114 protein-coding genes, 1 riboswitch and 1 other annotated feature (2 of these 116 cut by a window edge) are annotated in these 115,343 nt (G+C 46.2%); of the genes, 60 read left to right on the top strand and 54 right to left on the bottom strand.

What is annotated here, in order from left to right; translation table 11 throughout:
- Positions 1-1,373, bottom strand: the 5' portion of a protein-coding gene (argS, locus tag NOM72_RS13345) for an arginine--tRNA ligase (RefSeq protein ID WP_023469677.1). It extends 310 nt beyond the left edge of the window; the window shows 1,373 of its 1,683 coding nt (coding positions 1-1,373); it begins with the start codon at positions 1,371-1,373; its stop codon lies off the left edge, out of view.
- 60 nt (positions 1,374-1,433) lie between these two features.
- Positions 1,434-1,651 (bottom strand) — a binding site (T-box leader).
- 129 nt (positions 1,652-1,780) lie between these two features.
- On the opposite strand from argS, the gene NOM72_RS13350 reads away from it, so the two are divergent.
- Entirely contained in the window at positions 1,781-3,457 is a 1,677-nt protein-coding gene (locus NOM72_RS13350) for a GGDEF domain-containing protein (RefSeq protein ID WP_255999328.1), read from the top strand.
- A 15-nt stretch (positions 3,458-3,472) separates the two neighbouring features.
- Positions 3,473-4,255, top strand: coding sequence for an alpha/beta hydrolase (locus NOM72_RS13355; protein ID WP_050678443.1), 783 nt, complete (start codon positions 3,473-3,475; stop codon positions 4,253-4,255).
- 58 nt (positions 4,256-4,313) lie between these two features.
- On the opposite strand, the gene trhO is transcribed toward NOM72_RS13355, so the two are convergent.
- Entirely contained in the window at positions 4,314-5,228 is a 915-nt protein-coding gene (gene trhO, locus NOM72_RS13360; RefSeq protein ID WP_023469680.1) for an oxygen-dependent tRNA uridine(34) hydroxylase TrhO, read from the bottom strand.
- A 238-nt stretch (positions 5,229-5,466) separates the two neighbouring features.
- Here trhO and NOM72_RS13365 point away from each other — a divergent pair, with 238 nt between their 5' ends.
- The 4 genes from NOM72_RS13365 to NOM72_RS13380 all read left to right on the top strand — a co-directional run bounded on the left by NOM72_RS13365 (position 5,467) and on the right by NOM72_RS13380 (position 9,229).
- Positions 5,467-6,114 carry a TVP38/TMEM64 family protein gene (locus NOM72_RS13365; protein ID WP_023469681.1) on the top strand — a complete coding sequence of 216 codons (648 nt, stop codon included), beginning with the start codon at positions 5,467-5,469 and terminating at the stop codon, positions 6,112-6,114.
- 263 nt (positions 6,115-6,377) lie between these two features.
- Positions 6,378-6,704, top strand: coding sequence for a DUF485 domain-containing protein (locus NOM72_RS13370; RefSeq protein ID WP_023469682.1), 327 nt, complete (start codon positions 6,378-6,380; stop codon positions 6,702-6,704).
- Positions 6,701-8,257, top strand: a complete 1,557-nt coding sequence (locus tag NOM72_RS13375; protein ID WP_255999329.1) for a solute symporter family protein — start codon at positions 6,701-6,703, stop codon at positions 8,255-8,257. The genes NOM72_RS13370 and NOM72_RS13375 overlap by 4 nt, the downstream gene beginning before the upstream one ends.
- A gap of 114 nt (positions 8,258-8,371) precedes the next feature.
- Positions 8,372-9,229, top strand: a complete 858-nt coding sequence (locus NOM72_RS13380; protein WP_023469684.1) for a sulfite exporter TauE/SafE family protein — start codon at positions 8,372-8,374, stop codon at positions 9,227-9,229.
- Between the two features lie 55 nt (positions 9,230-9,284).
- Here NOM72_RS13380 and NOM72_RS13385 read toward each other — a convergent pair whose 3' ends face one another.
- Positions 9,285-10,661: an alanine/glycine:cation symporter family protein gene (locus tag NOM72_RS13385; RefSeq protein WP_023469685.1), complete on the bottom strand. Its 1,377-nt coding sequence runs from the start codon at positions 10,659-10,661 to the stop codon at positions 9,285-9,287.
- Between the two features lie 144 nt (positions 10,662-10,805).
- Here NOM72_RS13385 and NOM72_RS13390 point away from each other — a divergent pair, with 144 nt between their 5' ends.
- The 3 genes from NOM72_RS13390 to NOM72_RS13400 all read left to right on the top strand — a co-directional run bounded on the left by NOM72_RS13390 (position 10,806) and on the right by NOM72_RS13400 (position 14,303).
- Positions 10,806-12,023, top strand: coding sequence for a PucR family transcriptional regulator (locus NOM72_RS13390; protein ID WP_023469686.1), 1,218 nt, complete (start codon positions 10,806-10,808; stop codon positions 12,021-12,023).
- A 121-nt stretch (positions 12,024-12,144) separates the two neighbouring features.
- A complete protein-coding gene (ald, locus tag NOM72_RS13395; protein ID WP_023469687.1) occupies positions 12,145-13,269 on the top strand; it encodes an alanine dehydrogenase in 1,125 nt (374 codons plus the stop codon).
- 173 nt (positions 13,270-13,442) lie between these two features.
- Positions 13,443-14,303: a tetratricopeptide repeat protein gene (locus NOM72_RS13400; protein WP_255999330.1), complete on the top strand. Its 861-nt coding sequence runs from the start codon at positions 13,443-13,445 to the stop codon at positions 14,301-14,303.
- A 3-nt stretch (positions 14,304-14,306) separates the two neighbouring features.
- Here the strand turns inward: NOM72_RS13400 and NOM72_RS13405 are convergent, their stop codons facing one another.
- A complete protein-coding gene (locus tag NOM72_RS13405) occupies positions 14,307-14,954 on the bottom strand; it encodes a diacylglycerol/polyprenol kinase family protein (RefSeq protein ID WP_255999331.1) in 648 nt (215 codons plus the stop codon).
- A gap of 116 nt (positions 14,955-15,070) precedes the next feature.
- On the opposite strand from NOM72_RS13405, the gene NOM72_RS13410 reads away from it, so the two are divergent.
- Positions 15,071-15,694 carry a DUF1836 domain-containing protein gene (locus NOM72_RS13410; protein WP_023469690.1) on the top strand — a complete coding sequence of 208 codons (624 nt, stop codon included), beginning with the start codon at positions 15,071-15,073 and terminating at the stop codon, positions 15,692-15,694.
- Positions 15,695-15,739: 45 nt separating this feature from the next.
- On the opposite strand, the gene NOM72_RS13415 is transcribed toward NOM72_RS13410, so the two are convergent.
- Together NOM72_RS13415 and NOM72_RS13420 are read right to left on the bottom strand one after the other, a co-directional pair.
- Positions 15,740-16,216 (bottom strand): LURP-one-related family protein, encoded by a 477-nt coding sequence (locus tag NOM72_RS13415; RefSeq protein WP_023469691.1) that lies wholly within the window; start codon positions 16,214-16,216, stop codon positions 15,740-15,742.
- 171 nt (positions 16,217-16,387) lie between these two features.
- Entirely contained in the window at positions 16,388-16,732 is a 345-nt protein-coding gene (locus tag NOM72_RS13420; RefSeq protein WP_235147606.1) for a restriction endonuclease, read from the bottom strand.
- Between the two features lie 342 nt (positions 16,733-17,074).
- Here NOM72_RS13420 and NOM72_RS13425 point away from each other — a divergent pair, with 342 nt between their 5' ends.
- Together NOM72_RS13425 and NOM72_RS13430 are read left to right on the top strand one after the other, a co-directional pair.
- Positions 17,075-19,210 (top strand): ATP-binding protein, encoded by a 2,136-nt coding sequence (locus NOM72_RS13425; RefSeq protein WP_255999332.1) that lies wholly within the window; start codon positions 17,075-17,077, stop codon positions 19,208-19,210.
- Positions 19,211-19,224: 14 nt separating this feature from the next.
- Positions 19,225-20,274: an SDR family oxidoreductase gene (locus tag NOM72_RS13430; RefSeq protein WP_255999333.1), complete on the top strand. Its 1,050-nt coding sequence runs from the start codon at positions 19,225-19,227 to the stop codon at positions 20,272-20,274.
- A gap of 51 nt (positions 20,275-20,325) precedes the next feature.
- Here NOM72_RS13430 and NOM72_RS13435 read toward each other — a convergent pair whose 3' ends face one another.
- Positions 20,326-21,717 (bottom strand): TrkH family potassium uptake protein, encoded by a 1,392-nt coding sequence (locus NOM72_RS13435; RefSeq protein ID WP_255999334.1) that lies wholly within the window; start codon positions 21,715-21,717, stop codon positions 20,326-20,328.
- A 160-nt stretch (positions 21,718-21,877) separates the two neighbouring features.
- On the opposite strand from NOM72_RS13435, the gene NOM72_RS13440 reads away from it, so the two are divergent.
- The 3 genes from NOM72_RS13440 (at position 21,878) to motB (ending at position 23,743) form a co-directional block, all read left to right on the top strand.
- Positions 21,878-22,117, top strand: a complete 240-nt coding sequence (locus NOM72_RS13440; RefSeq protein ID WP_023469697.1) for a hypothetical protein — start codon at positions 21,878-21,880, stop codon at positions 22,115-22,117.
- A gap of 98 nt (positions 22,118-22,215) precedes the next feature.
- A complete protein-coding gene (motA, locus tag NOM72_RS13445; protein ID WP_023469698.1) occupies positions 22,216-23,001 on the top strand; it encodes a flagellar motor stator protein MotA in 786 nt (261 codons plus the stop codon).
- On the top strand, positions 22,976-23,743 hold the full coding sequence (gene motB / locus NOM72_RS13450) for a flagellar motor protein MotB (protein ID WP_023469699.1): 768 nt from the start codon (positions 22,976-22,978) through the stop codon (positions 23,741-23,743). The genes motA and motB overlap by 26 nt, the downstream gene beginning before the upstream one ends.
- Before the next feature lie 43 nt (positions 23,744-23,786).
- Here the strand turns inward: motB and NOM72_RS13455 are convergent, their stop codons facing one another.
- The 6 genes from NOM72_RS13455 to NOM72_RS13480 all read right to left on the bottom strand — a co-directional run bounded on the left by NOM72_RS13455 (position 23,787) and on the right by NOM72_RS13480 (position 29,558).
- Entirely contained in the window at positions 23,787-24,320 is a 534-nt protein-coding gene (locus NOM72_RS13455) for a DUF420 domain-containing protein (RefSeq protein ID WP_023469700.1), read from the bottom strand.
- 3 nt (positions 24,321-24,323) lie between these two features.
- Complete coding sequence (locus NOM72_RS13460) at positions 24,324-25,751, bottom strand: dihydrolipoyl dehydrogenase family protein (RefSeq protein WP_023469701.1); 1,428 nt, start codon at positions 25,749-25,751, stop codon at positions 24,324-24,326.
- Positions 25,748-26,125, bottom strand: coding sequence for a DUF1499 domain-containing protein (locus NOM72_RS13465; RefSeq protein ID WP_023469702.1), 378 nt, complete (start codon positions 26,123-26,125; stop codon positions 25,748-25,750). Before NOM72_RS13465 ends, NOM72_RS13460 begins: the two co-directional genes overlap by 4 nt.
- 93 nt (positions 26,126-26,218) lie before the next feature.
- On the bottom strand, positions 26,219-27,577 hold the full coding sequence (locus tag NOM72_RS13470; RefSeq protein WP_235147608.1) for a sensor histidine kinase: 1,359 nt from the start codon (positions 27,575-27,577) through the stop codon (positions 26,219-26,221).
- Between the two features lie 23 nt (positions 27,578-27,600).
- Positions 27,601-28,293 carry a response regulator transcription factor gene (locus NOM72_RS13475; protein WP_023469704.1) on the bottom strand — a complete coding sequence of 231 codons (693 nt, stop codon included), beginning with the start codon at positions 28,291-28,293 and terminating at the stop codon, positions 27,601-27,603.
- Between the two features lie 20 nt (positions 28,294-28,313).
- On the bottom strand, positions 28,314-29,558 hold the full coding sequence (locus NOM72_RS13480) for a hypothetical protein (protein ID WP_241492599.1): 1,245 nt from the start codon (positions 29,556-29,558) through the stop codon (positions 28,314-28,316).
- Positions 29,559-29,697: 139 nt separating this feature from the next.
- On the opposite strand from NOM72_RS13480, the gene NOM72_RS13485 reads away from it, so the two are divergent.
- Positions 29,698-30,528, top strand: coding sequence for a Cof-type HAD-IIB family hydrolase (locus tag NOM72_RS13485; protein WP_255999335.1), 831 nt, complete (start codon positions 29,698-29,700; stop codon positions 30,526-30,528).
- Between the two features lie 50 nt (positions 30,529-30,578).
- On the opposite strand, the gene ung is transcribed toward NOM72_RS13485, so the two are convergent.
- A complete protein-coding gene (gene ung / locus NOM72_RS13490; protein ID WP_023469707.1) occupies positions 30,579-31,238 on the bottom strand; it encodes a uracil-DNA glycosylase in 660 nt (219 codons plus the stop codon).
- Positions 31,239-31,318: 80 nt separating this feature from the next.
- Here ung and NOM72_RS13495 point away from each other — a divergent pair, with 80 nt between their 5' ends.
- Positions 31,319-32,044, top strand: a complete 726-nt coding sequence (locus NOM72_RS13495) for a WecB/TagA/CpsF family glycosyltransferase (protein WP_023469708.1) — start codon at positions 31,319-31,321, stop codon at positions 32,042-32,044.
- 404 nt (positions 32,045-32,448) lie between these two features.
- Here the strand turns inward: NOM72_RS13495 and NOM72_RS13500 are convergent, their stop codons facing one another.
- Both NOM72_RS13500 and NOM72_RS13505 read right to left on the bottom strand, forming a co-directional pair.
- Entirely contained in the window at positions 32,449-33,081 is a 633-nt protein-coding gene (locus tag NOM72_RS13500) for an NAD(P)H-dependent oxidoreductase (protein ID WP_023469709.1), read from the bottom strand.
- A gap of 146 nt (positions 33,082-33,227) precedes the next feature.
- Positions 33,228-33,686 (bottom strand): MarR family winged helix-turn-helix transcriptional regulator, encoded by a 459-nt coding sequence (locus NOM72_RS13505; RefSeq protein WP_023469710.1) that lies wholly within the window; start codon positions 33,684-33,686, stop codon positions 33,228-33,230.
- 171 nt (positions 33,687-33,857) lie between these two features.
- Here NOM72_RS13505 and NOM72_RS13510 point away from each other — a divergent pair, with 171 nt between their 5' ends.
- Together NOM72_RS13510 and NOM72_RS13515 are read left to right on the top strand one after the other, a co-directional pair.
- Positions 33,858-34,118: a hypothetical protein gene (locus NOM72_RS13510; RefSeq protein ID WP_023469711.1), complete on the top strand. Its 261-nt coding sequence runs from the start codon at positions 33,858-33,860 to the stop codon at positions 34,116-34,118.
- A 17-nt stretch (positions 34,119-34,135) separates the two neighbouring features.
- Complete coding sequence (locus NOM72_RS13515; protein ID WP_023469712.1) at positions 34,136-35,089, top strand: LacI family DNA-binding transcriptional regulator; 954 nt, start codon at positions 34,136-34,138, stop codon at positions 35,087-35,089.
- A gap of 54 nt (positions 35,090-35,143) precedes the next feature.
- On the opposite strand, the gene NOM72_RS13520 is transcribed toward NOM72_RS13515, so the two are convergent.
- From NOM72_RS13520 to cbpA, 5 genes are all read right to left on the bottom strand, one after another.
- Positions 35,144-35,797, bottom strand: coding sequence for a C40 family peptidase (locus tag NOM72_RS13520; protein WP_050678422.1), 654 nt, complete (start codon positions 35,795-35,797; stop codon positions 35,144-35,146).
- 219 nt (positions 35,798-36,016) lie between these two features.
- Positions 36,017-39,241 (bottom strand): efflux RND transporter permease subunit, encoded by a 3,225-nt coding sequence (locus NOM72_RS13525; protein WP_255999336.1) that lies wholly within the window; start codon positions 39,239-39,241, stop codon positions 36,017-36,019.
- Positions 39,242-39,255: 14 nt separating this feature from the next.
- Positions 39,256-39,813: a TetR/AcrR family transcriptional regulator gene (locus NOM72_RS13530; RefSeq protein WP_023469715.1), complete on the bottom strand. Its 558-nt coding sequence runs from the start codon at positions 39,811-39,813 to the stop codon at positions 39,256-39,258.
- A gap of 212 nt (positions 39,814-40,025) precedes the next feature.
- Complete coding sequence (locus NOM72_RS13535; RefSeq protein WP_241492582.1) at positions 40,026-40,799, bottom strand: pyrroline-5-carboxylate reductase family protein; 774 nt, start codon at positions 40,797-40,799, stop codon at positions 40,026-40,028.
- Positions 40,800-40,856: 57 nt separating this feature from the next.
- On the bottom strand, positions 40,857-41,495 hold the full coding sequence (gene cbpA, locus NOM72_RS13540; protein ID WP_023469717.1) for a cyclic di-AMP binding protein CbpA: 639 nt from the start codon (positions 41,493-41,495) through the stop codon (positions 40,857-40,859).
- A 341-nt stretch (positions 41,496-41,836) separates the two neighbouring features.
- Here cbpA and NOM72_RS13545 point away from each other — a divergent pair, with 341 nt between their 5' ends.
- The 9 genes from NOM72_RS13545 (at position 41,837) to queF (ending at position 47,994) form a co-directional block, all read left to right on the top strand.
- Entirely contained in the window at positions 41,837-42,454 is a 618-nt protein-coding gene (locus tag NOM72_RS13545) for a DUF47 domain-containing protein (protein WP_023469718.1), read from the top strand.
- A gap of 16 nt (positions 42,455-42,470) precedes the next feature.
- A complete protein-coding gene (locus NOM72_RS13550; protein WP_023469719.1) occupies positions 42,471-43,475 on the top strand; it encodes an inorganic phosphate transporter in 1,005 nt (334 codons plus the stop codon).
- A 131-nt stretch (positions 43,476-43,606) separates the two neighbouring features.
- A complete protein-coding gene (pdxK, locus tag NOM72_RS13555; protein ID WP_023469720.1) occupies positions 43,607-44,422 on the top strand; it encodes a pyridoxine/pyridoxal/pyridoxamine kinase in 816 nt (271 codons plus the stop codon).
- A 61-nt stretch (positions 44,423-44,483) separates the two neighbouring features.
- Positions 44,484-44,852: a YojF family protein gene (locus tag NOM72_RS13560; protein ID WP_023469721.1), complete on the top strand. Its 369-nt coding sequence runs from the start codon at positions 44,484-44,486 to the stop codon at positions 44,850-44,852.
- Positions 44,849-45,499, top strand: coding sequence for a bacillithiol biosynthesis deacetylase BshB2 (gene bshB2 / locus NOM72_RS13565; protein WP_023469722.1), 651 nt, complete (start codon positions 44,849-44,851; stop codon positions 45,497-45,499). The genes NOM72_RS13560 and bshB2 overlap by 4 nt, the downstream gene beginning before the upstream one ends.
- A gap of 171 nt (positions 45,500-45,670) precedes the next feature.
- Positions 45,671-46,327 carry a 7-cyano-7-deazaguanine synthase QueC gene (gene queC / locus NOM72_RS13570; protein WP_023469723.1) on the top strand — a complete coding sequence of 219 codons (657 nt, stop codon included), beginning with the start codon at positions 45,671-45,673 and terminating at the stop codon, positions 46,325-46,327.
- Positions 46,324-46,779: a 6-carboxytetrahydropterin synthase QueD gene (gene queD / locus NOM72_RS13575; RefSeq protein WP_023469724.1), complete on the top strand. Its 456-nt coding sequence runs from the start codon at positions 46,324-46,326 to the stop codon at positions 46,777-46,779. Before queC ends, queD begins: the two co-directional genes overlap by 4 nt.
- Positions 46,776-47,492 (top strand): 7-carboxy-7-deazaguanine synthase QueE, encoded by a 717-nt coding sequence (queE, locus tag NOM72_RS13580; RefSeq protein ID WP_023469725.1) that lies wholly within the window; start codon positions 46,776-46,778, stop codon positions 47,490-47,492. Before queD ends, queE begins: the two co-directional genes overlap by 4 nt.
- Positions 47,493-47,505: 13 nt before the next feature.
- Positions 47,506-47,994: a preQ(1) synthase gene (gene queF / locus NOM72_RS13585; RefSeq protein WP_023469726.1), complete on the top strand. Its 489-nt coding sequence runs from the start codon at positions 47,506-47,508 to the stop codon at positions 47,992-47,994.
- Positions 47,995-48,049: 55 nt separating this feature from the next.
- Here queF and NOM72_RS13590 read toward each other — a convergent pair whose 3' ends face one another.
- The gene (locus tag NOM72_RS13590; protein ID WP_023469727.1) at positions 48,050-48,331 is read right to left on the bottom strand and encodes a helix-turn-helix domain-containing protein; all 282 of its coding nucleotides are present in this window, start codon (positions 48,329-48,331) and stop codon (positions 48,050-48,052) included.
- Between the two features lie 257 nt (positions 48,332-48,588).
- Here NOM72_RS13590 and NOM72_RS13595 point away from each other — a divergent pair, with 257 nt between their 5' ends.
- The 5 genes from NOM72_RS13595 to NOM72_RS13615 all read left to right on the top strand — a co-directional run bounded on the left by NOM72_RS13595 (position 48,589) and on the right by NOM72_RS13615 (position 54,620).
- Positions 48,589-50,256 (top strand): PTS transporter subunit IIBC, encoded by a 1,668-nt coding sequence (locus NOM72_RS13595; RefSeq protein ID WP_023469728.1) that lies wholly within the window; start codon positions 48,589-48,591, stop codon positions 50,254-50,256.
- A gap of 86 nt (positions 50,257-50,342) precedes the next feature.
- Complete coding sequence (locus tag NOM72_RS13600) at positions 50,343-51,146, top strand: endonuclease/exonuclease/phosphatase family protein (RefSeq protein WP_035395584.1); 804 nt, start codon at positions 50,343-50,345, stop codon at positions 51,144-51,146.
- 169 nt (positions 51,147-51,315) lie between these two features.
- Entirely contained in the window at positions 51,316-52,728 is a 1,413-nt protein-coding gene (locus NOM72_RS13605; RefSeq protein ID WP_023469730.1) for a sucrose-specific PTS transporter subunit IIBC, read from the top strand.
- 127 nt (positions 52,729-52,855) lie between these two features.
- A complete protein-coding gene (locus NOM72_RS13610) occupies positions 52,856-53,698 on the top strand; it encodes a PRD domain-containing protein (protein ID WP_231681717.1) in 843 nt (280 codons plus the stop codon).
- The gene (locus NOM72_RS13615; RefSeq protein WP_035395581.1) at positions 53,685-54,620 is read left to right on the top strand and encodes a carbohydrate kinase family protein; all 936 of its coding nucleotides are present in this window, start codon (positions 53,685-53,687) and stop codon (positions 54,618-54,620) included. The genes NOM72_RS13610 and NOM72_RS13615 overlap by 14 nt, the downstream gene beginning before the upstream one ends.
- A 107-nt stretch (positions 54,621-54,727) precedes the next feature.
- Here the strand turns inward: NOM72_RS13615 and NOM72_RS13620 are convergent, their stop codons facing one another.
- Positions 54,728-55,423 carry an alpha/beta hydrolase gene (locus NOM72_RS13620; RefSeq protein ID WP_023469733.1) on the bottom strand — a complete coding sequence of 232 codons (696 nt, stop codon included), beginning with the start codon at positions 55,421-55,423 and terminating at the stop codon, positions 54,728-54,730.
- 158 nt (positions 55,424-55,581) lie between these two features.
- Between NOM72_RS13620 and NOM72_RS13625 the strand changes: the two genes are divergently transcribed.
- Entirely contained in the window at positions 55,582-56,853 is a 1,272-nt protein-coding gene (locus NOM72_RS13625; protein ID WP_023469734.1) for a purine/pyrimidine permease, read from the top strand.
- A gap of 44 nt (positions 56,854-56,897) precedes the next feature.
- Here the strand turns inward: NOM72_RS13625 and NOM72_RS13630 are convergent, their stop codons facing one another.
- The 4 genes from NOM72_RS13630 to NOM72_RS13645 form a co-directional block, all read right to left on the bottom strand.
- Positions 56,898-58,391, bottom strand: coding sequence for a peptide MFS transporter (locus NOM72_RS13630; protein WP_023469735.1), 1,494 nt, complete (start codon positions 58,389-58,391; stop codon positions 56,898-56,900).
- Positions 58,392-58,630: 239 nt separating this feature from the next.
- Complete coding sequence (locus tag NOM72_RS13635) at positions 58,631-59,266, bottom strand: Rossmann-fold NAD(P)-binding domain-containing protein (protein WP_255999337.1); 636 nt, start codon at positions 59,264-59,266, stop codon at positions 58,631-58,633.
- Positions 59,263-60,486 carry a glutathionylspermidine synthase family protein gene (locus NOM72_RS13640; protein WP_023469737.1) on the bottom strand — a complete coding sequence of 408 codons (1,224 nt, stop codon included), beginning with the start codon at positions 60,484-60,486 and terminating at the stop codon, positions 59,263-59,265. Before NOM72_RS13640 ends, NOM72_RS13635 begins: the two co-directional genes overlap by 4 nt.
- Positions 60,483-60,812 (bottom strand): hypothetical protein, encoded by a 330-nt coding sequence (locus NOM72_RS13645; protein ID WP_035395686.1) that lies wholly within the window; start codon positions 60,810-60,812, stop codon positions 60,483-60,485. The genes NOM72_RS13640 and NOM72_RS13645 overlap by 4 nt, the downstream gene beginning before the upstream one ends.
- Before the next feature lie 147 nt (positions 60,813-60,959).
- On the opposite strand from NOM72_RS13645, the gene NOM72_RS13650 reads away from it, so the two are divergent.
- The 4 genes from NOM72_RS13650 (at position 60,960) to NOM72_RS13665 (ending at position 64,169) form a co-directional block, all read left to right on the top strand.
- A complete protein-coding gene (locus tag NOM72_RS13650; protein WP_087681661.1) occupies positions 60,960-61,403 on the top strand; it encodes a hypothetical protein in 444 nt (147 codons plus the stop codon).
- An 86-nt stretch (positions 61,404-61,489) separates the two neighbouring features.
- Positions 61,490-61,663, top strand: a complete 174-nt coding sequence (locus NOM72_RS13655) for a hypothetical protein (RefSeq protein WP_023469740.1) — start codon at positions 61,490-61,492, stop codon at positions 61,661-61,663.
- A 31-nt stretch (positions 61,664-61,694) separates the two neighbouring features.
- A complete protein-coding gene (locus NOM72_RS13660) occupies positions 61,695-63,251 on the top strand; it encodes an ABC-F family ATP-binding cassette domain-containing protein (protein ID WP_023469741.1) in 1,557 nt (518 codons plus the stop codon).
- Between the two features lie 132 nt (positions 63,252-63,383).
- Entirely contained in the window at positions 63,384-64,169 is a 786-nt protein-coding gene (locus NOM72_RS13665; RefSeq protein WP_035395579.1) for an alpha/beta hydrolase family protein, read from the top strand.
- 9 nt (positions 64,170-64,178) lie between these two features.
- Here NOM72_RS13665 and NOM72_RS13670 read toward each other — a convergent pair whose 3' ends face one another.
- From NOM72_RS13670 to NOM72_RS13680, 3 genes are read right to left on the bottom strand one after another with little or no spacing between them, the layout of a single operon-like run.
- Positions 64,179-64,757: a ferric reductase-like transmembrane domain-containing protein gene (locus NOM72_RS13670; RefSeq protein ID WP_035395577.1), complete on the bottom strand. Its 579-nt coding sequence runs from the start codon at positions 64,755-64,757 to the stop codon at positions 64,179-64,181.
- Positions 64,745-65,635: an FAD:protein FMN transferase gene (locus NOM72_RS13675; RefSeq protein ID WP_035395574.1), complete on the bottom strand. Its 891-nt coding sequence runs from the start codon at positions 65,633-65,635 to the stop codon at positions 64,745-64,747. Before NOM72_RS13675 ends, NOM72_RS13670 begins: the two co-directional genes overlap by 13 nt.
- Positions 65,636-65,646: 11 nt before the next feature.
- Positions 65,647-65,955, bottom strand: a complete 309-nt coding sequence (locus NOM72_RS13680; RefSeq protein ID WP_023469745.1) for a hypothetical protein — start codon at positions 65,953-65,955, stop codon at positions 65,647-65,649.
- Positions 65,956-66,056: 101 nt separating this feature from the next.
- Here NOM72_RS13680 and NOM72_RS13685 point away from each other — a divergent pair, with 101 nt between their 5' ends.
- The 3 genes from NOM72_RS13685 (at position 66,057) to NOM72_RS13695 (ending at position 68,389) form a co-directional block, all read left to right on the top strand.
- Positions 66,057-66,734, top strand: coding sequence for a response regulator transcription factor (locus NOM72_RS13685; RefSeq protein WP_255999338.1), 678 nt, complete (start codon positions 66,057-66,059; stop codon positions 66,732-66,734).
- Positions 66,727-67,896, top strand: coding sequence for a sensor histidine kinase (locus NOM72_RS13690; RefSeq protein ID WP_255999339.1), 1,170 nt, complete (start codon positions 66,727-66,729; stop codon positions 67,894-67,896). Before NOM72_RS13685 ends, NOM72_RS13690 begins: the two co-directional genes overlap by 8 nt.
- A 79-nt stretch (positions 67,897-67,975) precedes the next feature.
- On the top strand, positions 67,976-68,389 hold the full coding sequence (locus NOM72_RS13695; protein WP_255999340.1) for a DUF2231 domain-containing protein: 414 nt from the start codon (positions 67,976-67,978) through the stop codon (positions 68,387-68,389).
- Between the two features lie 66 nt (positions 68,390-68,455).
- Here the strand turns inward: NOM72_RS13695 and NOM72_RS13700 are convergent, their stop codons facing one another.
- The 5 genes from NOM72_RS13700 to NOM72_RS13720 form a co-directional block, all read right to left on the bottom strand.
- Positions 68,456-69,688, bottom strand: coding sequence for a DEAD/DEAH box helicase (locus tag NOM72_RS13700; protein WP_255999341.1), 1,233 nt, complete (start codon positions 69,686-69,688; stop codon positions 68,456-68,458).
- 104 nt (positions 69,689-69,792) lie between these two features.
- Entirely contained in the window at positions 69,793-70,092 is a 300-nt protein-coding gene (locus NOM72_RS13705; protein WP_023469750.1) for a DUF3817 domain-containing protein, read from the bottom strand.
- Positions 70,093-70,170: 78 nt separating this feature from the next.
- Complete coding sequence (locus tag NOM72_RS13710; RefSeq protein WP_023469751.1) at positions 70,171-71,136, bottom strand: ring-cleaving dioxygenase; 966 nt, start codon at positions 71,134-71,136, stop codon at positions 70,171-70,173.
- A 119-nt stretch (positions 71,137-71,255) separates the two neighbouring features.
- On the bottom strand, positions 71,256-71,456 hold the full coding sequence (locus NOM72_RS13715; RefSeq protein WP_023469752.1) for a cold-shock protein: 201 nt from the start codon (positions 71,454-71,456) through the stop codon (positions 71,256-71,258).
- 274 nt (positions 71,457-71,730) lie between these two features.
- The gene (locus NOM72_RS13720; protein ID WP_370688708.1) at positions 71,731-74,121 is read right to left on the bottom strand and encodes an immune inhibitor A domain-containing protein; all 2,391 of its coding nucleotides are present in this window, start codon (positions 74,119-74,121) and stop codon (positions 71,731-71,733) included.
- A gap of 565 nt (positions 74,122-74,686) precedes the next feature.
- Here NOM72_RS13720 and NOM72_RS13725 point away from each other — a divergent pair.
- The 3 genes from NOM72_RS13725 (at position 74,687) to NOM72_RS13735 (ending at position 77,986) form a co-directional block, all read left to right on the top strand.
- A complete protein-coding gene (locus tag NOM72_RS13725) occupies positions 74,687-75,865 on the top strand; it encodes an HD-GYP domain-containing protein (protein ID WP_369792080.1) in 1,179 nt (392 codons plus the stop codon).
- Between the two features lie 19 nt (positions 75,866-75,884).
- Positions 75,885-76,316 (top strand): GyrI-like domain-containing protein, encoded by a 432-nt coding sequence (locus NOM72_RS13730; protein WP_023469755.1) that lies wholly within the window; start codon positions 75,885-75,887, stop codon positions 76,314-76,316.
- Between the two features lie 173 nt (positions 76,317-76,489).
- Positions 76,490-77,986 (top strand): M4 family metallopeptidase, encoded by a 1,497-nt coding sequence (locus tag NOM72_RS13735; RefSeq protein WP_023469756.1) that lies wholly within the window; start codon positions 76,490-76,492, stop codon positions 77,984-77,986.
- Between the two features lie 105 nt (positions 77,987-78,091).
- Here NOM72_RS13735 and NOM72_RS13740 read toward each other — a convergent pair whose 3' ends face one another.
- The 3 genes from NOM72_RS13740 to NOM72_RS13750 all read right to left on the bottom strand — a co-directional run bounded on the left by NOM72_RS13740 (position 78,092) and on the right by NOM72_RS13750 (position 80,906).
- Complete coding sequence (locus NOM72_RS13740) at positions 78,092-78,958, bottom strand: SH3 domain-containing protein (RefSeq protein ID WP_035395562.1); 867 nt, start codon at positions 78,956-78,958, stop codon at positions 78,092-78,094.
- A gap of 68 nt (positions 78,959-79,026) precedes the next feature.
- Complete coding sequence (locus tag NOM72_RS13745; protein WP_058265656.1) at positions 79,027-80,010, bottom strand: YhdH/YhfP family quinone oxidoreductase; 984 nt, start codon at positions 80,008-80,010, stop codon at positions 79,027-79,029.
- 128 nt (positions 80,011-80,138) lie between these two features.
- Positions 80,139-80,906 carry a hypothetical protein gene (locus NOM72_RS13750; protein ID WP_255999342.1) on the bottom strand — a complete coding sequence of 256 codons (768 nt, stop codon included), beginning with the start codon at positions 80,904-80,906 and terminating at the stop codon, positions 80,139-80,141.
- Positions 80,907-81,047: 141 nt separating this feature from the next.
- Between NOM72_RS13750 and NOM72_RS13755 the strand changes: the two genes are divergently transcribed.
- Positions 81,048-82,685 (top strand): glycoside hydrolase family 55 protein, encoded by a 1,638-nt coding sequence (locus NOM72_RS13755; protein ID WP_255999343.1) that lies wholly within the window; start codon positions 81,048-81,050, stop codon positions 82,683-82,685.
- 40 nt (positions 82,686-82,725) lie between these two features.
- On the opposite strand, the gene NOM72_RS13760 is transcribed toward NOM72_RS13755, so the two are convergent.
- The 3 genes from NOM72_RS13760 to NOM72_RS13770 all read right to left on the bottom strand — a co-directional run bounded on the left by NOM72_RS13760 (position 82,726) and on the right by NOM72_RS13770 (position 85,551).
- On the bottom strand, positions 82,726-83,547 hold the full coding sequence (locus NOM72_RS13760) for a DUF1028 domain-containing protein (protein ID WP_035395554.1): 822 nt from the start codon (positions 83,545-83,547) through the stop codon (positions 82,726-82,728).
- A gap of 99 nt (positions 83,548-83,646) precedes the next feature.
- Entirely contained in the window at positions 83,647-85,050 is a 1,404-nt protein-coding gene (locus NOM72_RS13765) for a YfcC family protein (RefSeq protein WP_255999344.1), read from the bottom strand.
- 219 nt (positions 85,051-85,269) lie between these two features.
- On the bottom strand, positions 85,270-85,551 hold the full coding sequence (locus NOM72_RS13770; protein ID WP_023469763.1) for a putative quinol monooxygenase: 282 nt from the start codon (positions 85,549-85,551) through the stop codon (positions 85,270-85,272).
- A gap of 156 nt (positions 85,552-85,707) precedes the next feature.
- On the opposite strand from NOM72_RS13770, the gene NOM72_RS13775 reads away from it, so the two are divergent.
- From NOM72_RS13775 to NOM72_RS13795, 5 genes are all read left to right on the top strand, one after another.
- On the top strand, positions 85,708-86,193 hold the full coding sequence (locus tag NOM72_RS13775; protein WP_023469764.1) for a cupin domain-containing protein: 486 nt from the start codon (positions 85,708-85,710) through the stop codon (positions 86,191-86,193).
- 86 nt (positions 86,194-86,279) lie between these two features.
- A complete protein-coding gene (locus NOM72_RS13780; protein WP_055969656.1) occupies positions 86,280-87,170 on the top strand; it encodes an aldo/keto reductase in 891 nt (296 codons plus the stop codon).
- A gap of 13 nt (positions 87,171-87,183) precedes the next feature.
- Positions 87,184-88,116, top strand: coding sequence for an aldo/keto reductase (locus NOM72_RS13785; RefSeq protein ID WP_055969659.1), 933 nt, complete (start codon positions 87,184-87,186; stop codon positions 88,114-88,116).
- A gap of 83 nt (positions 88,117-88,199) precedes the next feature.
- Positions 88,200-88,649, top strand: a complete 450-nt coding sequence (locus NOM72_RS13790; RefSeq protein ID WP_023469767.1) for an OsmC family protein — start codon at positions 88,200-88,202, stop codon at positions 88,647-88,649.
- 126 nt (positions 88,650-88,775) lie between these two features.
- Positions 88,776-91,940 carry a DEAD/DEAH box helicase gene (locus tag NOM72_RS13795; protein WP_255999346.1) on the top strand — a complete coding sequence of 1,055 codons (3,165 nt, stop codon included), beginning with the start codon at positions 88,776-88,778 and terminating at the stop codon, positions 91,938-91,940.
- Here the strand turns inward: NOM72_RS13795 and mutT are convergent.
- Positions 91,915-92,319 (bottom strand): 8-oxo-dGTP diphosphatase MutT, encoded by a 405-nt coding sequence (gene mutT, locus NOM72_RS13800; RefSeq protein WP_023469769.1) that lies wholly within the window; start codon positions 92,317-92,319, stop codon positions 91,915-91,917. The genes NOM72_RS13795 and mutT overlap by 26 nt on opposite strands.
- Before the next feature lie 183 nt (positions 92,320-92,502).
- On the opposite strand from mutT, the gene NOM72_RS13805 reads away from it, so the two are divergent.
- Positions 92,503-93,687, top strand: coding sequence for a class I SAM-dependent rRNA methyltransferase (locus NOM72_RS13805; protein ID WP_035395540.1), 1,185 nt, complete (start codon positions 92,503-92,505; stop codon positions 93,685-93,687).
- Between the two features lie 84 nt (positions 93,688-93,771).
- On the opposite strand, the gene NOM72_RS13810 is transcribed toward NOM72_RS13805, so the two are convergent.
- A complete protein-coding gene (locus tag NOM72_RS13810; protein WP_255999347.1) occupies positions 93,772-94,770 on the bottom strand; it encodes a zinc-binding dehydrogenase in 999 nt (332 codons plus the stop codon).
- Positions 94,771-94,879: 109 nt separating this feature from the next.
- Between NOM72_RS13810 and pepT the strand changes: the two genes are divergently transcribed.
- Positions 94,880-96,115: a peptidase T gene (gene pepT / locus NOM72_RS13815; RefSeq protein ID WP_255999348.1), complete on the top strand. Its 1,236-nt coding sequence runs from the start codon at positions 94,880-94,882 to the stop codon at positions 96,113-96,115.
- A 38-nt stretch (positions 96,116-96,153) separates the two neighbouring features.
- Here the strand turns inward: pepT and NOM72_RS13820 are convergent, their stop codons facing one another.
- The 4 genes from NOM72_RS13820 to NOM72_RS13835 form a co-directional block, all read right to left on the bottom strand.
- Complete coding sequence (locus NOM72_RS13820) at positions 96,154-97,173, bottom strand: WxLIP family cell surface protein (RefSeq protein WP_255999349.1); 1,020 nt, start codon at positions 97,171-97,173, stop codon at positions 96,154-96,156.
- 21 nt (positions 97,174-97,194) lie between these two features.
- On the bottom strand, positions 97,195-97,890 hold the full coding sequence (locus tag NOM72_RS13825) for a WxL domain-containing protein (protein ID WP_055969678.1): 696 nt from the start codon (positions 97,888-97,890) through the stop codon (positions 97,195-97,197).
- A gap of 16 nt (positions 97,891-97,906) precedes the next feature.
- Positions 97,907-99,322, bottom strand: coding sequence for a hypothetical protein (locus NOM72_RS13830; protein ID WP_255999350.1), 1,416 nt, complete (start codon positions 99,320-99,322; stop codon positions 97,907-97,909).
- Between the two features lie 220 nt (positions 99,323-99,542).
- Positions 99,543-100,412 carry a prohibitin family protein gene (locus NOM72_RS13835; protein ID WP_023469776.1) on the bottom strand — a complete coding sequence of 290 codons (870 nt, stop codon included), beginning with the start codon at positions 100,410-100,412 and terminating at the stop codon, positions 99,543-99,545.
- A gap of 299 nt (positions 100,413-100,711) precedes the next feature.
- On the opposite strand from NOM72_RS13835, the gene NOM72_RS13840 reads away from it, so the two are divergent.
- From NOM72_RS13840 to NOM72_RS13850, 3 genes are all read left to right on the top strand, one after another.
- Positions 100,712-102,334, top strand: a complete 1,623-nt coding sequence (locus NOM72_RS13840) for an ABC-F family ATP-binding cassette domain-containing protein (protein ID WP_023469778.1) — start codon at positions 100,712-100,714, stop codon at positions 102,332-102,334.
- Between the two features lie 64 nt (positions 102,335-102,398).
- Positions 102,399-102,779, top strand: a complete 381-nt coding sequence (locus NOM72_RS13845) for an NUDIX domain-containing protein (protein ID WP_255999352.1) — start codon at positions 102,399-102,401, stop codon at positions 102,777-102,779.
- A gap of 114 nt (positions 102,780-102,893) precedes the next feature.
- Positions 102,894-104,774, top strand: a complete 1,881-nt coding sequence (locus NOM72_RS13850) for a PhoX family protein (RefSeq protein ID WP_255999353.1) — start codon at positions 102,894-102,896, stop codon at positions 104,772-104,774.
- Positions 104,775-104,815: 41 nt separating this feature from the next.
- On the opposite strand, the gene NOM72_RS13855 is transcribed toward NOM72_RS13850, so the two are convergent.
- The 6 genes from NOM72_RS13855 to NOM72_RS13880 all read right to left on the bottom strand — a co-directional run bounded on the left by NOM72_RS13855 (position 104,816) and on the right by NOM72_RS13880 (position 110,493).
- Positions 104,816-105,283 (bottom strand): SRPBCC family protein, encoded by a 468-nt coding sequence (locus NOM72_RS13855; RefSeq protein ID WP_029342963.1) that lies wholly within the window; start codon positions 105,281-105,283, stop codon positions 104,816-104,818.
- A gap of 76 nt (positions 105,284-105,359) precedes the next feature.
- Positions 105,360-106,307, bottom strand: coding sequence for an ATP-grasp domain-containing protein (locus NOM72_RS13860; protein WP_255999354.1), 948 nt, complete (start codon positions 106,305-106,307; stop codon positions 105,360-105,362).
- The gene (locus tag NOM72_RS13865) at positions 106,304-107,362 is read right to left on the bottom strand and encodes an LLM class flavin-dependent oxidoreductase (RefSeq protein ID WP_064300732.1); all 1,059 of its coding nucleotides are present in this window, start codon (positions 107,360-107,362) and stop codon (positions 106,304-106,306) included. Before NOM72_RS13865 ends, NOM72_RS13860 begins: the two co-directional genes overlap by 4 nt.
- Positions 107,363-107,436: 74 nt before the next feature.
- Positions 107,437-107,539: riboswitch (SAM riboswitch) on the bottom strand.
- A 113-nt stretch (positions 107,540-107,652) separates the two neighbouring features.
- Entirely contained in the window at positions 107,653-108,291 is a 639-nt protein-coding gene (locus tag NOM72_RS13870; protein WP_023469784.1) for a DUF975 family protein, read from the bottom strand.
- 63 nt (positions 108,292-108,354) lie between these two features.
- Positions 108,355-109,620 carry a DUF2325 domain-containing protein gene (locus NOM72_RS13875; protein ID WP_255999356.1) on the bottom strand — a complete coding sequence of 422 codons (1,266 nt, stop codon included), beginning with the start codon at positions 109,618-109,620 and terminating at the stop codon, positions 108,355-108,357.
- Between the two features lie 87 nt (positions 109,621-109,707).
- The gene (locus tag NOM72_RS13880) at positions 109,708-110,493 is read right to left on the bottom strand and encodes a DUF817 domain-containing protein (protein WP_255999357.1); all 786 of its coding nucleotides are present in this window, start codon (positions 110,491-110,493) and stop codon (positions 109,708-109,710) included.
- Between the two features lie 104 nt (positions 110,494-110,597).
- On the opposite strand from NOM72_RS13880, the gene NOM72_RS13885 reads away from it, so the two are divergent.
- From NOM72_RS13885 to NOM72_RS13905, 5 genes are all read left to right on the top strand, one after another.
- Entirely contained in the window at positions 110,598-111,311 is a 714-nt protein-coding gene (locus tag NOM72_RS13885; RefSeq protein WP_251140321.1) for a YczE/YyaS/YitT family protein, read from the top strand.
- Positions 111,312-111,466: 155 nt separating this feature from the next.
- A complete protein-coding gene (locus tag NOM72_RS13890; RefSeq protein ID WP_023469788.1) occupies positions 111,467-111,922 on the top strand; it encodes a MarR family winged helix-turn-helix transcriptional regulator in 456 nt (151 codons plus the stop codon).
- A 1-nt stretch (position 111,923) separates the two neighbouring features.
- The gene (locus tag NOM72_RS13895) at positions 111,924-112,559 is read left to right on the top strand and encodes a nitroreductase family protein (protein WP_023469789.1); all 636 of its coding nucleotides are present in this window, start codon (positions 111,924-111,926) and stop codon (positions 112,557-112,559) included.
- 52 nt (positions 112,560-112,611) lie between these two features.
- The gene (locus NOM72_RS13900; protein WP_023469790.1) at positions 112,612-113,247 is read left to right on the top strand and encodes a nitroreductase family protein; all 636 of its coding nucleotides are present in this window, start codon (positions 112,612-112,614) and stop codon (positions 113,245-113,247) included.
- Positions 113,248-113,323: 76 nt separating this feature from the next.
- A complete protein-coding gene (locus NOM72_RS13905; protein WP_055969696.1) occupies positions 113,324-114,640 on the top strand; it encodes an NAD(P)/FAD-dependent oxidoreductase in 1,317 nt (438 codons plus the stop codon).
- A 21-nt stretch (positions 114,641-114,661) separates the two neighbouring features.
- Here NOM72_RS13905 and NOM72_RS13910 read toward each other — a convergent pair whose 3' ends face one another.
- Positions 114,662-115,343: the 3' portion of a DEAD/DEAH box helicase gene (locus NOM72_RS13910; protein ID WP_255999358.1), read on the bottom strand. It continues 755 nt past the right edge of the window; 682 of the gene's 1,437 nt are visible here — the last part of the coding sequence; the start codon falls outside the window, past its right edge; it ends in the stop codon at positions 114,662-114,664.

A 115,343-nucleotide genomic window follows, 5' to 3' on the forward strand; every position in this document is an offset into this window, starting at 1 on the left:
GAGTGCGCACGGGCATTCGTGTACTGGACATACGGTCCTGTTTCGCCTTCGAATTTCAACATCTGCTCAAGATCGAACTCGATGTTGTTCATCCGTTCGTTCTTCAAGTCGTGGAAGATGACGGCGCCGACACCGACTTGACGAGCCGTGGCTTCGGCATTCGCTAAGTTCGGATTTTTTTCCGCGATGTTTTGCTTCGCAACGTCGATCGCTTCTTGTAGTACTTCTTCAAGTAAGACGATCCGACCTTTACGCGTCGACATTTTCTTTCCGTCCTTCATGATCAGACCGAACGGCACATGGTGCATTCCGTCGACGTTCTCAAATCCAAGTTTCTTCAAGACTGCGAACAATTGCTTGAAGTGAAGCGCTTGTTCCCCACCGACGACGTAGAACGCTTGCTCAAAGCGGTACGTTTCGAGACGATAGACAGCAGCTGCTAAGTCACGTGTCGCATAAAGCGTTGCGCCATCTTTCTTTTTAATCAAAGCAGGTGGCATACCTTCTGCTTCGAGGTCGACGACCATTGCCCCTTCTGATTCGACGAGGAGATCTTTTTCTTCAAGCAAATCGATGACGTGTTGCATCTTATCGTTGTAGAAGGCTTCTCCGTTCAAGCTATCGAATTTAACACCGAGCATCTCATAGACACGGTTAAACTCGACGAGTGAGACTTCACGGAACCACGTCCAAAGCGTCGTTGCCTGCTCATCACCTTGTTCGAGTTTTTTGAACCAGAGACGTCCTTCATCCTCAAGTGCCGGATTTGTTTCCGCTTCTTCGTGGAACCGGACGTATAATTTCAACAATTCCTTGATTGGTTCTGCACGGACCGCTTCTTCCTCACCCCACATCGTGTAAGCCACCATCAATTTCCCGAACTGTGTTCCCCAGTCCCCTAAGTGGTTGACACCGACGACGTCGTACCCTTTTTTACGTGAGATTTGGTTGAGCGCGTTCCCGATGACCGTCGAACGCAAGTGCCCCATCGAGAAGGGTTTCGCGATGTTTGGTGATGAAAAATCAGTGACGATCGTTTTTCCATTCGCTTCACTTGATCCGAACGCCTCTTGCTCCGTCAGGACTTGGTTGACGATTTCTTGCGAGACGACTTCCCGGTTCAAGAAGACGTTGATGTAAGGACCAACAGCTTGAACGTTCGAGAACAACGGCGCGTCAATTTTTTCTGCGAGCTCCGAAGCAATCATGTTCGGTGCTTTACGGAATGCTTTAGCGAGCATGAAACATGGGAATGCCAGATCTCCATGATCTTCATGTTTCGGTTGCTCGATCAGTTGTTCGATTTGTTCAACCGATAAGGCACCTTCCATGACGTGATGTAATACTTCTGCATACTGCGCTTTATAACTCATCTTTATTTCCTCCTGCTTCACTGATTTTTTGGCAATAAAAAACGCCCCTTGCGCCACGCGCAAAGAGACGGAATGACCGCGGTACCACTCTTCTTGGTGTCACTCGACACCCACCTTGTTCGGGGATAACGGGGTTCCCCCGGCTACGCCTTTTCCATCAGGAATCGGGCAGCGTCTCAGAAGTGCGTTTCACGACCGGTTCGTCCTCAGGCTTCCACCATTCCCTGATTCGCTAGTTGACGAATATCAACCGTTACTCTCTTCATCATCGACTGTATTCGATATCTTTCACATTATACGCAATTCTTTCTTTTCTCTCAACCTTATTTTTTTGGTAAATGGCTTATCAAAATTTCCACAATTCGGGTATAGGAATAAAAGATACTTCTCAGGGGGAGGGATGTTTCATGCGCTACTACCAACATGTAGCCCGGACGAGCTGGATCGTCTTCGGTCTCGTCGCCTTGACATTATTAGTGATCGGCATCGTTCATCCACCAACCTTCCATCCTTCTGTCTCCATCATCAACACTCTTTATTTATTCGGACTCGTTCTCCTGTTTCAGTTCGATAATGTCCGTCGTGGTGGCATTTACTATACATTCCAAGAAGGCATCATCTTATTTTTATTCCTCAATTATGGTTTAACGTACGCCTTGATTTTAAGCCAAGTCGGTATTCTCGTCTTTCAATTCATGTCTCACCGAAAAGCGATTCGTTGGAAACGTTTCGTTTATCTCTACCCGATCAACGCCTTGTTCGATTTAGTCTACATCTCGCTTCCGGCCTTTGCGTATTATGCGCTCGGCGGACCAATCGGCTCAAACTTTACGTATACGAAAGCCTTACTCCCTTTCATCGGCTTTTTGATCACCGTCTTCCTTGTCTCTTACTTCCAATGTCTATTCGTCAATCGCTTCCTCTACTTGAAATACGACTGGCAACGTCTCGTAAAGCTTCAGTCCCTCGTCTACGGGATTAGCATGTTAAGTGCTCTACTTGGAATCTGGTTCTACGATGAAAGTCCGCTCGTCGCGGCTACAGTTTCCGTCTTGATTCTCTTTTTGTTCAAACGTCTGTTGCAAGAGCGTGGTGACTCCCTTGAAGCAAACGATAATGCTAAGCGATTTGATGATGCGAAGGAACACTTGTTGATTTCCCGCTTCGAGCGCGAGACGATCGATTCGTTGCTCCTCGATTTACCGCATCTATTGCCGTTTTCTGAAGGTTGGATCTCGATTCAACAACAGCGGAAACAAGTCATCTATAACATCCGGACGAAACAACCGATCGACGTGTTACCACTGTTTCATTCCTTGTCAGCCGACGATTTGCATACCCCAATCATCTATGGTCTTCGTTGTGACTGGGGAAACGATATTCAGATCGGATTGCCTGTCGATCGTCACTCGATGCTAGCGATTCCTTCGATTACGAGCGGAGAGGTCGATGTTTCGATCATCCTATTCCATCAAGTCGCAGACGCCTATGATGCGACAAATGCCGACGAATTATCTCGTTTGCTCCGTATCTTTTGTCGCGTCTTAGAACGCTCACGTGAAACGGTCCAACTCTATACGGAAAGTCGGACCGATGCCTTGACCGAATTACCGAATAGCCGTGCTTTTTATGAACACGGTCGGCAGGAATTTGCGGCTGACTCCTACCCGCTCTCCGTGATCCTGTTCGATATCGATCATTTCAAACGTGTCAATGATACGTACGGTCATAAAGTGGGCGATCTCGTCCTTCGTGAACTCGGTCGACGTATCCAGGCGATCCAATTGCAATATGATGATGTCTTTGCTGCTCGTTATGGTGGGGAGGAATTCGTACTTCTGTTGCGAAATGGTAGTCAAGAGGCTGCTATCCAGATTGCCGAGACAGTCCGCCATGCGGTCATGGATCGTCCCTTCCTCGTCGATGGTCACCGACTGTCCTTAACCGTCAGCCTCGGAATTGATACAGTGGAGGAAAGATATCAACGGACGTTCGAAGAATCGTTACGTCAAGCCGACCATGCACTCTATGTCGGCGGAAAACACAATGGACGCAATTGTACCGCGCATTATGCAAACCTTTGAAAGGTCGTGACTCTATTGTCGATTACGGAAATTGAAATGACGCTACCGACATCACAAACTCACCGGACGATTCGGATTCATCGTCCGCCCCATTTGGATCCTTCTGAAGCGTTACCAGTGATTTATATGCACGATGGACAAAACGTCTTCAGTGGAGAAACCGCCTCGTTCGGAAAAGGCTGGGAGATTCATCTTGCGCTACAACAGACACAGATTCCGGCAATGGTCGTTGCGATCGACAGTCCAGAAGACGGAATGGATCGTTACGATGACTACGCTCCTTGGAGTGATGAAGCTTTATTGATGCGGACTGCCTATCCTTCACATCGGTCGTCGATCGGTGGAAAGGGTAAGGTCTACATGGACTGGATCATCCGCGAGTTAAAACCATACATTGATGCCAACTACGCGACACGTCCTGATGATACGACGATGATCGGCAGCTCGATGGGTGGCGTCATCTCGCTCTATGGATTATTCGCGTATCCGGAAGTCATCACGCGCGTCGCTGCCCTGTCGACTGCCGGATGGGCAAACTTCTCCTCACTCCTTGAATTCATCGAGCGTAGTCCGTCTCTGTCTGCCACTCATCGCTGTTATATGGATGTCGGCACAAAAGAAGTGAGTGGTCCGATGACCGAAACGGATTATTTACACACAAATGATGTATTAGCACGGGCGGTCGAACAAAAACTCGCTCAAAGTCGCTATACGATCATCCCGGAAGCGATTCATCATGAAACGGCCTGGGCGAAACGTTTACCCGATGTTTTGCGTTACTTGTTTCCTTCTTCTTGAATACACAAAAAGCCGGGCGATTTCTACTAAAGAAATCCTCCGGCTTTTTACGCGTGCCTTATACTAATTCTTCTTGTTGCTCTTTTTCATAACGGTTGCGCGGATGCTCCCGGCATTCATCGGAACACGAACGCATGACTTTTGGTTCGCATTCTTCACAGCAGAAGTGCTGTCGATTACATTCCGGGTTTGCACAATTAACGTAGCGCGTCTCCGGTTTTCCACAGTAGTAACATTCTGAGACGACAGAAGGATTGACGGCATTGACAGGAACTTGTACACGTTCATCAAAGACGTATAGTTCGCCTTCCCAGTCTTCTCCTTGCGTCTGTTCATCTTTTCCGTACATGACGACTCCGCCTTTAAGATGGAAGATATCATCACTCTGTTGCCGTTTACGGAAGTACGCCGTGAATTTTTCACAACGAACGCCACCTGTACAGTATGTGAGAACCTTTTTCCCTTCAAACAAATGCTCGTTCTCGTCAAGCCACTCCGGGAATTCCCGTGAAGCATCGACATCCACTTTTACAGCATTCTTGAAGTGTCCGAGGTCGTATTCATAGTTGTTGCGTACATCGAGAATGACGACGTCATCTTGTTTCATCATTTCTTTCCACTCTGCTGGTTCAAGATACGCAGCGTGTTCTTCTGGTACGTTGAATTCATCCTCAAAACGCCATGTGACGAGTTCTTTTTTGTAACGGACGAACGTCTTTTTGAAGGCGTGCTCTTCGACTTCATCGATTTTGAATTCGATGTCAGCGAATCGTGGATCCGCCGTCAAGTCCTTCATGTATTGTTCCGTTTGTTCGACCGTTCCAGAGAGTGTGCCGTTGATTCCTTCTGGTGCGATCAAAATCCGACCTTTGATACCGAGCTCTTTACAGTAAGCAAGATGCTCTTTCGTTAGCTGTTCCGCATTTTCAATCGGAACATACTTATAAAATAATAGTACGCGATAAGGTTTCATATTCCTCATTAGCCCCCATGTCAGTTTTTTGCAGTAAAACGAACGTTGGCAAACGAAGCGTCTAGCTATTGACTAGCTGGGAACGCCTGCAAAACGCACCCATTTAAGTATAATACCAACTCCCTTTCGAATGTACAATCTACAATTCCTGAATCCCTTTCAAGGAATTTCATTCCCTTTCTCAATCAGAAAGAGGTAAAATAAAACACAGTAGTACATCTCGCAAGGAGGATTCCGAATGCTCCATACACTTCGTGACTGGATCGAGCAGATGATTTTCTTTCTCCAAGACTTACCTGGAGGAGCTGCCACCGGTTTGATTGCCCCGTTTCTTGAGTCTCTATTTCCTTTCCTGCCACTCGTCCTGATCATTTCCGCGAATGCGGCAACTTATGGTTTTGGTATGGGTGTTCTCGTATCATGGGTCGGGAGCATGCTTGGATCACTCGTCGTCTTCGCTTGTATTCGATATCTATTTCGTCGTCCGGTCACGCGTTGGCTTGAAAAACACCATGCCGCGCAGCAGTGGATCGAACGTGTTCGTCACATGAGTCCCATCTCACTCGGATTCTTTTTCTCGCTTCCGTTCATGCCTGCGTTCATCATCACGTCCATTTCCGCCATGATTCAACTATCGCTGCGGACGTATTTGATTGCTGCTGGTGCCGGTCGTCTGATCGTCGTCATCATCTTCTCGCTGATCGGAAAGGAATGGTCCACGTTCCTTGAACGTCCGATGCGTCTTGTCCTTCTATTTTTGATTTTACTCGCCATCTGGGGAGTCAGTCGCGGGACGGAAGAATGGTTGAAGCGTCGTGCGCTCTCAAAACGTGCGGATCATTTACGGGAAATCGAAGATAAAATCGAACGTCCATCTGAAAAATGACTCAAGCCTGTCTATGATTCCATAGACAGGCTTTTTAAGCTGTTCTCATTTTTCGGAGACTAGGTCTTTTGAATCATTTTATAATGTAATTAATATATAAAAATAACGTTCAAACAATGTTCAATATTGAAAACGCTTACATTAAATTGGTATGACCAATATTAATATAATAATGAGCTTTTCCTCATAAAAATTAGGATAGCTTTTCCAGAAACGACATCCTTATAATGAATTTACATTCATTCCTTAAAGGAGGCGGCCTCATGCATCAAGTGTCCGAAGTTCAAAAAAATGAAGCGACTCAATCCGCTCCAGCAATCGTCGAGAGTGCTACCTTTCAACAATTGATGCGTCAAAAGAATGGCTTCATTCTTCCAGCCATCAGTTTCTGTCTTATTTTTTATTTTACGCTTCCGATTTTGACAAGCTACTTTACGATTTTAAATCAGCCGGTATTCGGTGATATTACGGGTGCTTGGATCTTCGCTTTTGCTCAGTTCATCATGACGTGGACGTTCTGCATGATGTATAGCAAAAAAGCACGTGCCTTTGATCGACTCGTCGAACAAATCAAGGAGGAGTCGAAATGAATTATACTGCCGTTGCTTTATTTGCGGCGATCGTCGGTTTGACGCTCGTCATTACATACTTTGCTGCTCGTAAAACAAAAACTGCTAACGACTTTTATACAGCGGATGGCGGACTCACTGGTGCACAAAACGGGATGGCGATTGCCGGCGACTATATGTCCGCTGCCTCGTTCCTCGGAATTGCTGGGATGATCGCTTTAGCCGGATTCGACGGATTCTTCTACTCAATCGGCTTCCTCGTTGCCTATCTGGTTGTCTTGTACCTCGTTGCCGAACCACTTCGGAACCTTGGGAAGTACACGATGGCGGATATGATTGCCGCTCGTTTCAATGCTTCAAAAGTTCGAGGAGTCGCTGCCATGAACTCAATCGCGATCTCGATTTTCTATATGATTGCGCAACTCGTTGGTGCGGGTGCCTTGATTGAACTGTTATTAGGAATTCCTTACACGACGAGTGTCATCATCGTCGGTATCTTGATGACAGTCTACGTTGTCTTCGGTGGTATGACAGCGACCTCATGGGTCCAAATCATCAAAGCGATCCTCTTGATGGCAGGAACAGCTGTCATTTCTTTCATGGTATTCGCCAAGTTCGATTTTTCGATCTTCAAGATGTTTGCAGAAGTCAAACAAGCGACACCGCTCGGTGATTCATTCTTGAATCCCGGAAACAAGTTCAAATTACCGCTCGATACGATTTCATTGAATCTCGCACTCGTTCTCGGAACGGCTGGATTACCACATATCTTGATTCGTTTCTTTACTGTTAAGGATGCTCCGACTGCTCGTAAATCCGTCGTATATGCGACGTGGATCATCGGTGCCTTTTATATCTTGACGATCTTCCTCGGCTTTGGTGCCGCTGCTTTCGTCGGTTCTGAAGATATCATTGCTGCCAATGCTGCTGGTAACATGGCGGCACCACTTCTCGCCCAGGCGCTCGGTGGTGATTTACTCTTTGCGTTCGTCGCTGCAGTCGCCTTTGCGACGATCCTCGCCGTTGTTGCGGGACTCGTCTTATCCGCAGCATCCGCCTTTGCCCATGACTTCTACAGTCATATTCTTCGCAAAGGACAAGCAACGGAAAAAGAACAGATGACGGCAGCACGACTCGCTTCCATCGCCGTCGCCTTGATTTCGATGGTACTGGCATTGTTCGCACAAACGATGAACGTCGCGTTCCTCGTTTCGCTTGCCTTTGCTGTCGCGGCAAGTGCCAACTTGCCAGTCATTCTCTTGACGATCTTCTGGCGCCGTTTCAATACTGGCGGAGCTGTCACAGGTATGGTCGTCGGGTTATTCTCTTCACTGATTCTCGTCGCACTCAGTCCAAACCTTTGGGCAGTCGACGGTTCAGCCTTGTTCGTCGGGGAAGCCCTCTTCCCGCTGACGAATCCAGGAATCGTCTCTATCCCACTTGGCTTCCTCGGAGCCATCGTCGGGACACTGTTGACGAAATCGAACGAAGTTGCCGGTAACTTCGAACGTATCATAGTCAAGGCCAATACCGGTATCGATGCTGCTGTAGAAGTCGCCGCGTCAAAAGAATAAGTTCCCCTTAACGGCTCCTTCAACCCCCTTGAAGGAGCCGTCCCCTTTTACATTCTTCTCGTTCATTGCCATACTAAGTGAAGAATAGAGAAGAAAAAGAAAGGAAGACTGTACATGGATCTCGCTTTTTATTATTTCTTAATCCTCGGATTTTTCATTGGAATCATCTCCGGCTTTTTTGGAATCGGTGGCGGTATCATCTTGACGCCTCTACTACTCATTTTAGGATATGCTCCAAGCGTTGCGATCGCGACCAGTCTCATGTTGACTCTCGGATCAACGGTTTCAGGTACGATCTCTCACTTACGCCTTAAAAATGTCGTCTGGCGCGATAGTCTTGTCGTCGGGGGCGTTGGAATCATCGGTTCGACGATCGCGACACCACTCGTCCTTCGTTTAGAGGAAGTCAACGGTGCCCATCTCGTCATCTCGATCGTTTATATCGGACTCTTACTCTACTTCGCGAATAAGTTCTTACGTCCGAAAGCGACGACCGGTGAACAGACGGGTTGGAAAAATCGATATCTTGCTCTTGCCTTCACTGGTCTGTTCGCTGGATTCATCTCTTCGCTTCTCGGTGTCAGCGGTGGATTCATCATCACACCGTTACTCGTCGGGATCGTTGGCTATGAGTTGAAACGTGCAGTCGGAACGAGTATTGCTTCTGCGTTACTGATCGTCCTATCGGGTCTCGTCAACTATACGGTCGCGAGCACGAATATCGATATCCTCGTCGGTATCATGCTAATTGTCGGCGCCTTGCTCGGAGCACCGATTGGCGCGAAGCAGTTGACGCATTTCGAAAGTCCGTTCGTCAAAAAGTACCTCGGTATCTTCTATTTGACGGTTGCGGTCAGTGTGTTACTCGAGATCATCGGCTGGAACGTCGCTTCACTCTCCGTTCTCGTTGCGCTTAGTTTGATTTTCTTACTGACACTCCTCATCTACAGCCGTCGTCGAACGAATGGATGAATCGTCTCATCAGAAAAGCGGTGATGCCCCTATCAGGCATCACCGCTTTTTTCCGTTAAGCCACTCGTTTGTGACCGGCTCGTTCATAGTCTCTCGTTTGTTCAATGACTAAGTGCGACAAGAACAACATTCCAACCAAGTTCGGAATCATCATCAGCCCGTTCGCGATATCTGCGACAAGCCACAACGGTTCTAATTGCGCGACCGCACCATAACAGGCTGCGAGCGCAAAGAAAACACGATATCCTTCGTTGAAACGTGTCGTGCCGCTCAAGTACTCCAAGCACTTCTCTCCATAGACATACCAACCGATGATCGTTGAATAACCGAAGAAGAAGACGGAGAAGGCGACAGTCCATTCTCCAAATGATCCAAGGACACTCGCAAAGGCGGTTGCTGTCAGTGCTGCCCCGGAAAGATTCGCATCATGCGTCATACCTGAATGTAGCCCGCCTGACGGATCCCAAAAGCCTGTCGTCAGAAGGACGAGTGCCGTCATCGTACAAACGATCAAGGTCACGATGAAGGTACTCGTCATCGAAATCAATCCCTGTTCGACCGGACGCTCACTTTTCGCAGATCCGGCAATCAAGGCTGCTGTCCCAAGTCCTGCTTCGTTCGTGAAAATACCACGTGCTACACCGACTTGCATCGCCATCATGATCGATACACCGGTGAAGGCTCCTGCAGGCGCAAGCGGCTGGAAGGCGTACTCAAAGATTAAACCAAAGGCTGGTAGAATCTGATCCGCCTTCAATATTAAAAGGACACAAGCGGCACCGATATAAAGTAAGCTCATGATCGGAACAAAGATCGTCGAGATCGCACTGACGCGTTCAAGTCCACCACGAATCGATACATAGACCGCAATCGCGAGCAGAATGCCGAACAATAGCAGCGGCACACGGAACGATTGCTCAAGCACCGTTGCCATCGCATTCGCTTGCACCGTGTTCCCGACACCAAACGATGCGATCAAACCAAATACCGCAAACAGGATGGCGAGTAGTTTAAATTTAGGTCCTAGTCCCTTCTCGATATAATACATCGGTCCACTGACGGCTTCGCCGCGTTCGTTTCGACTTCTAAAGAGAATGGCAAGGAGGCTTTCTGCATATTTCGTCGCCATTCCAATTAAACCGATGACCCACATCCAAAAAACTGCGCCCGGTCCGCCCATCGTCAAGGCGACTGCGATCCCTGCGATGTTTCCGTTTCCGATCGTCGCTGCGAGGGACGTCATCAACATCTGAAAGCTACTGATTTCACCTTCACCTTGCCCTGATTTTTGAACAGATAATTGAAACGCTTGTTTTAAACGTCGAAACTGAAGACCACGTAAGCGGATCGTAAAGTATACTCCTGTTCCTACCAACAACATCATACTCGGAATCCCCCAGACCCAAGCCGATATCAGACGTAATACTTCCATGCCATTTCATCCTCTCTGTCTTTTCCGAGGCTTACCGTAGCATGTAGTTGTGTTTTCTTACAATACAAAAGAATACTTTTTGTGATTTTACACAATAGAAGATATACTAAAACTATCGAGCGAAAGAGAAAGAAGGGAAATCCCATGTTAGAAGCTTCATATCATTCTTTAGACGACTTAGCGGAAGCGATCGGTATTGCCTTGAATGCCCCGATTACGATTGAAGATCGCAATCACCGCCTTCTTGCGTATAGTACGCATACGGCTGATACAGACCCTGCCCGTGTCGCAACGATCATTGGTCGCCGGGTACCGGAATCGGTCATCGACCAACTCTGGAAAGACGAAGTCATCCAGAGCCTTGCTACACAAGATGATCCACTCATTATTTCCGCACGCACGGATGTCGGATTGAACGATCGTGTCGCCATTGCAATCAAGCAAGATTCAGAAATTCTCGGCTATATTTGGTCGATTGCTCGAAGCACTCCTTTTACTCCATCGGAACTAGCGGATTTAAAGAAAGGAGCATTGCTTGCCCAACGTCAGTTACTGGCGATCGACATGCAGAAAAAACGGAAGGAAGAGCAAACGGAACAGTTTTTCTTCGAGTTATTACATGAAGAATTATCCGAGTCGGAGATTCTGAAGATGTTCTCTAAGCTCCATGTCGCACCACCCGGTATTAGCCGTTTGACGGTCATTCGTTTTTCGGAAGCAATCACACCACGACTTGCGGATCGCCTGCGCTATTTATTGACGATTCAGCAGACAGTTCGTCCGTTACTTTACGCGTATGATGAAACAGATTTCATCTTGTGGATCAGCACAAACGACCGCGACGCAGAACAAGAGCGTCTGCAGTTCGACGCTTTCATCCAATCATTTCGACAATTGCTCGCGGAGCGGTTCGATTATACGGACTTCGTCGCAGCAAGTAGTGAAGTCTTCACGGGCGTCCAAGCGATTCCGGAGCGCTATGAAGAAGCTGGCATCGTCTTACGTTTAAAGGACGCCTTTCCATTTGAGCTGAAGAACGTCACTCGTTACGAACGCCTCGGCTTATTCCAGCTCTTACCGATTTTCTCGGAGCGTCTGCGACGGCGGACGGTTCGCTTGGAAGAAATCGAACGTCTGCGTGCTTACGATTTGAAACATGCCTCCTCCTTATGTGAGACGCTAGAGTGGTTTCTTCATTATGATGGGAACGTCAAACAAGTCGCTTCCCATCTCCATGTTCATCCGAATACGATCCTTTATCGGATGCGACGGATCGAGGAGGAAGCGGGCATTCGAATGGAATCTTTACCTGAACGCTCCTTACTTTATTTGTACCTAAAAGCAGACCGATATCCTTTGTGATTTTACACAAAGGATATCGGTTATTTTTGAAAACGCCGATAAAGTAGAACGCTTTCATTTCTCGTATACTGAAGAAGAAGAGAAATTGATTTGTTTATTTGCGAAAGGGGATCGCGTTCACATGATCATTGGAGTATTAAAGGAAATCAAAAACAACGAAAACCGTGTTGCATTAACACCTGCCGGGGTAGCAGCGTTACATGCACAAGGACATCGTGTCATCATTGAATCGATGGCAGGTATGGGGAGTGGCTTCACGAACGAAGAGTACGTCAAAGCCGGTGCTGAAATCATCGCGACTGCTGCTGAAGTCTGGGCAACAGCCGAACTTGCTTTGAAAGTCAAAGAGCCGATCGCTTCAGAGTACCAATACTTCCGTCCAGATTTAACATTGTTCACGTATCTTCACCTAGCGGCTGAGCCAGAATTGACACGTGCGCTTGTTGATTCGAACATCACAGCAATCGCTTATGAAACGGTTGAAAAGAACCGCACCCTTCCATTGTTAACACCAATGAGTGAAGTCGCAGGACGCATGGCATCACAAATCGGTGCACAGTTCTTAGAAAAACCACACGGTGGTATGGGCATCCTGCTTGCAGGTGTTCCTGGGGTTCGTCGTGGAAAGGTCACAGTCATCGGCGGCGGTGTCGTCGGAACGAATGCTGCGAAACTCGCGGTTGGTCTCGGTGCGGATGTCACGATCATCGATGTCAGCCCAGAACGCCTTCGCCAGTTGGATGATATCTTCGGTAACTCGATCAACACATTGATCTCAAACCCGTACACGATTGCTGAAGCTGTCGCTGAAAGTGATCTCGTCATCGGTGCTGTCTTGATTCCAGGTGCAAAAGCACCGAAACTCGTCACTGCCGACATGGTCAAACGCATGAAGCCGGGCGCTGTCATCGTTGACGTTGCCATCGACCAAGGTGGTATCTTCGAAACGGTCGATCGTATCTCGACGCATGATGACCCAACATATGAAAAATTCGGTGTCGTTCATTACGCAGTCGCGAACATGCCGGGTGCCGTTCCACGCACGTCTACACTTGCATTGACGAACGCAACGCTCCCGTATGTCCTTGAACTCGCGAACAAAGGCACACACCGTGCGCTTGCTGAAAACGAGGCTCTCGAAAAAGGATTGAATGTCGCACAAGGATTCGTCACGTACGAAGCGGTCGCACGCGATCTCGGATACACGTACAAATCCGTTGAAGATGTGCTTCACTTACACGCATGATCTTGAACGTAGAAATAGTCGATGATTCCTTTTCGAGGAACCATCGACTATTTTTTATGAAAAGAAGGAATCCCAGGCGAATATCTTCATTACTTCTTGAGGCACCACCCGGCTTGTCATATGATGAGAAACGAAGACTTATGATTTTGAACTAGTAGAGGGGATCTCATTACATGACACAAACCATAACCGCCCATTCTCATGAACTCCAGAGCCACGTCGCTGAAGTGGCGTTACTCGAAGCACTGACATCCGATACAGAAGAGAACGTACGCATTGCCGCAACCGAGCGCTTACGTGTTCTTGTCCCATCTCATCCATTGCTCAACATTGCTACAGCCCATTCCCTTTATTTCAAGAACGAACACACTCAAGCGCGCCGGCTGATCGAAGAGACACATCAGCAACTCGGCGAACATGTGCAAGGATACATACTCCTCGGTATCATCAGTGAGGATGAAGGATATATGCACGAAGCAGAACAGCTTTTCCTTTCAGCCATCACACGGTTCCCTGAAGAGCCAGCAGGACATCGTTTCCTTGCCGTCCATTACAATCATCGTCAATTTTATGGGGAATCAGCCGTCCATGCGTTTACATATTTAAAGAAGGTTGGCGCATCTGGAATCGATACGCTGATGGCCATTGATTCCATCCAACAATTAGACGGTCATTCGATCGACATGTTGGAAGCACTCTATGCATTAATCCTTGGCGTATCTCATCTCGACAAAACCACCGTCTTTCATGCGACAGCTTCTGTCAATCAAAGCATTCAATATGAGAAGCTGCATGCTACATTGCGCGAAGACAGCGAGGAGACCCTCTATGCTAAGCTCGACGAATGCCTTTCCAACATGCTCGAGCATGGCTTGTTCGCAGCTGTTTACGACGATTCCGAAGAAAAGATCTATCGCCATGTCTTTCAGGATATGTGTCGGGATATGACCATCCGTCATGCAGGTTGGCGTGCGTACCCGGACTATATTCGATTACGCTTTCTCTATTTCAAACAATTGTTGTTACGCGACTGAAAGTCAAAAAGCAAACGCGACGAGTGCCGCGATCGTCCATGGCAAGATCAAGTTGTCGAGATCGCGATATGAGATGGCTTCGATCAAGGCTGCGATGTTCGCAAGCAAGAAGCCATAACTGACAGCGAGCCAAATCGGTTGTCCATAAAACAAGAACGTCACGGTCAACACGAGGAATGACGCCAAAAATAGGGCGATACTTCCTTCAAAGGATCGTTTCGTCTCACCACGGACGTAAAACGTCTTTCCGTAGCGTTTTCCGACGAGAGCCGCGAGACCGTCGCCCCAAGCAAGCACCATGCTTCCCGCAACAAGCGCCATCGGCTGTCGCTCGAAGAAGAACAGGACAAGTCCCGCTAGAGCGAGTGGATAATAGACCGTTCCGTAAGAAGGACGATCGACATCGTGCATCTGACCGATTCCTCTTCGTAGTGTCACTAGATTCACGACAGCAAAGAATAACAACGGTACGATCGCAACGTACCAGTGATCCAGCCAGAGCAGCGCAAGAAATACCCAGTGACCGACAGCAATATGAATCCATTTCCGAACCGTCTCGGGAGAAAAGCCGAAACGGTGTCCAATGACTTCCAGGATGACGAGAACTAGCCCGACGATTCCAATCGTGCCAAGAGCAGCTATCCATTCCATCGTCATTCCCCCCTTTCTTTCCTATTATTGTACGTTGTTTCAGTTGCCATTTGCCCTATTGAACCTTCATTTGATAACATAAGGTCAAATGACGTCCTAGAGAGGAAGTTTTGGAAATGTATGATGCTCAAGCAGTCCAAACATTATCAAGTTGTCTGCAACGCTTGAACGAAGGAAAAGGAATCGAACCCCTCGTCGCAACGGAAGGTACAGAATTGCCGAAGGTCATCAATCGCTTGAAGCAATTCGATCCATTAAAAAATGGTCTATCCATCAATGAAATCGTTCATTTAGCAAATGCCCTGATCGGCGAACATATGTCAGCGACGACGATCCAGAACTGGACGAAACGTGAAGTCCGGGACATCATCGGCGTACCGCATCGCGGAAAGAAGTACTCGATCAATCAGGCTTCGATCATCTATCTACTGGATGATTTAAAACATCTCTTCTCGTTAGAAGAAACACGAGAATTGCTGACGATCGTCTTCAAGAATCCGAATATCGATGAGGATGATTTAATCAGTCCTCTTAATTTTTATCTCGTCTACACGCAACACGCAGAGACAAGTGGACCGATTGAATTAACGGAGAAGCGTCTCAGACGCTCGCTCGAGCGCATTAACGCTTACCGCCCTGAAACTGTCCACGTCCTACAACTGTGTCTCTATGCCCGTCGTGTATCGCATTTGACGCATGAAGCGAAACAACGTCTCCATCATGTTCTGCAAACGACATGATGAAAAAAAGATGCCATCCATGTCATGGAAGGCATCTTTTTTTATTTAGACGGCTGTCAGTGATTTATAGTGGACGTTGTTCGTCAGACTTTTCAAGACAGAGAGTAGTTCGTACATCGAGAGTTTGTCCGCATCCTTGACGAGACGGTACTCATCACCGTCTTGCAACAATTCAGCAACGACTTCTCCAGCTGCACTCCGTACGGAGAATTTTCCTTTTGTCAGGTCGAAGGAAATCGTGAATGTACCACGCTCATACACGTTGTACTCACATTTCTTCGAGAAGAGCGAAAACTTCTCACGCATTTGACCTACCTCTTGTCCATCATGGTTCATCACGACCCACTTCTTACACGTCGGAATGAACTTACCAAACGCTACCCCTCTACCTTCACCATTCATTACTTGAACACGACCATTCTCGTCGTGTTGAACCGCACCGATCATTTGGTGCGCTTCATCATAAATCGCGGCATGACCTTGCGAAAAAACGCAACCCTGCACATAGACAACTTTGCGCAACAGAAATTCTCCTCTCACTGCTAAAACGTGCTGGTTTTTCGTCCCCAGTTTATTTAGACATCCTGTATAGTTTAACTTTCTTTATCTGTATGATATTTCGTTAACGAAAATGATTATTGCACCGTTTCTCCAAATTGACAACCCCCTTTTGTCGACAATCATTCGACATGTTCAATGCAGGTTCATCTCCTTTGCAAATGCGAGCAATTCTTCCCGATCAATGAGGCGAACCTGATTTGGTTCCGCTAGCTGATATGCAGCTTCCGTAAAGGTCGAATTCGTAACGACCCACCCCTCGTCCATCCCATAGAATGGAACCGAGGCAGCGACCTGTTGAACCGCTTCGAGCCCTACAGCCGCACTATATCGCTTTGCCTGGATGGCAATCTTATACCCTCGTTCATCCTCTATCAACAAATCTGCTCCGAAGTCGCGTGAAGCAGGTGTCAACTCGACTCGATATCCTGCTGTTTCAAATAAATCGGCAAGCCATTCTTCAAATTCTCGTCCTTCCATTCGATCGAGTCGTTTTTCAAGCGACGGCGTTAAAATGGACAAAAGAAGAAAAAGGATACACCCTACTATACTGATGATTAAGATTAAAGGTTCCCAAGAACTCGAAAAAAAATAAGTTCCGAAAATTCCTATCATTGCAAACAAAGCTGCTAGTAACAATCGTTTTCGTTTCAATCGTTTCATCGTGCTTTTCTCCTCTACTTCGTCGTGACCTTTTTTTCACTATACTAAAATTCTTCGTCGGTTACTTCCTTCAACAGGAAACACGCCTCATCTTGCAGAAGTAAGCTGAGGAAAGACTGTCTTAAAATCCATGGTCGAAGACCAGTCAGGAGGTAGCTCATGGCAGAACATTCATCCCCTTCATCGATACGAATCATTCACGCGACGATACGTGCTATGAAAGACCCCGTTCTTCTAGTCGATGCAAATGGAAAGATTCAATTTCATAATGACGCGTTTCAACACCAGTTCATGAACGCTCCGAATATCGAAACCATTCAGGAGCTGTTTCCCATCACGGATGATTTCTTTCCATTACAGAAGGAAGCCGTCATTTCAACGACATATCAATTAACAGTCACAGCGATTGAAGCGACGGACTATTTTCTTGTCCATGTCGCTCCCCTGAAAATCGAGGACTTATTCAATTCAACACTAGATACTGCTCTATTCATCACCGACTCCGAGTTTCGGATTCAAACTTGTAACGAGGTGGCAAGCACCTTATTTCGTTTCGAGCATGCCGAAGACATCATGGGTCTCCAAGCGACGGTTCTACATGATGCAAAGGAAATCGCTACCCGCCGTCAACATCTCGAACAATTGAACTTAAAAGACTTATCGGACGCACAACTTTTTTTACTGCATGGACGGGAAGCCGAAAATGAATGGACCTATCATCGTTTGGATGGCTCAACGTTCCATGGGCGTCTTTATATGACGCGGTTGCCAAACGATACGTACTTCCTACTCATTCAGGACATCACACCGCAAAAACAAATCGAATGGCATCTAACGAAAAGCGAACGCCGCTTCCGACTCTTCTCGGAATCCGTCGTTGAAGCCGTCATCTTTCATGATCACGGAATCATCATCGATGCCAATCGCGCAGCAGAAGTCATTTTCCGGACGAAACTCGAGAAAATGAAAGGCAAGACGACGCTTGAATTGATTCATCCGGATCATCACGCGCGTGTCTTGCAACGCATCGAGGAGCATCGAGAAGAACCATACGAAGTCCTCGGTCAACGTGCCGACGGAACCTCTGTCGAAATCGAAGTCTTCCCGCGTGAAATCATCTACAACAACATCCGGATGCGTGTCGCCGTCGTTCGTGATATTACAGAACGAAAAAAGATTGAGAAAATGCTTGAACGCGAAAAAAATGCCATCATGCGCCAGCGTGATATCACACAATCGATTCTTCAAGCATCCAATGAAGGTTTCCTACTGACAGAAGAAGATGGGAGTTTCATCTTCATGAACGTCAAAGCACGCAAATTACTCGATGTCCCAGGCATTGCACCAAGTAAGATTCAAGAACGAATCAGTCTGATTCCGAATCTCGATTTGAATACTCGATTCGAGATGCTCCGACAAGTAGAGGAATTACTCGCTGGAAAACATTCTGAACTATCGTTTCGTTTCACGTTACAGCGACCAAATGAGTCCAGTCCACTTTATTTCGAATTTTATGCGACTGCGATCAAAAAGGAGAAGAGTCGCATTTCTCGTCATGGCTTCCTATTTGTTTTCCGTGACCGGACAGAGGAAGCGAAGATGGATCAAGTAAAGGACGAACTCGTCAGTACAGTATCGCATGAGTTGCGCACGCCACTGTCCTCCATTCTTGGCTATATGGAATTACTACGATATAAAAAACAATCGGCTGATCGAATCGAACGTTATGTTGAGATCGTCCACGAAGAGACGAAACGATTGACGACGCTATTAAATGAGTTTTTAGACATTCAACGTCTAGAAGGTGGAAAACAAGAGTATACCTTCACGTCGTTCTCGTTACGAAATCTTCTCGCATCAACCGTCGATGCCTATGGCGAGACCGTCGAGACGCATCGAATTGATTTAGAACTACCAGAGGATCCTGTTCTGATTTTTGCGGACGAGCACAAAATCAAGCAGGTGATCTTGAACTTGCTTTCGAACGCCATTAAGTACTCTCCACAGGCGGATCATATTCGAGTCCTTCTTTCAGCCAATCCGGAACAAGCAACGTTCTCTGTGACAGATCATGGACTCGGTATTCCACAAAATGCTTTTGAAAAGCTCTTTACGAAATTTTACCGGGTCGATAACTCAGACATCCGGAAAATCGGCGGAACCGGCCTCGGACTTGCCATCTGTAAGGAAATCATCGAATCACACGGAGGTGCAATTTCCGTTGAATCAGAAATCAATGATGGTTCGACTTTCACCGTTGTACTCGAACGTGATCCAAGAAAGGAATGGAATTGATGCGGACCTACTTCATGACGGGTTTCCCCGGTTTTTTAGCGACCAAACTGATCGAACAACTGGCACGTGTTCCGGACCAAATCGCTTGTTTTCATTTGCTTCATTTACCGTCAGAACGAAACGCAGCTGTTAAGCGACGCCAGGATCTTCTAGAACGTACATCCTTACGATCGGAGCAACTTGTATTGCACGAAGGCGATATCACGGTCGAACAGCTTGCTTTATCATCAGAGGCGCGGATGATGTTGCAACAAGACGTCACACACATCTTTCATCTCGCGGCGCTATATGATTTAGCAACAGCATATGAACCCGCCTTTCGAATCAATGTGATCGGTACCGCGAACGTGACGCAGTTTGCTCATACGTGTCGGACCTTAGAGCGTTACATCTACTTCAGTACAGCGTATGTCTCGGGTCTTCGTTCCGGAATCGTTCTAGAAGATGAGTTACAAGCAAGTGCCTTTAAAAATGCTTATGAAGAAACGAAATATTTAGCAGAGGTGCGTTTCCGTAAAGAAATCGGAACGATCCCCTATACGATCATCCGTCCTGGGATCGTCGTCGGTCATTCCGAAACGGGCGAAACACCGAAATGGGATGGGGTGTATTTCGTTCTGAACGCGATGCGTCTCCTGCAATCCTTCGCCCCTCTTCCGTACCCAGGTCGAGCAAACGCACTCGTCAATCTCGTGCCCTATGATTACGTCATTGAAGCGACCGCTTATCTCAGTCATGCACCGGTCGGAAGAAATAAGACCTATCATCTGACGGATCCATTCCCACATGGCGCACGTGCGATTTTTGAGATGTTACACGTCGCCTATTATGGACGTTATCCGCGCGGAATCGTTCCGTTTCGACTCGTTAGCACGGCATTGACTCCAGCTGTCGCGAAACGACTTCAGATGCAACGGCAGACACTTGACTACTTCATTCATCCCGTTCAATATGACACGACACATGCCTTACGTGACTTACGGGACACTGGTATTATTTGTCCAGACCTTGCAGAAACGATGCCTCGACTCGTCCAGTATTACCAAACACACGCAACACACTAAAAAAGTCCAATCGTTCTTCCACAAGGGAAGTCGATTGGACTTTTTTATCGGTTATCCGATCAACATATTCTCTTTTGGATAACGAATCGTCCGGTCTCGCTGCGTCGCGAACGTGAACAGAATCGTTAAGGAGCCGACACGTCCGAGTAACATCATGAACATGATCAAAAACTTACCAAAGCTATTGAGCTCAGCTGTTACGTTCAAAGAAAGACCAACTGTTCCAAATGCCGAGACCGTCTCAAAGAATAAACCAATAAAGGAAATGTTCGGCTGGGTCAACGCCAGGAACGTCGTGATCAAAGCAATGAACAGTAAACTGAAGACAGCAATCGCATATGCCTTTTGAATCGCTTGCGTCTGAACGGTCCGACGCATCAAAACCGTTTCACGCTGTCCGCGTATATACGTCCAGACATTCTTCAAGATGACCGCTGCCGTCGTGACCTTGATCCCGGAACCTGTCGATGCGGAACCTGCCCCAATGTACATCAAGACCATCATCAAACCGATCGAGAGCGGCACCATCGTCGTTAAATCGATCGTCTGGAAACCAGCTGTTCGTGTCGTGACGACTTGGAAGAACACGATATGGAGTGCACTAAAGAACGATTCGTCTTTTAATGAACCCAAGTTCGATACCCATTCATAGAGCATCATTGCTAAAACACCTAGTCCATTGATGACGAATAGTGATAGCACCATCAATTTAGAATGGAGCGAAATTTTCTTGAAGTTTCGTTTACCAGCGATATCCGCGATGACCGTAAAACCAAGACCACCAATCATCAAGAGCGCTGCAATTGTCAGAATGAACGTCGTATCCTGTTGGAAACCGATTAAATTATCGCCCCAAAGTGCGAAGCCCGCATTGTTAAAGGCGGATACGGCATGAAACAGACCGTAATAGAGTGCTTTCCAAAAGGTATACTTATATTGAATGAATAAATCGAGCGCAATCAAAAACATGCCGACGATCTCGACGAGGACCGTCGTGACGATGATGTTACGGACGAGACGAATCGTTCCGCCCGGACTATCGAGATTGAACATTTCTTGAATGATGATCCGCTGACGAATCCCGATTTTTCGTCCCGTGACGCTCAGCAAGACGAGCGCGATTGTCATGAACCCAAGCCCACCGACCTGAATTAAAAGCATCATGATGATTTGACCAAGTAAATTATAGGATTCGGCAATATTGATCGGTGACAGTCCTGTGACGGTTCCTGCCGATGTCGCAACGAATAGGCAATCGATGAATGATACATCTTGTCCCTCTTGTTGTGAAATCGGAAGCCACAATAAAAAACCACCCAGTAAAATCGTCAATGTAAAGCCCGTTGCGATGAAACGTGCCGGTTTATCGAATAGCTGATGATACATCAATTCACCTAAACGCCCGAAGCGTGCGAGTCGTGAACGTCTTTTATGCGAGAACATCTTACTCCCCCTAGATTGTTTTCAGACAGAATTGTCTTTATCATACTCCCTCGAATTAAGAAGTTCTATCGAAATATGCAATCGACTAAACGTTTTCGTATTTTTTTGGTAAACTAGATAAAAGTGGACGTGTAATCATTAAAGGAGGTTGAGGGAAACAGTGGACCCTAAGACGGCTGATCATTCGATTGAGGATGTCTGGCGAAGGCTGGAACGACAATCACAATGGATGCCTGCGCAATTGTATTATCAATTCGAGGAACTCTTATCATTACATTTGGAGCAACCGATTCTAAATGAATTGTATCAAGTGTTAAAAAAATACGACGTACTGACCGATATAGAGCGTGACGAACGAAACGAAAGCATTCAAATGCTAATCGACGAAAACGGCGCTTGATTCTCGGTTTTTGGATTTCCGAGCAGAAGAAGTGTCTTCTGCTCTTTTATTTTTCGTTCCTATACGAATTACATACAGAAAGGTGGCACACATCAATCATGGATATCGTGTCGATCATCGGGATCATTCTTGGTCTCATCACATTAGTCGGAGGTATGATCTTAAAAGGTGCGCCTCCCGTCGCTTTGCTTAACCCCGCAGCCCTCGTCATCATCTTCGTCGGGACAGCAGCTGCCATCATGATTTCCTTCCCGAAGGAACGATTGAAAGTCTTACCTGCCTTATTTAAAGTCATCTTATTCGAACAAAAGCTGATGACAAAACAAGTGTTGCTCGGACAATTTCTGACACTCTCGACGCAAGCACGTAAAGAGGGTCTGTTATCTCTCGAGTCAGCACTTGAAGAAGTCGATAATGCCTTCATGAAGCGTGGCGTCATGATGGTCATCGATGGACAACCATCCGAATATGTCGAGGACGTCATGACACGTGATCTCGAAAATATGACGGAACGCCATCATGCGAACGCGAACATTTTCACGCAAGCCGGTACCTACGCACCAACGCTTGGGGTTCTCGGTGCCGTTGTCGGTCTCGTTGCCGCCCTATCCGATTTATCGGATATCGAAAAATTAGGTCACGCCATTTCAGGTGCCTTCATCGCGACGTTATTCGGAATTTTCACCGGATATGTCCTGTGGTTCCCGTTCGCAACGAAGCTGAAGCAAAAATCAGCAAGCGAGATTCAGTTGTATGAAATGATGATTGAAGGGATTCTCTCGATTCAAAACGGTGAATCCCCGAAGAACTTAGAAGATAAGCTACTCGTGTACCTGACACCGAAGGAGCGTGCGAACTATGAAGCGGAAAAAGAAGCCGCATGACGAACATATCTCCGAAGGCTGGTTAATTCCCTACGCCGACTTATTGACCTTACTTCTGGCACTCTTTATCGTTCTGTTTGCTTCGAGTAGTGTCGATGCCGTGAAACTAAAAGCGATGTCTCAGTCGTTTAGCTCCGTCTTCAACGGTGGATCAGGGATGATTACAAATAGCTCGCTCTCTACTCAAGAAGAAGAGGAATCAAAAAAGCTAGACGCGCGGACAAAAGCACAAAGCTATGAAATTGCGGAACTCGAAAAAATCAAAGAAGAAGCCAATGAATACATTAAGAATGAAAAACTTGAAAAAGATATCAAGGTCGAAATTACGAATGAAGGTCTCGTCTTTACGATTCGCGACCGCGCACTATTCTCACCAGCTCAGGCAGAAGTAAGAGGACGCTCGCTTCAAATCGCAGAGGGGATGAGTGCACTGCTCGTCAAAGCAGGGCAACGTCAGATTCAAGTGTCTGGACATACAGACAATATTCCAATCAACACAGCACGGTATCCGTCGAACTGGGAACTGAGTGCGGACCGGGCGATCAGTTTCATGCGTGCTTTGCAACGTAATCCGAAGCTCGAACCAAAACGGTTCACCGTCAGCGGTTACGGAGAATTCCAACCGATTGCGTCCAATCAAACAGAAACCGGTCGTAGCAAAAATCGTCGTGTCGAAGTTTTAATTCGACCATTGATCGACTTAAAAGCGAATGTACTCGATGAAACAAAAGTTAAGTCCTGATCATCAAAAAGACTCCTTCGTGGTAGACACGAAGGAGTCTTTTTTAATAATACGGACGAATCATGATATAGACGATGACGCCCGTTAAGCTGACGTATAACCAAAGCGGCATCGTAAAACGTGTCCACTTTTTATGCTTCTCGAAGTTTTGATTCACAGCGTGCGCGAGTGACATCAAGACGAGTGGAACGATGACTGCAGCTAGGATGATATGCGTAATCAGGATAAAGAAATAGACAGGACGAACGAACCCTTCGCCTCCGAATTTCGTCGATTCACTGACAGCATGATACGTGACGTACGAAATTAAGAATAAAGTCGTCGTCGTCATCGCACCACCAATGAAGCGACGATGATTCACCCGATTGCCCCGACGAATGGAAATCCAAGCGCCGAGCAACAGCATGAAGGTAAAACTATTGAAGATGGCATTCAAAAAAGGAAGCAACGTCCAGTCGAATCCTGAATCAACTTGTACAGGTGGCGCAAAGAATAAAAGCGCTACGAGCAAGTTGATGACAAGCGTTAACAGGATGACGAGCGGAACGAAATTCCGTTTAGTAGCAGGTTGTTGCATGAATCATTCTCCTTGTTTCCAGTCGAAATAACGTTTCAACCATTTTGGGATCGGACCAGCGAATAAACGTTCACGCCAGTAGACATCAGCAGCACGCTGAACAGCAGCACCACGAATTGGGTACGGGTGGACAACACGCGACAATTGACCGACCTTATCTTTACGTGCCATCGCATAGACGACTTCTTGCATCCATTCACCGGCTTGTTCTCCGATTGCATGTGCTCCAATCAGTTTTCCACGCTTATCAGCGATGAGCTTGACGCGTCCTTCCGTCTGACCATTGATGACGAAACGATCGACTTCATCGAGACCGGTCTGATAGACCTTGATCTCACCATGTTTCTTGCGTGCCTCGTCTTCTGTCAATCCGAGATGGAACAATTCAGGTGTCGTGAATGTGACCCACGGAACCGCCCGATAATCCGGCTTCGTCCGTAGACCGAATAAAGCATTCGTGACGACCGTTTTTCCTTCCAGTCCTGCGACATGCGTAAATGGGAGCGAGTTGATCGTATCTCCGACCGCAAAGATGTGTCGCTGACTTGTTCGAAGTGAACTATCGACTTGGACGAATCCTTTCTCGACGTGTACGCCAGCTCGGTCGAGACGTAGTGCTTCGATGCGTGGCTTACGACCGACTGCGACAAGCACGGCATCCGTTTCGATGACACGTGATTCGCCGTTTGCTTCAACCGTCACTTCGATGCCCCCCGCCGACTTGCGGACGTGCGTGACCTTCGTATCGAGATGTAACGTCAATTCTTGTTCGAGCTGACGTTGAATGACTTCGACCATGTCGCGGTCTTCTTTTCCGAGTAACGTCTTCATACCCTCGATGACCGTGACTTCTGTTCCAAGATGCGCATATGCTTGCGATAACTCAAGACCAATCGCTCCACCACCGATGACGAGCAGTCGCTCCGGACGCTCCGTTAATTCGAAGATCGTCTCGTTCGTTAAATAATCAATCGTATCGAGTCCATCAATCGGTGGAATGATGGGTTGAGATCCCGTCGAGATCGCAAACTTCTCACCTACGACAAGCTGTCCCGCCACTTCCACTTCATGAGCACTGAGGAATGTCGCTTCTCCGATATAGACATCGACGCCAAGGTCTTCGAACCGTTTCGTTCCATCATGTGATTGAATGATGTTACGTGCTCGATCGACGCTTGCTTTCGTTTTCGAATAGACCGCGTCCCCGTTCAGCGTCACGTTGTATTTTTCAGCCGTTCGCTTCATGACATGAACATCGTGCGCGGCTTCGATCAACGCCTTTGAAGGAACGCAACCGTAGTGGAGACAATCTCCGCCAAGGTGCGTATGCCGTTCGATCAGGGCGACGTGCGCGCCGAGACTTGCTGCACCAGCAGCAATCGTCATTCCGGCTGCCCCACCACCAATGACAACTAATTGATAGGTCTTCATCGCAAGCCCTCCTCGTAACGACGTGTGATGTCTTCCATCCGTTTACGGTTGACGCCCCAGTCGGAGTATCCGACACGCGATGCCGAACGGAAATGAATCACTTGTGCGGCTTCATCGAAGTAAAATTCGACGTCATCTTTGAAGCGAAAGACTTTACTCGTGAAGATGGCATGGATGTATGCCCCTTCCTCCTTAACAACTTTGACGCGGTCGAGGCTTTGTAGGATACGTAAGAGTTGGAACTTCGAATCTGCAAGCGTTCCTTTGAACGGGAGCGGACGCATTTTCATATCCTGTAGATCGGTTTGAGTAGATACCGCGTTCGGTTTTCCAGAGAGCGGTTGAAGCGTACCATTTGAAACACCAAGTGCCATGACTGATTCCTCCGTTTCCTATCATCTGATCCATTTCGTACTATAATCCACTTAACTTTACCAGTTTCTGTTTCACTCTGCCCGTCTCAGTGTTTACGCTTTCGTGACAGGTAGCAGAATCGTCGCAATGACGCCGCCTTCCGGCTGATTATCAATGAATAGCTTGCCTTCATGTGCTTCGACGAGTTCTCGACAAATCGATAGGCCGAGCCCTGTTCCACCCTTTCCTTTTTGCACTTGATAGAATTTTTCTGTGACGTGACGTAAGTGCTCTTTCGGAATCCCGGGACCTTCATCACTGAAGGAGAGGAACAATACACGCTCTGAACGAACGAGTCGAATGGTGATCGTGCCACCGACTGGAGAAAAGCGGATCGCATTATCAAGCAGGTTCAAGAAGACTTGTTTCAATCGGTTTTCGTCGTATAGACCGACGACTTGTGCCGGTAACTTCTGTACGATCTGGACATTTTTTTCTTCCAGCTTTTGACGCAGTTGCGCCGTCACGGTCTCGATGATTTCCGTCAAGTTGACTTCCTGACGGTATAAGACGAGCCGACTCGTCTCGAGTTTCGAGAAATCTAGTAACTGCTCAACGAGCGAAATCAAACGCTCCGTCTCCGAATGAATGATGCCCATCCCAAGCGACGCCTCTTCCGGCAACTGATCCTGTTCGACGAGTAACGTTTCACTCCAGCCTTTGATTGATGTCAGCGGTGTCCGTAATTCATGGGAGATACCAGAAATGAATTCATCTTTCAACGTTTCCTGCTGTTTAATCTGTTGTCCCATATAATTGATCGTCCGCGCTAGTTCTCCAAGCTCGAACGAGTATTCCTCGTTCACCTTGACGTCGTAATGCTGTTTCGCGATTTGATCCGATGCACCGATGACTTCTTGAATCGGTCGGACGATCGACGAGACGAGACGTGAGGAATAGATGAAGGCAAGTCCCCAAATTACTGTACCCAGGAGGACGATCGCTAAACAAATTTCGATCACACGTCGATCGATTCGCTCAAGCGACGTCGTATAACGAAGCGCTCCCGTCGTCTGACCGAACGACACGACAGGTTCTGTTACTTCCAGTAAATGTTCTCCCGTCGCCTCATCGTCATATCGTTTCGTGACAGTCTGCCCCGCTCTTACTTGATTGATCGCCGCTCGCGTCAACTTACGTTCCGAGATGAATCCGGTCGAAGAGTAACGCGGAATCCCTGTCGCATCCAACACTTCGATCTCAGCGTCTGGATAAGCGTAAGAATCAAGTACGTCATGGATCGTCGCTTCTGAATCGGCGTAATCATAAGCAAGGCCACTATTCGCAAATAAGACAGCACTCGCATTCGCATGACGTTTCAAGACATCCGTCGCCGTCACGTAGTAATAGTTATAGGTCACGAACGAGAGGATCCCGATGACGAGTAAGACTGTCACCGTGATAATCGTCATGAACCGCATTAATATCTGGCGCTTCATTCTTCGTTACGCCACTTGTATCCATGTCCCCACAATGTCTCGATGAACTTCGGTTCCGCTGGATTTTCTTCGATTTTTTGACGAAGACGGCGAATGTTGACATCAACCGTCTTCCGATCACCAAAGTAATTCTCACCCCATACCGCATCGAGTAATTCATCTCGCGACATGACTTGATCTTCGTTTTTAATGAAGTGGCAAAGTAAATCGTATTCAGTTGGTGTCACTTCGACGTCGACACCTTCTTTTTGGACGCGCTTCGCGCCTAAATCAATCCGAAACGGTCCAGAGACGAGTTCACGTGGCTGTTTTCTGCGACGTAATGTCTCTACCCGTCGCAGGAGCGACTGGATGCGCGCGAGTAGCTCTGCTGGACTGAATGGCTTCGCGATGTAATCGTCTGCTCCTACGCTCAGTCCCATGACTTTATCCTCTTCTCGTGTCCGTGCTGTCAACATGATGATCCCGACGACTTCATCCTTTGCCCGCGCCTGTTCACAGACGGCAAAACCGTCGACTTCCGGCATCATGATATCGAGTAACAGAATATCGAAGGTTTGTTGATCAAACTGCGCAAGCGCTTCTTTCCCATTTTCCGCCTCGATGACATCATAGCCTGCTCGTTTCAAATTAATGACGATGAAACTGCGAATCGCATGTTCATCTTCGGCTACTAGTATTTTGGTCATTCTTTTCTCCCCCTGATTCTTTATTCCACGAGTGTGACACGATTGACGAACACTTCATAATCCTTCGTCGCATCAATCACATAGACATAATCGATACCTTCTTTGATTTTTCGTTTTTGATCATTGGCAATGTATTGATTCTTCGGAATGACCTCTAATTCGAAATCAATCTGCTTCGTTTCTCGATTGATAAACCGAACACGATTTTCGCGTTTCTCGATCGTTTCACGCGTCGCCCAGTTGGCAGGGAACCGCATGACGAAATTGTATTCTTGATCGATGTACTGCTCTTCTCGCAATTCGAACCCACTCTCGAGAAATGGCGAATTATCTGACCCATTCCATGTGTAGTATGCCGTGATGCGTGGTTTCGGTTCACCCTCACGCCCTTTACTGCCTGCTGGTGTGTATTGATGACCAAACTCGATGATTCCGTCTTGATCGACATCTTTCGGGAAGGTATACATCGGTTCGACGATCTCATCGACCTGACCGAAACGAACCTGTTCCAATGTATCGTTCGCTAAACGGAATAATGCGATGTGCATTTTTGCATCTCGTGTATACGATACGATCAAGCCTTTATTCCGAGCGGCATTGATCGTATCGACTTCAAATAAATCATGTTCTGCGAATAAATCGCCATCCTGCGTTGAAAGTGTCGTCTCTTGGTGCTCTTTCGACAGGATGTCTTTATAATAGATCAAACGAGACGGACTGCCCTTTTGCAGAAGCACCATATCCCGCTCTCGATCTTGATTCAAGTCATCTACCGACAGACGATCATACCGATCGACTTTCGTGACGTCTCGTTGCTTCGATAGTAACTGTTCAATGATGTATAACGTATTTTCACCATAACTGGTAATACCGATGACCAGGTGGTTTTGTTTATGTCGTGCGTCAGTTATGACTTCGAGTCGATCGATGGCTCGACCGTCAGCTACCGTCTGTCGCGCCACGAGTCGCCATTTTTCGCCTTGTCGTTCATGGACGAGCAGATGAATCGTGAAGCGCCCGTCCTGCTCGCTACGGTAGAAGGTGATCGCTTCATCTTTACCGTTTCGATCTAAGTCGACGAGTTCGTATAGGCGGGATACCGCTTGATTTCGTGGCGCCACGATCTCTGCCTGTTTCGGCAAATCGCGGTCAATCCGTTCTTTCAACGACTGCTCCCATGCCGGAAGGGACGGATGTTCGAGTAGAGAGGCAGGATGCGGAAACATCGTACTGCATCCTGCTAATAATAGACTTGATATGATCATGAAGAGATATTTCATAAAGTTGGAATCCTTTCCGTACGGGCTCTGTTTCCACTTTATCATACTCTCTTCGAGGAGAGTATATTGTCGAATGGGACACAAGTTGTTACGATATACAGATAATTGAAAGGGGTTTGAATGTATGACGTATAAAATGATTGTTCTCGATTTAGATGATACCTTGTTGACAAGTGACCATACGATTTCACCACGTACGAAAGAAGCTTTACTCGCTGCGCAGCGACGCGGGAAGAAGGTCGTGCTCGCTAGCGGTCGTCCGACTTTTGCCATGCTCGACCTCGCAAAAGAACTGGAACTCGCTCGCTATGGCAGTTACATCCTGAGCTTTAATGGCGCTTCAATCATTGATTGTAAAACGAACGAATCTCTCTTCCTCAGCACGCTTTCCCCGGAGACGGTCCACCGCCTCGACGATTTGAGTAAACGGGAAGGTGTCTACATCCACACGTATATCGGAGATGAAATCCTGACAGAACAACCAAACGAGTATACGACGCTTGAAGGACAACTGACAGGCATGGAAGTCATCCCTGTCGCTGATTTTAAAGCCGCGATTCAAACACCTGTCGTCAAGTGTTTGATGACGGCAGAAGAGACGCACCTCGCGCGCGTCGAACAGACGCTTCAACAGGAACTTGCGGGTGAACTTGCAGTAGCTCGCTCGAAGCCATTTTTCCTTGAATTCACGGAAGACGGTGTGACAAAAGGAACAAGCCTTGCCTTACTGTCTGAAAAACTAGGAATCGCTCAAGAAGAAGTCATTGCTTGTGGAGACGGTAACAACGATCTATCGATGATTGAATGGGCAGGTCTTGGTGTCGCGATGGCGAATGCAGCCGATACCGTCAAAGAAAAAGCACAGTATATGACCGCTTCGAACGATGAAGATGGTGTTGCTCTCGTCGTCGAAAAATTCATGATGGATGAGGAACCGGCGATCTCAAGCCGCTAAGTAACTCAAAAAGCGTGTGTTCCGCATTCAACGGGACACACGCTTTTAATTTACGACAAACACCAGTCGATCGGCTCTCTTCCCTGCTCTTTCAGCCAAGCATTCGTTTGCGAATACGGTTTACTACCGAAAAATCCACGACTTGCGGACAAGGGACTCGGATGGACAGCTTCAAGAACAAGATGACGATCCGTATCGATCAGCGTTTTTTTACTCTTCGCATGATTTCCCCAGAGGATGAATACGATTGGTTGTGTCTGCGTTCCTAATACTTCGATGACCCGATCCGTAAACGGTGCCCAACCTTTTTTAGCATGGGATCCCGCTTTCCCTTCTTCAACCGTAAGCGACGTATTGAGTAAGAAGACTCCTTGTCGTGACCATGCTTCGAGATTACCGGATGTCGGAGTCGGACAACCGATATCCGAGACGAGTTCCTTATACATGTTTCGAAGGGATGGAGGGATCGGCACTCCGTCATGCACGGAAAAGCTGAGTCCATTCGCCTGACGTGAACCATGGTAGGGATCTTGCCCTAAGATGACGCACCGGACATCTTCTGGAGCGACCGCATCGAACGCATGAAAGATCCGCTCTTTCGGAGGATAGACGGTCGTCGTTTGATAGGCTTCCTTCAAAAAAGCCCACAGTTCTTGAAAATAGGGTTTTTCCTTTTCTTCTTTTAACACGGTTTGCCAAGATGGATGCACGTGAATCCGCTCCTTTTTCAGTCTCAAGTCGCTGTTCGTCCGTCTTGATTCTGCTATGATGGATGATGAGGTGGAAAACTATGATTCAGACAAAACAAGTATTCGGACTACCATTCGTCGATGCGACACCTTCGCAATGGTATACCCATATTAAAACAATCTTACACGAACGTGGAAAAGCCTTTCTTGTCACGGCGAACCCAGAGCTCGTGTTGCGTGCATTGCGCGAACCTTCTTACGATGCCATCTTACGACGGGCGACGTTCATTACACCAGACGGAATCGGTGTGACGGCTGCCAGTAAACGGATGGGCGCACCACTCACTGCGACATTGCCAGGAATCGAGACCGCACGTGAACTATTGCGGACGGCAGACGCACTCGAGAAGCGTGTCTTTTTACTCGGTGGACGTCCGGAAGTCATGAAATCGTTGATTCGTCAGTTATCGATTCGGTTTCCGAATATCCACTTCGTAGGAACGTTTCATGGTTTTGGAAAAACAGAAGAAGCAACGCAAGCCATTACAGAAGCAGACGCTGATCTTGTTCTCGTCGCACTCGGTGCACCGAAACAAGAAGAATGGATCGCTTCCGTCTATGATCACGTCGATCATGGCATCTTCATCGGTGTCGGTGGTGCGTTCGACGTTTGGTCAGGACACAGTAAACGTGCGCCTAAATTATTTCGTCGACTGAAGCTAGAGTGGCTGTATCGCATCTCGACGCATCCTCGTGGTTTTGAGAAACTTAAAGACTTGTTGTTCTTCGTAACGCTTGTACTTCGCAAAAAATCAACGCTCTCTTGAGTGCACACAAAAAGGGCTGACTTAAAAAATGACGCGTCCTTTCACGCCCTTTCCTCAGGCGAGACACAAGCCAGTTTTTCCGCTTCATTCAAGCAGAAAAAAGGGTCTTGTTTGTCTCTGACAGCGCAAAATCGCGCTTTTCCTGTAGGAGTGGCGTATGACGTGTCATTCTTTTTATCTCTGGAAAAAAGGATAATCAGAGAATCGTTTTGTTCACTCGACATCGCTTCCTAGGGAAAACAAGCAAGAGCGACCCTGCAACGAAGTGAAGCGGCGCGATGCTTGTCCCAGGAAAACGATGCGAGATGAACAAAAAAGCGCAATCTTTCTCGTTAAGAGAAAAATTACGCTTTGTCTGCAGTCTCAAGGCTCCCGACACGGCGGGAGCCTTTTTGACGCTTATCTTATGCGTTGACAGTTGAGAATGAACGACCGAGTTCTTTCGCTTTAGCGATTGCTGCTTCTTTGATTTCTTCTGCTTTTTCTGGGTTCATTGCCATACCTTCAATGAAGAGTGCATCGTAGTCTGTTACACCAGTGAAAGCAAGCGCTTGACGGAGGTAGTCATCACCGAAGTTGAGACCAGATCCTGTGTAGACGCCACCTGTTGCTTGGATGTGGAGTGCTTTTTTGCCTTCCATCAAGCCTTTTGGACCTTCTGCAGTATAAGCGAATGTTTTACCTGCAAGAAGAACGCTGTCGATGTACATTTTGAGACGCGCTGGGAAAGAGAAGTTCCACATTGGTGTGACGAAGACATACTCATCTGCTTCCATGTATTGCTCGAGATGTTTTGTCATCGTACCGACTTTTGCAATCTCCACTTCTGTTAACTCTTCGCCTGTTGCGAATTTGCCCCATGCGCTTAGAACATCTGTATCGATTTCTTGGACTGTTTCGTTATATAGATCAAGAACTTCTACTTCAGCTGAAGGATTCGCTGCTTTGTAGCTTTCGAGGAATGCTTCACCGACTTGAAGGCTGAAAGAGTGTTCTGTAGCTTTCGGGTTAACAGTTACATAAAGTAATTTAGTCATTATTATTTCTCCCTTTTATTTAAAGTAAATTCTGTAACTAAACATACCAACCACCTTTTCGTTTGTCAATTAGTTTGACTTCCAAACGAATAAAAAAAAGCTCAAGTCCGTGACCTGAGCTTTCTTGATCTTATGAGTGCTAATTCTTACACATTTTCGAGCGGCGTATAATGTTCGGCTCGTAAACCGATTCGTTTCAACTGATCAATCAACTGTTCCTTTTCAGAAACCGACAAATCGTTAAATAAGTCTGCTAAAAAGGCTTCATGTTTCGGGAATGTCTCTTCCATTAGTTCGCGTCCAGCTTCCGTTAATGTCCCAAACGTGACACGACGATCCGTCGCACATGATTTTCGCGCAATCAACCCACGCTTTTCAAGTTTATCCACGACATACGTCACACTTCCGCTCGTTAATAGAATCTTATCGCCAATTTGTTGTAGAGGCGTGTCCCCTTTGTGGTACAGCAATTCAAGAACTCCGAATTCCGATAAATTCAACTGATGTGTTTTGATGTCTGCCTTCACTTGCTCCGTCACCGCATGCATCGTCCGAGATAGAACAACGAGCATTTTTAATGCCAGCTTCGAGTCTGTCGATTCCATTTTACGTTCGCCCCTCTTTGTGTTGTATCGTCACAATCATAGACTTCTTTGTCTAACTGGTCAATTCTTGCTGAATTTTTCCAATCGATCCACTGCTCAAAAATAGTTCTTGCCGTGAAACGCGTTTCATAGCCTATCGTCTTGATATACACTAAAAAGGAGGTAATCATCATGTCGATTCATACACGGTTAACACAACTGTTTAAACGAAATGTTGCTTTTGAGTGGGCCATCGAACAATTGCATACACCAGCAGGCTATTATTTGTGTCAGCACACGTTGGTCGATCAATACCCTGATTTGTCTCCTCAAGAAAAAATAAGACTACTCTCAAAAATCAATGAATTGGCTGAGCAGACAGCTCCATTCTCGGCTCCCGTCTCTCGACAGGATTGGCGCCGACTTGAACGACGATTATCTCGTAAGATGTAATCCAGGAGGGATGCGCGATGACGAACATCCGAGACTTGGCACGTGAAGCCAACGTGTCCGTTACGACAGTCTCACGTGTACTAAATGATCATCCTTACGTTGCGAACGAGAAGCGACAAGCTGTTCGAGAAGCTATCGAAAAACTCGGATATATCCGTAATCAGACTGCTGTCCATCTATCGACGGGTATGACAAAAACGGTCGGAGTCATGCTTCCGTTCGTTGATCATCCATATCACGCTGCCATTCTTCAAGGCATCGCGCAAGCCGCCTTTGACGCGAGCTATCGGTTCTTGACGTGGCAAACGAATTATGTGGAAACGCATGAGCAACTGGCACTGGATGCGCTGGCGCAACAGGAAATCGACGCACTCATCGTCGTGTCGCACAGTCTTCCCTTATCAGCGATTTTATCGTATGAACAATATGGTCCGATCGTCTTTTGTGAACATCATGAAGATGTCGCTGCCGTCTATATCGATCACTATACGGCCTTTCAACAAGGACTTGCACATCTACGACAACAGGGACATACGAGCATCGGCATCTGTCTCGGACGACCGGACAGTACGAATAGCTTGGCGCGTAAACATGCGTATCAAGAGGTCGTACGTGACGAATTCGTCTATGAACAGACCTTGACGATTGAAGACGGTGCGACCGTCGCAAGACGCTGGATGCAACAAAAACAACGACCGACCGCTATCTTGACCGCAAGTGATCACGTGGCAGCTGGTCTCATCTTAGAACTCCGAAAACAAGGCTATCAGGTTCCTGGAGACCTGTCTGTCATTGGTTTTGATGGAAGTGAACTCGCTGAAGTCTTAGCGATGACGACGATCGCGATCCCTTATGCCACGATCGGGCGACATGCTTTTCAATTAACCGTCCGCGAAGATCTCGTTGCTCGTCCACAAATCGAAGTACCCTCGACATTCATTGCTGGAACGACTGTTCTTCCTCACACTTGAATCCATATAAAAAAGCGACGAGTTCATCGATTTGAATTCGTCGCTTCGTTTTGTTTAAAGAGTTCCTGCCGCTACATACCGTGATCCCCAGTAGCCACCACGGAACGATTCTTTGACGACTCTTCCATAATACGAGTTCGCATTGATCATCGTACCACCATCGACAGCGATTCCAACGTGTTGAATCCCACTTCCATGTGTAAAGAAGACGAGATCACCAGCGCCTGGTGCCGTACGTTTTGTTGCTGAGTATTGAGCCGCTGCCGTACGTGGGAGTGATTTTCCTAGTGCTTGATAAACGTAGCGTGTAAATCCAGAGCAATCAAAGCTAACAGGACCTGTCGCACCAAAAACATAAGGACGTCCTTTGAGACCTTCTGCTACCGAAACAATCGTTGATCCTGTTTTACTAAGACCTTTCGTCGCTTTAGCGTTATATGCTTTCGTGTATGTAGAAGCGATATATGCTGATTTTCCTTGATGACGGATTTGATACCATTCTTTGACCTGACCTACGACGGTTACAGCTTGTCCAAGTTTCAATTGCCCGACTCGTTTACTCGATACAGCAGCTTTTGCACGAATATTTAGCACATCCACTGACACCACTACTTTTTTACTTGTTGCAGCTTGCGTTGATGCTGGGACGAGTGTCCAACTACTGATGAGTAACGTTAAGGTTAACAAAACACGAGTGACAGCTTTCATCGATTCATTCTCCTCTTATGTATGAATGTTTTTTACGTCTGAATTGTCAGATAATTTCTGTATTTATCCTATCATGTTCCAGATTTTCATCATGTTACAGTTCTTTAACGCTAATTCTTTTTCGTAATACTTTTGTAACGAAATAAAAAAACAGGCTGTAGAACGGCTTAGGATAGCCATTTCTACATACCTGTCAGTTTGAGTCATTTAATCGTTTTTTCAAGAATCAATTGACTTCTTTTTACGGAAACGTGCTAAGAATTCATAGACAATTGGCACGATGAGGAGTGTCAACAACGTCGAACTTGTCAGTCCACCGATGACCGTCACACCTAACCCTTTTGAAATCAATGCGCCACCTTCGAGTCCAAGCGCAAGTGGTGCAAGTGCACCAATCGTCGCAAGTGCCGTCATCAAGATCGGACGCAAACGTGTACCTGCTGCATCGAGTAGTGCTTCACGCGTCGATAAACCTTCCGCTTCTTTATGAATGACACGGTCGATTAAGACGATCGCATTCGTCACGACGATTCCGATCAACATCAACGCACCAATCAAGGATGACACAGAAATCGTCTCTCCTGTAATCAACAGGGCAACCAGTCCACCGATGATGGCGAATGGAAGTGAGAACAAGATGACGAGTGGTGTCAATGCTCCTCCAAACGTAATGACGAGGACAAGATAGACGATCGCTACAGCTGCTGCCATTGCTAGACCAAGTTGTGTGAACGACTCTTGGATCTGCTCCGTGACTCCGCCTTGCTCATACGAGACGCCTGTCGGACGATCAATGTTTTTGACGGACTTTTCAATCGCTTGAGAAGCCTCGGTTGCTTTATCCGTTTTTAGTTCTGCTGTAACGGTAGCGACGAGTTTTCCATCACGTTCGTTGAGCGAATCAGGAGTCGTTCCTTTCTTCACTTCAACAAAATCGGACAGTTTGCGCACGCCAAGCGGTGTCACGACATCCGTCTCTTCCAAATCTTGAACGGAATCGTATGTCGTTTGTTCGTTTGGAACGATGACATCGAGTTCCTTCCCATCTACCTTAATAGTAGAAAGTGGTTTTTCTTCTCCTTGGACATTAGCAATGCCCTGCGCAAGTTGTGCTGTTGAAACGCCGAATTCAGCCGCTTTTTGCTGATCGACTTCGAACGTATATTGCGTATACGCTTCTTTTAAATCTGTCGTTACTTTTCGAACATACTTCGACTCACCTTCGATAGCATCGACGAATTTCGGTGTTACTGCTTCTAAATCTTCAATATTATTCGCAAAGATAGAGTACGAGACGCCTGACGAATCTGCGCCACCACTAAAGTCTTGCTCTTTCCATTCTCCTGTCGGAATGTCAGCATTCAGCTGTTTGATGGCTGTCTGTTTAACATCTGCAAAATCTTCCGTGTCTGGATCGTATTGGACGATGAAGACCCCTTGTTTCGTATTCCCTGGATTCAATGGATTTTCTCCACCGACGGTAAATTGAAGATTATCGATATTTTTTTGTTTGTTGAAATAATCTTCTGCTTGATCAGCTGCTTTTAACGAATCATCCAGCGTTTGACCAGGTTTTGGATTGTACGTGACGTAGAGTGTCTTTTCTCCTTCTTGATTCAAGAAGTTGACACCAATCGTTGGTACGAGAGCAAAACTACCGATCAATAGCAAGACTGAAAGACCAAAGACGATGAGTTTATGGTTGAGAGACCAATTCAGCATACGACGATATCCATTCGCCAACTTTCCGCCCTCTTCTTTTTCCGGTTTTGGTGCTTTACCACGCTTAAAGAGCGAATCAGCGAACATCGGAACGACCGTAACCGCAACGATCAAGGACGCGAACAGTGCAAAGACGACTGTCAAAGCGAATGGTAAGAAGAGCTCACCAACGAATCCCGTAACGAACCCGAGTGGTAAGAAGACCGCGATCGTAACGACTGTCGACGAAGCGATTGGAATGAATACCTCTCGTGTTGCACTGATGATCAATTCTTTTCCTTTTAACTTTTCCGTCGGATCCGTCAAACGGCGATAAATATTTTCGATGACGACGATGGAATCATCAACGACTCGACCAATCGCGACTGTCATCGCTCCGAGTGTCATGATGTTCAAGGAAATATCCATCTGCTTCAAGACAAGAATTGCCATCAGAAGGGATAACGGAATCGAAATAACAGCGATGATCGTTGATTTAATGTTTCGTAAGAACAGCAAGATGATGACGATCGCAAATAACGCACCAATCAATGCTTTACTGATCATCGTCGAAACAGATTCCTCAATTGGTTTTCCTTGATCAAGTGTCACAGATGCCTTGACCGAACCGTTTTCTTTTTCAAAGTCTTTGATCGTCTGCTTGACTGCATTGACGACATCGACTGTATTCGCATCTTGCGACTTCGTTACTTGAACCCCAATCGATCGTTCACCATTCGAACGCGAGATCGATTCCTCGATCCCTTTATCCTCAATCGTCGCAACTTGCGACAACGTAACAGTTGGTACTTGCGTTGGCGCCGTCTGTGTTGCCTGACCGGACGTTGCGCCTGTCGCTGGTGTCGTTTGGGATGCCGCAGGGGCTGACGATGGAGCTTGTCCTGCTTGTCCTGCTTGTCCTGCTTGTCCTGCTTGTCCTGCTTGTCCTGCTTGTCCTGCTTGTCCTGCTTGTCCTGCTTCAGGAGTATTCGATGCTGGCGGTGTATAGGGAAGACGAAGATCTTTTAATTCCTTGACCGTCGTTGCTTTTCCATCTAATACGACTGCTTGTTCCTTATCCCCCAACTCGTATAAGCCAAGCGCTAAACGGGAATCATTAGCTTGAATCAATTGTTTCGCATTCTCTTCGGTTAAACCGTAACGTTCGAGTTTTTTCTCATCGAAGCGAATTTCGATCCGGCGAATCTCTTGACCCGCGACTTGAACCGTCTGCGCCCCTTCGATTCCTTCAAGCTTCGGTTGAAGTTCGTTTTCAACGAGTTTCGTCAACTCAGACAGGGAACGCTCCTTATCCGAAACGGCAAAACCGATGACCGGGAATGCATCAAAGGAAATCCGTGATACTTGTGGTTCCTGAACACCTTCCGGTAATTCGACGTTTGAAAGAGCTTCTTTTACTTTTTGCTCGGCTTCTTCCATATCCGTACTGAAGTTATAGTCGATTTGTAGGTTCGATGCATTTTGGAAGGACGTCGAGCGTACAGTATCGACTCCTGATAAATTTTCGACCTTACTTTCAAGTTCTCGACTGACTTCATCTAGAACTTGTTCTGGTGTAGCACCTGGATAAATCGTCGTCACCGACACGGTCGGTGTCGTGATGTCTGGCAATGTCTCGAGCTTCATCGATGTTCCCGCATAAATACCAGCAACCGTGATGATGATCGTCATGAGCCAGAGGGCAAACTTATTGTTCACCGAAAATTGGATGATCTTTTTCATCGTATGGTTCTCCCTCACTCTTCAATTTGTTTATCTAGTCGTCGTGCACGTTCTATTAATTGCTGAATTAATCGTTGTCGCACATTTGGAGACGGTGCACCGAACTGAAAATGCTCCGACAATTTCAAACCGTCTAATGTAAAGCGAATCGACAATACTTCAACCGGATCCATCTGTTCTGTCAGTTGGCGAAAGAACTGCTCCGCTTGTCGCTTTCGTTCCTCGACGAACGTCGCATGATCCTTTAATAAGGACAACAAGTAAAGAAGCGCATCCATGTCGAGATGGAACTCCTCTTGTTGCTGGATTTGCAACGTCACGAACGCTTCCATCGGTCCCATCGTCAACTGATGCTGTTCATATAGTTCAAATTGTCGTGCTTCTTGTGCCTCGATGACCCCCATTAATAAAGCTTCCTTCGAAGCGAAATGATACAATAGTCCACCTTTTGAGACATTTGCTTGTTTCGCTACTTCTTCAAGCGTCAATTGGGTGAATCCTTGTTGCAAAATGATCGTCGTCGTGGCTTCAAGAATCCGACGACGAGTCTCTTGCGCTTTTGCACTGGCCAATAGTCTCCCCCTTCCCTCATATTTACTGTACCGTCTGGACGGTTTCTTTTTACAGTGTACGAATTCTTATTTGAAGATGCAATCGCTTTGTTTATGTTTCACGTGAAACTTTCGTGAACGAAAAAAAAAGACTGACTCAAATGTCAGTCTCTACAAAGATAAGGACGTGAAAAGACGCGTCATTCTTTTTGAGTCAGCCTCTTTTGAATCCATTATTCGTCTGCTTCGCGTGAACTCTCTCGTAGTGCCGCTTGCATCGTATCGAATAAGTGACGCTCTCGTAGCACTTGGACGCCACGATCCGTCGGTCCACCAGGTGCCGCAACATCGGCAATCAGACGATCCGTACTTGCGTCGGAGCGCATGAGAATTTCAGCTGAACCTTTCATCGCTTGAGCAACGATTCGACGTGCATTTCCTTCTTCAAAACCAGCATCCGTCAAAACCGGCACCATACCAGCTACGACTTCATAGAAGAAAGCAGGACTACATCCAGCTGCCGCCATGAATGCAGGCATCGTCGATTCATTTGCTTCCGCAATTTCTCCGACACGTCCAAATAATGCCTCGACTACACTTCGGATCTCTTCATTCACGCGTGAGCCGAACCATAGTCCAGTCATTCCTAAACGGTGTGCGACTGGGGTATTTGGCATGGCAGCAACTGTCGGACGTTTTGCCAACTGTTCGATTTCATATGGTGTAATATGTGCAGCAATCGAAACGATCGTCTGATTCGTCCATTGTTGATTCGCTACATAGTCGAGTACACCATCGGGTTGCATGCCCAGCATGACGAGATCGTATAAGGAGACGTCCTCCTGCTCGACCGTTTGAACGCCGTGTCGCGCTGCGACTTCTGTCAAGCGTATCCCGCCACTCCGATTCGTCATCGTGATATCTTCTCGTGCAAATCCAGAAGCGACCCATCCTTGAACGAGTGCCTCACTCATCGCACCGGCTCCTACTATTAATAGTTTCATCATCTATCCTTCCTTTCCCTCAAAAAAAGACCAGTCATGAACTGGTCTTGTGCGGGTCCATTATACACGAACGGCTAAATCTTCGACAGCAACGACTCGAAGTCCCTTATCGTCAAGTTTCTTAACGATTTTTTTCTTTGTCTTCTCGTCACAATCCGTCGGTAATGTAATCAATACACGACGCATGACGCTACTCTTCGCATCGAGTGTCATCAGACTCGCGACCGTTGAATATTTGTTGACGATCTTCGAGATCTTCTCAAGTGCCCCTTTTTGTTCACTTAGGGCTACTGTCAGGACGTAACTTCCAGAATCACGGTTCCATGCTTCTTCAAGCATTCCAAGCATTTTTCCGTGTGGCAGGATACCGAAGAAATGACCGTCATCATTTAAGACCGCGATATACGGTAATTCCTTGATTGAGAAGAAGACTTCAAAGAAATTACTTCCTGTATAGATGTATTTGGATGTATTCTTAATCAGCGACATGACGTTGTCGTCTAAGCTGCCACCATTCATCCCATGCCGATAGATGTGCATCTTATAGATGTTCCCTTTAAAGTCCTGTCCTGATTGGTCAAGGACCGGGACACAGCGGTATCCGGTTTTTTCAAGTGTGTCGAGTGCTTCACGAATCGTCGCTGTCTCGGAAATCGTGACACATTGATGCTTCGGAATACATAAACTTTGTACGAGCATAATAAAATCCTCCTCTTTTACCTAATTACGCAGACTTAATCATATCATTCGATTTTCATGCGCCATATCCTCTTTTCCCACTTCTGATGCGCTTTTATTCTTACAATCACAAGACAATCTCTTGCAATCACAACGTAATCCAACTCATTTCAATCAAGTACACTTCACTTTTACCATTGTCAGACAATTTATTAAATCTACAATCACTTCCGTATTAAGATTTATTAAGATTTCGTAAAGACGCTTCATAAATGTATTCTTTTACAATACCGTCTGCTACAATCGAACTCGTGAAGTTACTTCACTATTCTATTCTTGTTCTTAATATGGAGGCAGAAGAAATGTTTAGTAAAAAACAAGATCCATTCGCAGTGAAATTATCCGAAATCGCAGGACACTTAAAAACGACTTCGCAATTCTTCGTTGACTTTAAAATCAACGGCATCGCGGATGTAAAAGAATTTGCACATAAAGTAAAAGACTTCGAAACAGCTGGGGACGATTTGATGCACCAGTTGATCATCGACTTGAACAATGCGTTCATCACGCCGATCGACCGTGAAGACTTACTCGCACTTGCTAACGCACTTGATGACGTCTTAGACGGTTTTGAAGAATGTTCAGCGATCTTCGAAATCTACAATATCGTTCAAGCAGACGAGCACATGATAAAGTTCGTCGATGAAATCAACATCGCTGTCACAGAACTCGCGATGTCAATGGATCTTCTTGTTGCACGTAAATTGCAACCGATGCGTGAACACGTCATCAAAATCAAAGAACAAGAGACGATTTGTGATAACCTACGCCGTAAATCGATCAAAGCATTGTTCGCAACAGAAACAGATCCAATTAAAATCATCCAATATAAAGAAATCTATGAATCGCTCGAATCAATCGCGGACTACTGCCAAGATGCAGCTAACGTCATTGAAACGATCATCATGAAAAACGCTTAAGTGAGGAGCTAACGAGATGGATAGCCTGTTTATCATCACCGCCATAATCGTGATTCTCGCACTTAGCTTCGACTTCATCAACGGTTTCCACGATACAGCGAACTCGATCGCGACTTCGGTGTCGACTCGTGCGTTGAAACCACGTCATGCCATCATCTTGGCTGCATCGATGAACTTCCTAGGTGCAATCACGTTCACTGGAGTCGCAAAAACGATCTCTGGTGACATCGTTGACCCGTCAACACTTGAACATGGTAGCTACGTCGTTATCGCTGCCTTGATTTCAGCCATTGCCTGGAACCTTTTGACTTGGTACTTCGGTATTCCGTCAAGTTCTTCGCATACACTGATCGGTTCGATTGCTGGTGCTGCTGTTGCCTCTGTCGGATTCGGAGGAATCGAAGCAAAAGGCTTCTTGAAAATCGTTCAAGCCTTGCTCATTTCACCAGTGCTCGCATTCACACTCGGTTTCATCGTTTATGCAATCTTTAAAGTCATCTTCAAAAAAGGAAACTTGGCGAAGACGAATCGTCGCTTCCGTCATGTTCAAATTGCAACCGCTGCTTTGCAGTCGTATACACACGGTACGAACGACGCACAAAAAGCGATGGGGATCATCACGCTTGCTTTGATCTCATCTGGTTATCAAACAGATCACGAAGTTGCGACTTGGGTTAAACTCTCATGTGCGATCGCAATGGGTCTCGGAACATCTGTAGGTGGATGGCGGATCATCAAGACCGTCGGTGGTCAAATCATGAAAATCCGTCCGGTCAACGGGGTTGCAGCTGACTTAACATCAGCAGCGATCATCTTTGGAGCGACAGCGATTCATCTTCCGGTTTCGACGACACACGTCATCTCTTCTGCCATCTTGGGTGTAGGTACATCACACCGTAAGAAAGGTGTAAAGTGGGGAACAGCACAGCGCATGCTCATTACATGGGTCATCACATTGCCAATTTCGATGGCTTTCGCTGCCTTGATTTACTATATTCTCGACTTCTTATTCATTAAATAAGTACTTGCCCCGCCTACTCAAAACAGGTGGGGTTTTGTGTACGTCAGAAGCGTCGATAGTTGTTGTTTTTCCCATAATTCGCTATGATGAAGAACAAGAAGGATTGTCTATTTCTTTAGGAGGAATGCCCCATGACAAAACGTAAAGCCTTAACGATTGCTGGTTCCGACACGAGCGGTGGAGCTGGTATTCAAGCTGATTTGAAAACATTCCAAGAACTTGGTGTCTATGGAATGAATGCTTTGACGGTCATCGTCGCCCAAGACCCTGATCACTCTTGGCACCATGCGGTTTACCCAATCGACACAGAACTCGTCCGGACACAAATCCACACGGTCCTTGGAGGTATTGGTGTTGATGCGATGAAGACGGGTATGCTCCCGACTGTCGAAATCATTGAAGCCGTTGCTGAGAAAATCAAATCATCCGGCGTTCAAAACGTCGTGATCGATCCTGTCATGGTCTGTAAAGGCGAAGACGAAGTGCTGAACCCTGATACAGCAAACGCACTTCGTGATGTCTTGACACCACTTGCGACGGTCGTCACACCGAACGTCTTCGAAGCCGGACAACTGTCGGGTCTTGGTAAAACACCAGCAACGATCGACGAGATGAAACTTGCAGCAGCGCGGATTCATGAAAAAGGTGCGCAATACGTTCTTGTCAAAGGTGGCAGCAAGATTGACCATCCACAAGCAGTTGACGTGCTTTATGACGGAAAAGAGTTTATCCTGATTGAGGACGAACGAATCGAGACACCGTACACGCACGGTGCTGGCTGCACGTACTCTGCAGCAATCACGGCCGAACTCGCAAAAGGTGCATCAGTAGAAGCTGCTGTCCGTACAGCAAAATCTTTCATCACTTCCGCGATTCGTCATTCATTCCGTTTGAATGAATACGTCGGACCAACTGATCACGCTGCACATCGTACAGTCCAGTCTTGATCCGCTTAAGAAGTCCGCGATATCCGCGGACTTCTTTCTGTATAGGAGAGGAGAAAAGTTTATGCAAGCCATTGATGTACAAGAAATACAGCGTTATATCGACGAACATGCGAATACACCGTTATATGTACACGTCGAGACGACGAACGGTGCTTACGCGACGCACCAAGATCCAACTTTCCATAGCGCAGGGATGTTTTTCCGTAATGCGGAAATCACTTACGAACGTGGTCTGATCACAGGAAACGGACCTTACCGGATCGGTTTGAAACTTGCCCACGGCTGGTTATACGGTGAAGGATTGACTGACTTCGAATTTGCTGGGGAACAATTGTTGATTGCCGGTCACGATATCGAAGGACGTCTTGCGATTGCTTTTGAACTTAGCCCGACACCATTCGCTCAAGGTGCAGAGGAGGTAGACGCATGACACACGAAGATCATTTACTCGTCGTCTTCCCTCACCCGGATGACGAAGCTTTCAGTTCTGCCGGTACGATCATCGAACACGCTGAAAACCGTGGTCCTGTCACGTACGCTTGTCTGACACTTGGTGAGATGGGACGTAACATGGGACGTCCTGTCTTTACGAACCGTGAACAGCTCGCAACGATTCGTAAACGCGAGTTGATTGATGCTGCTGCAAAAATGAAGATTTCGGATCTCCAAATGTGGGGACTTCGTGATAAGACCGTTGAATTCGAGGATGAAGCAGCACTTGCTGACCGTATTCTTGCCTTGATTCAACAGACACGACCAACTCGTTTGATTTCGTTCTATCCGGGTTACGCGGTCCATCCCGATCATGAAGCGACAGCTCGCGCCGTCGTTCGTGCCCTTCGGATGATGGATCCTGCTGATCGCCCAGAGTTTCTTGCGGTCGCTTTCGCGAACAATACGAAAGAAGAGCTCGGGGAAGGAACGTTCATTCATGATGTCAGTGCCTATACGGATCAAAAGATCAAAGCACTCGAAGCGCATGCTTCACAAACAGGTGGTCTGATGAAAGTCATCTCGGAAGATTCGAACATTCGAGATCTACTCGTCAAAGAACGCTACTATCACTATCCACTTTAATCTTCTTGCAAGAGATGCGTACCGTCCGATCGACGATACGCATCTCTTTTTTTGTCTTCATCAGAAAACGTCGACTTTTTCAATGGCTTCTGCTAGTGTGAATAGTTGAGACTACGTCTCCGGAGTTCGTAACCTCCTCCGTTACAAAAACTAGGAATGGAAGTGTACATTATGAAAAACGAACGTGCTCTTGTCGTCTTTAGTGGCGGCCAAGACTCAACGACTTGTTTGTTTCAGGCACTGAAACAATACGAAGAAGTCGAAGTCGTGACGTTTAATTACGGACAACGTCATGCACAAGAACTCGAAGTCGCACGCGACATCGCCTCTGAGCTTGGTGTCAAACACCATGAGCTTGATCTCTCTCTTCTCAGTCAACTGACGAGTAACGCTTTGACTGACCACAGCCAAACCATCACGACGAATGAAGATGGTCTTCCTTCTACTTTTGTAGATGGACGAAATCACCTGTTTCTTTCGTTCGCAGCCGTCCTTGCGAAAGGACGCGGAATCCGTCATATCGTCACTGGCGTATGTGAAACGGACTTTTCCGGTTACCCTGACTGCCGTGATGCCTTCATCAAGTCACTCAACGTGACATTGAACCTTGCGATGGACTATCCATTCGTACTTCACACGCCACTCATGTGGCTCGACAAAAAAGAGACGTGGGCGCTTGCCGATTCGCTCGGTGCGTTTGATTTCGTTCGAAATCGCACGTTGACGTGTTACAACGGCGTCATTGGAGATGGTTGTGGCGAATGCCCAGCCTGTGAATTACGGAAAAATGGATTAGATGCATACATCAAGGAGGTTCAACACACATGACATTCAATTACGAAGCACCTGAAACGGTCGAGCGCCCGACTGGCGACTCGCTTATCTATACGAAATCCCGCGTCATGATCGTTAAAAAACTGACGTTCGACGCAGCACACCACCTATATGATTATGATGGAAAATGCCGTGCCCTTCACGGTCATACGTACCATGTCGATATGGGGATCAGTGGTTTTTTGGATCACCGCGGTATGACACTCGATTTTGGTGATCTCAAAAAAATCTTCAAAACACATCTCGAACCACTGTTGGATCACCGCTACCTGAATGAATCGTTACCATACATGAATACGACAGCTGAAAACATGGCGGCTTGGATTTTCGAGACGCTCGGACAACACCTTCCGGATGAGCGTGGACTTCGTGTCGAATTCGTCAAGCTCTATGAGACACCGACTGCTTTTGCTGAAGTCCGTCGTGAGTGGATGAACGAAGCATGAGTGCCTTAACGAAAACACCAAAAATTCCGGTTCTCGAGATTTTCGGACCAACATTTCAAGGAGAAGGACGATCGATTGGTCAAAAGACGATGTTCGTCCGGACCGGCGGTTGCGACTACTCCTGTTCGTGGTGTGACTCCGCCTTCACATGGGATGGTTCTGAAAAACCTGAACTCTTGACGGCAGAGACGATCATAGAACGTCTTGATGCACTCGGCTCTTACGGACATGTCACGATTTCTGGTGGGAACCCGTTACTTCATGCATCAATCGGCACACTGGTTGCGGCACTAAAAGAACGAAACATCACGATGTCCGTCGAGACACAAGGCTCCTACTGGCAAAATTGGTTGCTTGATATCGATGATGTCACACTTAGCCCTAAACCACCTTCAAGTGGGATGAAGATTGATTTCGATCGCTTGGATGTCTTTTTTAAACGTCTACCGGAACAACAGCGTGCCGTTAAAATCGTCATCTTTAATGAGGAAGACCTCGACTTCGCGGCGATGATTTCAGAACGATATGCGCTAAAGACGCTTTATCTATCGCTCGGTAATCCTGATCCGCACGAAGAAGGAACGATCGCTCCACGCATGCTACACGATTTAAAAACACTTTGGGAACGCGTCGCCCGTGATGAACGCTTCAATCATGCGCGCGTCCTACCACAACTACATGCCCTCGTTTTCGCGAACGATCGTGGCGTCTAAGGAGAAATGATTCATGCGACCTGAAGATTTAAACGACTTATCGTTACTCGGCCAAAAAGCCGTACCATATATTTTTGAATACCAACCTGAAGTTCTCGAAGCATTCCCGAATCGTCACCCAGAAAATGATTACTTCGTGAAATTCAACGCACCAGAGTTCACGAGTCTTTGTCCGATCACGAATCAACCGGACTTCGCGACGATTTACATCTCGTACATCCCAGACGAAAAACTCGTCGAATCAAAATCACTGAAGTTGTACTTATTCAGCTTCCGTAACCATGGTGATTTTCATGAGAACTGCATCAACGTCATCGGAAAAGATCTCGTGAAATTGATGGAACCTCGCTACCTTGAAGTATGGGGGAAATTCACGCCACGCGGTGGAATCTCGATTGATCCATACTACAATTACGGGAAGCCTGGTACAAAATACGAACAAATGGCAGAGCACCGTCTATTCAATCACGATCTCTATCCTGAAACGATCGATAATCGTTAAGACGACTAAAAGAGGAACAAGGGGAAATCCCCTTGTTCCTCTTTTTTGATGCTCATCAACTAGATGGAAGGTCGATCAAGGACGGGCTATCATGCTGACGGATGACCTCAGGTGGCCAGATATGCCGAATTAAGTGATCCGAAGGGACATGTAAGACACGGGCCAGTCGCTCAATCATTGAAAATGAGGGATGGGCAATGCTACTTTCAATACGCTGGATCATCTCAGGTGTCGTCTCAGTTAACTCTGCTAATGTATTTTGATCTAACTGATGACGTTCTCGTAATGTACGAATCCGCTGTCCGTACTGTCCGATCGGTTGAATCCCTTCTTTCATCCGCTTCAAACATCCTTTCTTCTTTTAAAACTAAACAACGTTCACTGTAGTCTTATTCCCACTTTTTTAAAATCTGAATACCTTTCCGAACTATCAATTTCTAATCAAAATAAAATTTCAAATATTTTTCTTGTAAAACACTAGCTTTTTAAAAAGTTATCGCTTACAATTTTATATGCAAACGGTTGCATTAATCGCTTACATTATTGCACTGTTCTTACACACATATTAGAGAAAAAGAGATACAAAAGGAGTGAATGATCTTGAAAAATGCTATTTCGTTCGATTTTTGGCAAAAACTCGGTAAAGCCTTGATGGTCGTCATCGCGGTTATGCCTGCTGCAGGAATCATGATTTCGGTCGGGAAACTGATCGGCATGTATGGAGGCGATATCGCGTTAATGCAAACGATTGCTCGAATCGTTGAAGATTTAGGTTGGGCCATCATTACGAACCTTCATGTCTTATTCGCCGTCGCGATTGGTGGGTCATGGGCAAAAGAACGTGCTGGTGGTGCGTTCGCAGCGTTACTCGCCTTCATTTTGATCAACCGTGTCACAGGAGCTATCTTCGGTGTCAACGCTGACATGATCGCGGACCCAAAAGCAACGGTCGATTCATTGCTTGGTTCTGAGCTCATCGTAAAAGATTATTTCACTTCAGTTTTAGGGGCACCTGCTCTCAACATGGGAGTATTCGTCGGAATCATCTCTGGTTTCCTTGGTGCCGTTCTCTTTAATAAATTTTATAACTTCAGTAAATTGCCAGATGCGCTTGCATTCTTCAACGGAAAACGTTTTGTACCATTCGTCGTCATTGGTGGATCAGTCGTTGCAGCATTCGCCTTATCACTCGTTTGGCCGTTCGTTCAAGGCTTATTGAATGACTTCGGTCGCTGGATTGCCTCTTCACGTGATTCTGCACCGATCATTGCACCGTTCGTATACGGTACACTCGAGCGTCTATTACTTCCGTTCGGTCTTCATCACATGTTGACTGTCCCGATGAACTACACGGAACTCGGTGGAACGTACAAAATCCTGACAGGTGCTGCTCAAGGATCGACGGTTGCTGGTCAAGATCCGCTTTGGTTAGCTTGGATCACTGACCTCGTTAATTTAAAACAAGCCGGTAACACACAAGGATACAATGACTTAATCAACAGTGTCGTTCCTGCTCGTTTTAAAGAAGGACAAGTCGTCACATCACTTGCTTCATTGATCGGTATCGCTGTCGCAATGTACATGTCAGTTGATGAAGATAAGAAGAAAGCATACAAACCTGTCTTCTTATCTGCTGGACTTGCGGTCTTCTTGACAGGTGTCACGGAGCCAATCGAATTCATGTTCATGTTCATCGCTCCTGTTCTTTACGTCATCTATGCTGTACTAACAGGTGTTGCTTTCGCACTAGCAGATGTCATGCATCTTCGGATTCACGCATTCGGTGCGATCGAACTCTTGACGCGGATTCCATTGATTGCAAAAGCTGGATTAATTGGTGATTTAATTCGTTTCATCGGTGTCTGTGTGTTCTTCTTCTTCTTGAACTTCTTCACGTTCCGTTTCGTCATCAAGAAGTTCAACTATGCGACACCAGGTCGTAACGGGAACTATCTGGACGATATCAACGTATCTACAACTGAAGCTTCAGGTGAGGCTGCTGCGACATCAGCTCCTGCCGACGGTTCGCAAGCTTCACAAATCATCGATTTGCTTGGTGGACAGCAAAACATCGAGGACGTCGATGCCTGCATGACGCGTCTTCGTGTCACTGTCAAAGATCCAGCGCTTGTTGCAAAAGAAGCAGACTGGAAAGCAAACGGTGCACTTGGTCTGATCCTTAAGAACAATGGCGTGCAAGCCATCTACGGTCCAAAAGCCGATATCTTAAAATCAGATATCCAAGACCGGATCGGCGCATAAACCTGCGAGATTAGGGAACTACCTAAAGGTGAAGCTCTTTTATAAGAGTTTCACCTTTCTTATTTAAAAAATCAGGAGGACCACTCATGCGTCTACTCACACTAAATTGTCATTCGTGGCAGGAAGAACAGCCACTCGAAAAATTAAACCAGATCGTTCAACAAATTCTCGCTCAAGATTATGATGTCATCGCACTGCAAGAAGTGAGTCAATTGATGGATACACCCATCGTCTATGATGATGTTCGCAACGATAACTTTGCCTATTTGATCCAGCAAGCGTTAAAAGAACAAGGTCAAACCTACTCCCTCGTCTGGGATTTTGCTCATATCGGCTATGATAAGTATGAAGAAGGACTCGCTCTTTTGACGAAACACCCAATCTTAAAATCGGACAGTTATTATGTCAGCCGCAGTCAAGATACATTCGATTGGAAATCGCGAAAAATCGTCCGTGCGACGATCCAAGTCGACGGTACACCGATTACGTTCAATACATGCCATCTTGGCTGGTGGGCAGATGAAGTCGAACCGTTCCAGGAACAATTCAATCATTTGATGGCCCGGATGGATCCACTCGAATGGACATTCTTCCTCGGTGATTTCAACAACGATGCTTTAGAACGAAATACAGGTTATGACTATATGATGCAACGAGGATTACACGACGTCTTCCTACTAGCTAAGGAAACGGTCGGAATTGAGACGATCAATGGCAACATCGATGGATGGGAAGACAATCAACAAGGATTGCGGATCGATCTCGTCTTATCGAATCGGAAAATTGACGTCGAACGCGTCGGGGTCGTATTCGATGGGATTCACGGTCCCGTCGTTTCCGATCACTACGGTGTTGAGGTCGATATTCAGATTCAAAAAAATGAACATTAAGTATTGACAACGCTTTCTTTTCTCCTTTAAGATGAAATCAAATCAATAGTGCGGATTGTGACAGTACGGCTGGCAAGACCGAAATGACACCTCGTTAGGAGAGGTGTTGTTCGGTCTTGCCTTTTTTTGTCTCATTCAGCACGTTTCATGAAAAAGGAGGACTTTTCCGATGGATTATCAACAAACTGCTAAACGTGTGCTCGAACTCGTCGGTGGACGCGAGAACATCATCACTGCTGCTCACTGCGCGACGCGTTTACGTCTTGTCTTGCATGATGAATCAAAGGTCGATCAAGCAGCACTTGAAGACTTAGATGGTGTCAGCGGCGCCTTCTCAAGTTCTGGTCAATACCAAATCATCTTTGGAACCGGTACCGTCAACAAAGTATTTGCTGCGTTTGCACCACTTGCCGGTGTAAAGGTCGATGGAGAAGAACCACTCGACGTTAAAAAGGCTGCATCGCAAAAATTAAATCCGTTCGCCCGTCTTGCCCGCTCGCTCTCGAACGTCTTCGTTCCACTCATTCCGGCAATCGTCGCAGCCGGTCTCTTGATGGGATTACTCGGTATGATCAAGGCCTTCGGTTGGGTTGACGGTGATTCACCGATCGTCCAACTACTGGATATGTTCTCGTCTTCTGCCTTCATCATCTTACCGATCCTGATCGGTTTCTCGGCAGCCCGTGAATTCGGTGCGAACCCGTACCTCGGTGCCGTCATCGGGGGGATCATGACACACCCGTCCCTCTTAAACCCTTGGACGCTTGGTAATAGCGATCCGGAAGTCATGAAGTTCCTCGGAATGAACATCGAGTTGATCGGTTATCAAGGAACGGTCTTCCCGGTTCTCTTAACCGTTTGGGTCATGGCAAAGATTGAACAACAAGTCCGGAAACGGACACCCGAAACGCTTGACTTACTCGTGACACCGTTCGTTACGGTTCTCGTCACTGGATTCCTGGCATTGATCGTCATTGGTCCGATCGGAACGTTACTCGGAAAAGGCATTTCATTCGTACTCGTCTTCTTCTATGAACAGTTCTCAGTCGTCGCCGGTCTTCTCTTCGGTGGACTTTATTCGACAATCGTCATCACAGGGATGCACCATAGTTTCCATGCTATTGAAGCAGGATTACTTGCAGATAAGAGTATCGGAAAGAACTTCCTCTTACCGATTTGGTCGATGGCGAATGTCGCTCAAGGTGGTGCCGGACTTGCCGTTTACTTCTTGACGAAGAACGTTAAACTCAAAGCACTCGCCCTACCGTCTGCGTTCTCAGCATTTCTCGGAATCACAGAACCCGTCATCTACGGTGTCAACTTACGTCTTGGAAAACCATTCATCGGTGGTGCCATTGGTGGTGCGATCGGTGGCGGTTATGTCGTCTTGACACAAGTCGCTGCGAACGCTTATGGATTAACTGGAATTCCGATGATTGCGATCGTCGCGCCACTCGGTGCGTCAAACTTGATCAACTATCTCGTCGGGTTCGCCATTGCAGTCGTCACTGCTTTCATCTCGACTGTCGTCTTAATGCGTCTCGATGCACGGAAACAAAAAGAAACGGACGTTGCTGCTTAATCCTTCATGCGACCAAACCGAGTCCTCGGGCTCGGTGGTCGCATTTGTCGGTTCGCAAAGCGCTGAAGTTCGCTTTATAATAAAAGAAAAGATCGGAAAGGAGGACGTCAGGCTGATTATTCATAAGATCCTCAATAACAACGCTGTTGTCGTCAAAGAAAATGGACAGGAACGCATCGTCATGGGACCAGGCATTGCTTTTGGAAAAAAGAAAAAAGATCCGATTCAAGCGACGAAGATCGAAAAAATGTTCATCCCTTCATTTGAAAATGCAGAACAGTTCAAAGAGATTCTGACAACGACACCACTTGAGATCATTGATTTATCGGAACGCATCATCTCACATGCAGAAGGTGAGCTCCAAACGCCGTTTCATGACTATATTCACGTCAGTCTGACGGACCACCTTGCTCATGCCGTACGATTAGCACGTGAACAACTCGTCGTGCATAATCGATTGGCAGAAGAGATTCGCCTTTTGTATGGACCGGAGTATGCGATTGGAGAATGGGCAGTTCTTGAGATCGAGCGTGCCTTACAGGTCACGCTACCGAAAGAAGAAGCTGCGAACATCGCGCTTCACTTATACAATGCACGCCAAACGCATCCGAATATGGCGACTGCTTTGCAGACGGTTACGTTACTCAATGAACTACGTGAACAGATCGAAGTCTTTTTTGGACAAACGATCGAGACCTCATCGATGACGTATTATCGTTTCTTTACGCACATGAAATTGGTCCTCGCCCGGATTGAACAAGGAGAAACCTTACACGACATGGATGATGTGATTTTATCTGCCGTCAAAACACGTTATGCTGAGGCTTATGCCTGTGCGAGTCAAATGGGCAATTGGTTGACTGTCGAACTCGATACACGTGTACCTGAATCAGAAATCGGCTATATGGCTTTACACATCGAACGGATTCGTCCGGATCTTGAAAGGAGTTCTACGTATGAAAATCTTTAGTTTAGGGGAAGCATTGATTGATTTGATTCCTCTTGATGCTGAAAACATGACGTTTCAAAAAAATCCTGGAGGTGCTCCTGCCAATGTCTCTGTCGGACTCGCTCGATTAGGCGCTGATAGTTATTTTCTTGGAGCTGTCGGTGATGATTCGATGGGACACTTCTTGAAAGATACGTTACATCATTATGGTGTTCGTACCGATCATCTCGTCCACGATTCGACGCAAAAAACAGGACTTGTGCTCGTTACAAACGGTCAGGATGGAGAGCGGTCGTTCGAGTTCATCAACGCGGAGCGCGCTGATATGCAATTCCACGAAACACATGTACCGGAGGATTTCACGTCCGTCGATTTATTACACATCGGTTCGATCTCTTTGATTACTGGAGAATCCGTCAACGCGACACGAAAAGCCATCGCACGTGCAAAAGCGCACCAAGTACCAGTCTCTTACGATCCGAACTTACGAGAGTCGTTATGGCCGAATCTTGACGAAGCGCGGACGACGATCCGGTCTGTCCTACCGGATGCACAAATCGTCAAACTTGCTGAGGAAGAATTGACGTTTCTAACTGGACAAACGAATCTTGATGACGGGGCTGCTGAATTGTTAGCTGAATATCCGATTCGTCTTCTTGCCATCACGCGAGGAAGTGAAGGATCGATTCTCTATACGGATCGTGCGATGGCTGTCATCGATGCGATTACGGTCGACGCAATCGATACGACAGGAGCTGGAGATGCCTTCATGTCCGGTTTACTCTACCAGTGTGCGTTACGCGATTTTTCGTTTGATTGGTCTGAAGATGAACTTCGCGACATCGGTCGATTCGCAGCGATTTCAGGCGGACTTGCTGCTTCCGTCAAAGGAGCGATGGCTGCTTTGCCAACGCTCGACGAAGTCGCTCATCGCTTGAGTTGAATCGATAACTCAGTAGAAATAAGGATGGTGAGATTCCGGACCCAGTGCCAGAATCTCTCCATCCTTTTCATTTGATTGATGAGTCGTTTATTCACTAAGAGAATTGATTAAGGTGTATCGATAAATCGTTTGATTTCATCTAACGACTCGTCCTGTTGTTCTTTTGGCGTTAATGGGCTGCTGTTATCCCCTTTTTGTCGACCGTACATACCAAAGTTCGCATGGTTCCCTTGCTTGATTTCATGGAATACCGCATCTTTTCGAACGTCCTGTTTACTTTTTTCGATATCAGCGACTGGTAAGACACCATCTCGTCCACCATAAATCGTCAACGAGGGCACATCAATCGAATCAATCGGATAGGACGCGAGGAAAACGATCCCCTTAATTTTCGGATGTTGTTCGACGATCGTCGAAGCTGCGCTTCCACCGAGCGAATGCCCGATCAGATACCATTTTTTGACTTGGGGATAATCCTCGATGATATCGAGTCCTTCGCTTGAGTCAAGCAACGCAATCCGAAACGGTAGCTTTGGGATGACGACGAAGTGCCCGTCTTTCGCTAGTTGCTTGCCGTAATAACTGTAGGCCGCTGCATCAACTTTTGCCCCTTGATAAAAGATGAATCCAACGTCACTCGTCTTTTTTCCAAATGTCACTTCACGTGGTGTAGCTGTCTCCACGTAAGATATCGCTTGGGGAGATGCATCATAATCGAACTGCGCCCAGATCATGAATGCAAATACGAGCAGTGCCAACAGCGCAGCAATCGTTCCAATGATTCTTATACTCCATTTTTTCATTTCATTCCCTCCCGTTACCGTTATACCCCATATTATGTGTTAAATCACATATGAAAACAAATATTAGAATTTTCAGTCATTGTAAGCATCCCTATCGCTTTTTCATGAATTGGTTTAAGATGAAACCAATATTGTTTTTTCGAAAGGAGATTTACGTTTTGCCGCGTACCCTTGTGTCTACGATTCAATGGTTTTTATTCATCATCTGTACTAACATTGCCCCGCCCCTTGCCATCGCAGCATCGTTTGAACTCTCGGGTGCCGAGACGCTTTCCTTCTTATCTCGTTGTCTATTCGTATTTGCCATCTTAAGTCTCTTTCAAGTCCTGCTCGGACACCGTCTACCGATCATGGAAGGTCCTGCTGGAATTTGGTGGGGTGTATTTGCTCTTTATTCGTCGATTGGTGTCACATTGTACGGCAGTTATTCAAACACATTACAGTCGCTTGGATTCTTACTCCTACTCAGCGGTATCATCTGTATCGTCTTGACGATGACGGGTGTCTTACGGCGCTTAGTCCCCCTTTTTACACCGCAAGTCATCGGAGTCTACATGCTGTTGCTGTCGGCACAGCTGTCCGGATCCGTCATGAAAGGATTACTCAATATCGAGGATGGACGAATTCAAGTATTACCTGCCGTCATCTCGATTCTGACGGTCTTGATCTCACTTTATTTAGAACGAAGCGATCGCTTACGCCAGTACGCTTTATTAATCACGTTACTCGTCGGTTGGAGCATGTTTGCATTGATTGGTCGTGCCGAGATGCCAAGCTTCGACGGTCCACTGTTCACTTTACCGAGCTTGTTGCCGTTCGGCGGTATTCATGTCGACTGGAGCTTATTACCGACAGCTCTCATCATCTCGTTGTTGTTAATGACAAACGTCTTAGCAAACATCAAGGTCATCGAACGGATTATCAGTGCCAAGCGTGGTGAAACCGTCAAAGGACAAGTCGGAACAGCTGGTATCACGGCTGGTATCGGGCAACTCTTCGCTGGTCTGTTCGGTACGGTCGGTCCTGTCGCCATTTCCGGAACAGCTGGTTTCATTGCCTCAACAGATAACACGGACCGCAAAGCGTTCGTCTACGCGAACATCACGTGCCTTTTCCTCAGTATCGTGACACCATTCGTCGGGTTGATCGCTAAAATCCCCGTCGCTGTCGGTTATGCGATGGTCGCACCGATTGTTGCCGGGATGGCGATCATCGGCGTCACGGAAGCAGCCCGCGACTTGAATCGTCAAACGGCGATGATCACGGTCGGTCTCCCGGTCCTCGTCGGCATCGGTGCGTTGTTACTACCAAAAGGGGCAACGGCCGATTTACCGCCACTCGTGACGACCTTGATGTCAAACGGTCTCGTCCTCGGAACATTGGTCGCCTTGCTCGCAGAAGGGTTACGCCATATTCGGACGAATGATTAATAAAAAGACGCTTTCTCGATTGAGAAAGCGTCTTTTTTCATGCATCAGCGAATACCGCGCATGTATTTTTGAAGTTTTGGTGCGAAAGCGAACAAGAGTAATCCGAAGATGACGGCAACGATACCTGTGATACCGAAGTACAAAATCTCCGTATCATTCGTGTAGTATTTAACGATTTGTGCGTTGACCGCTTGACCTGTTGCGTTCGTCAAGAACCACAGACTCATCGTTTGCGCTGAGAAGGCTGCCGGCGCCAATTTTGTTGTTGCCGATAGACCGACTGGTGACAAGAAGAGCTCACCGATGACGACGAGGAAGAAGCTCAGTGCAAGCCAGAGTGGACTAACTGACGTCTCCACACCGAACAGGATACCTGGTAGTGTCATGACGATGAACGAAAGTCCGGCGAACAGAAGACCAAACGAGAACTTTTGCATCGTCGTTGGTTGACGGTCACCGAGTTTGACCCAGAAGCTCGCAAAAACAGGTGCTAATACGATGATGAAGAGCGGATTCAACGATTGGAAGAATGCCGGTTGAATCTCAAATCCTAAGAATGAAAGGTTCGTCCGTTCACTTGCGAAGATGGAGAGGACGTATGAACCTTGTTCTTGGATTGCCCAGAAAATCGCTGCTGCGATGAACAACGGAATATACGCAATCAAACGTGAGCGCTCATCATCCGTGATCTTTGGACTACGAAGCATGACTGTGAAGTAAGCGATCGGAATCAAGATCCCGAGAATCGTGACCATTAAAGTAAAACGAGAAATCGTCAACAGTCCTGTCATCGATGCAACGACACCGAGTACCGCAACGACGACGACAACGATTGATGCGATCGTAATGAAGCGTTTTTTCTCGTCCCCTTTTAATGGGTTCAAGACATACGTACCCGCTTGACCAAGGTTTTTCTTTTTCGTTAAGACGAAGACGACAAGTCCTGCGAACATCCCGATGGCAGCGAGTGCGAAACCAGCATGATATCCACCGCGGTCAGCCACTTCACCGACGACGAGTGGTGAGAGGAATGCCCCAGCGTTGATCCCCATGTAGAAGATACTAAAACCAGCATCGCGGCGGTTATCCGTCTTGCTGTACAAATCACCGACGATATTCGATACGTTCGGTTTCAAGAAACCAGTACCGATGACGATAAGTCCCATCGAGATGAAGAGGGCTGTAATGCCTGCTGGTAAAGCAAGGACGATATGCCCTAGCATGATCAAGATACCACCATAGAAGACGGTGCGTGACGTACCGAGTAAACGGTCAGCTACCCATCCCCCAATGATCCCTGACATGTAGACGAGCGAACCATAAACTGCCATGATTGACGCAGCTGTCGTCTTATCGATACCTAGACCACCGTTGGCAACTGAATCGTACATGTAGAAGATAAGGATGGCACGCATGCCATAGTAGGAGAAACGCTCCCAAAACTCAGTGAAGAAGAGGGTGAACAACCCTTTCGGATTCCCGAAGAATCCTTTTTGCGGAACGGTCTTGTAGACCTGATCGCGATCAAACTCTGCCATATGATCGGCTCCTTTCATCAATCCTAAATAAGTGCATAATCCATCATCTTTTCCCGCTTTCCCCAAACGATAAGCGTGACGAAACAGATAGGATACGAATACACTGTTTTGCCTGAATTGTCTCACTTCTTTTTTTATATATGAGACAGCACTTTACCATTCAACCGCAAATCATTTGACGAGTCAAATATTATTTACGTTACAAGAATAACAAAAAGAGCAGTCGACTACTCGACTGCTCAGGATTGCATCTGTTTCGATTCGATGATTGTAATTCCAGGTGGTGCATGTAACGTTTCACGGATCATCGCCGCAGCGACTTGACCAGCTTCGATCGGAGCAATGGCACTCCGCTTCAACAAGGGGCGTAAAACCGTCGAAATTTTCGCAGCCGCTTGTTCGCCTAAGCGGAATTCATCTCGATCCCCTAGCAACAATGACGGTCTAAAAATCAATAACGCGTCATATCCGAGTACACGTAATCCGTTTTCCGTGTCCCCTTTTACGCGATTGTAGAAGGTTTTCGCATTCGGATGGGCACCGAGCGCCGAAATCAAGGCAAATCGTGTCGCCCCGAGGTCTAACAATTCACGACCAAGTTCAATCGGATATGTGTAGTCAACCTGACGAAATGCCTCTTGCGATCCTGATTGTTTGATCGTCGTGCCCAGTGCACAATAGACATGGTCGACGACAGGTAGTTCAATTTCTGTCACACGATCAAAATCAATCACCCATTCTTCCAATTTCGGATGAAAACGGCGCATCGGGCGGCGAACGAGAACATGTACCTCGCTATACGCATCTTCTGCCAACAAACGATCGACGAGTTCTTGTCCGACTAGACCAGATGCTCCTAAAATTGCTGCTCTCATACGTTTCTCCCTCCTTCATGCTGTCGACCAATTGGTACGAAATAGGAACGGTTTCCGGTAATCCGTTCTCCGGCACGTACACCAATCGCACTTGGTCTTCCTCCTAAAATAAAGACACCATACATATACGCGACTTCTCCCTCTTCCTGAAGTGAGTACGTCGGTAATTCTTGATACGCTTGATAAACAGCCGGTTGATCACGAAACGTATGCTGTTCATTCTTTAGCATGATATGTCCTTGTCCATCATGGACCGTCACGGTATCTCCTTCACGCCCGAAGATCGGTTTTTTAACGAATGATCGCTGGCTTGAAATGAATGGATCAGCGGATAAGTACGTCGGTAAAAAGTAACGCGTAATCGTCATATGGTCCGTTTCGCTCAAGTACGGATGATTGGCTTCATGCAACATCCAGATCAATGCAAGAACCGACTTAGCTTGCATTAAAAAGGCAGACGGTGGATTGATGATTTCGAGTCGACCCGTCTCGACGAGTTGCAGGAGTAATTGTCCTAAATTTCTTCCGTCCTCATCCCGGTCAAGTAAGGCCATCTCGATCGGAAAGGTTTGACGATATAAGATATCGATTCTTTTACCAGCCTCATCGTACAGACCTTCTTCCGGACGAATCTCTAATGCATGAAGTGGACAATAGGTCGCATCACTCCAAAACGACTGCAAATACTCAGCTGTCAATCGATCCTCGATGTGGTCACCATGTGAGGTGAAGACGACATGCGGATGCTGTTTCGTCCGATGTATCGCGGCTTCGATCGCACGACGGACAGTTGCCTTCAGCCATTTGTTTTCCCCATCGTTGACCCGTTCAAAACCTTGTTTTTCCGCTACGACATCATTGACTTCAAATACTTCTTTAATGAAAGTCGGCGTATCCGCGTTCCATTCCATGAGTGAGATACGATCTGCCGTCGCAATGAAATCAAAGCGTCCGATGACGGTCAACGGTCGCATCGTCTCGAGTCGTAAAAAAGCGAGACTTTCAACTGGAAAGCCCAGCTCGAGCAGTGCCTCATCATCCATCGATCGAAGAATCGGAAGTACTTTTTCAAATATCTTGTAAACTTCTTGCGCCGCGATATGCAGTTGGTCGATTCGTTCTTCCGAGATGGGCATGATTTCCGTCACAGCGTACGGTTCCCCGTCTAGCACATCCCAAAAACGATCGATGTCTCCGTAAAAGGTTTGTCGTCTATTCATCCGCCGAAAAAGCCGGAAGATGAGCCTGTTCCGAATCCCTTTGTCTTCGTGTTATAACTCTTTACTTCTTTTGATTTCGGCGTATACCCTTTCGTTCGCATCGCACTATGCATCAAGGCACGTGATGCGAAATAACTACCACCCCAGTAATAGTATCCTGAATGGGTTGATGAACTATCATCACAGTACCAAACGCCTTCATCATTATCATACTCATAGTCATCACAATCCGGATCATCTGGTCGTTCCGCTCGTGCATCATCCGATCCACACCCACTCAGTGTCGTTCCGATCAACAATGTTGCAGCTAGTGTCGCTTGTTTCATCCAATTCACCGTCTCAGTCCCCTTTCCTTTTACTCTCGTTATTGATAGTATACGCTTTTTTGGAGAGAAAAGTTTCTTTGTTCTGTCGGAACTTTTTTTCCTTCAATGTGGTAATAGTATCTATAGAACGAAAAGGAGGATTTACGCATGTCACTTGCCTACTACGTTGAAGAAAATGGTGAATTCCATCCGATCTATCAATATGATCGTTATGCGATTGAACCGGAAGAGATCATCGCCCACCAACTCTGCGAATTTCATATCATCGAAGGACATCAATACGAGCTTCGTTCCAATGAGATGGCAGGTGATTACGATCAATTGATTGTCGATCATATCAAGGCATCACCGCGTGCGACAGAAGAACGCGTTTATCCACCGCATCAAATTCATATCGAGTTCAGACAGTATTTATCTGACAGCGCGCAACCGCTCTTAAAGACATCAACGGTTCCGAATCACGTCCAAGCGATGCGTTTTTTAATTAAGGACAAAATTGAAGTCGAAGGACACGGTGTGTTTGAGCGTGACAGCTGTGAAATCGATATCGACCGAAATTGTTACGTCGTCTATCTTGCCGATACACTTTGAGATGTAAAATCAGGTCTCTTCATTTCCAAGAGACGTTTTTTTTGGCATACTAGAAAGTAAGAACGAATCAATCGAGGTGAACGAACATGAGTGAACAACCAAAAAAACTATCATTGCAAGAGGCAATGATCGAACGCTTGAAAGCAAAAAAACAAGCGCAAACAAAACGTCCGACTGGCTTACAAGGAACACAAACGAAACAATTGACGAGCCAACAGACGAAAAAAGCAAACAACCAGAAAAAACGGACAGGCGTCTAAGTCACAGGAATTCATGAAATAAGGAGTAATTATGAGTATTTTAACGGTATCTAACTTAAGTCACGGATTCGGTGACCGCGCCATTTTCGAAAATGTCTCCTTCCGCCTGTTAAAAGGCGAGCACATCGGTCTCGTCGGTGCGAACGGTGAAGGAAAATCGACGTTCATGAACATCATTACGTCGCAACTTGAGCCGGATGAAGGAAAAGTCGAATGGGCGAAGCATGTACGCGTTGGTTATTTGGATCAGCACGCTGTCCTTGAAAAAGGATTAACCATCCGCGATGCACTTAAAGGTGCATTCCAGTACATGTTCGACATCGAACAGGAAATCAATGATTTGTACGGTAAAATGGGCGAAGTCGAGCCAGAGGAACTGGAAAAGATGCTCGAAGAAGTCGGCGTCTTGCAGGACATTCTGACGAATAACGACTTCTATACGATCGATGCAAAAGTCGAAGAAATCGCGCGCGGTCTTGGGCTCGATGAGATCGGACTCGACCGGGATGTACAAGAGCTCAGTGGTGGACAGCGGACGAAAATCCTGCTCGCCAAACTCCTTCTTGAAAAACCGGACATTCTCTTACTTGATGAGCCGACCAACTATCTCGATGTCCAGCATATCGAATGGTTGAAACGCTACTTGAATGAATATGAGAATGCGTTCATCTTGATTTCGCATGACATTCCATTCCTCAATAGCGTCATCAATTTGATTTATCATATGGAAAATCAAGAATTGAATCGTTATGTCGGTGATTACGACAACTTCGTTACGATCCATGAAGCGAAGAAAAAGCAACTCGAGTCCGCGTTCAAGCGTCAACAGCAGGAAATCTCTGAGTTGAAGGACTTCGTTGCCCGGAACAAAGCCCGTGTCTCGACACGGAACATGGCGATGTCGCGTCAGAAGAAGCTCGATAAGATGGATGTCATCGAACTTGCGCAAGAGCGTCCAAAACCAGAGTTCCACTTCCTCCAAGCACGGACACCAAGTAAATTGATGTTCGAAGCAAAAGGTCTCGTCATCGGATACGATGAGCCACTTTCGCGCCCTCTTGATCTGACGATCGAACGTGGGCAGAAGATTGCGTTGCACGGTGCGAACGGAATCGGGAAATCGACGTTGCTCAAGAGTTTGCTCGGTGAAATTCCAGCTGTCTCGGGTGTCGTTGAGCGAGGCGAGAACTTGCATATCGGGTACTTCGAACAAGAAGTTAAAGAGAAGAACTCGAATACGTGTATCGAAGAGATTTGGAATACGTTCCCGTCTCTGACACAACAACAAGTCCGTGCTATGCTCGCGAAGTGTGGTTTGATGACGAAACACATCGAATCGAAAATCGAAGTGCTCAGCGGTGGGGAAAAAGCGAAAGTCCGTCTTTGTAAATTGATGAATACGGAATCGAACATCCTCGTACTCGATGAGCCGACGAACCACTTGGACGTCGAAGCCAAAGAAGAATTAAAACGTGCGTTACAAGAGTACAAAGGAACCGTCCTGTTGATCTCACACGAACCAGAATTCTATGAAGCTGTTGCGACAGACTTATGGAACTGTGAATCATGGACGACAAAAGTATTCTAAGCTACACCATACAAAAGATGGGATGCCCAGAAGGGTATCCCATCTTTTTAGTTCATACACTTAATCATTGCATGATCGTGCATCTTCACGCACACTAAGACTTAGAAAATGATTATGAAGGAGCGTGTTTTTTTGGAAACGATCACGAAAAAGGCAACACTATCCTATCTCCATGTTCCAAGCGGTGGTTCAGAACAGTTGATTGCCCGTCTCTATTCACCTGAACATACAGCGAATGCTCCACTGATTGTCCTCTTCCACGGATTTCCCGGGAAACAGTTGAACATGGACTGGGCAGTTCAACTTCAAAGTGCAGGGTACCATGTACTCGTCACGTCGTATCGTGGAACGATCGGGAGCCCTGGAACCTTCCGATTCCAACATGTTTTGGAAGACGCGACCGCGACACTACAGCACGTCTGCTCAGAGTCTTTCACTGCCGAACATGGCATCAAGGCGGATCAGATTACCGTCGTTGGTCATAGCATGGGCGGTTTCGCCGGTCTACATGCTTTTGCTGAGACACCAGAGGCTGCACATTATGTCGGAATCTCTCCGTTTAATTTTGGTCTCGTCGGTCAGCTCGTCCTCGAACATCCGGAATACGAAGCTGCGCTACACGGTGTACTCGAACGAGGAGCTGGTTTCCTAAATGGTGCCGTTGCTGACGCGTTACTCGATGAGTTGAAGCACCATCATACGACTTGGAATTTACTGACGCTAAAAGAACGTCTAGCCGATCGCTCGATGTTGCTTATGACGTCAGAAAGGGACGAAACATCGATCAAAGCACTCCATCATGACTTATTGCTATCCGACAGTCCGTTCGAGGAAGCGATTGTCGATAGTGATCACAACTATATCGAGAATCGGGACGCTGCCTTTAACGAATGGACAGCTTGGCTCGCCCGACAATGAAAAGAGCGCTCAGCGTACGACTGAGCGCTCTTTTGCTGAAGTTCGAGTCCGTTGCACAGGACGGATCCGTATCCGATAAAGGACGAGCGTAAACATCGTCAGTGTTGAGATAGCGTACCAGATCGTCGTGAACAGGGTTCCGGTATCCGTACCGATGAAAAGACCATGTGCCGTCATTAATAGCCAAGCAGGTAAGACCAGCCAGTGTGTCAATTTCCAAAGCGTCTTGCCTAACGTCTCCTTTAAGAAATCCGAAGTCACGAGAACGAATCCGAATAAGTAGAGACTGATCGTTCCTAGCGCATTCCAGAGTGGTTCATAAGAAGCTTGGCCCGGAATCAGGACTTCAAAGATCGTCAGTGGTGCGTATGAATCGACGATGATGAGCGTCGCATGAAGGACGATTGCGAGCAAACCTGCCCAGCCACTATATAAGTGCACGTGATGCAGTCGTGCTTTTTGTTTTTTGAGTGCCGGGTAGGAACCGAGCAATCCCGCTAAGACAGAAATCGTCATGAAGAAGTGCCCACTTAATCCACTCAACCGGATCATCGTCCATGTTGAGAACAACCATTTCATCCAGTCCATGTCTCACTCACTCCCTTCTGTTCACTTCGCCATTCCCCAGCAGTATCCAAAATCAATAATCGTCCTTTTGGAAACCAACGAAACAGCTTTTCTTGACGTTCTGTCTCTGTCATCTGAAAGGCAAGCTTCGTCATGACTTCGGCTTCATAGAGTTGTGGCGCAGATGCCGTCACTTGAAGAATCGGACTTCTCGTCGGACGTCCTGTTCGTCCATCTAACAAATGATGATGCGTCTGTCCGTCCGTCTTCCACGATCGATAGACACGGTTCGATGTCGCAATCGCACCTTGTCGTAATTGCATGTCAGCGACGCGTTGTTCGGTCTCGGGATGCGTGATCGTGATATTCCATGGTTCCTCCTCGGACCAGACGATGACGTCACCTCCCGCTTCAATCAATCCACGACTCCAGCTTTTTCGTAGTCGCTGCGCTGCGATCATCGCGGCAGCTCCTTTTCCGATTCCACCTAGGTCGATAAAACCGCCTCCGACTCGCGTCACGTCACATCCTTCAATGATGAACGGGGCGATCTCTGGTGGAGCAACCTCTTCATAAGCGACAGCTTGTGTGAAGGGAAATGATTGGCGATAGCCATTGGCTTGTTGTTGCGCCAGCAGGAATGGGGAAAAATAACGTTCGGTCTGCTCGAAGTATCGCGTGGCGCGGGCCAGTAAGCGGGCTAACGGTAAGGACACAGATAACGTGTCGCCGATCCGTAAGCGATTCAATCGACTGACTTCACTTTGCTTATCAAAGCGTGACCACTGCCGATCCACATAATGAAAGAATCGGACAAGTTCCTCCCATTCTGCTTCATCGATCGGCTGATCCGTCACGAACCGCACCTGATTATGCATCGCATACAATTGTCGCTCCATCTTCCTCCTCCTTACCTCGAATGGCTAGACTGACCGTCACTTGATCCACCGGGTTGACTGAAGCCAGACGATTCATCACCTTGCCATTGATCATCATCGTCATCTTCGTAATATCCATCATCCCCTTCGTATTCGCCTTCATCATCGCTATACTGATTCCCTTGAGATGGTAGCGTCGTATCGTTCGAATACGTATCGCCTGTCGAAACAGGTGTCGTAGAGGAATCGTTCGAACTGACACTCAACTGACCAATCGCAAGTCCGATGAAGACGGAACTACTAAGCCCGACGAGCCATTTCGCAAATGGTTTTGGTTTCATCTGTTTCCTCTCCCTTCTTGTTACGTTTACTGTATCGAAAAAAACTGACAACTAACTGACGGCAACTATGGGATAATGAGAAAAAAAGAGGAGCGATGTGCATGCGCGTTTTGGTAGCAGAAGATGATCAGCGTCTTGCGAAGATGTTACGCCTCCATTTGGAGCGGGCAGGATATCAGGTAGATGTTGCGCAGGATGGAGTGGAAGCGCTCCTCCAATGTCAGACGTATCGCTATGACTTACTCGTTCTCGATTGGATGATGCCTCGTAAGAGCGGAGTCGAAGTCGCCGCTACCTTACGGCAAGAACAGTTTGAAGGCGGCATCTTGATGCTGACTGCTCGCGATACGGAAATCGATCTCGTTCATGGTCTCGATAGTGGAGCCGATGACTATCTCGTTAAACCGTTTCAATCGAATGAATTACTGGCACGACTGCGCGCGCTCAGTCGTCGTCAACAAAAGGCATTCGTGTCGACGGTTTCTTTCAATGGACTACTCCTCGATCTGTCCTCACAAACGATTTCTTACGAGCGACATCCAATTGATTTAACACGACGTGAATTTGAATTCCTTTCCTTACTGTTAAGACGACCTGGACAGGTGATGAGTCGTGAATTGATCATCGAAGTCGTGTGGGGGATCGGAGCGGATATTACGGATAACGCGCTCGATGCGCTCGTCCGACTCGTTCGAAAAAAATTAGATGCGGTCGGTGCTCCTAATTTGATTCGGACAGTTCGCGGATTCGGTTATCGTTTAGGTGATCCGCATGCTTGAATCGATTCGAAAACGACTGACCTTGTTATTCAGTGGCTCGTTTTTTCTTGTACTAGTCCTTATCCTGATTGGTGTGTATGTCACGAACGCTCAATTGCTGAATCGAATGGAATTGAATCAATTGAAGAGCGTATCTGATCGAGATATCTTCGAACGGATCGAGCATGGGGAGGATCACTTCATTCGAAATCCGATCTACTTCCAGTTACTCGATGGTTCAGGAAACGAACGCTATGCAAGTCTGCCGCCAGACGTCGAGTCCAAAACACTGCGCCGTTTTTTAAGCTCGAATGATACGACGCAACAAGTGGAATGGGATGATCGACACTTCTTGCTGTATCAACGGAGTACCGAAGAAGGACGACTACTACTGATGAAGGACATCTCTCCGACCGAAGACACCTTACAGCGATTGATTGCCGTTCTGGCGGGGATCGCGGTGCTCGCAACGATTGTCCTGACGCTAGTCGGATACATTCTTGCTGGTCGAGCCGTCATTCCGGTGCAACAAGCATTCGATCGCCAACGTCGTTTTACGTCCGATGCTTCACATGAACTACGGACACCTCTGACAATCGTCTATAGCGGAATTGAATTGCTAGAAGCGGAATCACTTTCGAATGAAGGGCGTACGATTCTAGAGGACATTAAAGCAGAAACGGCAGGCATGCAGTATTTAGTCTCTGATTTATTATTACTTGCGCGAGAAGGACAACCTTCACCGAAACAGGAAGTTGATCTTAGCTCACTTGTCCAAAAGACCGTCGAACGTTTTCAGCATGCCTACTCGGATCGTGTCATCCATGCTTCGATTGCGCCTAACTTACGCATGAAAGGGGATGAACATCAATTGAACCGCTTATTGACGGTCTTTCTTGAGAATGCTCTTGTCTACAGCGATGACGTCATTGATGTCTCCCTCGAAAAAACTACTACAGAACGCCAGTTGACGATACAGGACCGCGGAATCGGTATCGCTTCCGATCAACAAGCTAAAATATTCGAACGTTTTTACCGGGGTGACCATTCGCGTCACGGAACAGGAACCGGTCTTGGGTTATCAATCGCTCAATCCATTGCAGAGCAACATGGCGGAACGATTTCCATTGATTCCACATTAGGTGAAGGTACACGGTTCATCATTCATTTCCCAACTCTTTAAAACGGTGTCAGTTAACTGTCAGATAAGCAGGGTAAAGTGAAATTATGCTTTACCATACTTATCCAAGGAGGTTTTTGATATGTTGGGGAACGTACCGCTTCATCCACTTCTTGTCCATGCACCGATTGCACTTTTATTATTTGCGACGATCCTATTACTCATCAGTCTGAAGTGGACACAATTCAAACTGTTTGCCCTTTTTACGTTAGTCGTCGGTCTGATTTCCGGAGTCGCTGCCTATTTGTCTGGAGACGGAGCAGAAGAGTATGCGGAAGCGAATTTAAGCAGCGTTACCCATGCTGCCATCGAAAATCATGAGCATTTCGCGTTGTTCAGTCTCGTTGCCTTTAGTGTCTCGCTGTTATTTCTTTTGTTAGGTTACCGCTCGAACAAAAAAATGTTTTTATTACTCAGTTTCGTTGTTGCCATCGTCGGTAGCGGACTACTTGCTTATACTGGTCATCTCGGTGGTCAGATGGTCTACGCCAAATAAAACAAGAGCCGGTCTATTTTCTCTTTTGATGAGAGAAGTAGACCGGCTCTTTTATCTTGTTTCTGTTTATTTACGATGTGCACGTCCCGGGCGACGGTTATTCGAACGACGTGTATTTCCACGTCCTTCTGTCGTCTTCCGTGATCCTTTACTTTGATCGTGCTGTGCGCGAATCGCTTCTTCAGACAATTCGACGACGATCGGCGTGACCGAGATGTTCAATTCCCGTTCCATATCACGGAACGTCCGACCATCTTTTGGTGTTACGATGGAAACGGCAATTCCGTCGTTCCCAGCACGTCCTGTCCGACCAATCCGGTGAACGTAGCTTTCCGCATCATCCGGTAAATCATAGTTAAAGACGTGTGTCACACCTGTCACATCAAGTCCACGCGAAGCGACATCTGTTGCGATCAGGAATTGTGTTTTTCCTTGATAGAACTTCGCCATCGCTTTTTCACGTTTCCCTTGCGTTAGTCCACCGTGCAATTCATCCGTCGGATACCCTTGCATCTGCATTTCTTCGTTCAATTTACTAACGCGACGTTGTGTACGACAGAAAATAATGGCTGCGTACGGACGCATCTCGTCAAGCATCGTCCGCAGTGTCGCTTGCTTGCGGCGATCCGTTGTTTCGACGACGAACTGTTCGATCGCTTCAACAGTAATGCTTTCCGCCTCCACCTGTACTTCGACTGGATTACGCAAATACGTTTTCGCCAGTTCCTCTACTTTCAGTGGCATCGTTGCAGATAACATGACGAATTGACGATCAACCGGTGCTGCTTCGATGATGTCTTCAATTTCTGGCAAGAAACCGATTTGCAGCATTTGGTCCGCCTCATCCAAGACAAGCGTCCGTAATTCACTTAAATCAAGTGTACCGCGACCGACGTGGTCAAGAATTCGTCCTGGTGTCCCGATGATGATTTGTGGCATCCGACCGAGGCGTTGAATCTGTTTAAAGACGTCTTGTCCACCGTATACAGCAAGCGCACGGTACTGTTCCGTGTTCCGAATCAGTTTATGCGTCTCATCGGCAATTTGACGCGCAAGTTCGCGTGTCGGTGCGACGATCAATGCTTGTACCGTTTGTGATTCGACATCGATTTGCTCAAGGATTGGCAAGAGAAACGCTAATGTCTTCCCTGTTCCCGTTTGCGCTTGACCAATCAAGTCGCGTCCATCGAGTAATGACGGAATCGCCTGTTCTTGAATCGGTGTTGGTTCCTTGATGCCTTGTTTTTGTAATTTTTTTATCCACAGGTCACTGATGTGTAATGTTTCAAATGTTGACATGATATATCCTCCTAAAAATTATCCACAGAAAAAAGCTGTGGATAACCTGCTTCGCATAGACAAAAACAGTTATCCACAGCCGTGCTCTATTCAGTATACACAATTTACGCGTTTGTTGCTTCCTGTTTTAGCTTCCAGTCGAGCACGAACGTACCAAACGGGATGAATGATGCGATGAACGCAATCCCCGCTTTGACGATCGACCAATCGTATTTGAATTTCACGACCGCGAGCCAGAGTGCATACATGACGAACAAGACACCGTGAAGTGCACCCACGACCGAAACAGCTTGCGGAATATCCGCCATATACTTCAACGGCATCGCAATCAACAGTAAGACTAAAAACGAGATTCCTTCTAGTATCGCAATCATTCGGAATTGCCCAAGCGTAGTTCTTAACATCCCGTCACTCCTTTTTCTTGATTCCTGTTCTTAGTATACGGGATGGACGATCCTTCTGTGACCTGTGTCACAGGATTGTCAGATTTCAAGTGGACGTAACCGCGCTTCGATGGCAGCTCGCTTTGGTTCAAGAAATGGTGGTAACGCAAGCGTCTCCCCTAACGTTTCAACCGACTCATCCGTCGCGAATCCCGGTGTATCTGTCGAGAGTTCGAATAAGATATGGTTCGGTTCCCGGAAGTAAAGAGCTTGGAAATAGTGACGATCGACTTTACCAGAGTTCGGTAAGTGATAGGCATTCAGGCGTTCGACCCACTTTTCATATTCATCACTGTTCGGTACTCGGAACGCGACGTGATGGACGCCACCACGACCAAGACGTTCTCGGTCGAGATCTGGACGTGCCTCGATATGAACCTCTGCTCCGATACCACCTTCTCCCGTTGCATAGACTTCAATCGGTGCAAAGTCACCTGCTAAAGATGGATAAGAACCTACTTTTCGGAATCCCATGACTTCCGTCAGTACACGGATCGTCAACGTCGGATCGTTGACCGTCAATGTGACGGCTCCTAGTCCAACGATTGCATGCTCCGATGGAATTTCTTCTTGCGGCCATGGTACACCACCTGTGACACCTACCTCACCATCTTCTGCGACGAGAATCAAACGTGTTCCTTCCTGATCACGAAAGGCGAGTGTTCGACGCCCTGCTCGCTCGACGATTTCATCGTGATCCACACCTTTCGCTTCAAAACGTTGTTTCCAAAAATGAAGTGCAGCCGTTGTTTTGACACGAAGCGATGTCGAAGAGATACTCGATGCCCCCGGTACGCCCGTTCCAAGATGCGGAATATCAAAAAACGTCAAGTCCGTTCCTGGATTCCCTTCCGCATCTCCATAAAACAAATGATACGATGTCGTGTCATCTTGATTGACAGTCTTTTTGATCAGACGCATGCCAAGTATTTGTGTGTAGAATTGATAATTGCGTTCCGCCATGCCTGTTAAGATCGATACATGATGAATTCCGAGTAATTCCATCTTTCTCACTCCTTGTCAATGATTTGGTAATTGGAGTATATCTCACATTTATCTTGAATTCAAGATATTAGTCTAATAAAAAACCGCCCCTCCGAAAAGGGACGATTGAATAGTTGAAATTAAAGTTTTACGACGTTAGCAGCTTGTGCTCCACGTGCGCCTTCAGTGATTTCGAACTCAACTTCTTGACCTTCGTCAAGAGTTTTGAAGCCTTCACCAGTGATTGCTGAGAAATGTACGAATACGTCTTCTCCGCCTTCAACTTCGATGAAACCGAAACCTTTTTCTGCGTTAAACCATTTTACTTTACCTGTGTTCATGGGAACAACCTCCAAAAATAAATTACTTAATACATATGCTGGGCATATGAAAAGAATTCATTATTGTCCCGAAATACATGGAGCAACGAAAAGATTGTTCGTGACACGATGTGAATCCGTAATGACAATAACAATATTAAGCTAACGTAAGTATAGAATGGATGCGCTTTAAAAGTCAAGTTGTCAGACCAATGTTTTTTCCAATTGATTCCACTTCTTCTACATAACTAAAACAAAAAACAGGTTCAGCCGAAACTGAACCTGTTCTTCTGTTTTAACGGTGGATCCAGACAGCTCCAGCAGAGTTATCTTTTGCTTCACCGATGACTTCAATCTTCAAACCATTGTTCGGGAGTAGTTTCCCTGCATCCGGAATCAACTGGTTGATATACGATTTCGAATCATCGAACTTTGTCACACCTGGGAGACCTTTATAATCGTATGTTCCACGTGATGGCGAATCAATCAACCATGCAGGTGCTTTATCAAAGCTAAACGCAGCATCTGCGATTTGGTAACGTGTGCTTCCTGTCGTGACCGGTTTACCATTGAGTGTTCCGACGATTGCTTCAGGATGTGAGTCAACGACTCCAAGGAATCCTTCACCTGGGTGAACACCTACCCAGTTATCGTCAAAGCTCGAATCACCGTACCAGACGACAAGCCCTGTGTTATACTTCACGCCGCGTGCATGCTCGAGTGCTTTATCCGAGCCTGCATAGTTACGCCATTCGAGGTAGTATGCGTTATCTGCGTAAGAGAAACCGTCTGATGCGACGAAACCGTCAAGCGTGAATTTCGGCGTACCTTCTGCATCATCTTCAAAGACGACTTTACCGTCAACCGTTAGCTTCGCGTTATCAAGTGCGAATCCATCTAGCGCAAGACCAGCGTCTCCGACGTAATCAAATTTCAATGTCACTTTTTTACCCGCGAATTCGCTGAGATCGTACGATTTATCTACCCATGCTCCTTTAGTAGAATCAGCGCGCTGATCTCCATCTGTATCTTCATCACCGATTGTATCGATGACTTTTGATTGTCCATCCGCCGTCGCTGTAACAGTCAAGAAGTCGTAGTTATATTCAATATCATACAATGCTTTGAAGTCGAACTTCGCTTCTTTCGCATTCGTCAAATCAAACTCCGGAGATGTCATGGATGTATGCAAGTCGTTCCCTTTTGTGCTGTAGTAATACTTTTTACCAAATGCCGGTGCGATGCCTTTTACCGGTTTTTTCGGTAAGTTGACTTTGATGATTCCTGGATTTTTCGATTTCGTGACGCTCTGATCGAGGTACGAAGCTGTTCCTAGCTTATCTAAGGAATCAAAATCAACTTGTTGGATATTCGCCCAGTTTCCACCCATCACATTTTGGAAGAACTCTTTGTTTTGTGGTGAGAAACTTGTTGGTTCTGTTCCGGCGATATTTCCGTTCCAGCTACCACCACTCATGATGGACCATGAAGCGACTGGTTCACCTTGACCCGTGTACTTCGTATCGTACTCATCAGGTAATCCAAGATCATGACCAAATTCGTGCGCGAAGACACCAACCGCACCATCTTCAGGCTGCACCGTGTAATCATAAGCAGCCATTTTTCCACCCCAGTAATCAACACTTGCTGTCGTATTTGCTACCGGATGAACACCATCTAACGTCCAGCGGTGTGACCAGATTGCATCGTCACCAAGAGTACCGCCACCTGCTTCTTGTCCCGTACCCGCATGAATGATCATCAAGTGATCGACGAGACCATCTGGTTCGTTCAAGTCACCGTCTCCATCCATATCGTACTGGTCGAACTTATCGTAATCTGCTAAGTTAATGCCGGCTTGGACAGCTGCCGCTAACGAATCCTTGACGAGACCACGTGGTCCTTTTGATCCCGGTAAGTTATCGTTTCCACCAGCAGGATTATCTGAACCGTAATCCTTCGCTGTACCAGGAACCGTCAACCAGTTCGATACCGTACCATCGACTGAATAACTACCACCTGATTGTTCTTCATAGTATTGTTTGAACGTCTTTACTTTGTCACCATTGAAAAGTTCGAATTCTTTATCACCAAACATTAAATCTTGGTAATGTTTTTGATTGAAGTCATCTGAGTACATATATCCAGGTTCTTGAACGACGTTGTTGTGCTTGAAGTCGCTGTACTCGACGAGGAGGACAAGGACTTTATCCGTCCGTGTTGCACCGTTATAGGCTGCCTGTTTCGCTTTATCTACTTTAACGAAGCCGTTTGGGTTGCCTTTTTTGTAGTTTCCGTGTTTTTTCTTCAATTGTTTAGCAAGTTTTTCCTTTTGCTTTGTTAAGAAGTCTTTTGTCTTCTTATCAAATGCTGCTTCTTTACTGGATTCATGATCACGATCGTGATCAGCAGCCGGTTTTCCGTTCGCCTTTTTGTCCAGATACTTTTGAACGGCTTGTTGTTTTGCTTCTGTTGAAGCTGCTTTTGAAATGACCCCACGTTTTTCAAGCACTTTTGCTAATCGATCCTGATCGACCGTGTTTAAATCCATCGGTGCACCAGGTGCTACTTTTTCGGCTGCTTGTACGGACGTTACCTGCCCACCAGGTAACACCGGACCAACAGCAAAAGCAGCTGCCGTAATTCCAGATAGAACGGCTAGGCTAAGCTGTTTCTTTTTCCCCACGTGAATTGACCCCCTATGTAGTAGTGAAAAGCATGTGATTACTATACTTTTCTGAATATTCAAATCATAGGTTATTTTATTTCGTTAATCAATCGCTTTTAAGATAATTAGTTCTTTTCGACCATACCTATTTTTTGGAATTTAAATTAATCAGTTATTTTAAAAATCACTCTCCTTTTTTGTAAAAATGACCGGATTTCTTCTTTTGTTTCACGGTACGCTGAAAACACTCTGATGATTACATAAGGAGGATACAATGAGCGCTATAAAACGTTTTGAACGTCATTTGCTTAGAAACTATTTAATTGGTTCATTTGTCGCTGTGTTCGGCGTCGGATGTCTATTTATTTTTGAGACACTGACTTTTACCGGGACAGAACAACTCATTCTAATTGGTATCATGTTTTTTTCTGTTAGTTTAATGGTTTTATTAGAATATCTCGTCTACTCAAGGCATGTTCGCTCTTTACGATACTTCTTTCAAACTGACTTTCCTTCGCTGTCTTCTTTTCAAAATGCTTATCGGACAGCGCATCGGTTTCCGGTTCTGACAGTTCAGCGAATCATGGGACCACACTTCTTAGGTCTCTCGGTTCCTTCGTCACTTTTAACGGCACTCGCGATCTCTCAAGGATGGTTACGAATGCCGTACTATTTGATCGGTCTCGCCTGTTTTGGTGCTGTCCTCGTCGCAATTCTCCACGCTTTGATCGAGTTTTTTCTGACTTATCGTGTCACGGAGCAGATGCTACTTACTTTAGAGAAACATGCTCTTGATCGCAGATTCGATGTTCCGAAAAAAACGACGGTTGTCACGTTAAGACACAAGATGCTCATCAGCACTTTGATCATCGGCGTTTTTCCGGTCATGCTGTTCGTTCTCGCCTCAGCTGTACAACTAACGGAAAATGAGAGCCTTCGTTCCTACTGGAGTTGGGCGACACTCATCTTAGTCGTCATCTTGTCCGTCGCGACGTTTTGTAGTCTTCTTCTTTATGAAAACATCCGAAAGCCGATTGCGATTCTCCAGCAAGGGATTCAAGATGTCGAAAATAATCGACTCATCTCGTTACCGAATCCCTATTCTGATGAATTTTCTCATCTCGTCTCCGGCTTTAACCTGATGATGGAAGGAATCAAAAAACGCGATGAACAAAATGAGCAATTGCTCGATAGTCTGTTTACGTTATTTGCGGCAACACTCGATGCCCGGGATCCTTACACGGCCGGACACTCGCTTCGCGTTGCTGCCTATTCCGTCGAAATCGCTACTGCTGCAAACCTGCCGCACGAACAAATCGAGTTGTTACGTAAATCAGCGCTATTACATGATATCGGAAAGATTGGGATTCGAGATGATGTGTTGTTGAAAGAAGGACGCTTGACTGACGAAGAATTTCAGATCATCCAACAACATCCTGTCATCGGTGTGCACATTCTATCGCAAGTTCAGCTCCCAAAGACGTTACAACCGATTCTTCCTGGGGTAAAGTACCATCACGAACGCTACGACGGAAAGGGGTATCCGGAAGGTCTCGTAGGAGAAGACATTCCACTGTTCGGTCGAATCATGGCCATTGCCGATGCCTACGATGCGATGACATCCGATCGTCCCTATCGTAAGGGAATGCCTGTTGAGAAAGCTTTATCTATCTTAGAAGAAGGCATGGGTACACAATGGGATGCTACCTTTACGCGTCTTTTTCTAGACTTGAAACGTTCGCTAATCAAAGACGTGTCATAAATACGGAAAGGAGATTCTCATGCATCCGAAAATCGTGGAACGTCATGAATTTTATTTTGTTGGTCTTGGACTGACTTGCGAAGAAAACGAACTGCATACGTTGATGCCGGAACTCTGGCGTGAATTTTCAAGACGTTCACATGAGATTCCTGCAAAGCCAGATAGCTATCCGCTTGATATCTCACTCGAACGAAATGGAACCAAATACTCCCAATGTGTCGGGTATCCCGTCTCCTCACTCGATGGCATCCCAAAAGGAATGAAAGGTCACCGGATTCCAGCTGCGCGTTATGTCTTCTGGAAGCACGAAGGACCGGATATCGAAATTTGGAAATCATTCGAGAAAATCCAACGCTTTGCTTCAAAGCAAGGAATCGAGCTTGATCCACATGATTTTAAAATTGATGAGACCCGAGATGACGTCCACCATCTCTACCAACGCATTCGCTGAACCATTCTCTTGAATGGTTCTTTTTTCGTCTTGAAATATCTTTTACAGTTAATAATTCAGTCCAGGTACTACGGACTATATTCAGAAAATTCGATTTAATTCGAATGACTTATTCTCGCTTTCTTCATTCTTTGGCATAGTTAGACTCAACCCAAACAAGGAGGCGATTTATTTTGAAAAAGTTTCTCGCTACATCGCTTGTCGCAAGTGTACTTGTTGTTCCTACAGTCGTAGGTGCAGAAGGTCTTCAGTCTGGTAAACTCACGAAAGCTTCGTCAGAACCAGCTGCAACGATCGTTAAAGATTTCGTGAACAAAAAAGGTGACTTTGCTGTTCAGAACGTCGAAAAAGACGGATCTTCACAGATCGTACGTCTCCAACAAGAAGTGGATGGCGTCCCTGTCTTTGGTAGTGTCGTCGTCGGGAACGTCGCGAAAGACGGTACTTTGAAAGCAGTCGTAAACGATGCGATCAACGTTAAAGGAAAACCAGGTCTCGCGAAAAAAGCAACGCTCTCTGAAAAGAAAGCGATCAAGCTTTATCAAAAAGCAATCAAGGCTTCTAAATTCGAAGTCGCTCCAAAAGCAGAACTCGTCATCTATCCAGTAAAAGATGATGCTGTGTATGCATACAAAGTCACATCGACTGTCCTCGCGGGCAAAGAGCCATCACGTTGGACATACTTCATCGATGCGAACTCAGGTAAAGTACTTAACAAGTTTGACCAACTCGCTCACGCAACAGGTACGACAGTACTTGGTACAAGCGCAACATTCAATACGACGTTGAGCGGTTCAACGTACTATCTTCAAGATACGACGCGTGGTAAAGGTGTCTACACATACGACGCGAAAAACCGGACATCACTCCCAGGAACACTCTGGGCAGATGCAGATAACGTCTTTAACGCGACATATGACCGCGCTGCTGTCAGTGCACACGTCAACGCTGCAAAAACATATGATTTCTATAAAAACACATATGGTCGTAACAGTTACGACAACGCTGGTGCACGCTTGAACTCAACAGTTCACTATTCAACGAACTACAACAACGCATTCTGGGATGGCACGAAGATGGTCTATGGTGACGGAGATGGCACGACATTCGTCGCACTCTCGGGCGCACTTGACGTCGTCGCTCACGAATTGACACACGCTGTCACAGAATACACAGCTGGTCTCGTGTACCAAAACGAATCTGGTGCGATCAACGAAGCCGTTTCAGATATCATGGGTACAGTAGCTGAGTATACAGTCGGATCGAACTTCGACTGGCTCGTAGGAGAAGACATCTACACACCTGGAGTTAGCGGTGACGCACTCCGTTCGATGTCGAACCCAGCTGCTTACGGCGATCCTGATCACTACTCAAAACGTTACACAGGTACACAAGATAACGGTGGTGTCCATATCAACTCTGGTATCATCAACAAAGCTGCTTACCTCCTCGGTAACGGTGGAACGTTCTACAACGTATCTGTCACAGGAATCGGTGTACCGAAACTCGGTGCGATCTACTACCGTGCCCTCAACACGTACTTGACTCCGAACTCGAACTTCAGCTCACTCCGTGCAGCAGTCATTCAATCGGCAAAAGACCTTTACGGTTCAACAAGTGCGGAAGCAACAGCTGCAGCGAAATCATTTGATGCAGTAGGCGTCTACTAAGAAAATCTCCTCCCAAAGGATTTTCATATTTCCTCCCGAGTGTCGGACTCGGGAGGTTTTTTGCGCAAAAAAGACGGATTCGCTTGAAGCGAATCCGCCGTTCATTCATTCTTGTCCAGGATCACGCGCAAGACGTAGACGCATCTTGCCGTTGTCCGGGAACACTTTTAGTTGTAAGGATTCTCCCTCGTACCATGTACCATAGCTCGTATCGACGACGGGTTCACCCAGTGTCGATAATCCACCAGTCGACGCATTCGTCCAGTCGATTGCTTCAATGATTCCGTCCGAGACAACGAGCAGATATCCAGCATTCGAGAAGTAGTACGTATTGACGGCATCCTTTTGTGTATTACCGACGGCACCGTACTTCTTTTCGAATTCAGCGATCGGTTTTCCGAGATACTGCTCCGGCTTGTCGATCGGTTGGTTGGCGACTGCTTGTGAGAGCGCCGCAAGAACGGCTTTGTCTGATGTCCCTTTTGGTGCTTCTAAACGAACTTCACTTTCCGGTAAGTACCCTTCGATACTGTCATTGAGTTTGAGATGAACCATGCCGTCCTTCGCATCTAACACCTCATAGACATCACCTAAATCTGCTTTGTAGATGACACTACTACGACTCGCATCGCTATAGACATTCGCGAACGGACGTGTCACCCAAGCCGCTTGCGCATACTCTGCTGCTTTTTTCTTTGATTTTTTCTTTTCTTTTTTCGCTTCTTTTTTATCTTTCGACGCTGCTGTTTCTTTCTTCGACTCATCGTTTTTCGTTGCTTGATCGGTCGTTTTCGGCTTCTCGAGCGTCGATGTTGCTTGAGAGGCGTCGTTGTTCGTCAACATATATAACCAACCACCGACGATGAATACCGTCGCGAGAATACCACCAAAGGCAATCCCTCGACGATTTCGTTTTTGTTTCCGTCTTTCTCGACGCGACTGTCGTTCTTGTTCTTGTTGGTGTTCACTCATGTATGGTTCCTCCTGAAAAAGTCGACACAGTTTTTCCCCACTATACCACCAATGTTTACTCGAAATATTTAAATTTCGATGACAGTTCGACCACGATGACGTGAAGTCAGCAAGGCTTCTGCGACTTCAGGTAAGTCGTTTAGTGTTTTGACGTCGACTTCTGACGCAAGATCGACCTGCCAGTCACTCGCTAAACGTTGCCATAGCTCTTCGCGATAGGTAATTGGTGTTTGCACCGCATCGATTCCGATCAAGCGGACGCCACGTAGGATGAAAGGATAAACTGTCAACGTCATTTCTGCCCCACCGACGTTCCCACACGTCGTGACGACACCACCATATTGTACGAAGCGAATGACGGACGCGAGCAATGGTCCCCCTACCGTATCAATGACACCGGCATAAAGCCCTTTTTTTAGAGGACGATCGGTTTCTTCTAGGAACGTAGCACGATCTAGTACCTCAGCCACTCCCTTTTCAAGCAACCGTTCTTGTTCTACTCGTTTTCCGGTCACGGCATGTACCGTGTACCCTAAGCGAATCAGTAAAGCAATCGCAATCGTACCAACGCCACCCGTCGCTCCCGTCACGAGGATCGGTCCTGCATCCTTCGAGACGATTCGCGATAATTCATCAACCGATTGCGCTGCCGTCAATCCAGCCGTTCCATATTGCATCGCTTCTAATGGATGAATGGATTCTGGAAGTCGCGTCACCCAATCGGCTGGTACACGTATGTATTCTTGAAATCCGCCCGAAGTGTTCATCCCGAAATCAAAGCCATTGACGACGACGGCTTGACCGGTTTGAAATCGTTCATCTGTCGTTTGTTCGATGTATCCTGCTGCATCAACGCCCGGTGTATGCGGATAGGATTTCGTCACCCCACGATTACCCGACATCGATAAAGCATCCTTATAGTTGACGCATGAGTGCGTGACACGAATCAGGACGTCTCCTTCTGGTAAATCATCGACGTTCTTTGTCTCGATGTTCCCCTCATACGATCCGTCGACTTCTCGGACGACGAATGCTGAAAAAGTGTGTTCCATGATCTCTCTCCTTTCGCTTGTGCTTCTCTATACCCTGTTGTTTCCATCGACACACTAAAAATCCCTGCCGTTTTTCAAAGAAGCGACAGGGATTGAGGATCATATACAACAGCAAGTCTCGAGCGTTTTCAATCAAACTGATGCATAAATGCTCCGAATTCTCCCTGAATCGTTTGCTTGTCCCTCTCCGATAACTTAGTAGCTTTTTCTGTGTATCGTTCTAAGAGATAGGCTTTTATTAAGAGATGAGAAGGTTGAAATCCGATACGCAGGAACCATTCCTGAAACGTCTCTGTATCATGCCGCTGTAAACGGACCGGTAGGATCTGATTGAACTGGATGAGCTGTTTGCGAATCCAGGCATCTGGTAGATCGATTTGTTCCTCTGTCAAAATAAAGTCATTATGGGGAGGCTGTACTTGGAGGTCAGTTTTTATCAGTTCTTCATTGTGCTTCTTGGTCTTTCGACGTTTCCGCCAAACGATATAGCTTATGATGAATAGAGGGAGAACAAGCAAGCTCACCAGTAACATCGATGAGGGCGCTCCCCCTTTTCCATTCATACCTCTCTTAGCATTTTTAACCCCTACAACGACCACCTTACTCTTTTTTGGTTTAAGATCTTTCTGCTTTTTCGGCTTTTCCTTCGTGTCCCAAACACGCAAATCTTCATCATTTTTTATCTTCTTTTTCGGCAACCACGAAAGAAAAGGAATGTTTAACAATTTTCCATTTTTATTGCAGTTCGGTTTACATGATCTATTCATTTCGATTCCAGACGTCTGAACCGCTTTTGGCTTCATTGCTTGAAAAGCCGCTTCTGTCAGTGGCTTACCGATTCCTAAGATTAGCAAAATCAGTCCGATACCAATTACGAGTCGTTTTCGAAGTGACATCAGAAGACCCCCTCTTTTAAATACCATTATAATCCATATTAAAAATTTTTGTGTATTTTTATGGATGTCTTGAAACGAGGAATGATTGTGTAAGGAGAGGGGAAAAGGTAGACAGACCTATTCAGAGAGGGGAACCATTTCATGTTAAAACTCGATCACACGCATGATCCGTATCAAAATGCGGCGTTGATTCAGGAATACGTTGAAACGTCAACCAACGAACAAGCAGTTCGACAAGCGGAGCAACTGCTACACGATAGTGCATTCATTGCACCACGACGCAATCCTAACCTCAGTCGAACGCTTCGTTCGATGATTTCACCATTATTTTTGACGAACCGTGATAAACATATTCTACCGCTGACACCCGCTTTCGTAACACCAAGCGATGAGGTTCGACCGAGTTGGTTCGGTCGTCTCAATCATGAGTTCGAACGTTTGATCAGCGATGTCGAAACCGTCGATGTTACTGCTTTTGGCGCAGTCGGTGATGGACAGACGGATGATACACAAGCGTTCATCGACGCGCTTGGTGATGGACATCGACAAGTCCATGTCCCGGCCGGTACGTACGTCGTTCAGGGGATTCGCTTACCTAGTTACACGATCTTAACGGGGGCAGGCAAAGGGAAGACAATCTTAAAGATGCACGATAAGGCACCAAAAGGCCGTCGTCTCGTGACGAATCAAAATTATCTTCTCGGCAATCATCATCTTCTTGTCGAGAAAATGACGCTCGATTGGAACATCAAACGCATCGGTGACGCGAAAAAAAGTAGCACATGGGGCAACCACTCCAGTTGTCTCACATACGCGCATGTCACCTATGGCTGGGTCTTTGATGTCGAGGCCGTCAACCCGGGACTTCACTGTTTCGATATCTCGACGCCCTATTACAATTACAACGGGGACGGCGCCCGCGCGAACTTAAGTAGTTCATTCATCTGGTTCGACGGATTGACCGGTTCCGGATTCGGCGATGACGGAATCACGACGCACCATAGTGACCATCTCTTCATCTCGAACTGCTTCATGCATGACCCAAGTGGACGTGCCCATGCAGAAGGCTTCTCCAATTCAAATGGAATCGAGATCGATGACGGATCACGCGACGTCTGGTTGTTCAACAACGCAACAAGTCGGTGTTTCGGTGGACTCGAAATCAAGGCACATGCGACCTCTTCTGCTGCCTCAACCGTCAAAATCGTCGGTCACCTATCGATTGATGATCATCGTGCCTTTAACTTCCGACATATCGGACACCATCAAGCAAGTGATCCGACGTCTCAGACGGCTTACAATATCATCGCAACGCGCTTGATCGCTCAAACTCCTCAGTATACGGAGTTATATGCGAATTCAAAACCGCGCGCACTCGTCGTTTCCGCTTACCGTAACGTCGTCATACATGATTTTACGGTGCTCGGTGATCCGTATTATGACTATCAAGAACAACCGATGATCGGAATTCAATATAAGGCACGAAACGTCACGCTCAGTCAGTTGAAGATGAGCGGATTCCGTCAAGCGAAAACGGATATTCAAATCTTTGGTGGAGAAAACGGGGCTGAGGATATACGCCTTCGTGATATTCGGATCGAGGATTCCGCTAAACACGGAATTACGATCGGTCCAGACATCACGCATGTCAAGCTGACGAACGTGGCATTAAAAGGAGACGGAACAGTTGGCTTAAACGCTAAATCGGAACCGGAAATGGAACGATTCATCGCGACCGGATTCAAAGTACCGATTCGCGCCCAGTCGACACAAGTATGAACAAAATGACAGGATGGACCGCGGTCCATCCTGTCATTTTTCATTGGGATCGAATATACGCGAGAACACGTGTATCAATCGCACGATCCGCTTGTTCGCGCATCTCGAAGTTTTCCGTATGCAGATATGTCCGGAACGCGTCTTCGAAATCACCCCGGTAGCCGAGCGCTAATAATTTATCCATCAACTCTGACTCTAAGACATCATCAATCGGCTTGATTTCTTCCGGCTTACTCGGTTGCAGATACAGTGTATGCAGTTGATAGATGCGTTCGAGTTCTTCAATCGGACTCGGATGATCGTCAACGCGTAAATCAATATAGCGGTCGTTGAATCCACCGTATCCGCCACCCTCCTTGACGACGAGCAGTGCCGCTGATTGCATTCCGCGTGAGTCCCCGCCTGCTGCTTGACCAGCTGCTAACGCACGCAACAAACGTTCTGCAAGCGGACCTTGCGTCGATTCAAAGACGCGTGCCATTTCTTTCACCGTATTGCCGTCTACAAGAATATTCCCTTGCGCTGCAAAGTGTTTACCGGCAATACCGCCTGCCCAGTCGTTACATCCCTCACCCGTGAATGTCGCACTCTTGCCATTCGCATCGATAATCCCGACCTGGCGATCCGCTCGTCCTTCATCTGCTTCCGTCAATCGACGTAGCACTTCGTCCGCTGAAGCGCCTTGTTCGATCATCCGCAATCCTTCAGGACCATACGTCGTGTTTGCAAACGACTGTGTCGCTACCGCACCCACTCCTGCCTTCGCAAACGGAACAGCACTCCCGACCGCTAAAAACTTCGACTGAACGGCAACGCCCCACGCTTGTTCTTTTTCACAATACCCAACGATTGAATATGTCACTTCAGTTCCCCCTTTAGTCATTACCTATTCCGTTCGTGATAACGCTTCCCGATTCCTGCAACTGAAAAACCTTCCGGACACATGTCCGGAAGGTCGACTTCATTGAATACCAAGTGTCACAGCGAGTAATAAGGCAGCACATGCCAAGGCAATCCAGATCGCGAAGAGTTTCCAGACGAAGCGTAACCATTGCTCATACGGAATGCCTGCAATTGCGAGAAATGCCATCAAATGCGCGCTCGTCGGGAAAATCATGTTCGTCAGTCCATCTCCATATTGGAATGCTAAGACAGCCACTTGACGCTCGATCCCCAATAAATCGGACAATGGTGCCATGATGGGCATCGTCGTTGCCGCTTGTCCACTCCCGGATGGAATGAAGAAATTCGTAATCAATTGCACGGCGTACATCCCGATGACAGCAAAGAACGTCGGTAAATGTCCTACGGCATTCGATAAGCCGTAAATGACCGTATCGATAACACGTCCTTCTTCGAGAATGACGACGATTGCTCGAGCAAACCCAACAATCAAAGCGCCGAACGTCACGGCTTTTGCACCGTCAATCAAACTCTCGAACGTTCCGTTTACACCAAGCGTAACGATTCCCGCAATCATCCCGATGATCAAGAAGGATGCGGTTAATTCCGTCAAATACCATCCCCATTCAAAGATTCCGATCACATTGAGCGTAATTCCACCGATTAAAACCAGTAAGACGAAAGCATGACGTTTCGAAAAGCGTGAAATCGTCGTCGCTGCTTCTTCCGAGCGACGTTGTTCAAGATCATAAACCAGACTGCGCGCCGGATCATGTTTGACTTTCCGTGCGTAGTTCATGACATAAAGAATCGTCACTGCTAAAAATACGATATACACAGCCGTTCGGTACCCGAGACCACTAAAGAGCGTTACTTCCGCAATTGATTGAGCGACACCTACCGTAAACGGATTCAACATCCCACCGGCAAAACCAACCGCCGCCCCTAGACTGACGATCGCGGCTCCTGTCATCGCATCATATCCAAGGGCACGCGCTAACATGATCCCAATCGGCACGAAGATGATCGTTTCCTCTGCCATCCCGATCGTCGCCCCGGCAATCGAAAAGACGAACATCGTCATCGGAATCATGATGTGCCCTTTTTGACCGAATCGGCGAATCAATTGATTGATTCCTGCTTCAATGGCGCCGGTTTGACGAATGATGCCGAAGACACCACCGACAAGAAAGATATAGAAGATGATCGCAGCACCCGCTTCCATGCCTTGCGGGATTGCTTCAAATAAACCAAAGAGATTGACAGGTGCAGACTCTACCGCGCGATATGTGCCATCGATGACGACGGTTTGTCCGTCTTGTTTTTCACGGTCGAATTGCCCTGCTGGAAGTGTATACGTCAAGATGACTGAGATGACGAGAATCGCCATGATGATGGCATATGTATGAGGCATCTTGAAGAATGATCGCTTCGACTCTGGTGCATTCGTTCGTTCATTCATGATAAAAGCCTCCTTTTTTGTGTCATTATAAGAATAATGCCCTAATCAGGGAAAAACTAACAGTTTCAATGAAATGTCATACGATTGTAAAAGAAAAGTGGAATACTTCTAACTTAAATAGAGGCTTTAATCGATCATATCGCATGAAACAAAAAAGGAAGATATGCTAGGTCACGAACCTAGAATACCTTCCTTATGTGTTACGTCAATCTCTTATGATTATGCTTGGAACGATTGAACGTCTAACGGTTTAGCAAGAGCCGTTTGTGCAAACGCAACGAATTGTCCGAAATGAGCACTCGTGTTGTGTGCTTCGATTGCAGCTTGGTCTTCCCATTTTTCAATCATCATGAAGACATTTTCGTCTTCTGTGCTTTGGAATAAGTCATAGCTGATGTTTCCTGCTTCAGCACGTGATCCTGCAACTAGTGTTTTAGTTGCTGCTAAAAACTCTTCTCGTTTTGCGGGTTGTACTTCTAATTTTGCTTCGATGGCGATCATCGGAAAGCCTCCTCTGTAATTTCGTTAACTTAAGCATCTTAGCACCTCCGAATTCGTTACGCCATAAAGATGCTCGGACGATTGATGATATTTAATTACGGGTAATTACAGATGTAATTATTACTTTGTGCCACACCAGAGAAAGGAGCAACGAAGATGCGCGTTGAGGTATTTTATTTTGAGGATGACGGGCACATTCCGAACAACCCGACATTCCCCGTGTTGATTTATCGGCACGCATTTGCAGAGCCATCACACATCGAACAGACCTTCCATGCACATGACTGGCGTAACAGCTGGGTGGATGGGATTTTTGACTTTCATCATTATCATAGTATCGCTCATGAAGTGATCGGGATTCTTGAAGGGCATGCAACCGTTCAGCTGGGTGGTCCGCTCGGTAAGACCTTCACTTTGACGAGCGGAGATATTCTTTTACTTCCTGCAGGTACGGGACATAAAGCACTTGATACAAGTCGACACTTTCGAGTGATCGGTGCCTATCCGGATGGTCAAGACTACGATACGCTGACAGGTCAAACAAGTGAACGCCCGGAAAATCTTCAACGTATTCGTCAGGTGATGCGCCCAACTCAAGATCCTGTATTCGGTGATCACGGTCCTTTGTTTGAGCATTGGTGACGTCTCCTTCTATTGAAGAAGACGTTTTTGTTCGGAGTTCGCGTGGTAAACCCTACTATTGTCTCTCTACTAAAGGAGGAAGAACGATGAACGCAACAGAAAAGACGTTGATACTTGCTGCATTAAAGCAAAAAACGGTGACGTTTCCCGATCAGACGCATGTTCGGGCACTCGGACAAGGCACATGGCGAATGGGAGAAGAGTCGGAAAAGCACGAAGCAGAAATCGAAGCACTCCGTGTAGGTCTCGATAGTGGAATGGAGCTCATCGATACGGCAGAGATGTACGGGGAAGGTGCTTCTGAAGAATTGATTCGCGACGCGATTGCAGATCGACGAGAGGAAGTCTTTCTTGTCTCGAAAGTGTATCCGCATCATGCTGGCGGAGAAGCATTAAAGCAGGCTTGTTCCAACACACTTGAACGCCTCGGCACCGATTACCTTGATTTGTACCTCCTTCACTGGCGTGGTGATATTCCACTCAAAGAAACGGTCGAAGGGCTGGAAGCTTTAAAACAAGAAGGCAAGATTCGCCGTTGGGGTGTATCGAATTTTGACGTATCAGACATGAAAGAACTGTTGGCACTGCCAGGTGGTGATCAATGCGCTGTCAATCAGGTACTCTATCACCTTGGATCACGGGGAATCGAGTATGAACTATTACCTTTACTACGTGAGCATGGAATTCCAGTGATGGCGTATTGCCCACTAGCAGAAGGTGGTTCATTACGTGATCAACTTCTGAATCATCCGACCGTCGAGGAACTCGCTGAGACACATGGTGTTGAACCGGCACAGATTCTACTCGCATGGGCGATGCGTGAAGGCGACGTCATCGCGATTCCTAAAGCCGGACAAGCACATCATGTCGAAGCCAACGGTCGCGCCGCGCTCCTGAATTTAACAAAGGAAGAGCTCGCTGCACTTGATCAAGCGTTCCCAGCACCAACAAAAAAAGAACCACTCGATATCGTTTAAGGAGGTCATTTTCATGACAAAACATGTTCAACTTGGTCAATCTAACCTATTCGTTCACCCCATCGGTCTCGGTACGAATGCTGTCGGTGGACACAACTTGTATCCGAATCTCGATGAGCAAACCGGACGCGATCTCGTTCGTGTCGCTTTGAAGCAAGGCATCAATTTCCTCGACACAGCCTTCATCTACGGACCAGAACGTTCGGAGGAACTCGTCGGTGAGGTCTGGAACGACACAGTCGCTCGAGAAGATGTCGTTCTCGCGACGAAAGGTGCGCATCAGTTCGTTGACGGAAACGTCGTCATGAACAATTCACCAGACTTTCTCCGTCAATCGGTCGAAGAGAGTTTAAAACGTCTTCAGACAGACTATATCGATTTGTATTACATCCATTTTCCGGATGAATCGACACCAAAGGATGAAGCCGTCGCAGCACTCGCAGAACTGAAGAAAGAAGGAAAGATTCGTGCAATCGGTGTCTCGAACTTCTCACTCGAACAACTGAAGGAAGCGAACAAAGACGGACATGTCGACGTCTATCAAGGGGAATACAACCTATTCAAACGAGATGCGGAAAAAGAGTTACTCCCGTATATCGTTGAGAACGGCATGTCGTTCGTCCCGTACTTCCCACTCGCTGCTGGATTATTGGCAGGGAAATATACGAAAGAGACGACGTTTGATGATTTACGAAAAAACGATCCTTTGTTCCAAAAAGATGTCTTCGAGGAAAACCTCGCAAAAGTCGATCAACTACGTCCGATCGCAGAAGCACATGATGCGGAAGTCGCACACATCGTACTCGCGTGGTATTTGGCACAAGACGGCATCGATGCCATCATCCCTGGTGCGAAACGACCGGATCAGGTGACGGATACGTTGCGTACGTTAGATGTTCAGTTGTCACAAGAGGATATCGAAAAAATCGACCAGATTTTTAGCTGATTGTTCTCTTCGTATGTACATGAGCAGAATAGGCGAAAAATCATGCTGAACTTCGTATGATGGAGGCATGGAGGCGATTGATCATGAAACACCATTTTCATTTAACCGCAGACTGGCCGGGCAATCGCAATGATGTCGGTCAAATCGAGACGGGTGAACTAAAAACAAAAATCTCAATTCCGGACGCCATGGATGGTCCAGGGGTTGGTACGAATCCAGATGAGATGTTACTTGGGGCTGCTGCTACGTGCTATATCATCACGCTTGCCGCGATGCTTGAGCGTAGTCACATTCCAAAAGTCTCGTTAACGATGGAATCTGAAGGCATCGTCGATGTCACGAACGGTGTCTTCACATACGACGCGATCATTCATCGTCCGAAACTCTTATTGCCATCCGATCTGTCGGATCGTGATCTGGAGAAGGCGCAACGTCTTGCTGAAAAAGCGGAAAGTTCGTGTATGATTACGCGGGCACTGGCTGGTAATGTTAAAGTATCGCTTGAGGCTGTTGTGGAGCGAGTCTCAAATTAACAAACTAAAATCATCGTTTAACTTTTTAGTTAAATGATGATTTTTTACTTTATTTAGCTATTTATTGGTATATTATTGATGATTTACTTATTATAAATACCATTTAATATCATTCGGAGGATAACCATGTCTTATTATGAAACACTACGTTCTTCAACTGAAGCTAACTCACAATCCGATACAACAAGTGTCTCTGTACCAGCACATGACTACACAACAGAATTACTTACGCACCTTAATCAAGTACTATATCAATCTTTAGACCATTTACAAAAACAAGATAAACCTGATCAAATGGTTGAAACGGTCAATGAATGGCTCCTGCATTTAAATCAACCTCCGATCGACTCGCCGCTTCATCGTGAACTCACTACTAGCACAACTCATGCTTTACCTACACAATATAAAAATTCTTTGCGTGCTTGGGAACTCATTGCTCCTGGCCAACTTGAACAAGAACAGTTATTGCATCACATCAATCAAGAATTATGGACAGCATCTGCTGCTGATTGGATGGTGAGTTTTACACGACATTCTGGAATTCAGACGCTTGTCCCAGCCTTAAAAGAAGCAGAAGCTCAAAACAAACCAATTCGTATTTTGACTTCATTCTATATGAATATTACAGAAGCGAAGGCTATCCGACAGTTGATGGAATTCAGCAATATCGAAGTAAAAATTTATGAACCGATTAAAAAAAATCATGCGTTTCATCCGAAAGCCTATTTATTTTCTCGTCCTGATCAGTTGGATAGTGCTATTGTTGGATCTTCTAATTTATCAAAATCAGCTTTAACGAACGGCATGGAATGGAATATTCGTATACCTTCTACACCCGTCACAACATTAGTCACTCAAGCGAAAAACTTATTTGAACAGCTTTGGAACAGCCACGAAGCGACTATATGTACAGAAGAATTATTAGTTCAATACGAACAGTACCAACAAGAAACACCACCTATAAGATCATTTTCTATCCGCGATACAGTTGCCGAACCCGCTGTCGATTACACCGTTATTGAACCAAACCTCATGCAGATTCCAGCTTTAGAAGAACTGAATCGTTTGCGCGAGCGAAAAGAAACAAAAGCAATGGTCATTGCGGCAACAGGAACAGGGAAAACGTATTTAGCAGCATTTGATGTCCGTCAAGCTCACGCTAAAAAAGTATTATTTGTTGCACATCGTGGAAAGCTACTATCACAAGCTGAGCATACATTTAGGCAAGTTTTTTCAAATGAAAGTTATACATTTGGTAGATATTCAGGATCACAACAAATTCAAGATGCACAATTTACCTTCGCTACCGTTCAAACACTCTCAAAAGAGGTTCATCTTAATCAATTTTTAAAGGATACGTTTGACTACATCATCATTGATGAATTCCATCATGCTTCATCTGCTTCTTACCAAAACATTCTTAACTATTTTAAGCCCCAATTTTTGCTTGGCGTAACGGCAACACCAGAACGAATGGATGGTCAAAATATCTTTCAGCTTGTTGACTATAATGTTGCTTACGAAGTACGTCTGTATGATGCCTTAGCACAAGATTTACTTTCACCATTCCATTATTTTGGGATTCAAGATGATGAATCGATTGATTATTCTCTTATTCCTCAACAAAACGGATTTTATGTAGAACAAGATCTTGTTGTTGCACTCGAACGATCAACACGAACAGATTATATTGTTGAAATGATTCGTAAATTTGGGTTCAGTGGTAATCAGGCTGTTGGACTAGGATTCTGCGTCAATATTAATCATGCAGAGTTTATGGAGCAGGAATTTAAACGACATCAGATTGAAGCAATGGCTGTTACAAGTAAACAGTCCGAAGATGAACGCGAAGAGGCCATTCGCCGACTAGAGGACGATCAAGATCCACTGCAATATATTTTTACAGTTGACTTGTTTAACGAAGGCGTCGATATTCCAAAAGTCAATCTAATGCTATTTTTACGTCCAACGGAGTCTCCTACAATTTTTATTCAACAATTGGGGAGAGGCTTACGTAAACATAGCTCAAAAGAATTTGTTACGATTTTAGATTTTATCGGAAATAGTCAAAAGGCTTTTGTTGCACCGCTTGTGTTGTCTGGTCAACAATCGTTTCATTCTATTGATCGTTATAAAATTGCTACTGCTGTAAAACAGCATTTTCCGATTTTACCGGAAGGTTCTTTAGCCATTCTAGATTCAATTACAGAAAGATTTATTATTGAACAAATGAAAAAAATAGAGTTTTCAGCTAGCAAACAGCTCCGTGAAAGTTATCAAAGGCTGACACGCATGATCGGAAATCCTCCGAGTTTAAATGATTTAGTTACACATAAAGAGGCGCCAGCTGTTGAAAGTATTGTTCAGCAATGGAGAAGTACATTACGTCTTAAACAACTTGAAAAACATGCTACCGATGAAGAACTACGTTTATTGCTCGATGACACTACACGCAAAATTGTTGAACAGCTCGAAGGACTATTTCCAATTCGTGAGCCCTTCAGCTTACTAATTTTAAAACATTTACTGCATCACCCCTCTGCTTCAGTACAAGATATTGAACAAGAAGTTTTCAAAGAATTCGCCTTATCACCGAATCACTCTTTTTCAAAGCGACCAATTATTCATCATCTTTTTAAACGCTGGTCTACTGCGTTTAAAAATGATCGTATTCAATTGCTAGATGCTGTATCAGAAGAACGCTATCGCTTTTCAAATACAGTCGTTCAAGCACTTCAACAATTAACTGAATTACGTTCATATATGATGCATTTTATCCAAGCAGGTCTACTTGCATTTCACCAACTACCAGATCGAATTAATTGGTTGATCGAAGATCAGGCGTTTCTATTACATCAAACATACAATCGTTCTGTTATCCAACGTCTCCTATGTTCACCAAGTCAGGAAGGTTCTTGGCGTGAAGGCGTAGCTCAAGCTGGTGACGACTACATTTTATTCGTGAATTTACACAAAGATGAAGCCATTGATGAGCAACTAAAATATAACGATTATTTCTTAGATCAATATCGTTTCCACTGGCAGTCTCAAAGCAATGCAACCGCTACAGGTAAAGCGGGTACTTTATATCAAAACCATGAGAGCGAAGGAATTCGTATTCATTTGTTCATGCGCAAAGCAGATAAAGAACAAGGAAGAGCGCTACCGTTCACATACTTTGGCCAGTTAAAGCATCTTCAAAGTACAGGTTCTAAACCGATTAGTGTGACTTGGTCACTTCATTCTCCACTATCAATTGAACTGTTTAAGGAGTGGCAAACTCTTTCTTAATGTACTCAACTGCAGGAATATCAGCAGGAGCCCATTCAAGCTGATCAAGGTCTGAAACAGATACCCAGCGAAGCTCTGCATGTTCTACGGCAATCGGTTCTCCTGTTACGATTTCAGCTTCAAACGTATGCAGTGTAACAATAATAGCATCGTACTCGTACGTCGTTTTTTCGATTGGTTGTTTGACCTTAATGTTACATTTTAATTCTTCATTGATCTCGCGAACTAAAGACTGTGAAGGCGTTTCATGTAGCTCAATTTTCCCCCCAGGAAACTCCCATAAGTTGGGTAATGACATTTGGCTACTACGAAGTGCACACAATATTTCATTATGATCATTGCGAATGACAGCCCCTACGACTTGAATATGTTTTTTCATTTTTATGTTTCACTCCAAATCACTGTAGATTTTTCAGTTCTTTGCTTATCATAACAAAAACCGTTAGTCCTTTTACTTACATAAGGATTAACGGTTTTATTTATATCAAGTTATCCACATGTGGATAACTCTGTTTATGATATACTAATCACACTTATCCACAAGTAGAAATGAGGAAATTAGATGCCCCGTGAACTCTATCCGATCGTCGTCAAATCCGAATGGATTGAATTGATTCGAAGCGGTTATCCCGCGTTACGTAAAGAAATGTTTGAATCCTTGCAACATATTAAAGAAGCAGGTGGACTGCTTCATCTGATGACAGAACATAAAGAATACCTTGCAACTGGCTATTTTGGCAAGCAAGAAAAGGGTGTCGGTTGGACACTCTCGATGGATGAACAAGACACGATCGATGTTGCTTTCTTCAAACGCCTTTTCGAACAAGCTCTAGACAAAAGAAACGACTTTTTTGAAGAAGAGTCCGAAGCTTTCCGTATTTTTAATGGTGCAGGTGATGGTATTGGTGGACTGACGATTGATTGTTATGACCATCATTACCTCATCCTCTTCGAAAATGAAGGCATCTATACTTTTCGCCCGATGATTCTCGAGGCGCTTGAATCGCTCGTTCACTATAAGAGCATTTATGAAAAACGAGATTTTCTTATCGATCTTCAACCCGTCAAAGGCGACGATTTTTTAATGGGTGAACGCGGTGATTTTCCAGAAATGCTGCAGGAACATGGTGCACGGTATGCATACGACCTTGACGCTGGCATGCGGACTGGCTTCGATATCGCGCAACGCGCACTTCGTAAAGTTCTGATGGATTCAGTTAAAGAAAAGAACGTACTGAATCTCTTTTCTGATACAGGAACTTTGACAGTATCTGCACTTCAAGGTCATGCTACTCACACGACGAGTGTTGATTTCTCGACACGTAGTCGAAATAAGACGACAGATAATCTTACGTTGAACCATTTTACTCCTGAAGAACAGATAATTTTGGTTCAAGATGCGTTCGACTATATCGAACAAGCGGATAAGAAGACTCGTTTTGACGTCGTCTTGTTCCATCCGCCGGTACACGTCAATACACGGACGCGTCAGTTTCGAACGGAACAGGATCTTTCTCCTTGGATCCAAAAAGTCATTCATCTGACGAATCGTGGAGGACTCCTTGCGATCACGACAGATAGCCCTGCTCTTGATGCGTTACAATTGAAAAAAGCTGTTGAGCAAGCATTCAACAAGTTGCGTCAAAAATTTGAAGTCGTATGGGAGCAACCGGAGCAGAAAGATTTCCCGACTCCTCCTTCTATGCCGCAACTCGCTCAAAAAAGTATTCTCATTCGTCGCAAATGACGTATTATCTAAAAAATCCGCTACCGAAAATTTCAGTAGCGGATTTTTTATGTTTTTAACAGGAAATGTAAAATAAATGAAGAATCATTTTTTAAGACTTGGACGCACACTCACTTTACCAAAATGTGATGCTTGATCAAATCGTTGGTAGAGATCATTTAACACATCGCGCTCATAAGGAATCTGCTCTTCGATCCGAATCTCGATTGTGCCTTCTTTTACTAAATGAATAAGTTCTGCTAAGTGATGTTGCTGTCGCTTCATCTCATCTACTTTTCCTTTTAGCAAAGGAAGTGCGACGAACACAGCTTCAAGTGATAAGGCTTTACTATGCATCATCGTTAAATCTTGTGTCGTCCGTGTCGCGATCGAAATGATGCGTCCGCGTTCTTTAGCGAGTATGAACGATTCTTGTAAATGATCGCCACCTACCGTATCAATGATGACATCGAATCCGTCAAAATCCAGTCGTTTGAGCAATGCTTCAGCTGATTCTTCCTTATACCGATGAACGCGAATCCCTCTCGCTTCTAACCAAGCTGCCTTCTCGTCCGAAGAGGCGCTCGCTGTGACGTCGCACCCATAATGAAGCGCAAGTTGAACAGTCAGGTGTCCCACTCCGCCCGTTCCACCTGCTACATACACACGAATTCCTGGTGTAATTACGATCCGTTCTTTTAAAATCTCCATCGCCGTTAACCCGATCACCGGTAAACAACCAGCAATCTCAGCTGAGACCTCTTTTGGTCGTAAGACTGCCATCTGTTCGGGCACAAGCATTTCCTCCGCTAGCGCACCGGCACGTGTTCCAAGCCCACCACCGAATGCGACGATGCGATCGCCGATAGAAAAAGACGTCACACCCTCGCCGATTTCAATGACTCTCCCCGTTACATCGCCCTGGAGAATTCCAGTCGTCGATGCTGCTGCCACGTGTCCGAAGAACATCTTCGTATCAAGTGGATTGATACTCGACCCCTCGACTTGAATGCGTAATTCGTACTTCCCCGCTTTTTCAGGTGTGACGTCTTTTTCTATAAGTGATGCGTCTTTTCCGTACTGATCGACTACGAATGCTCTCATGAAGAATTCCCCCTTTTTCATTATTAGTCTATCATGATTCAGAATTCTCTCACATTAGGTCTTCATGCTATGATGAAGGTATCTTATGACGAGAAGGGACGTTTTTGATTTGAAACAAGAATTGATTGATCGTCTAACTACATACGTGAAAATCGATACACAATCGAACTACGAGAGTACGACTGTTCCAACAACTGAAGGACAATGGACACTGGCTCGTTTGCTTGTAGAAGAATTAAATGCAATCGGTATGGAGGAAGTCACAGTCGATGACAATGGGTATGTCATGGCGACGTTACCTGCTAATACAGATGCAGACATTCCGACAATTGGTTTCCTTGCTCACCTGGATACAGCGACGGATTTCACGGGCACGAATGTCCGTCCGCAACTCGTGGAAGCATATGACGGAAATCCGATCACGTTGCGTGAAGCACCGTCTGTCATCCTATCGCCTACTGATTTTCCTGCACTTCACAACTATGTCGGTCACACATTGATGACGACGGATGGTGTGACATTACTCGGTGCCGACAATAAAGCCGGAATCGCAGAAATCATGACAGCCATGCACCATTTGATTTCGCATCCGGAAATCAAACATGGTCGCATTCGTGTTGCCTTTACGCCAGATGAAGAAATTGGTCGTGGACCACATCATTTCAATGTCGAAGCATTCGATGCAACGTATGCTTATACAGTCGACGGCGGTCCGCTGGGTGAACTCGAATACGAGAGTTTCAATGCAGCGGCTGCTAAAATCGTTTTCCACGGAACGAACGTTCACCCGGGAACAGCAAAAGACAAGATGGTCAATTCGCAGAAACATGCGATGGCATTTCACGATCGTCTTCCTGGAGAAGAGTCTCCTGAATTCACAGATGGTTTTGAAGGATTCTTCCATCTGATTTCGTTTGACGGTTCTGTTGAAAAAACGACGCTCGACTACATCATTCGTGATTTCGATCGTGAAGCATTTGAAGGACGGAAACACTTCTTATCTGCTCTCGTTGAGGAGTGGAACAAAAAGTATGGAGCAGGCAGCGTTAAAATCGACTTGCATGACCAGTACTACAACATGCGTGAAAAAATCGAACCTCACATGCACATCGTTGATATCGCTCATGCCGCGATGGAATCCCTTGATATCCGACCAATCATTAAGCCGATCCGTGGTGGGACGGATGGATCACAGCTTTCATACATGGGTCTTCCGACACCGAACATCTTTACCGGTGGCGAGAACTATCACGGCAAGTTCGAATTCATCTCCGTTGATAACATGGTAAAAGCGACGCAAGTCATCATCGCCATTGTTCAAGGGTTTGAACAAGCTGCTCGCTAATCAAAAAGCAGATTCTCAGCGCTGAGAATCTGCTTTTTTTATGCTTGGCGTTGCTGCTTTTTCAAACGATAGATATAACCGATTAATAAGAAAATGATTAAGGTAGATGCCACCATAAGTTCCTTCGACCATTCTCCGACAAAGGAATTCGAATTTTCTTCGATATCCCGATCGGGTATCTGCTCTTTCATTTGATTCGCTTGATGCTTCGTAATCTTAAAGCTGTCTTTCCACTTCCACGTCTTGCCTTCTCCGTCAACGCGGATCTTAATGTGATACGTGCCGGGTTCTAAGATTCCTGTCGTTTCAATCGGTGTTTTCATATAAATCGATGGTGCGAATCGAGCGTCCATTTGTTTTCGAACCACGACTTTTTTTCCTTTCGTGACGATTGCTTCGAATTTCATCGTTTTACTAATAGTCGGTGCTTGATTTGCTAATTTAACGAAAACAGTAGGTCTTGAAAAAGAGGATTTTGCCTGTACCCCCTCATATGTGATGATGGGTGCAGTCTCTTTGATTGAAGAACGGACTTTTAATCCAATGACATAAGCATGCCGATTTTGAATGCCGATGGTATTGTCGTTAGTCGTTTCACCTTCCGGCTTGCTCTCAATCCGAATACCGGCAAGCAATGTCCCATCCAACTCATTTGACACTTCAAGTGGTAAAGAAACGATTTTCGACTCTCCGCCTTTAATGAATGTTGATTGCGTATTCGGTTTAATGAGATCCGTCAACGAAGTCGACGCTAATGGAACGGATTTTTTCTGATCATAGACGATCAAACCGTTATTATTCGTTGTGGCATTTCGGACTGAAGTTAAGAATGTATGATCAGCGGGTCCGTGATTATAGATTCGAATTTGAAGATTCGTCTTTTGTTGCGCTGGCATCCTTAAATCAAAATAGGTTACACCGGAATCGACCTGATGCGCATTCGGAACCGCTTCGACCGAAAAATTAACACGATCTTCTGCAAAACTGTCTGAAGGTGTCATCCAGACAAGTAATCCATAAAGCAAAACGATTAGACAACCGACTCCCCATCGTTTCATCTCTCTCCCCCCATTTTCTCATCAATTCACGACGTCAGAGAGCGTCCAATCGAGCGTAGCGGTATGTTTTCCTTCGACTTGAACACCGACAGGGACGTTCAGCGTAATGCGATCGTTATCTGTCCCGTTTCCCTTCCAATAAATTTGCCACGTTGAAAACGTTCCAGCAGCTGATGCTAAAATGACTTTTGCATCTCCCGGATTTCCAGGTGTTAAGGTAACATTTCCTGTCGTAGGTGCTGCATTAATTGGTAATCCAATCAAGGTTTGTACATCACCCGCATCGATCGTCAACGTGGATCCAGCCAAGGAATCTTTCCCACCGCTATCTTTAAAGGTACTGAGTTTTACTTTAACATCCCATTTCGTAGGGAGAATACGTCGATCCGTTACTTGTAAAAAGGGCTTTTGATCTTTTGCTTTGAAGAGTGCTTTATTAACAAGTACTTCGTTCGAGCCAAAATTGAAGTTAGGTGCATAATCGAGTGTGAGTGGTCCTGTGTTTCCGGTTGGCGTATTTCCTCCGTTATCCTGAGGTCTATAGGGAGTATTCGGATTAGGTGAGTCTGGATCGACGATGATCGGTGCTGCATTCGTCGTAAATGTGATTTCAGCCTTGGATGTTCCCGTTGAGGTATTCGCAGCCCACGCAGAGGTCGTTCCTAACATTAAAGCAGTACTTATCAAGATCGTTGAAAAAGCAAAGCGTTTTTTCATCTTTGTTCTCCCCTTTTCACGGTGCATCGACTAAACTCCATTGAATGTCTGCGCTATACGATAAAGGTTTCGGATATTTTCCTGTTAAATCGAGAACGATGCCTTCATTTTCAGCGTACGTCAACGGTGTCTGATTTGAACTCGCCGACATCGTTCCCGTAGCCACTTCAATTGCGGTTGTTTGCAGTAATTGGGTTTTCGAAGCGGTCTTAAAATAAAGAACATCAGTTAAGACATCACCTGTCGTACTCGTCAAAGGGCGACTGAGACTCGCTTGTAACTTCCAGTTATATCCTGTGGCATTTTCGTGAGAAATCGCAATCGTCATTGGGGATACACGAGGAATAATCTTCTCTCGCCCCGTCAACTCATGACTACCAAAATTAAGAGTGGTCGGAGTCGTCAAACGAAGTGTTGAGCCAATCATTAAATCTGCTGATGCTGTACTATTACTTAAAATATTTAAATCAATCGCTTCATCGATGACAGCACTTTTGAAAGTGTATTGATTTGTAGAATTGATAGGTAAATTATTTATTTCGAAAACAAGTTTATATTCGATATTGTTTAATAACCCTAGCAACCCTACTGAAATAATCGAAGACGTATTCCAATAAATTAAATTATTTGTTTTATCAATGGTAACACTTTCCTTTTTAACAATATTTCCCGACTTGGAATATTCTAAATAAACACTCTCTGCTTTAATTTTATCCATGATACTTGGTGGAATGATAAAAACAATATATTGTTTATTAGAAAGCCCCAATCCTAGAAATGCGGAAAATCGATTCGTTAATTCAATCGTTTTTCTAGTACCGTCATTTTCAATTTGAACCTCTTGATAACTTGCACTTAAGCTTGAAGTACCTAATAAGCTTATGGAAAGTAAGTTAGGAACTGCTGTATTTTTTCCTTTGTCTGACTTCGATGTTTCAGAATTAGGTGTACTTTCTTCGTTATCATCTGACTGAGGTTGCTCAATTACTATTGTTTCATCTTCTTCAGTTGACGAAGTCTCAGATGTCGGTGGATCTTCACTCTCAGGTGGGGTTGTCTCGGATGTTGGTGGGTCTTCACTCTCAGGTGGGGTTGTCTCGGATGTTAGTGGATTTTCGCTCTCAGGTGGGGTTGTCTCGGATGTTAGTGGATTTTCGCTCTCAGGTGGGGTTGTCTCGGATGTTAGTGGATTTTCGCTCTCAGGTGGGGTTGTCTGCTCTAGTTCCAAGAGTTCTTCGCATTGTATCCGTTCTTCTTTTTTTAGCAAGTCCTCTTTCGTTGGATCATTCAACGTCTCTTCACAAAACGATGACGTCAAAGGGTCTGGTATTTCTAGCTCGTCGGTCGTCGCATGACTGTGCGGAATCGAAAAACTTGTCGCAAATAGAATCATGAAGATAATAAATGTATTTGGTGATCGATTTTTATACAAAAATTATCCCCCCTATTTTTTGATACTTATTTTCAATTGAATAATGCTCTTTTACGTTCGTTTCCCTTCTAAATAAGGGAATTAAACCATAAATTTTACATTTAAAAAATATAAAATAAAAGTTTTTTTATCTCTATACTAAAATTAAATAATACATCTATCTTTAATCTACTGATTTATTATTACAGCATAAAAAATAGACCTATAAATTAGGTCTATTTTATTTCTTTTCTTCTGTTGTAGCATCTGGAATCGGTAATTGAACCATACTCCCCGATCCACTGACGAGTGGTGACTTCCCGTCCCATTTCTTGACAGCTTCGTATTGAATCATTTCTTCCGTCAATGTCTTCTGTAGTTCTTTTTGAGCTTTTGCCAACCCTTGAGCTTCGATCAAACGGGCATCAGCTGCTCCTTTCGCTTCTACGCGAAGACGCTCTGCTTCTGCTTTAGCGATTTCAAGATCCGTCTTCTTTTTATCAAGTTCCTGCGACGCTTTGACACGCGCATCGATCGCTTCCTGTGTCTTTTCATCTGGTTTCGGTGCACCGAGTGCGACATCTTCGATAATGAAACCGATGTCCTTGACGTCTTCTGCAAACTGCGTTTGAATGCTCGTTGAGACATTCCCTGATTTTTCACCGAATAGTTCAAGGACGGTGACTTTTGAGATTTGCTCACGCGATGCATCATAGAGACGTTGTTTCAGATATCCTTTTGCGATCTCATCGATTTCGATCGGTCCGAACTTGTTGAAGACTTTCGTCACCTTATCCGGCGAGACGGAGAAGCTATATGTAAAGTCGACGACGATGTTCTTTCCGTCCTTGGTCGCAAGTGTCATGTTCTCAAGCGACTTCGTCTGTGTCCGGATCGGATACTCCGTCACCCGCGTGATCGGTGAAACGACATGCCAGCCTTGCGATAACGTCTCATCTTTGACACCGCTTGACGGTGTATAGACGACCCCAACTTGTCCGGGTTCGATTTGTTCAACGATGAACGGCGTTGTTGCAAGCAACGCTAGTACGAGCACACCAGCGATGATCATCGATGGGCGAATTTTTTTCTTCGGTTTGATTTCTCTCATTCTGAATCTCCTTTATCGATCTTTTCTTGGATATAGCGGTAGAGTTCCATGCCAAGCAAAACGATGAGGGCGAAAAACAATAATGTGAAAAAGATGGCCATCTAACCCCTCCTCTAACGAATTCCTTACTTTGTTCTACGTATCCATCTGGAAAATGTTTCATTTTTTTAAATGTCCGGTTGCTTATTTTTAATTTCTGTCCTAATATGGAGGGAACTTTGCCTGCTCTACGACAGATCACGATTTGTGGTACACTCGAATGAGCACATCACTTACTAGAAACGAGGGTTCATCTCTATATGATTACAGTACAAAACGTCGGTCTTCGCTTTGCAGATCGAAAATTATTCGAAGACGTCAACATTAAGTTCACACCAGGTAACTGTTACGGTCTGATCGGTGCAAATGGCGCTGGTAAATCGACATTCTTGAAAATTCTCGCTGGTGACATCGAAGCACAACAAGGCGATGTCATCATCACACCAGGCGAACGTTTAGGCGTTCTCCGTCAGAACCATTACGAATACGAAGAATTCCAAGTCATCGAAACGGTCATGATGGGACACAAACGTCTCTATGAAGTCATGAAAGAAAAAGATGCCATCTATATGAAAGAAGATTTCTCGGACGAAGACGGCATGCGTGCTGCTGAACTCGAAGGTGAATTCGCTGAGATGAATGGTTGGGAAGCGGAGTCGGAAGCCGCAATGCTTCTTCAAGGACTCGGCATCAAGGAAGACCTTCACTCGAAGACGATGGCTGAGCTGACAGGATCGGAAAAGGTCAAAGTTTTGCTTGCGCAAGCGTTGTTCGGTAAACCAGACATTCTCTTACTCGATGAGCCGACGAACGGACTTGATTTGAAAGCCGTCAAATGGCTCGAAGAATTCTTGATCGGATTCGAGAACACGGTCATTGTCATTTCCCACGACCGTCACTTCTTGAACAACGTCTGTACGCACATGGCGGATCTCGATTACGGTAAGATTCAACTGTATATCGGAAACTACGATTTCTGGTACGAGTCAAGTCAGCTTGCTTCGCGTATGGCAAGTGACCAAAACAAGAAAAAAGAAGAGAAAATCAAAGAACTTCAAGCCTTCATCGCGCGTTTCAGCTCAAACGCTTCAAAAGCGAAACAAGCGACGTCGCGGAAGAAATTGCTTGATAAAATCACACTCGACGACATTCGTCCATCGTCACGCCGTTATCCGTTCGTTGGTTTCACACCGGAACGTGAAATCGGAAATGACCTCTTGATGGTCGACGGCATCTCGAAGACGATCGATGGTGTCAAAGTCCTTGATAACGTCCGCTTCTCGTTGAACAAGACGGATAAAGTCGCGTTCATCAGTCAGAGCGATATCGCAATCACGACTCTCTTCAAGATCCTTATGGGTGAGATGGAACCGGATAGCGGTACGTTCAAATGGGGCGTAACAACTTCGCAGTCGTACTTGCCAAAAGATAACTCGGAATTCTTCGAAGGCTCGGACAAGACGATCCTCGATTGGCTCCGTCAGTACTCACCGGCAGATGAGAGCGATACGTTCCTCCGTGGATTCCTCGGTCGGATGCTCTTCTCAGGAGAAGAAGTCATGAAAAAAGCTTCTGTCTTATCTGGGGGCGAAAAAGTCCGTTGTATGCTTTCAAAAGCAATGCTCAGTGGTGCTAACGTCCTCGTCCTCGACGATCCAACGAACCACTTGGATCTCGAATCGATCACAGCACTCAACGATGGCTTGATTGCTTACAAAGGCGCGATGCTCTTCAGCTCGCATGACCATCAGTTCGTCGAAACAATCGCGAACCGGATCATCGAGTTGACGCCGAACGGTATCGTCGATAAAGAAACGACATACGATGAGTACTTGAACAATGATACGATCCAACAGCAACTAACAGCGTTATACGCGCAATGATTTTGAGGAGACCGGAACTGTCGTTTCGGTCTCTTTTTTGAACACGTTGAAGGAGGAATACGACATGAGGCACCGCGTATGCGCTGCGTTGATCGAAGAACAACAGATTCTAATGGTCGAATTACACACGCCTTCCCGGACATTTTGGACGTTACCGGGCGGAGGTGTCGAGAGTGGCGAAACAAAAGAACAAGCCGTCATGCGGGAAGTATTAGAGGAGACAAACCTTCACGTCACAATCGAACGGCAACTCTACGAGATTTCAATTGATCAAGGAACAGAGACATGCTTTCTCGTCCGACGTGCCTTAGGCAGTTCTGCACCTCGACTCGGGATCGACCCCGAACTTCCATTTGATCAACAGGAATTGCGAGCCGTCCGTTTCCGACCATTGAAAGATCTTCAAGATGATCCACAGATTGCTCGTTTGCTGACCTTACTGTAAAGGAAACATTAACTAAGTGAGATAAAACTGACCAAGTTTCTTTACACCCCCTACATAATCGACTGATTAAATGGAAATGTAGCAACAAAACAAACTCATTTGGGGGAAACGAAAATGAAACGAACACTCATGGTTGGTCTATCAGCAGCGGTCTTGTCATCAAGTATGGTCCCGATGTTCGCGGATGCCCATAGCTCTTCTCATACAACACGCAACATCAAGAAGGTCGAATTCTTGTCGATGGATGCACCGACGAAAATCGACCAGATGGTAAAAACTTATACAGAAGCAAAAGTCAAAGTCACCTATACGAACGGCAAAACGGAAGTGAAGCCGTTGAACTATAATCAATTATTCCTGTCGCAAGATAAAATCGTCGAAAACAAAGGCGAGATGATTGCAGCAGGGACATCGATCGATGCTAAAGGAAATCCGATCATCGACCGCAGTGTACCGGACAAACCGGAAGCTTTCGTCTCAGATGCACCAGACTCGAATAGTCTGCTTGAAGTGCACGGGAAAAAATACATGGTCTCTCACTTCGAGTATGACTCGATCGACAATGCTGGTAATGAAGTCAAGGGACTTCCAGCATCGATGACATTAACGGAAGTCGTACAAGATAAAAAGACAGGAAAACTTGCCGTTAAAAAAGCCAGCAAGATTGATTTTGAAAACGTCAATGGACTCTGGACACCATGTAACGGTTCAACGACGCCATGGGGAACGCACCTTGGGTCAGAGGAATATGAACCAGATGCTCGTGCGTTTGAGTCAGACAAAACGTCAGCTGCTTATAAAGAAGTAAATGCCTTCGCTGAGCGTTATTTCGGAACGACCGAAAAAGCGAATCCGTACTTCTACGGGTATACGCCTGAAATCTCGGTCGACCGGAAAGGTAAAGCGACAGCAGTGAAACACTACAGTACAGGTCGTTTCTCGCACGAGATGATGCAGATTCTACCGGATCAAAAGACCGCGATCTTTGGTGACGACGGCAATAACACGATGATGTTCATGTACGTCGCAGATAAAAAGCGTGATTTCTCAAAAGGAACACTTTACGCTGCGAAGTTCAATCAAACTCGCGCAGCAGAAGGCGGAGCCGGTGACCTTGAGTGGATCAAGCTTGGTCATGCTTCCGATAAAGAAGTCAAACGCTTAATTGATAAAGGAACGAAGTTCAGCGACATCTTCGAGACAGCAGATGCACCGACACCTGGCTTTAAAGCGGTCAAAACAGCTGCCAGCAAAAAAGTCGAATACTTGAAGCTCAAGCCTGGAAAAGAAAAAGAGGCAGCCTTCCTTGAATCACGTCGTTATGGTGCGTTGCTTGGTGCAACATCAGAGTTCAACAAGATGGAAGGCATCACGGTCAACGAGCAAGACAAAAAAGCCTACATCGCCTTGTCTTATGTGTCAGGTAGTACCGAAAAACAAGAAGGTGCTGTCCAAGACGACATCCAGCTTGAAAAACGTGAATCGGGTGCGACATTCGAAATCGATCTTGGTCGTGCAAAAGGCATCGACAGCCGTTACGTACCAACGAATATGCAAGCACTCGTCATTGGTGAAGATTTGAAGAAGCCGGATGCTTACGGCAACACAGCGAATCCGGATCTCGTCGCGAATCCAGATAACCTTGCTTACTCCGCGACATCTGATACGCTCTTTATCGGTGAAGATAGCTCCTTGCATACAAATAACTTCGTTTGGGCCTACAACCTGAAGACGAAAAAACTATCACGTATCCTTTCGGTTCCAGTCGGAGCGGAAGCGACTGGTCTCCGTTCACTTGATCATGTTGGGAAGTATAGCTACCTCCTAAGTAACTATCAACATCCGGGTGAGTCATTGACTGACAAACAAATCACCGCCGTCGATCCAAAGGCGCTTGAAAAAGCGATGAAAGACGGCATCGGGATTCAAAAAACGGGTGGTGTCGGCTACCTCTCTGGGTTGCCGAGCAGTCACAAATCGTATACGAATCGATAAGATACGAAAACACGGATTCCCAAGTGCGGGAATCCGTGTTTTTATGCATTGTTCTTCTTTTGTTTTGCCGCTTCTTCTTCGACACGTTGCAACAGCCCATGAACGATTTTCTCATTCTCTCGCTCTCCTCCAAGCGACAACAGACTCTTTCCAACAAAATTGGCTCCCTCGTTCTTCCCTGTATAAATCAACAGACATCGATCAGGTCCGAGTGGTTTGAGTGTAAAGGTCATCTCGATCTTGAATATTTTAGCCAATGTGAATCCAATCGTATTTTGCTTGAAGTCAGGCTCGTTCGTATAAGCTAAATCGGTCACGATATAGGTTTCAAGTCGATTACCCTGCATGTATGTTTGACGATACGTCGAACCGACGACACCCGGTTTTCGTTCAATCACCTCGTGCTGGACGACGTTTGGAATCAAACGCTGCAATCGCGTGTGATCAAACAAGTGCCATGCTTCCTCAATCGGAATATCGAGCTGTCGTTCTTCTCTCCACGTAATCATAGATCCGCCCCCTTTTCTATAGAAATACCCTGTCATCCGGTCTTGTAACGTCCGGTGACAGGGCGAGAGCAGATTCTTATTTTACTGTGCTTGTTTCAAGGGCTGCACCGAGGAACTTCGCTAGTTCGAGCATACCGTAGCGTCCTGCAGCTGCCTCGGCATCCGAATTATAGTTCGTATTCGTATTGACGTCATACGTATAGATCGTACCTGACGCATCCTTAATGAACTCGATGCCTGCGACCGCGATTTGGTTCGCTTGAAGGAACGCTTCATACTTTTGGATGATCGGGTCATCGAAGCCTTCAACGATTTGGAACTTCATCGGTGTTTGCGGTGCTTCTTCACCGACTGGGCAGAACAAGTCGTCGATTACACATGCATCCGCTGGGCAAAGCTCAAAACCTTCTGATGTATCGACTCGAACCGCGTAGACGAACTTTCCACCTACGAACTCACAACGTGTGATGTACGGTTCTGGTGCTTGAATATACTCTTGAATCAACGTGATGCCATCGACTGGTTCGTCGAATGTCGGACCGTCGAGATAAGCTTCAAGTGCTTCAATCGAGTGGAACAGCTGGACGCCGAGACCTTTCCCAGCCCGGTTATGTTTCGTGATGAATGACGAAACGCCAATTTCTTTTGCTGCTTGTACGATTTGATCGCGTCCGACGGCAGCCGTCGTCTTCGGTACACGAATCCCAGCCTTACGCAACGCCGTGTATTGATTGACTTTGCTGACTTCTAAACGAAGCGCACGCGTTCCATTAAAGACAGTCCGGTCATGCTCTTCTAACCAAGCGAGGATCCCTTCCGTCAACTCCGGCGCGTAACGGTGCCCCCGCGTATGCGAAGAGGCACTCATCCGGCTGTAAAAGACGCCTTCTGGCGGCAGTTCATCCAGCGGAACGATCCCTTCATTCAAGTGCCACTGTTCATACGGTAACTCGAGTTCTTCGAGACGTTTGATGAGATGGTCCGTCCATTCTTGATTTTCGTGGAGAATATGAATTTTTGTCATGATTGTTGACCTACCTTTCGTTTCGCTTCGACCAGTGGCATTACGTCACGAGCAAAGCGTTCCATTTCTTCGAGTTGTGGTGAGAATTGTAATAAGAGTAACGTGACACCGACGGCTTCGAATGCTAGAATCCGTTCAGCGATTTGTTCTGGTGTTCCGATTAAATTCGGACGTAGACCACGGTTCGAGACGGAATAATCGTTTCGTTCGACCTGTTGCTCCAGTTGCGATTTACTGATGAAATCCTGATAACCGGCATAACCGGCGCTGTCTTCCTTAACGTCCGTGATGCGTTGCCATTCAAGAAGTGCTTCTTCTTCCGTATCCCGACAAATGATGTAGGCCGCAAGACCGAAGCTCTCGAGCGGCGTTTGTCCCGTCGCTTCCCGGCGTACTTTCATATCGTCGATTTTATGGGCTACTTCTTCAACCGTGCCCCCGTGCATGACATAAGCGTCACAGTGTTCGACGATCGTTCGCTTTCCAGCTTCACTCTCTCCACCAGCGTAGAGCTTGATCCCCGGACGCTGGACTGGCTTCGGATGGAGTTCTGCTTGCTCGATCGTGTAGTGATGACCGGAGAAGCTATACGGTGACGCATCTGCCCATAGTCCTTTCATAACCGTGACGAACTCTTCCGTCCGAGCATAACGTTCATCGTGCGCTGTGAAGATACCGTTGTATTGTTTCGCTTCCTCTGCCCACCACGCTGAGACGACGTTGAGCGTAAAGCGTCCACCACTCAACTGATCGATGTTTGCCGCCATCTTCGCCGTCGTCGCTGGATTATGGAACCCGGGACGAACCGCTGTCATGATCTCAAGGCGTTCTGTCGTTGCAGCAATCGCTGCTGCCGTCGTCCATGCCTCAAGACTCGGTTCCTTGATGCCTTTGATATCATTCAAGTTCAATTCCGCAATCAACGTCGTCGAGAAGCCGATCCGTTCTGCTGTTTGTGCGACTTGTTTCGCATAATCGAAGGTCGGTGGCATCTGTTCATCCTCGACATTACGTAACCATCCCCCAAAAATCGGTAACCAAAAACCATACTCCACTCCATCGTCCCCCTTATCATAAAAAAACGCTCTTTTCGAAGTTCGAAAAGAGCGACGGTATCTTGTCCTGTCCGCTCTTATCTTCGGAAGGTATCCCTTCCTGGAAGTAGCACCTTCCGCCACGGCGGGGTTGCTGAAGTGTCTTCGGGCCAGTCCCTCGACTTCTCTAGATAAGATGTGTTGCATTCATCGTACAAAATTCACTGAACTAAAGCAACTATTAAACCGTCTTTTCCCATCGGAATTATTTCACACATAAAAAAATCCCGACGTAGTGTCGGGATCCGGTATTAATATGGTGCGACGAAATCTGATGTTGGCTCTGGCGTTTGTTCACCACGAACACGATCATAAAATTTTGCAAAGGTAACACTGAAATATGGTGTAATCCACAAGAATGCTAGGCCGAGGGTAACGATCCCTAAAAGAGCCCAACCAATAAACGACAGTAGAAGAAGGAATGCTTCCATTTTATGCCCGTCCATCATTTTTCGGGAGCGTGTAATGGCCTCTAAGATACCAATCGATGGTTCATCTCGCAAAATATAGAACGTTAGCATGTAAGAAAATGATTTAATGATTCCCGGTACGACTAATAGCAGTAACCATAAGAAGATAAAAAAGAGTTGTACGATGGCTAGACCAATCACTTTGAAAAACATACCATATGGTTCAAATAAATCCGTCACTTTCGTTTCTTCTCCGCGAGCAATCGACATCGCAATCCAAGTCCAACCGACTCCGACCGGGATCAATAAAATCGATACCAACGATACGACGAGATCCATCGTATTAGCTGGTTCATCTATATCTGATCCAAATAATCCAGGCACACCTTGAATGATACTAAACAGAATAACTGTTAGGACTGCGAATCCCCAACGACCGCTGAGCGACTCCTTCGCTGCTTTTTTTAATTGAGATGACATGAGTAAGGTCCTCCTTGAAAAATAAGTTCTCACCTTACTCTACGGCTAATAACTTCTAATGTTTCACTGATTTTTCAATAATTTCCCCTCTTGTTTCTGTTTCAACCAAGCGCGCTCAAGTTGCCGCTCACACGCTGTATATAACGAACGTCGACCGTCGAGGCGTTCCATCGCGAATGGAATACCATGCTTTTTCGCCTGAGCGATGACATGTGCACTCGCTGCATGAGAGACACGGCTCGTCACGACGACGATCGCGTCCGTCTTTTTGGCGAGACAAGCAATCTTTTTCGCGGACTGTGCGTCCCCTGCTAGATGAATTAATTCGATCCCCGTCGGCGCAAAGAACTCACGATAGACAGCGGTCTGTTGTTCGTTTCCAACGATAACAAGACGCATGCCTGTGAAGCGCGTGAAATCTAACGGTGTCTTATCAACGAAATCCATCAATTGTCCCGGTACGGCTGTTGTTACGATCGGTTCAATCGTTTGCTCTTTTGGCATACGGACGCGACGCTGCGCTTTTTTAGCTTTCGGCACCGGTTGCCGTTTCATTTTTCGTGCATACCGATTTGACTTTTTTGTTGTCACAGGCGTCTTCACTACCTGTTGTTCTATCGCTGACGGACGGTTGGATGATGCGTTGACGATCGGCTCTTCATACGTGAACGGATGCTTCCAAGCAATCGTTAATGTATCCTTCCGTCCCCGCCACATGACGAGATCGACAAGTTGCCCTGCTTCTAGTCGGAAATAGCGCATGTCTTCTACCGGTACAACATAATAGAACGATCTACCCGACTCATCTTGCAGTGGACCATTCACCGTTTCCTCAATGATTCCATGTGCTTTGACGATTGCTTGTTCAAACACGACACGTTCCGGATTCTCTCTCATTCGCTCCGTCGAGACGACGGCTTCAACACGACATATCGTTTTTTGATCATCCTGACGATCGACACGGACCCGGACTTCCATGCCGTGCTCGAGATTCCAATCGCGGACGTCTCGTTCAGAAATATGACTGCCCGACCATTCTAGTAAAGTACCGCCTTTTAACCCCCGCTGAAACGTATAGGCATAACGTTGCTTGCGTACTGGCTCGAGCGGTACTTGCGGTGGCATGACGATGGTCTGCTCTAGCTCTATTGCTTCATCGATGACCAATGTTTCTTGAACGTCGCGCGGTGCATAATACGCTGACATCTTGACCCATTCATCGATTCCGTTTACTTCGTCGAGCCAGAGTTGCCAATCTTCATACCGCTCCACGGTCGCTAATTTCATCTGTACCAATTCAGTTGCTCGTTCCATCACCTGTTGCATCATCCATGACCACTTCCTTTGCGTTTTTTTCACTATAGCAACGAAAAAACGCGGAAGTAGTTCAAAAAAACAGCCTGGTTATTTTTTTGTTTAGGTACGTTGTTGAATTTCCACAGCCGGATCCTGACGCTTGTATTTTGCGACGATGACGATCAAAACCGTGATGATCACAAGCAGGAACCAAGAAGACAATTTTCCAAGATCAACGACTGCCCATCCGCCTTCTTGATGCGGATAGACCCAGCCTTTAAAGAACGTTACGATGTTCTCCGCGATCCAAATGAAAAAGGCGATCAATAAAAAGGACAGGACGAGCGGCATCCGGTAGATCGTTTGCTCGATCGTAAAATGAACCCATGACTTATAGAAGACGAGAACGACGAGGACCATCAATAGCCAGCGTGCATCGAAGATCCAGTGGTGGGTGAAGAAGTTGAGATAGACGAGACTCCCGACGCTGATCGCAAGCCAAGGTGGTGGAAATGCTATAAATCGTAAATGAAATCGCCGAAACGCCTGGCAGACATAACTCGCAACGCTTGCGTACATGAATCCTGCATACAAGGGAACACCAGCCACTTTCGTCAAAGCGTCTTCCGGATAACTCCAAGATCCGACGTTCACTTTAAACAGTTCAAGGGCTAGACCAATGACGTGAAACAATAAGATCAGTTTGAATTCTTCCATCGTTTCATAACGCGTGACGAGTAAGACGATTTGGACGAGAATACACCAAAGCAACAAAAGATCATATCGAGCAACCGGTTCAGTAGGAAGATAACTTGAAAGAGCAAGCGCCGCAAAAATCATCACGGGAAAGACGCAACAGATGGCTTCTATGTATGTAAAACGAATCAGGTGCCGGATCGCTTTCATTTTTCTCCCTCCTTTTTCTTCAGTATACGTTTCTCTTTTATCCTTCCCCTCCTACTTAGGATGTAAAAAACGGAAAATTTCGTCTTTCTTCTTCCACTTTCCTCATGATACAGTTAACAAATCAATTATTTTTAAGAAATGAGGTGCCAGACATGACGCGTCATCGTGCTTCCTGGTTGTTACGCGCTACGTTAAAGTGGGGGCTCTTCCTACTTGGTTTATTTTTACTCGCCCTTGGCTCATCGATGATGATCACAGCTGAACTCGGTGTCTCGACGTGGGATGTATTGCATCTCGGTCTCCAAAAAAAGACGCCGCTATCCGTCGGAACGATCATCTTGCTTGTCGGTCTATTACTCGTGTTCGTTAAATACGCGTTAGACCGCGTCACACCGCAAATCGGAACGCTCGTCAACGCGATTTTCGTCGGTGTCTTCATGAATCTTGTTCTTGGCTCTCATCTCTTACCGTCATTTGAGTCGATCTGGTTGAATACACTCTGGCTGATTTTCGGCATTTTCATCATTGGGATGGGCGCTGGTCTATATGTCGCTGTCGGATACGGGGCTGGTCCACGCGATGGGTTGACATTGACACTTGCAGAGCGCTTTGGAACATCAATTCGTCTGATGCGAACAATCATGGAAGTTACGGCATGCGGCATTGGCTGGTTGCTTGGGGGACCTGTTTTCTTCGGTACGATCCTCTCGATTTTCCTGATTGGACCGTTCCTGCAATTTTGGTTGTTCTATTTCCGCCGGATCATTGCAGCAATTGATGCAAAAGGACTTCCAGCATCTGAACGCCAAATTAGCTAAGTCGCCTGACTCGATATCATTCCGCGTGAATGATATCTTTTTTTTATGTCAGAAGCAGATAAGTTGCGTCATCAAAATAAACACGTTATATTCGTTTACATATCAATCTTTGATACGTCAAAGGTTTCTTCGAACGAAGGGAAGGATGTGATGGATTGAGTATTTCCTGCACCGAAAAAGGACGTTTGATCTATGCACTCGTCTCCGTCAATAAGACGATTGCTCAAAAATTCGATCTCTGTACGGATGGTTTCAGTCAGACGCGAATGGATTTGCTTGCTCAACTACAAGTCGATCAAACGATCAGTCAAAAAGAATTGCAAAAACGCGTCAATGTCGATCACGCGGCGGTGACCCGTCACCTCAAACACTTGGAATCGACAGGGATGATTGCTCGCGAGCGTTCAGCCGCTGACAATCGGGTGATTCTTGTTTCCTTAACGGAACAAGGGGCGACGCGCATTGCACGATTACGCGAACAAAAAGATGAGTTCCTCGAGAACTTACTCGAAGGATTCTCTGCTGAAGAACAACGGACGTTAGCTGAGATGATTCAACGCATCGAAGCGAACGCCGACACATTACCTAAATTAAAAGAGGAGTCGATTTAATATGGCAACGCAAACTCAAACAGACTTCATGGAAATCGTCAAAGGACGTCGCTCGATCCGTAATTACGATACAGACGTGAAGATCTCAAAAGAAGAAATGACACAGATTCTTGAAGAAGCAACACTCGCACCTTCTTCCGTCAACATGCAACCATGGCGTTTCCTCGTCATCGATAGCGAAGAAGGCAAAGCAACACTTGCACCACTCGCGAAATTCAACCAAGTCCAAGTCGAGACATCTTCTGCTGTCATCGCGGTCTTCGGTGACATGAACGCTGTTGATCAACTCGAGAACATCTACGATACAGCTGTCGCAAAAGGACTCATGCCACAAGAAGTACGCGATCGCCAAGTACCAGCGATCCAAGGGATGTACAGCAGTGTATCGGCGAACGATTTGAAAGACAGCATCTTGATCGACTCGGGTCTCGTCTCGATGCAATTGATGCTCGTCGCTCGTGCACACGGTTATGATACAAACCCAATCGGTGGTTACGAGAAAGATCAAATCGCGGAAGCATTCGGTCTTGAAAAAGATCGTTATGTACCGGTCATGTTGCTATCGATCGGTAAAGCGGTGGACGCTGGATATCCATCAGTTCGCCTACCAATCAACGACATCGCAGACTGGAAATAAGTTTTTTTACACTATAAAAAAAGAAAACACACACAAGGGAGATTGAATAATTATGACTACTCAAACAACAACGGACTTCATGGAAATCGTCAAAGGACGTCGCTCGATTCGTAACTACGACACAAACGTAAAAATTTCAAAAGAAGAAATGACACAAATCCTTGAAGAAGCAACACTTGCACCATCTTCAGTTAACATGCAACCATGGCGTTTCCTCGTCATCGATAGCGAAGAAGGTAAAGCGACACTCGCACCACTCGCAAAATTCAACCAAGTTCAAGTCGAGACATCTTCTGCTGTCATCGCCGTCTTCGGTGACATGAACGCAGTCGATAGCATCGAGACAATCTATGATATGGCTGTGGAAAAAGGTCTTATGCCGCAAGAAGTACGTGATCGCCAAGTACCAGCTATCAAAGGGTTCTACCGTCCAGAAGACGTTGAAACATTACGTGATAGCATCTTGATCGACTCAGGTCTCGTTTCGATGCAATTGATGCTCGTTGCTCGTGCACACGGTTACGATACAAACCCAATCGGTGGTTACGAAAAAGACCAAATCGCAGAAGCATTCGGTCTTGAAAAAGAACGTTACCTCCCAGTCATGTTGCTTTCAATCGGTAAAGCAGTGGACGCAGGATACCCATCGGTTCGTCTACCAATCGCTGACATCGCAGAGTGGAAATAAGCGATTTCACCTAGTCCGGATTCCTTTCATAGGAATCCGGCTTTTTTGTATACTCAAAGAAAAGGAGATGTCAGCGATGTATGATGTGACGATTATCGGAGCTGGTGTAGCAGGAATTTTCCTCGCCCATCAGCTCGTTGAAGACGGACAACGCGTCCTACTGCTCGATGCCGGAAAACCGATTCGCGAACGAACAGCAGAAGATGCGTATCTTGGATTCGCAGGGCTTGGCAAATCAGAAGGAAAGTTTAATTATGCGACGGGATTCGGTGGAGAACTCGTCTCAAAAATCGGTGAAGAGACGACTCGACGACTGTTCCAAGAAGTCGATGATCTTTTATGTACATATGGTGGAGGTACAGTTGAGACCTATTCGACGCATTCCCCTATTGTAGCGTCTCGCGCCCGCCGCGCCGGTCTACATTCGGTCGAGACGACCGTCCGTCATTTAGGCACAGTACGGACAGCTGCTGTCTTCACGGCGTTTGAGGACGCCTTATTACCGCGTCTCGATGCCCGATTCGAAACGACAATCGAGCAGATCACGAAGTCGAAGTCGTTTACGATCAAAACAGCGGACGAGACCTTCGTCAGTCAACGGATCGTGTTCGCGACAGGTCGTTCAGGTGCAGACTTTACGTTGCACCAGTTAGCGACGCTTGGTGTCACCCCACAGCGAACTCGACTCGATCTCGGGGTGCGAATTGAGACGGATGAGGGACTATTTCGGACATTGTTACAGGAGACGTTCGAGACGAAGCTCGGTTACGACTCGCCTTACGGTCAAGCCGTCACCTATTGCATGAATCCGCGCGGACGGATCATCCGCAAATATCAAGAAGGACTCGTCATGCCGGACGGTCAAAACGTCCACGAGACGGCAGACGGCTCGACGAATCTGAACTTTACACTATTTCTCCCGCGGTATTTTTCGACACTAGCGAAAGCGAATGCGTATGCCGCGCGCATCATTGGCGGAATCAACCAAGGTGGTGATCGCATTCTCATTCAGCGACTCAGTGATTTCCGAACATCGCGAGCGACGGCACACGATCAATTGAGTCGTAACACGGTCATCCCTTCCCTAACCGCGTCTCCCGGTAATTTGCATGCAGAAGTACCTGCAGAAGACCTGCTTGTCTTAGAAGCGTTTTTAGAGCGCCTTGAGCAACTCCTTGAAGTGGAACTTCCAGGAGATACGTTGCTTTACGGATTAGATGGCAAGTTTTACGCACCGATGCTTGAGACGTCAGAGACGTTTGAGACGACATGTCCCGGTGTCTATGCGATTGGTGATTGTTCCGGTGCGACACACTCGCTTGCCCAAGCAGCTGCTAGCGGACTCCATCTTGGCTATGCCTTGACGCAAAACAGCCGGTCCCTCTTCGCTTAAGCGGAGAATGACCGGCTTGTCTTATTTCTTGAATGCTTCGTACACTTTCAATTGTTTCCCTTTGACCTTCGTCGTCTTCATCGCCCGGAGGACAAGCGGACCTTTCCCATTGAGGATATCGACATACGTCAACGTATCCTGAATCGAGATGATCCCGATATCGTCTGCTGTGACGCCTTCAATCTTAGCAATCGTTCCAACAAAGTCGACGGCACGGAGTTTTTTCTTTTTCCCGCCGTTAAAGAACAATTTCATGATGTCCGCATCAAGCTGTTCCGTTTTCGAAGAACGCGTATCTTCCGTCGCCATCTTCTCCTCGAATGCATCCGCTGTCCGCATCAAGTCCTTTTCTGTCGGTGCTTGGCGACGTGTCAGCTTCCCGTGATACTGCTCGATTTCCTTTAGGCGACGTTCGTCTGCCGGCGTGACGAGACTGATTGCTTGTCCTGCTGCTCCTGCACGCCCCGTCCGACCGGTCCGGTGAACGTAGCTTTCTCGTTCGACAGGGAGATCATACTGGATGACGTGCGTGATGTTCTCGATATCGATCCCACGTGCCGCGACATCTGTTGCGACAAGAATTCGGAACTTCCCGGCACGGAAGGCTTTCATCGCATCGAGTCGATCGTCTTGTTCCATTCCACCGTGAATTGCTTCAACCGGATAGTCATGTGCGCGGAGACCATTCGCGACGAAATCGACG

It is taken from the genome of Exiguobacterium sp. LL15 (assembly GCF_024436095.1).
Taxonomy (GTDB): domain Bacteria; phylum Bacillota; class Bacilli; order Exiguobacteriales; family Exiguobacteriaceae; genus Exiguobacterium_A; species Exiguobacterium_A indicum.

Excerpts from the sequence above, each read along its gene's own strand:
- NOM72_RS13350 (WP_255999328.1), top strand. The coding sequence starts at position 1,781 with ATGCGCTACTACCAACATGTAGCCCGGACGAGCTGGATCGTCTTCGGT.
- trhO (WP_023469680.1), bottom strand. The coding sequence starts at position 5,228 with ATGAAACCTTATCGCGTACTATTATTTTATAAGTATGTTCCGATTGAA.
- NOM72_RS13365 (WP_023469681.1), top strand. The coding sequence starts at position 5,467 with ATGCTCCATACACTTCGTGACTGGATCGAGCAGATGATTTTCTTTCTC.
- NOM72_RS13370 (WP_023469682.1), top strand. The coding sequence starts at position 6,378 with ATGCATCAAGTGTCCGAAGTTCAAAAAAATGAAGCGACTCAATCCGCT.
- NOM72_RS13375 (WP_255999329.1), top strand. The coding sequence starts at position 6,701 with ATGAATTATACTGCCGTTGCTTTATTTGCGGCGATCGTCGGTTTGACG.
- NOM72_RS13380 (WP_023469684.1), top strand. The coding sequence starts at position 8,372 with ATGGATCTCGCTTTTTATTATTTCTTAATCCTCGGATTTTTCATTGGA.
- NOM72_RS13385 (WP_023469685.1), bottom strand. The coding sequence starts at position 10,661 with ATGGAAGTATTACGTCTGATATCGGCTTGGGTCTGGGGGATTCCGAGT.
- NOM72_RS13390 (WP_023469686.1), top strand. The coding sequence starts at position 10,806 with ATGTTAGAAGCTTCATATCATTCTTTAGACGACTTAGCGGAAGCGATC.
- ald (WP_023469687.1), top strand. The coding sequence starts at position 12,145 with ATGATCATTGGAGTATTAAAGGAAATCAAAAACAACGAAAACCGTGTT.
- NOM72_RS13400 (WP_255999330.1), top strand. The coding sequence starts at position 13,443 with ATGACACAAACCATAACCGCCCATTCTCATGAACTCCAGAGCCACGTC.
- NOM72_RS13405 (WP_255999331.1), bottom strand. The coding sequence starts at position 14,954 with ATGGAATGGATAGCTGCTCTTGGCACGATTGGAATCGTCGGGCTAGTT.
- NOM72_RS13410 (WP_023469690.1), top strand. The coding sequence starts at position 15,071 with ATGTATGATGCTCAAGCAGTCCAAACATTATCAAGTTGTCTGCAACGC.
- NOM72_RS13420 (WP_235147606.1), bottom strand. The coding sequence starts at position 16,732 with ATGGAAGGACGAGAATTTGAAGAATGGCTTGCCGATTTATTTGAAACA.
- NOM72_RS13425 (WP_255999332.1), top strand. The coding sequence starts at position 17,075 with ATGGCAGAACATTCATCCCCTTCATCGATACGAATCATTCACGCGACG.
- NOM72_RS13430 (WP_255999333.1), top strand. The coding sequence starts at position 19,225 with ATGACGGGTTTCCCCGGTTTTTTAGCGACCAAACTGATCGAACAACTG.
- NOM72_RS13435 (WP_255999334.1), bottom strand. The coding sequence starts at position 21,717 with ATGTTCTCGCATAAAAGACGTTCACGACTCGCACGCTTCGGGCGTTTA.
- motA (WP_023469698.1), top strand. The coding sequence starts at position 22,216 with ATGGATATCGTGTCGATCATCGGGATCATTCTTGGTCTCATCACATTA.
- motB (WP_023469699.1), top strand. The coding sequence starts at position 22,976 with ATGAAGCGGAAAAAGAAGCCGCATGACGAACATATCTCCGAAGGCTGG.
- NOM72_RS13455 (WP_023469700.1), bottom strand. The coding sequence starts at position 24,320 with ATGCAACAACCTGCTACTAAACGGAATTTCGTTCCGCTCGTCATCCTG.
- NOM72_RS13460 (WP_023469701.1), bottom strand. The coding sequence starts at position 25,751 with ATGAAGACCTATCAATTAGTTGTCATTGGTGGTGGGGCAGCCGGAATG.
- NOM72_RS13465 (WP_023469702.1), bottom strand. The coding sequence starts at position 26,125 with ATGGCACTTGGTGTTTCAAATGGTACGCTTCAACCGCTCTCTGGAAAA.
- NOM72_RS13470 (WP_235147608.1), bottom strand. The coding sequence starts at position 27,577 with ATGACGATTATCACGGTGACAGTCTTACTCGTCATCGGGATCCTCTCG.
- NOM72_RS13475 (WP_023469704.1), bottom strand. The coding sequence starts at position 28,293 with ATGACCAAAATACTAGTAGCCGAAGATGAACATGCGATTCGCAGTTTC.
- NOM72_RS13480 (WP_241492599.1), bottom strand. The coding sequence starts at position 29,558 with ATGATCATATCAAGTCTATTATTAGCAGGATGCAGTACGATGTTTCCG.
- NOM72_RS13485 (WP_255999335.1), top strand. The coding sequence starts at position 29,698 with ATGACGTATAAAATGATTGTTCTCGATTTAGATGATACCTTGTTGACA.
- NOM72_RS13495 (WP_023469708.1), top strand. The coding sequence starts at position 31,319 with ATGATTCAGACAAAACAAGTATTCGGACTACCATTCGTCGATGCGACA.
- NOM72_RS13500 (WP_023469709.1), bottom strand. The coding sequence starts at position 33,081 with ATGACTAAATTACTTTATGTAACTGTTAACCCGAAAGCTACAGAACAC.
- NOM72_RS13505 (WP_023469710.1), bottom strand. The coding sequence starts at position 33,686 with ATGGAATCGACAGACTCGAAGCTGGCATTAAAAATGCTCGTTGTTCTA.
- NOM72_RS13510 (WP_023469711.1), top strand. The coding sequence starts at position 33,858 with ATGTCGATTCATACACGGTTAACACAACTGTTTAAACGAAATGTTGCT.
- NOM72_RS13515 (WP_023469712.1), top strand. The coding sequence starts at position 34,136 with ATGACGAACATCCGAGACTTGGCACGTGAAGCCAACGTGTCCGTTACG.
- NOM72_RS13520 (WP_050678422.1), bottom strand. The coding sequence starts at position 35,797 with ATGAAAGCTGTCACTCGTGTTTTGTTAACCTTAACGTTACTCATCAGT.
- NOM72_RS13525 (WP_255999336.1), bottom strand. The coding sequence starts at position 39,241 with ATGAAAAAGATCATCCAATTTTCGGTGAACAATAAGTTTGCCCTCTGG.
- NOM72_RS13535 (WP_241492582.1), bottom strand. The coding sequence starts at position 40,799 with ATGATGAAACTATTAATAGTAGGAGCCGGTGCGATGAGTGAGGCACTC.
- cbpA (WP_023469717.1), bottom strand. The coding sequence starts at position 41,495 with ATGCTCGTACAAAGTTTATGTATTCCGAAGCATCAATGTGTCACGATT.
- NOM72_RS13545 (WP_023469718.1), top strand. The coding sequence starts at position 41,837 with ATGTTTAGTAAAAAACAAGATCCATTCGCAGTGAAATTATCCGAAATC.
- NOM72_RS13550 (WP_023469719.1), top strand. The coding sequence starts at position 42,471 with ATGGATAGCCTGTTTATCATCACCGCCATAATCGTGATTCTCGCACTT.
- pdxK (WP_023469720.1), top strand. The coding sequence starts at position 43,607 with ATGACAAAACGTAAAGCCTTAACGATTGCTGGTTCCGACACGAGCGGT.
- NOM72_RS13560 (WP_023469721.1), top strand. The coding sequence starts at position 44,484 with ATGCAAGCCATTGATGTACAAGAAATACAGCGTTATATCGACGAACAT.
- bshB2 (WP_023469722.1), top strand. The coding sequence starts at position 44,849 with ATGACACACGAAGATCATTTACTCGTCGTCTTCCCTCACCCGGATGAC.
- queC (WP_023469723.1), top strand. The coding sequence starts at position 45,671 with ATGAAAAACGAACGTGCTCTTGTCGTCTTTAGTGGCGGCCAAGACTCA.
- queD (WP_023469724.1), top strand. The coding sequence starts at position 46,324 with ATGACATTCAATTACGAAGCACCTGAAACGGTCGAGCGCCCGACTGGC.
- queE (WP_023469725.1), top strand. The coding sequence starts at position 46,776 with ATGAGTGCCTTAACGAAAACACCAAAAATTCCGGTTCTCGAGATTTTC.
- queF (WP_023469726.1), top strand. The coding sequence starts at position 47,506 with ATGCGACCTGAAGATTTAAACGACTTATCGTTACTCGGCCAAAAAGCC.
- NOM72_RS13590 (WP_023469727.1), bottom strand. The coding sequence starts at position 48,331 with ATGAAAGAAGGGATTCAACCGATCGGACAGTACGGACAGCGGATTCGT.
- NOM72_RS13595 (WP_023469728.1), top strand. The coding sequence starts at position 48,589 with ATGATCTTGAAAAATGCTATTTCGTTCGATTTTTGGCAAAAACTCGGT.
- NOM72_RS13600 (WP_035395584.1), top strand. The coding sequence starts at position 50,343 with ATGCGTCTACTCACACTAAATTGTCATTCGTGGCAGGAAGAACAGCCA.
- NOM72_RS13605 (WP_023469730.1), top strand. The coding sequence starts at position 51,316 with ATGGATTATCAACAAACTGCTAAACGTGTGCTCGAACTCGTCGGTGGA.
- NOM72_RS13615 (WP_035395581.1), top strand. The coding sequence starts at position 53,685 with ATGAAAATCTTTAGTTTAGGGGAAGCATTGATTGATTTGATTCCTCTT.
- NOM72_RS13620 (WP_023469733.1), bottom strand. The coding sequence starts at position 55,423 with ATGAAAAAATGGAGTATAAGAATCATTGGAACGATTGCTGCGCTGTTG.
- NOM72_RS13630 (WP_023469735.1), bottom strand. The coding sequence starts at position 58,391 with ATGGCAGAGTTTGATCGCGATCAGGTCTACAAGACCGTTCCGCAAAAA.
- NOM72_RS13635 (WP_255999337.1), bottom strand. The coding sequence starts at position 59,266 with ATGAGAGCAGCAATTTTAGGAGCATCTGGTCTAGTCGGACAAGAACTC.
- NOM72_RS13640 (WP_023469737.1), bottom strand. The coding sequence starts at position 60,486 with ATGAATAGACGACAAACCTTTTACGGAGACATCGATCGTTTTTGGGAT.
- NOM72_RS13645 (WP_035395686.1), bottom strand. The coding sequence starts at position 60,812 with ATGAAACAAGCGACACTAGCTGCAACATTGTTGATCGGAACGACACTG.
- NOM72_RS13650 (WP_087681661.1), top strand. The coding sequence starts at position 60,960 with ATGTCACTTGCCTACTACGTTGAAGAAAATGGTGAATTCCATCCGATC.
- NOM72_RS13655 (WP_023469740.1), top strand. The coding sequence starts at position 61,490 with ATGAGTGAACAACCAAAAAAACTATCATTGCAAGAGGCAATGATCGAA.
- NOM72_RS13660 (WP_023469741.1), top strand. The coding sequence starts at position 61,695 with ATGAGTATTTTAACGGTATCTAACTTAAGTCACGGATTCGGTGACCGC.
- NOM72_RS13670 (WP_035395577.1), bottom strand. The coding sequence starts at position 64,757 with ATGGACTGGATGAAATGGTTGTTCTCAACATGGACGATGATCCGGTTG.
- NOM72_RS13675 (WP_035395574.1), bottom strand. The coding sequence starts at position 65,635 with ATGGAGCGACAATTGTATGCGATGCATAATCAGGTGCGGTTCGTGACG.
- NOM72_RS13680 (WP_023469745.1), bottom strand. The coding sequence starts at position 65,955 with ATGAAACCAAAACCATTTGCGAAATGGCTCGTCGGGCTTAGTAGTTCC.
- NOM72_RS13685 (WP_255999338.1), top strand. The coding sequence starts at position 66,057 with ATGCGCGTTTTGGTAGCAGAAGATGATCAGCGTCTTGCGAAGATGTTA.
- NOM72_RS13690 (WP_255999339.1), top strand. The coding sequence starts at position 66,727 with ATGCTTGAATCGATTCGAAAACGACTGACCTTGTTATTCAGTGGCTCG.
- NOM72_RS13695 (WP_255999340.1), top strand. The coding sequence starts at position 67,976 with ATGTTGGGGAACGTACCGCTTCATCCACTTCTTGTCCATGCACCGATT.
- NOM72_RS13700 (WP_255999341.1), bottom strand. The coding sequence starts at position 69,688 with ATGTCAACATTTGAAACATTACACATCAGTGACCTGTGGATAAAAAAA.
- NOM72_RS13705 (WP_023469750.1), bottom strand. The coding sequence starts at position 70,092 with ATGTTAAGAACTACGCTTGGGCAATTCCGAATGATTGCGATACTAGAA.
- NOM72_RS13710 (WP_023469751.1), bottom strand. The coding sequence starts at position 71,136 with ATGGAATTACTCGGAATTCATCATGTATCGATCTTAACAGGCATGGCG.
- NOM72_RS13715 (WP_023469752.1), bottom strand. The coding sequence starts at position 71,456 with ATGAACACAGGTAAAGTAAAATGGTTTAACGCAGAAAAAGGTTTCGGT.
- NOM72_RS13725 (WP_369792080.1), top strand. The coding sequence starts at position 74,687 with ATGGGACCACACTTCTTAGGTCTCTCGGTTCCTTCGTCACTTTTAACG.
- NOM72_RS13730 (WP_023469755.1), top strand. The coding sequence starts at position 75,885 with ATGCATCCGAAAATCGTGGAACGTCATGAATTTTATTTTGTTGGTCTT.
- NOM72_RS13740 (WP_035395562.1), bottom strand. The coding sequence starts at position 78,958 with ATGAGTGAACACCAACAAGAACAAGAACGACAGTCGCGTCGAGAAAGA.
- NOM72_RS13745 (WP_058265656.1), bottom strand. The coding sequence starts at position 80,010 with ATGGAACACACTTTTTCAGCATTCGTCGTCCGAGAAGTCGACGGATCG.
- NOM72_RS13750 (WP_255999342.1), bottom strand. The coding sequence starts at position 80,906 with ATGTCACTTCGAAAACGACTCGTAATTGGTATCGGACTGATTTTGCTA.
- NOM72_RS13755 (WP_255999343.1), top strand. The coding sequence starts at position 81,048 with ATGTTAAAACTCGATCACACGCATGATCCGTATCAAAATGCGGCGTTG.
- NOM72_RS13765 (WP_255999344.1), bottom strand. The coding sequence starts at position 85,050 with ATGAATGAACGAACGAATGCACCAGAGTCGAAGCGATCATTCTTCAAG.
- NOM72_RS13770 (WP_023469763.1), bottom strand. The coding sequence starts at position 85,551 with ATGATCGCCATCGAAGCAAAATTAGAAGTACAACCCGCAAAACGAGAA.
- NOM72_RS13775 (WP_023469764.1), top strand. The coding sequence starts at position 85,708 with ATGCGCGTTGAGGTATTTTATTTTGAGGATGACGGGCACATTCCGAAC.
- NOM72_RS13780 (WP_055969656.1), top strand. The coding sequence starts at position 86,280 with ATGAACGCAACAGAAAAGACGTTGATACTTGCTGCATTAAAGCAAAAA.
- NOM72_RS13785 (WP_055969659.1), top strand. The coding sequence starts at position 87,184 with ATGACAAAACATGTTCAACTTGGTCAATCTAACCTATTCGTTCACCCC.
- NOM72_RS13790 (WP_023469767.1), top strand. The coding sequence starts at position 88,200 with ATGAAACACCATTTTCATTTAACCGCAGACTGGCCGGGCAATCGCAAT.
- NOM72_RS13795 (WP_255999346.1), top strand. The coding sequence starts at position 88,776 with ATGTCTTATTATGAAACACTACGTTCTTCAACTGAAGCTAACTCACAA.
- mutT (WP_023469769.1), bottom strand. The coding sequence starts at position 92,319 with ATGAAAAAACATATTCAAGTCGTAGGGGCTGTCATTCGCAATGATCAT.
- NOM72_RS13805 (WP_035395540.1), top strand. The coding sequence starts at position 92,503 with ATGCCCCGTGAACTCTATCCGATCGTCGTCAAATCCGAATGGATTGAA.
- NOM72_RS13810 (WP_255999347.1), bottom strand. The coding sequence starts at position 94,770 with ATGAGAGCATTCGTAGTCGATCAGTACGGAAAAGACGCATCACTTATA.
- NOM72_RS13820 (WP_255999349.1), bottom strand. The coding sequence starts at position 97,173 with ATGAAACGATGGGGAGTCGGTTGTCTAATCGTTTTGCTTTATGGATTA.
- NOM72_RS13825 (WP_055969678.1), bottom strand. The coding sequence starts at position 97,890 with ATGAAAAAACGCTTTGCTTTTTCAACGATCTTGATAAGTACTGCTTTA.
- NOM72_RS13835 (WP_023469776.1), bottom strand. The coding sequence starts at position 100,412 with ATGAGAGAAATCAAACCGAAGAAAAAAATTCGCCCATCGATGATCATC.
- NOM72_RS13840 (WP_023469778.1), top strand. The coding sequence starts at position 100,712 with ATGATTACAGTACAAAACGTCGGTCTTCGCTTTGCAGATCGAAAATTA.
- NOM72_RS13845 (WP_255999352.1), top strand. The coding sequence starts at position 102,399 with ATGAGGCACCGCGTATGCGCTGCGTTGATCGAAGAACAACAGATTCTA.
- NOM72_RS13850 (WP_255999353.1), top strand. The coding sequence starts at position 102,894 with ATGAAACGAACACTCATGGTTGGTCTATCAGCAGCGGTCTTGTCATCA.
- NOM72_RS13855 (WP_029342963.1), bottom strand. The coding sequence starts at position 105,283 with ATGATTACGTGGAGAGAAGAACGACAGCTCGATATTCCGATTGAGGAA.
- NOM72_RS13860 (WP_255999354.1), bottom strand. The coding sequence starts at position 106,307 with ATGACAAAAATTCATATTCTCCACGAAAATCAAGAATGGACGGACCAT.
- NOM72_RS13870 (WP_023469784.1), bottom strand. The coding sequence starts at position 108,291 with ATGTCATCTCAATTAAAAAAAGCAGCGAAGGAGTCGCTCAGCGGTCGT.
- NOM72_RS13875 (WP_255999356.1), bottom strand. The coding sequence starts at position 109,620 with ATGATGCAACAGGTGATGGAACGAGCAACTGAATTGGTACAGATGAAA.
- NOM72_RS13880 (WP_255999357.1), bottom strand. The coding sequence starts at position 110,493 with ATGAAAGCGATCCGGCACCTGATTCGTTTTACATACATAGAAGCCATC.
- NOM72_RS13885 (WP_251140321.1), top strand. The coding sequence starts at position 110,598 with ATGATACAGTTAACAAATCAATTATTTTTAAGAAATGAGGTGCCAGAC.
- NOM72_RS13895 (WP_023469789.1), top strand. The coding sequence starts at position 111,924 with ATGGCAACGCAAACTCAAACAGACTTCATGGAAATCGTCAAAGGACGT.
- NOM72_RS13900 (WP_023469790.1), top strand. The coding sequence starts at position 112,612 with ATGACTACTCAAACAACAACGGACTTCATGGAAATCGTCAAAGGACGT.
- NOM72_RS13905 (WP_055969696.1), top strand. The coding sequence starts at position 113,324 with ATGTATGATGTGACGATTATCGGAGCTGGTGTAGCAGGAATTTTCCTC.